Raw genomic sequence first — 112,520 nt, forward strand, 5'->3', positions numbered from 1 at the left:
CGCCCCCGACCTCAGGACACCGTGAACCCTCAGGACACCGCGAAAGCCCCCGCCTTCCCCTGGATCGGCCTGCTCACGCTCGCCGGCGCCGTCTTCGTCTCCGTGACGAGCGAGTTCCTCCCGACCGGGCTCATCCCCGACATGTCGCGCGACCTCGGGGTGAGCATCTCGCTCACCGGCCAGCTCGTCACGATCTTCGCCGCGACCGTCGTCGTCGCGACGACTCCGCTGACCCTGGTGACCCAGCGCTTCTCGCGCAAGAGCCTCCTCCTCGTGGCGCTGTGCACCATCGCGGTCGCCAACGTCCTCGCCGCGCTCGCCCCCACCTTCGGGCTGCTCATCGGCGCGCGCATCCTCGGCGGGCTCGCCCACGGCCTCTTCTGGGCGATCGTCGCCGCCTACTCCGCGCACCTCGTCGCTCCGGAGCAGCTCGGCCGCGCGACCGCGATCACGGCGGGCGGCGGATCCGCGGCCTTCGTCCTCGGCGTCCCCCTGGGCACGGCGCTCGGGCACGCGTTCGGCTGGCGGCCCACCTTCGCGATCCTCGGCGGCGTCGTGCTCGTGCTCGCGCTGATCGTGGTGAAGTTCCTGCCCGCGGTCGACCACCACATCCCGATGCGGACCGGCGAGATCCGCCTGCCCGCGCGGAAGGACCGGACGCTCCCGCGCATCATCGGCGTCTGCGTCGTCATCCTGCTGGTGCTGATCGGCCAGAACACCCTCTCGACCTACATCACGCCCTGGCTCGAGAACGCCTCCTTCGCCCCCGACACGGTGCCTCTCGTGCTCTTCGCGTTCGGCGGCGCAGGGGCGGTCGGACTCGTCCTGGCCGGCTTCGCGACCGACCGGTTCCCCCGCTCGGGCTTCGTGGTCGCCGCGATCGCGGTCGTGCTGGCGCTCGCGGGCCTGGCCGTCGCCGCGGGCACCGGCGCCGCCACGGCCGTGGTCGTCGCCGCCGTGATCTGGAACATCGCGTTCGGCGGCATCCCGGCGATGCTGCAGACCCGGATGCTGCGCACCTCCTCCTTCCAGCTGCGGAGCCTCGCCGCGGCGCTCCAGACGACGGCATTCAACATCGGCATCGGCGGCGGCGCGGTCGTCGGCGGGCTGGCGATCGACGCGAGCGGGCTCGACGTGCTGCCGTGGGTCGCGATCGTCATCGTCGCAGTGGGGCTCGTCGTCAGCCTGATCGTCGACGCCCGGGCGACGGCGGCGGTGCGGGCGGAGGCGGTCCCTACTCGCTGATCCTGTTCACAACGGAGGTAGAACGTGCTCCGGCGCGCGCCGATCCGCGTGTTCACGCTCGAGCTGGAACGTTCTTCCTCCGTTGTGAGCACGGCGACCCTCCTCCGCCGCGAACACAGCGGCGTTCCTCCGGCGCGAGAACGACGCCTTCCTCCATTCCGTCACGGCGACGTTCCTGCGTCGTGAACGCCGGCATTCCTCCGGCGCGAACACCGGGATGTCGTCCGCACGGCCGACGCGGCGCCGCGGGGAGCAGGGGATACGGTCGAGGGATGAGAGACGGAACCCGATGAGCCCGAGCACCCTCGAGCCGCCGCTGGCCCTCCCCTACTACGGAGCTCCGCCGATGGCGGCGCTCCGCCGCTTCTTCGGCAACTACCTCCGCTTCCGCGGGAGGGCGAGCCGGGCCGAGTACTGGTGGATCATCCTCCTCGGCAGCGTCCTCACGGGGCTGCTGCAGCTGGCCGACGGCGGTCCGTGGCGCCTCGACTTCACGCTGACGCCGTACCCGAGCGGCGCGCCGTTCCAGACCTTCTGGGTGTCGCTCGCCGCGGGCGCGATCGCTCTGGCGACGTTCCTCCCGTCGCTCTCGCTGATCTGGCGTCGCTTGCACGACGTGAACCGCAGCGGGCTCTGGATCCTCGCGATCCTCGTGCCGATCGCCGGCTACGTGTTCCTGCTGATCCTGTTCGTACTGCCGCCGCGGCCGGAGGGCGCGCGGTTCGACTGAGCGGCGGACGCGTCGGCGGTGGAGTGCCGGACCCGGCCGACGAGTCGGCAGTGCGGCTCGCCTGCCGCCCGCAGGACGACGCCCGTTCTCGCATTATCCGCAGGAACCGTGATGCGCCCGAGCCCCAGGGTCGTGTAACCGGCTTCCTTCTCACCGGTGACCCTGGACGTGCCGATTGCGAGACAGATCATCGACCAAGCGAGAGCGGCGAAGAACAGCACCAGCGGCACGAAAAGGGGCAGACGCGATCCCGGAGGAAGGACCGCGAACCCGACGAAGAGCCAGATAGAGGCGATCGCCTGGGCGAGAGTTCCCCACCCGGTGCTGAGAACACGTGTAAGCGCAGACCACCCGGGCAGCACTTCCACCCTCTCCGGCACCAGCGCAGGTACCCTCTCCGCCCCCGACATCATGCGCCCTCCGTCGGCGGCGCCAGGGCGACAGCGCCAGCGGCGCGCGCATCAGCCCGCTGCACCGCCCGATAGACCGTCGACCGCGCGACCTTGAACTCCGCCGCGAACTCGGCGACGGTGCAGTTCCCGGCACGATGCTCTGCGACCAGATGCGCCTCGATCTTCGGCGACAGCTTCGGCTGACGGCCACGCAGACGCGCCTTGGCCTTCGCGACCTTCATCCCCTCACGAGTGCGGGCACGAATCAGATCCCCCTCGAACCCCGCGACCATCGCGAGCACGTTGAACAGCAGCCGGCCGATCGGATCCTCCGGATCGTGGACCAATCCCCCGATGCTGAGCTTCACCCCGCGGCGGGTCAGCTCATCAACGATGTCGCGAGGGTCTGTGATGGACCGCGCGAGCCGGTCGAGCTTCGTCACGAGCAGAGTCGATCCGGCATTACACGCAGCCAGCGCCTCTCGTAGCGCGGGACGCTCGCGGTTCCGGCCGGTCAGACCCAAGTCGACGTAGATCTGATCGGATGGGACGCCGGCCGCCCGGAGCGCGTCGCGCTACGCGGTCGCATCCTGCTTGTCGGTTGAGACGCGGGCGTATCCCACGAGCGACCGTGCGCTCAGTGTGTCAGTTGACGCCCCACCATCGGGCATCTCATCGGGCGGGTCTATTGCGACAAACAGCGCCGCGAGATTCCGGTCTCATGCGCGGCCATCCTGGGCGGCCGGATGACGACCCCTCATCGGACGCCGGACGCATCGACGCACTAGCCCTCCGAGGCTCGCGCCGCACTACCGTCGAATGCGCCCGCCCAAGGCACCCCTAATCCAGTAAGGGGGTGTCCTGCCCGCAGCACGGTGAGGGTGGCAGCCCGTTCGAGCCGGGCCGGGTCAGAGGAGCCTCGCGCTGCGGGCGCGAGGCTCCCGCTCGACGCGGAGAGCGATTCCCTATCGGTACGCATGTCCAAATCCTCGCGCATCGAACAGGGGCCGGAGAGGCTCCTCGACGCCGGAGCGGCTGTCCTCATCTACTCCGGAGGTGTCCGTTAGGGGGACTTGGGTTCAGCCGGTCGTTGCAATACCACCGTGAGTCGGAGTGTTGGCGATGGGATCGAAGTTGAAGCAGCGTGCCCGGGGTGGCGCGGTTCTGGGAGCTGCCGAGGGAAGGGTCGAGTCGGTCGGCGGCCCGTGATGCTGTCGGCGTGCCGGTGAAGAGCCGCTCAACGGAGCAATCAGCTGCTTTCCGTCCGTCGCCTCGCAGGGGGTGTCTGCTCGGATCTTATGCTTGATTCGTCACATTGTTTAGTGGTTCAGTATCGCGTCGACGTTTTCGGTCGTTCCGTATCCCACCATTCGATGAGGTTGGCGTGCAAGATTAGCGCGAAGGCTTCGACTGCAAGGTCGCCTCCGGTGGTCAGGGAATCGATTGCGGCAGGGTCCCACTGGTCGAGATTCACTACCTCGTCAGTGGAGGTGGGTGTAGCTCGAATGGTTGTGTCAACGCTCCATCCGTTTGAGCTGTGGGTTGCGGTAGCCGCGATGACGTCGTACGGGGTGGAGTAGTGGCGGCGCATCCACCCCACGACGTCGGCGAGGTCGCGGGTGTCGGTCAATCGTTCTCGATCGGGGTGTAGACGGGGCATCCGGTCCCGTAGGGCGGTTGGATGATGGGTGCGGCGGTGGTGCTGCTGGTAGATCGGGTGTTTATGGTGCTGTCGATTTTGTAGGCGTTGACGATGCCGATGGGGTTAGCGAGGGCATCGGAGCCGTTGTAGGCGTTATATCCGAAGAGAACGAAGTAGACGGGTGTGCAGTTCGCGTCGTAGAGCGTCTTAGAGCCTGAGCTCCCGGGTGCGTAGAGGCCGTAGCTGAGTGTCTGCTGAATATCGAAGTTGGTGTCCGCGTCAAAGTGGCCGCGAGCGATGATGTGATTCAGTCCGAACCGGGAATTTCCGCAACGCAGCGGCAGGTGCGACAACCGTACCCAGGACGAGCGCAACGAACACCGTGGCGATTTTGCCAGCGGACCGATTTCGTGAGGTGTGCATGACTATTACGACCTTCATCCAAGTCCCCGCGCTCACCCCTTGTGAGCGGTCGTCGTGCACGTCTAGGTCTACTCCGCATAGCTCGGCAATACAACCCTGGGTGTTGCCGACACCCGGGCTTGGCAGCGGGACACGCATGCCCTTCGAAGATCATCAGTGGGACAGTGTTCGTGGCAGCGAGCTGCAAGTTGGCGTCTGCGGGAGGGCCGTTCCCCGCACCAGCCCGGCGCGCGGGATGCGCCGCGCGCGGGCGCGGGCGGCAGCGTTCCGCAGGACAGCCGCTCGCGGCCATCACTGCTACTGCAGCGACCAGCGCCAGTTCCGAGCGCAGTAGGAACATCCCGCGCTGATGTCCTCCGGCCCGAACGTCGGAGTAATGATCGACGGTGCGAGCTTCACCGCCACAGGCTTCGCGGGACGATACCGCTGCCCGCAGACGTCTAGGCGCCCGGCCAACCATCCCCTCACGGAACACACGATCGTGGAGTGCTGAACGGCCCTGATTCATGGCGTGTTCACCGACGTGCCGGATCCTGATGCTCATGGATGCACGAGAACTGGCATGGGGGATTCTGGCGTGGCCGACCGTTGCGGTCCTCGCGCTGCTGCGAACCGCGGGCAGCTGGGATGTATCGGGCGGGTCAGCAGCAGGGCTCATCGCGGGCACGGCAGCTGCGTTCGCTGTCGCGGGCGCACTCCTGTGGCTTCCCTCGAGTCTCTGGCTCGACCGGCGGACACGCCGCATCCCGCGCCTCGGGCAGGCGGCCGCGTTCCTGGGTCTGGGACTCGTGATCGGCGCCACCGCCTCCACCGCGCTGGTACTCGCGTCGGGAAACGCGACCTGGCCCTCCTCCGCGGGCCTCATCACGGAATATGCGGTCACGGCAGGCATCGCCTCCCTCCTCGGGTGGCTCCTCGCCACCACCCTTCGCGCGAAGAAACTGCCGATCGTTCAGACGACGGCGAATCGCGTGAACCGCTGAACGGTCCCCTTGCGCGACGCGATAGGCACCGTGTCCGAATAATGGTGCCGTCACCGCCATCCGTCAGAGCAGAATCCGGCAGTCGACCTCGATCCCTGTCACTTCTCGGCTACGGTGAGCCAGTCATGGTCGTTCGGCAGATCCTTCTCCGCCGCGACGGGTCCTAGTTCGGTAGGCGCCCCCGTCGCGGTGGTCGTGCTGCCTGCGCACATCCTCTACGCACGGAGCGCTCATGACCACCCTCTCTTCGCCGTCCGACACGTCTCTGATCTGGCGCCGCAACCTCGTCGTATGCGCGCTCGGCTCGTTCACGACCATCGTCGGCATGACGCTGATCCTGCCGATCCTCCCCCTCTACGTCCGTGACCTCGGCGTCTCCGACCCGGCTGCAGTGACCCTCTGGTCGGGGATCGCCTACGCGGCCACCTTCTTCACCGCCGCACTCACCGCCCCGCTGTGGGGACACCTCGGCGACCGCTTCGGTCGCAAGCCGATGCTGATCCGCGCGAGTCTCGGGATGGCGATCGCCATGTCCCTGATCGGGCTGGCGCAGGATGTCACACAGCTCGTCCTGCTGCGCCTGCTCGTCGGGCTGCTCGGCGGCTACGCCTCCGGATCGACCATTCTCGTCGCCGCCCAGACCCCGAAGGAGCGCTCCGCCTGGGCGCTGGGCGTGCTGTCCTCCGCGATCATGGCCGGCACGATCGCCGGTCCGCTGATCGGCGGCACCCTCGCCCAGGTCATCGGCGTCGAGGGAGCGTTCCTCGCAACCGGGGCACTGATCTTCCTCGCGTTCCTCGGCACGACCCTGTTCATCAAGGAGGTCCCGCGTTCGAGAACAACATCCGCGAAGGCGAAGCGACCCAGCTCCTGGGCCACCGTCCCGCACAAAGCACCGGTCCTCGCTCTCCTCAGTCTGTCGACGCTGCTCATGTTCGCCACGATCTCAGTCGAACCGATCATCGCCGAGCACATCCATGCCCTGACCGGCTCGACGGAGGACATCGCGATCTCCGCTGCCGTGGTCTTCTCACTCACCGCGTTCGGCACGATCCTCTCCGCCCCCAACCTCGGCCGACTGGCCGACCGGATCGGACACCTCCACGTCCTCACCCTGAGCCTGACCGCTGCGACAGCCCTCCTCGTCGCTCAGTTCTTCGCTGCCGACCTGGTCTCGTTCGCGATCCTGCGGTTCCTGACCGGGATCGCGCTCGGCGGCATCACCCCCACTGTCGTCGCCACCATCCGCAGACTCCTCCCCGACACGAGCGTCGGACTCGTACTCGGATACAACGTCTCCGCGCAGTACATCGGCCAAGTCGCCGGCCCCGTCCTCGCAGGGTGGCTCGGCGGAGTCGCCGGAACGAGCTCCGTGTTCCTCGCCACCGCCCTGGTGACCGCCGTCGGGCTCCTCACCGCGACCGGCATCCGCCGCTCCTTCGCCCGACGACTCGAACAGTGAGCCCGACCATGCCTCAGAACTTGTCCGACGGCTGCCTCGATAGCCTCAGCGTGTGAAGATCCGAGCCGGCTCGCCCGACGATCGCGGGCCCTGCGTCGACCTCTGGCTGGAGGCACTCAGAGCACGAGACGGATGCAGTCAGGACGACGCCGTCGCCGAGAGGGCTCGAGCGAAGTTCCACCGGCCTCTCGTGCGGTTCGCCGTCATCGGCTCGGATCCCCTCGGGTTCGCTCTCACCGTCGACGCAGGCGATCGTCCGGGCCGACACAGCGCGCTGCTCGAACTGCTCGCCGTCGCACCGAGCGAGACAGGGCACGGGCTCGGCCGGATGCTGCTCGACGACGCGATCCAGACCGCTGCTCAGCTCGGCTACCTCGTCCTGAAGCTGCACGTCCGCGCCGGAAACGATCGGGCAGAAAGGCTCTACAAGGCGTCCGGCTTCGAGCCTCACGGGGATCCCGCGCCGCATCCGCTCGGTGGTCATCCGATGATCGCGTACGCGCGGACGCTGGCTCACGTCAGCAATTGAGAACAACCGGTCACCGATCCCCGTGCGGGGTACCTCCCGCGACCGGATCGCACGCGCACACAAGGCTCGTCGAGCGGTCGGAACGTGGAATCCTCGTCCCATGATCGTGAGCGACGGACAGGCCTGCGCCCCACGGGACCTCGACGTGCTCACCGACCGGCTCCGACTGTGCCGGCCCGCCGAGACCGACCTGGACGAGCTGTTCCGCCTCTACACCGATCCGCGGATCGCGGAAGAAGATCCGCTCCTCCTCCATCTCTCCGCCGATCAGACCCGGGCCGTCATCGCATACCGGAGGACCCAGTGGACACAAGACGGACTCAGCAGCTGGGTGATCCGCCGGCGCGACTCCCCCACGGACAACCATGATCTGATCGGGATGGGTGGATGCACCCTCCTCTCCGACGCGGCCTGGAACGTGGCGTTCACCCTCCACCCCGACCACTGGGGAAAGGGCTACGCGCAGGAAGTCGCCCTCACCGGCATCGAACTCGCCCATTCACTCCGACCGGAGCTGCCCGTCACCGCGGTCGTCGCAGAACGCAACGCACGCTCCCGCCGCACCATCGAGCGACTCGGCCTTCAGCGGAGGTGGGAAGGTCCGGATGCGCACAGCACGGACCCGACCGCTCGGGTTGTCCTCTACGCCGACCGCCAGCTCTCCGCCGAACAGGTCCGCCGACTCACCAGCTGAACCCGGCCGCAGCGCGGCCTCATCAGCCGGCCAGGGATCCGTTACGGAACCGTCAATGGTAACGAGGCGATAAGTGAACATGTTTCTGCGTCAAGACAATGGATCTGTCGCAGTGGAGCATCCGCATACGTGTCAGTTCTCGAGGTCCTCTGCACAGATCTTCAATGTCGTCTGCACAACTACCGGAGCCGTCATTCAGAGCGTACGCCGGCGTCGGCGAGCTGCGACTAGGTGCTCTTGCGCCCGAGGACGCGGAGGCCGTCCGGTCGTACCTCACCGGTGGGTGAGACGTGGCGGTAGAGCGTCTGGCGGGAGATGCCGAGTTCTTTGCAGAGGGCGCCGATGTTCGTTTCCGGCTTGCCCATCGATGCCATGGCGAGTCGCACCTTGGCGGGCGTCATGGTGAACGGGCGCCCGCCGACCCGACCGCGTGCTCGAGCGGACGCGAGGCCCGCCATGGTTCGTTCGGAGATGAGCTCGCGCTCGAACTCGGCGAGGGCCGCGAAGATCCCAAAGACCAGCTTGCCGGCGGCGGTGGTCGTGTCGATCGCCGCGCCCTGACCCGTGAGCACTTTCAGCCCGATGCCGCGGGCGGTGAGGTCATGGACGGTGTTCACGAGGTGGTGAAGGTCGCGTCCGAGCCGGTCGAGCTTCCACACCACGAGCGTGTCGCCTTCGCGGAGCGCTTTCAGGCACGACAGCAAACCCGGCCGATCATCCTTCCGGCCGGACGCGAGGTCGGAGTAGAGCTGCGCGTCATCGACGCCGGCCGCGAGTAGCGCGTCGCGCTGCGGGTCGGTGGTCTGCGTTCCATCGGTCTTTGAGACGCGCATGTATCCGACGAGCATCGCGGACCCCTGTCACTTATACGGCCGAATACGTGACAAGCCAGCGTCAACCCGGCGCGCCGAGCAGTGTTGTCCTATAACTTGTCACTCATTCTACGACTCGTGAAAGGGTCGGGTTCGGGGTTCTGTGACGACCGATGCTAGGCGAGGGACGATGATCTCCGTGACTTCGCTGGTGCCATTACCGGGTTTTGATTCCCAGGCCCACGTCTCCTTCATTCGAAGCAGCCCAGTTGGGTCGAGAACAATCTCGGAGACGCAGGATCCCGTCGAGGTCTCGCCGTCCTCGTTGAGCTGGCAGTAGCGGAACGCCACCGTGTCACCGGTTCGAGTGCCGACAAGGAATCCCCGCCGGACTGCGCCGCCGGCGTAGGTGGCCCACACCTCGCCGTCCGCTTCGTGGTAGTCGAAGACAGTCTCAGGTCCTACTTCGCCGCCGACTGTGTCGCGGACAGCCGCGAAGCGGTAACCGTCAAGAGAGGGCAATGAGCTCGATGCGTTCATAGGAAAAGACTAGGGACGAAGTGACGGCAACTCCGGGGCAGGGGATCTACCGCGTCCAGTGCAACATCTCCGGCGAGGAAGAGCATGCGCGAGCCGGCGGGAACTGTCGCGGCGTACGCATACTGCGCTGCGCCGGAGAGGCTGTTGGAGCGGATGAGGCTCAATACTGAAGTCACTGGCGTCACGCTCCGCTGTCGTCGGCCCAACGAGTCTTCCACGGCCGGGCACCAGATCGGCCCGGTGAACCATCCCCGTACGGGACATGTCGAGCTACACCGCCCACTGCTTGGGTCCAACTCCGCGCAGCTCATCAGGCGTGCCGGAAGAGCTAGGTTTTCCCACGACCAGAACTGCTGGCGGCGAGCGGGCGGCCGGCAACAGAATCGCCGCTTCGGGTTTCTCCTGTGGCGACGAGTGCGTTGCCCCTACGAGCAGAAGAAAAGTAGAACCAATGGACGAACGATCTATTCAACTAGTAGCGGGCATTATTTTCGTTGCTGCCGCAATATTGCTGGCATGGAAAGGAAAGGCTTACGCGCGCTTCAACGCGAGGATGATACGGAGAATTTACGGGAACAGGGCGGAACGTGTCGCCAGGTCATCAACCCCGGCCACCGTATTATTTGTTTCTATAGCAATGCTTGTTCTCGGGATTTCTTTCTTAGTATCATCCATTGCTAAAATCAGCGCCTAGTCGAAGCTCTGCTTAGACAGCAAATTCCGAACGACTCAACGGTGCGTCCGAGCTGCTGCAACGCGCTGCCGCCGCAGCATCAGCAGCGGAGAAGTAGCAATAGGACTTCCGCTCCCCGCAGGGGTTCCGGTGAAGGATCCCCATACGGAACAGGCTCAGATCCGTTAAGTCGGCCTTGCAGTGACCGCGAAGTGGGCGGGCCGACCGGTCATCGCCGCTTGGGCTCAGCTCTAGAGTGGCGCAGGAAGGACGGGTTTCCGTCGCAGGGCGGACGCAGCAGGAAACTCGTCTGCTCTCCATCGACCTGAACAGAGGCCGCAGATGATCCGTCCGATTCGTGTCGTGATCGTCGTCGTTCTGATAGCGCTGTTCGTGGTCGGCTTGGCTCTGTTCAGCTACTACGACACACCTGCGGGACGAGTGGCCTACATCGTTTCCGCGGTGCTGTTCGGCATCGTGGGAGCGATCGGGGTCGCCGCCTACATCGCGTTGCCGCGACTGCGGACCGCCCGAATGGTGAGGCGTCGCCTACCGGAGGCGGTCGTGTTCGTCGCATCGAATCAGTACGACGTCCTGCGCGAGCTGTCCGCGGCACCTGCTGTCGATCCCGCGATCGATGGACCGCTGGGTGACCTGGTGACCGTCTCGATCGCCGAGGACGGCCTCACCGTCTGGTCGGCCGGCGCGGAACCTCGCCCCGTCAGGCAGATCAGCTCGGACGACATCCACTCGGTCGAGCCCGACTTCGTGGAAGCCCACCTCGGGAAGACCGCGATCCTCCACGTCCGAGCGCAGCTCGACGGCGAGCTGACATCTCTCTCCTTGATTCCCACGATCGAACGCTTGGCGTGCGCGTTCCCGTCTTCCTTCCACAGAGCACAGGGCCTGGCGAACTTCGCGCGATCCGTGTGGACCCTCGACGGCTGACAGCGAGCGGATATCGACGCCACCGCACCGCACCGCACTGCACCGGTGAACGATCCGCATGCGGGACGGCGGCGGATTGTGCAGTCGCTGGCGATACGCCGTGACGCACGGTATGACGGCGAGCCCGCCACCAACTATTTCAAGGTCTGATTCGCCGCGCACTGCGCGCAATCGCCCTATGCAAGAAGACCAGAACTACGCAAAAGGACGATGGTGTGCCAATGATTAGCAAGAATGGCACTATCAAAAGCCCGAAAGCGCTGGCAAGGGTTGCGGGAATCAAACAGACACCAAATGAAACTAGCGAAATAAGCCAAGATTGCCTAGTGACACTCAATCGTTGATGCGAGTCAATATTATTGCCGCCACTAATGGATCTCGATATTTTCGAGGTCAAGGGCGACAGTGCCAGAAGAACTACAGTAACTAAAGCAAACGGCCACGCGTACTCCAAAATTGCATCTGCCAGCGTGTATTGCACTCCCGAGGCCGCTTCACGCATCGGTCCAGCAATCACAAGAGCAGATACCGTGTAAGAAACCGCTACAAGCAGGGCCATCCACGCGTGCGCAAGAAAACTTGCTCCTGTTGTTGCCGAAGCGGAAAGGTCACTTGGTCGACTCGAAGGCACGAGTTGAACCTAGCCGAACCTACGACCGGCGACGGCGAGAGTTGCCCGGGCCTGCGTCAGGCGCGTTCGGCCTCAGACGCGCACTCGGGCTCGGTCCGCCGCGGACGACGGAGACCGCTGATCAACGCCCTCAGCCGGCCGCCGCCATCCGCTGAACGATCCCCATACGGACGCCTCGATCGGCGGGCGGACCTCTCGCGGTTGCCTAGCAAGCAGACCGTCCTCACTGGCTAGTCTTCGCTGGTGACCTCTCCGGCCTTCGCAATAGACCTCGACCGCGCTCGCTTCCGAATCGGTGTCTTCGCGGTCGTTCACTTCGCACTCGCCGTCGCCCTGGTCCCGTTCACGCTGCTGCACTACGGCAACCTGATGCACCCGGCCTTCGATGAAGCACAGGACCTGCGCGATTTCGGACCAGCCGTGCAGTGGGCAACGCTTGGCGCATGGGTGCCGGTCCTCGTGACACCCGTCGTCGCCTTCATCACCGTCCGCCGACTCGCTCACCCTCGCCAGCGCTACTGGATAGTGCCGGTCATCGGCATCGCCGCCTCAGTGACACTCCACTTCCTGCCGTACCTCTTCTTCGAGACGCCGCAGCTACCCACCGGCGGCTGAGGGGGGCGATAGCTGCGCCGACTAGTGACCGTGCAGGGATCCCCTTTCGGGACGATCCAGAGCGTCCTTGCAATGCTGCGCGTTCGTCGTGTTGCAACTCCTCATCGTGCAGACATGTACAGAGTGAGGGGCGAGGGGGTGCACGTGGAGAAGGGCGATCGCGACGTCTTCGAGGAGCTGTTCGCCGCGAACTTCAACGACCTGATCCGCTACGTCCGGCGTCGCGCCCCAGAGCAACTTGTGGACGACGTGGTGGCCGAAACGTTCCTCATCGCGTGGCGCCGGCGCGGGGACCTTCCCGCGCATCCGCGTCCCTGGCTCTTCGCCACGGCCTCGAACGTTCTGCGCAACGCCGTCCGGCGGGAGGCGCGCGAGCATCTTGTCGCTGAGCGCGTCTGGCTACCGGGCGCAGCCGATGCCGACAGCTCCGCCGAGATCGATGCGCTCCACGCGCTGCGATCGATGTCCGAGGCAGACCAGGAGGTGCTCGCCCTGCACGTCTGGGAGGACCTCTCGGACGCGGAGGCGGCGAAAGTGCTCGGGTGCAGTCGTGCCGCATTCTCGATGCGCCTGTCGCGGGCGAAGAAGAGGTACGCGGCGATCCTCGACCCGACCCGGCCGAGCCGCGCGCGGCTGACCGCGCTCCCCACGGAAGGTCTCTCATGACGCCCACCGACGAACTGCACGCCCTCAAGCGGGCCGACCCTGCACGCCGAGGAGACGACGCGGCCGACGCGGAGCGACTCCACGAACGCATCCTCGTCAGCATCGAGTCCGAGACAACACCCCAAGAGAGCCCGAGGACGGATGTCCGCCGGCGGCTGATCGTGGGCGTGTGCGCGCTCGGGTTCGCTGCGTCTCTCGTCGCCGTCGCGGCGATCGCCGGTCGTCCAGCGGCTCCCGTCAGCACGGTGGCGCTGAGCGCAGGGGGGATCTCCCCTTCGGGCCTGGCGAGCTGGACGCCTGAACCGGAGGCAGGCGCAGACAGCTCCTCCGTCCTTGAAAACTGCATCGACACCCTCGACGCCAACCCGAACACCACCGAGCCAGCGGACGCTCTGTCCGCGGATACGCGGGGCACCGTCGAATCAGTGCTTGTCGAGAGCGGTCCCTATGTGGCCTGGTGTGTCGGAGAGAGCGCCACCGTCCCGACCTATCTACTGCTCGACGGCCCCGGCAACGCCACACAGGCTCCTTCATCCGGCTCGATCGAGCTCTTCGCGTCCGGAGGGCACCTCCCGCCGGACGGCTACGGCTTCGCCGCCGGCACGGTCGGTCAGGACGTCGCCAGCATCACGCTGACCGAGGACGGCCATGAGGTCGCGGCGACCATCTCTAACGGGTGGTGGTCCGCCTGGTGGCCTAGCACCGACGACACCCTTCTCCTCGATGGAAGCATCACCATCGAGAACACGGATGGCGGAACGACGACGATCGGCGCTCAGACGCTCCAATGAGCCATCCCCATACGGGCCGCCACCCCGCCGGACACCATTGGCCGCGGAGGCCTGCAGTTAGGCTCCGACAATGGCGATGCTTCCCTAAGGGAGCCTGGTCGCTGTTACGGCGTCCGCAGGCGGTACGCGGGTGTGGGATGGGGATCTTGCTCCTACAGCCTTGTGTAGCGAGTCCGTCGACCCGCACGACGATCGTCTTGCTGGGCGTCCCGCGCGGGGGCGGACGCGGATGATCGTGGCAGGGTTGCAGTTCGGGAGGGTCCGAGATGACGAAGTACGACCGAGACGAAGTCGGGGCCCTTGTGGACCTGCTTCCGGGCTGGTCCGGTCAGAGTCGTTTTCTCCACGGGCTGTACGCGATGGCGAGCATGTTGATTTTCGGGGCTCTCCTGCTCGTTGCGATAGCAACCTTCACTTTCGAGAAAGACGGCTCGTTCTCGCAGCCCGGCATCGTCGCACTCAGCCTGCTCGTAGGGATGCTGATCAGCCTTGCGTGGTCGTTGATCGCGCTCTGGATGCTTCCCTACAGAGCGGAGGACGAGGAACGCGCCGGCTACACCACTCTTCGCTTCCGCAGGACGCGATTGCCGCTCGTCGATCACAGGACGGGTGCAATCATGCGGCCAGCTGGTGCGGGCCGACTCGATCATCGGGAAGCAAGAGCCGTCCGCCGAGCAATCCGCGCCGCGGTGGATCAACGGAGCACTCAAGGCGCTGGTCCCGTCCATGACCGATGCGACAACGGCCTCGCACAGTCCCGGGGTCACCGCAGCTCGTCGCTGGCCGACGCGCTTGCAGAGGTTCAGCAGGTCCGGGCATTCCGCGTCAGAGCGGCACTACTCGGTCTTCCGGTTGTCCTGATCGGCATGGAACTCGTCCTGCTGACGCGGCGCAGCGGAGGTGAGCCACTGGTGGCCGCGCTGTGGGCGCCGGGGGTCGCGATGCTTGTCGTCCTTCTGATGGTCTGGATGTTCTCGGGCCTCGCGCGGCGAGCGGAGCGCCGGATGGCCGTGCTGCGGCAGAACGATCCGACCAGCGACATCTTCGCGGTCGCGTCTGCCGCCCCTGGACTCAAGCAGTGGATCGAGAAGAAGGACGCGATACTCGCGGTCGGCAACTACCTTCTCGTCGTCGCGGACGAAACCGGTCTGTGGTTCCTCTCCTCGCAGTCTGAGCGGCGCGCAGGAGTGACGTGGCCTGACGTCGAGGAAGTATCGGTCGTCCGCGTATCAGAGCGGTTCTTCCACCGTCGAGGTCTTCGCGTGAGCACCGCGGACGGATCGATCGACCTCGCACCCTACGGCCGGCAAGGCGCTTTCGGGCTACGGCCCGCGAGCGACGAGACCGCCGCGTCCTTGCTCGTATCGCTGCGGGACCGAGCCCGAGCAACCGGCGTCGGTGTCGGCTGACAACGGCTCCTGCCGTACCGCTGAACGATCCCCACACGGGACGGCGGGGTCTCAAGCGAGAGACTCTGCGGTAGCTTCGCGACCGGGGGTGGTCATGGTGGAAGTACTCAAGGGCTTGAACCTGCTCGCGTCGGGTGTCGTGATCGCCTTGATCTGCTCGGTGTTGGGGTTTCAGGCCGGTGTTCGTGCAGACCTGAATCAGACCGGGGGCCAGCTCAGCCCGGTCCTGGTCGTGGGCTTTCTGATCGGACTCGTCGTGTCAGCCGTCGGCGCGATCGTGCTCTACCGGTGCTACGAACGTGCCCGCGGCGTTCGCTAGCTGCTAGCCCGAATCTGCAGCCGGAGCGTCAAGCGCTGTGGACAAGCGGCCTGTGGCGGTGCGGTCGAGAAATGGGGACTTCGCTAACGCAGCACGCGACAGACCAGCGGGGGCCACCGGTGCCGCCCTGCTCTCGGCCGCGACGCACAGCCCGGCCGAGAGCAGCACCGCCGGCCCAGCGGCCCAGTGAACGATCCTCATACGGGACTCGCGATTCCAGTAGGTAGCTCGACCGACCCGGCGACCACCGGTCACCGGGCCCGTGAGCGAAGCTGCCGCAACGTGTCCTACTGTCACCACATGAGTGCGTCGTCCAAACCCTCGATCTGGCGGAGGATCGCTCGCCTGCTTCGGCTCGGATTTGTAGACGTCGAAGCCTGGACGGTGAGCAGAGCAGTCTTCGGGGTGGTGTTCGGCGCGGTCTTCGTCATTGTTGGCCTCGTCACGCAGGAGCGCTGGAGTATCCCGTTCGGCATCGGGCTGGCGATTGTGTCGCTCGCGGTCTTCGTCGACTGGCGTCGCGAGCGGGAGAAGGAGCACTCACATCCATCACGCCCGGAGCGGACGCCCGGTCGACCATCCTCTATCGGACACCCGGTCGGCGGTCGCCTTCAAGACGTGATCCTCCCCGACAGGCGATGCGGTTCAATGTGGACATGAATCAACGTCGCCTCGTGGTCCTTGCTTGCGCAGCAGCGCTCGCGATCACAGCAGGAGGTGTAGCTGCCCTCACAGGATGACCTCGCTTCGAGAGACTCACCCGCCGAGCGGGTGAACGATGATGGACGCATGAGGCCGATTCGACCAAGCGGGTTCTCGATGGAGCTCGGAGAAAAAGTTCACCTCCTTCCCGGTGCGAGCGCATATCGGCTTGGCACCTGGTCGCTGATCGCTTTCATGAGCTCCGCGCCCCTGGTTCCGCTCGCCTTGGTGATCTACGTTGCGACAAGATCGAGCGCCGCCTGGCAGAGCCCGTTCGCATGGGCAGCCTTCATGCTCGGAGTCGTCCTCGCCTGTGCAGGCTTTCTCTTGCTGATGGCCAGCCGGTTGAAGGGTCGCCGCGAGACTGCTCGCGGGTACACGACGACGGTAGGGCTCTACCGCCAGTTCAGGCAGGTCGACCCTCGAAGCGGCATCGTGATCAGGCGCGCGGGCGATCCGTTCCTCGAACGCCGGCCCGACGGGTTCGATGGGCGGTCAGTCCGCGACCCTGCGCTGGCCGAGTCGACCCAACGCGGTACCAGCTAACGTCCGGAGCAGGATCCTCTTTCGGGACGGCCGGAATGCCGGTCCTCCCACTGCTACACACGGGGGCCAGGACACTGCTGACCAGAAGATTCCTCGGCGGCGAGAGTTCCACCGTGGTCGATATGCTCGCGGCAGCCGGTCATCGGCTTCCCGCGAGGAGAGAGCCGTGCGTCCTGCCAGAGTGCTTGTCATAGCCCTGAGCGCTGTGTGCGTTGCGGGAGTCGGTGCAGCGGTGGTCGTCGGCCTCGCGTCCTCGTCGTCGCAGAACGAGGCGATCTCGACGGCACTAATCGCAGACCTCGAGCACCGGAACGCTCAGAGCCTGGTCGAGGGATCGCCGCAGCTCACCGGCCTCGGCGTCCCGGAGTCGACCTCGACGCCGAAACGACTTGCTGCGGTCATGGAGGACGACGCCCGACTGCGCGCTCAGCGGGACCACTACCTCGAGCTCGGGGAATCCTTCACCGCGTTCGAGACCCAGGTGGCGCTGAACTCGGTGCAGATCACGGGCGACTCGGCCACGGTGACGTTCACCGAGAGCACCACCCTTCAGCGGAGTCCGTACGAGACCGGCGAAGCGGCTCCGGAGTACGCCTACTCCTTCCCCCAGGAGGCGACGCTACGGCTGCACGCGGGCACCTGGTCAGTCGACACCCTCACCCACGAGACGGCGCACACACCAGCAGATTTCCCGGAAACCGTCGCACCGGACGTCTCCCCCGCCAGCTGACGGCGCGTCCCCTTGACTCGGATCGATCCGACCGCTCTCCCTTGCAGCAGACCCGGTGAACGATCCCCTATCGGTACACATCTGAGGGGAAGAACCAGAGCGGCTTCCGCCCCGTCAGGATCACTATCCAGACAACCCCTATATGTAGCATTGTCAAACGCCACGCCGCCCACACGGCTAGTTCCCAGCCGCGAGGGCGAGTGCGTGTGGGAGAATAGACCCAACGCACGGAGCTTGATGCTCCACCGGTGGACTGACCCAGGAGGTCAGCGCCGGGCGTGCAGACCACCTCGAAGCGCGACGGGCTCGCCTTCGGGATCGGCGGACCCGGGTGGTCCAGGGCCGAGAACCTTCCTCCCCGAAGACCGACGAGTGACATGCTCAGCGCCCCGCGGCGCTGCGCCGAAACCACTCGCTCGGTGTATTCCGGTGCGGAAGCCTTGTCAGTCATCGACTCACCAGTCATCGACCTGGCACGACGCGGGCTCTCGTGCCGGCATCGAGGACTTCCATGCACCCCTTCATCTCCGCCACCGCCGAGCTCACCTCTTACGGACTACTCCTGACGTCGCTCGCTCCGTTCGGGCCGCCGGTGGTCGCCATCGGCGCCGGCCTTCTTGTACTCGCCTTCGTCGCGCCGCGGCTGTTGGATCAGTTCGTGATCCCTCTGGTCGCCATGTGCAGCTCCGGTGGCCTGGGCAAGCGCGCTCTCGCACTGAGGGCGCTATCGGTGGGAGCCGAGCCTCCACCGATAACCAAGAAGCGCGGGAAGAAGGCGAAGTGAGGACGGCGGGTGGGTGTTTCCAGTCGCCGTGTCGGAACGATGGCCGCGCCGACATCGCTCGCGTCCAGGGCGTCGCGACAGCGGCGGGCTTCCTCGTCCTGCACGCGCGATCCGTGCAGCGGGTCGCGCCGGCGCGGAGCGTCTAGGACGGCCAGCGGGCGACACTGCCCGGCGAGGTCGCGGCCGTCTGCGAGCACGATGCTCAGTAGGCTCGCGTCGTTTGCTGACTGCTTATTCGCTGGGGGAAGAATGCGACGCCGGACCATCATCGTCACGCTCATATCGATCGGTGTGGCGACAAGCCTCTCCGCGTGCAGTAGCGGCAGCAGCACGCTGCCAGAGACGGCCGCCTCGACGTCCAGCTCGAGCGCGTCGGCCAGTCCTAAGCCTTCGGCGTCTCCCGTCGAGACGGCCCGTCCGGCGGTCTTCGATCTGGCACCCCTGACTGGTTTTACAGCAGAACTACCTACCGGCTGGAAGCCCGTCACGTCTCCAGACGGCGCGCTTCGGTTCGGCGTGCCGGCGGGTTACATCGAGAGCTATTCGGGTAGCGAGGGTGATGAAAGCGATCAGGGCTACGCATCGGATCCGAGCACGGCGGAGTACGCCGGCGCGGCAATCGCTGGGTCGTCGTCGCCGGGTGTCTTCGCATCCATCAACCTGCAACAGTTCACCTCAAGCCCTTGGGACGGCTCGTGGGCTAGCGGAGCGGAACAGTCCTACCGACTCGATGTACCTGGAGCCGAGTACGCGGCGATGGCCGTCCACACGAATGACGGAACGTCGTTCGGGAGTGAGCCTTTCCCGGAAGCGGTGATCAGCATTCAAGCCCCGTCGGGCGCGTACTACCAGCTCACGATCGGCCCCCCCAAGGGAGCTGCGGACTCACGTTTCCGTGAGGTCGCCGGGACCCTCTCGATCACCGGCTGAGGTCGTCTAGGCGGCAGCGGTGCCCTCTTCCCGGTCTTGCCGGCCCTTCGCGGTGCCCGGCTAAGCTGCGAGCCATGACCGCAGAAGAACTGTCGCGAGAACAGCGCACGATCATCAACATGATCGAGGAGGCCGAGGCTGCCCAACAGGACGACAGGAACGACCTCACTCGCGTGGGTAAGTACGCGATCTTGGGCTACGAATACACGGGTGTCGATCTGATCGGCATCAAGCTCGCGGAGGCGAAGCTGCGCACTCAGCAGAACGACATGCGAGGCGCCGCCGAGGCGTTCCTAGCAGTGCTGGCCGCATGTAATGCACTCGGAGCTGACGCTTCAAAGTTCAAGGACTAGGACGCCGCTGGTCCGCCGATGTGTGGTCGGTTCGTCGTCAAGGACTCCACGGCGGCTCTGCTCCCAGATCTCGTTTCGGCCGACTTCGGGGGGCTCTGCCCGAACTACACCGTGGCGCCGACGTCGCCGGTGACCGTCGTGCGGGAGCGCGACGGGGAAGCAGCCGCACTTCATCTACGAGCCCGCCGCGGCCTTCGCCATGGCGGGCATCGTCTCGGCGTGGCCGGACCCCTCGAAGGACGAGGACGATCCAAAGAAGTGGCGACTGTCGACGGCGATCATCACCCGGGACTCGCATGTGGCGCCGGGTGAGGTCCACGACCGGATGCCGGCGTGCATCACGCCGAACGGGTACGACGACTGGCTCGGCGGGCACCTCGACGGCGACGCTCTGATGCAGCTGCTCGACCGGGAGTCCTACGCGGTCGCGCACGACCTCGAGCACTACGAGGTGTCCCGCGACGTCAACAGCGTCCGCAACAACGGACCGCACCTCCTCGACCCGCTTCCGTGAGCGAGCTAACGCTGGCGGATGGGATGCTGGCCGGGTGGACTGGATCGCGCTTCTCGCGCTGCTCTTAAGCGCTGGCTCTCTCGGCTGGCAGGCTGTCGATCGTTTCAACCACCGTTCTCGACTGGTAGTTGACTCGACCAACGGATCTACGAACTATCTAAAGGACGGCGAGCTGTGGCACGCGCCCTTCCTGGTGATCACGGCACACGCGCTGCACGGCGCCATCGGTATCCGCGATATCCAGTTCGACCTCGATCCCAAACCGGACCCCAACACGCTGAGTTGGGGTCTCTGGGCTCTTGAGGGTCGCGCTCCGACGATGAACCTGAGCGACGACCACCCCGCACTTCAAGAGGGCGCGACGGTCTCGTGGCAGTACCGGTTCTACACGAACGGCGAGAGCGGTCTGACACGCGCGACGACAGTGACACCGACTATCGTCCTCATCACCGGCAAGCGAGTTGCGGTGCCGCCCGTGCGGCTCGGCGCCGACGTGAAAGAGTCCGACTCGCGGCGAGTGATCGACCTTCTCAAAGCGGAGGACCTCGCCAATGGCCCGGGGGCCCCGCGGAGCCCGCAGACAATCAAAGCCCTTCTCGATGTGTTCGAGCCGGGTCACGATGACGAGTCGACGGGGAAACCGGCGACCTGACGATCATTCATCCTAGCGACAGCAGCGACATTGTTGGGCGATCTGGCGTCCGGGGGTTGAGCGTCTGCACCCCGTGGACACGTCCAGGGTCCGGTGGGAGGGTGGGCGCATGTCGAAGCCTCGGACCAAGCTCGCGCGTGCTGCGCTGATCAGCAACGGGATGGTCTGGTTCGGGCTGTCGTTCATGCTCTTCGCGATCGCCGGCGAGCAGACGTACGCGGCGTTCACCGTTGAGTGGTTCAACGTGCTCGGGTGGGTACTGATCGTCGCCGTGGCCGCCGGCCTGGCGGTCGTCGGGGTGATCGAGAACCGGAACATCCGGGCGGGGAAGAAGTACAAGCCGCGTCCTCGCCGCTGACTACCGCTCGAGCGCGCGTGGCCGTTCCACGCGCGTGACCGGGGGGGTCGAGGGGGCTCTCCCCCTCGTGCGGGCCGGCCCGTTTCGGGTCGGCCCGCGCACGCGCTCAAAAGGTGAGCGTGTGGAGGATCAGGGTCGTGGAGCCGATGGGCTTTCCGAAGTCGGTGTAGTCGAGGGTCGCGCGGCGGTTGCTGATGAGGTCGAGTGCGATCAGCTCCTCCTCGGACTCGTCCGTCATGTCGCCGGGCTCCTCGTCCCATTCGCGGAGGACCTGCCGGCCGGCGTCGAGGACCTTCCACAGTCCCCAGACGTGGGCGATGTGGCCGGTCGTCTCGTATGTGAAGACGAGGGCGGTCGCGGTGGGCCGCCAGCCGTAGGCGGCCGCGGCGACGATCAGCGCTCGCGCTGCGGCGGCGGTCGCGTCGGCGTCGCCGGACGCGGCCGCGGCGTCGACGGCGACCTCGGCCGCTCGCAGCGTCTGGTCCTCCTGGTACGGGTCGAAGCGGTGGGCGGGGCGGGGTGCGGTGGTCGTGGTGGTCATGGTCGGGCCTTCCTGTGCAGCAGTGGGAGAAGAGGAGGGGGCGGGGACCGGCGCGAGCCGGTCTCCGCCGGGTGGGCTAGCTGAGCCCTGCGGCGTCGGCGGGGGTGCTGTCGCCGGTGACGACCTGCTCGACCGGGGAGAGCGCGTATCCCCAGGCCGCGAGCTGGCGGAAGTGCTCGGCCGTGCGCTCGTCGCCGCGGCGCCAGGACTCCTTGCTCGTGTGCGCCTCCTGACCTCCGAGCACGACGGCCAGCGCGACCAGGCGTGCCTTCGCGGGGTTCGCCTCGACCAGCGCTGCGAGGGCGTCGGCGCGGTAGCCGGAGGGGCGCTCGATGCGCAGCAGCGCGTGGGCGAGGTCGCTGCCGCCCGTCATCCCGGAGGACACCGCGAACCGGTGAGCGGTGAGACCGAGAGCGATGACGCGATCCGCGTCCTTGGGGAGGGTCTTGCGGGCGAGGAACGTCGCGATCCACTCGCGGCGCACCTTCTCGGCCGCGTTCCACGCCTTGTTGTTGGCGATGAGCACCTTCCGCTCCGCGGACTTCTCGGCACTCTCCTCCTCGGCCTCCTCCTCGGTCTGCGGCTGCTCGGGGGCTCCGTAGGCGTAGGTGAATCCGGCGGCGGTCGGGTCCTGAACCAGGAGCGTGACCTCGACCTCGCCGCGCCAGCTGGTGTCGATGAGCACTCCGCGGCCGGGAGCGGCCGCGACCTGCTCGGGAGTGACGCTCTTCCCGTCCTCGCCGCGCAGCTGCCGCACCGGCGTCCACGTCGCCTGGTCGCCGTAGGCGTCGGAGCGGGTGAGGATCTGGAAGCCGTTGCCGGTGTACTCGGCGGCGGTCGCCGCGAGGAGCGCCTGGTGCGCGGCCTCGTCGCGGAGGGTCTGCGCGGTGTGCTCGAACTGGGCCGGGTCGTGGGTGGCGACCTCGATCAGGGTCGCGCGGGCCTCGGCGTCGACCTCGAACTCCAACAGCACCGCCGCCTGGTCAGGGTCAGCTCGTGCTCGTGGAGAACGGACGTGACGGTCGCGGACTCCGCGACCGCAAGCCCCTTCTTAACCGCGTCGGTCTTGGTGCCGGTGCGCTTGGCGATCGCTGCGGCGGTGACGCCCTCGAACGCGAGCTGCGCCCACGCGGCGGTGCGGTCCGCGACGCTCAGCTCGGCGCGCTGGTCGTTCTCGATGATCTGCTGAACGATCCGGTACTTCCGAGCCGCCAGCAATCAGTCACGTCGACGAGCCGGTCGTCAGACCGGCCCCCTACGCGCACCAGTCGCGTGAGCGACCGTTGACGCTGCGCGCGGTGTCGCCGGTGCCGAGGTCGACGAGCACGGTCGAGGTCGCGCTGAAGCCCGGCTCGCCCGGGTAGTCGTCCGGCCGGCCCTCGACCGAGACGGTCTCGACCGCGAGGTACTGCCCGTTCGGCGAGAGGCAGACGCCGCGGATGCGCCCCGTCGGCGAGGTGCGGAACACCTCCGAGGTGCCGGACGCGTCGACTCGGACGACGGAGTACTGGGTCGCCCCCGTCTTTGGCGCGTACTCGGCCTCGAGCTCGACGTAGCTCCCGGAGTCGAGGAGCAGGATCTGCACGGGCGACGCGGTCGCGCTCACGTCGGCCGGGGGGAGGGCGAGCGTCTCGACCGAGCCGTCGGCCAGGTCGATCAGCGAGCCCGACTCCGGATCGGCGACCACGAGCCGGTTCGCGCCGGGCACGAATCCGCGCAGCTCCGCGTGCTGCCCGAGCGGGCTGATCGAGCCGGGCGTCAGCAGGTCGAGCAGGAGCACCGTGTCGTCGAGCGAGTGGGTGACGACGGAGGTGGTGCCGGGCACGAACATCCAGTCGCGCGCCCGCAGCGGCCCGCCGTCGATCCCGACCACGGGGACCGCCTCGGCCTTCTGGTCGGTGAGGTCGTAGGAGTAGAGGGCGCGGTCGAGCGGGCCCGACGGCGCCTGCCCGGTGAAGGTCCAGCCGAGCACGCCCTTCTCGGGCGAGGAGTGCAGCTCGCGCACGGTCCCGGGGCCGGGGAGCGGGATCACGCCCTCGGAACCGGTGTCGAGCGTGACCGTGCGGAGGAGGTTCGTGTCGTCCGGCTCGATGGTCACGACGACCAGCACCGGGCCGACGACGGCGTAGTCCTGGATCCGGTCGGCCGTGACGAGGACCCGGGCGTCGCCTCCGGAGAGCGGGCGGACGCGGACGGCGTCGGGCTGCGAGGGGTCGTCGGCGGTGCGGTCGAGGGTGAACAGGTCGGGGTCCTTCGTGGTGAAGGAGGCGGAGACGTCGGCGGCCGAGCCTGTCGCGGCGCTGCGGGCGTCGTCGATTTCGATCTCGTAGCGGGTGGCGTAGCGGAGGGTGTCGGTGAACGTGACGGTGAGCACGCCGCCGTCGAGCTCGGCGGTGTGCGGGGCGTCCGGAGCGACGCGGACGCGGTCGAGTGCGTCGGGCTCGAGAGCCTGGTCGAGGTGCAGGCGGGCGCGGGAGCCGTCGCGCTCGACCACGCCGTCGGTGCTGACCTCGAGGGCGGCGACCCGGGGCCCCTTCGCGACAGTGGCGGCGGTCAGGCCTCCGACCGCGAGGACGAGCACCGCGACGACCGCCCAGAACAGGCGGGGGAAGCGGGAGGCGCCTGCGGAGTCGAGGCCGGGAGCCCGCCGCGCGCCGCCTCCGGCCCGTCGCTCGCTCTGCGCCGACGTGCCGCCGCCGGGAGACGCGCCGCGCTCGGGAGTCGCGCCGCGCTCAGTAGACATACGGCATCGCCGGCTCGTCGATCGGAGTGAGCGCCTCCGGCTCCAGCACGACCGCCTCGGCGCTGGTCACGCTCGGGTTCGCGCCGAAGCCGCCGCTCGCCTCCAGCCACTGCCCCTCCGACCAGGTGTCGGCCCAGCCGGCCTGGTAGACCGGCACGCCCACCGGCTGCGCGTCCACCGCGCAGCAGGTGACGACGAAGCGGGCGATGTAGAAGACGTTCTCGGGGTCGGAGGCGTCGGGGGTCACGAACCCGCTCACCGTGGCCGTGCGGCCGGCGAGGAACTGCTCGCTCGCGCCCTGGCGCAGCAGGGTCGCCCAGTCGCGCACGCTGAAGGAGGCGGTGTCGCCGGTGGGCGCAGCGGCGGTCACGGAGGCGTCGACGGCGCTGGTGTTGACCTCGCGCTGCGTCGCGGTCGAGGCAGTGAGGGCGGCCGGCGGGAGCACGAGCAGGGCGACGGCGGCGGAGGCGATCACCGCGACTCCGGCTGCTACCGCGACCCCCCGGCGCCAGGGCCGGGCGGGTGCGGGGGCGTGAGGGTGCTCGACGTCGTCCTCGTGCGCGTGGGCGTCCTCCTCCGCTCCCGGCACCACCGCGAACGCCGCGATGAGCAGCACTCCGGCGATCACGGCGAGCACCACCGAGAACTCGAAGTAGCGGGGGTGGATGTAGAGGCCGAGCCGGCCGGTCGCCGCGAGCCACAGGGTCGAGACGACGCCGATCAGGCTGAGGACGACGCCCTTCCAGCGGGCGAGGAGGCGCTCAGAGCGCATAGTTCACCGCCAGTCCCAGCACGGCGGCGGCGAGGGCGACCAGCACGGTGACGCGCACCAGCGTCGCGGCCGAGAACGTGGTGCGCAGCAGCGCGAGCATCTTGACGTCGATCATCGGGCCGAAGACGAGGAACGCGATGATGCCTCCCGGCAGGAACGTGGAGCCGAACGAGAGCACGAAGAACGCGTCGACGTTCGAGCAGATCGAGATGACGAAGGCGAGCACCATCAGCGCCAGCACCGACCAGAGCGGGTCGCCGCCGAGCGTGGTCAGCACGTCGCGCGAGACGCCGACCTGGATCAGCCCCGCGATGGCGGCGCCGACGAACAGCGCCGGCATCATCGCCCCGGTCTCCTCGGCGAACAGCAGCACGCTGCGCCGGGAGCGGTCGCGGAGGGAGCGGGACGGCCGCTCGCCCGCCTCGCACGCCGCGCGGAAGCGGTCGGTGAGCAGGCTCATCGGCTCGGAGTGGCGGCTGAAGATCCAGCCGACGAGGTTCGCGATCGCGAAGCCGCCGACGATGCGCCAGACGAGGATCCCGTCGGCCCAGCCGAAGGCCTGGTAGGTCGTGACGATGGTGATCGGATTCACGATCGGCGCGGCGAGGAGGAACGTCATCGACTCCGACACCGAGAGGCCCTTGACGATCAGCCCGCGCGCGAGCGGCACGTTGCCGCACTCGCAGACAGGGAGGAGCACGCCGAGCAGCGAGATCACGAGCCGCCGCGGGAGCGCCCGCTTCGGCAGGATCCTCAGCAGCACGGCCTCGGGCACCCACAGCTGCACCGCGATCGAGAGGACGATGCCGAGGAAGACGAACGGCAGCGACTCGATGACGACGCTGATCGAGAGGGTGAGGAAGTCGCGCACCGCGTCCGAGAGGGCGTCGCCCGCCGCGTCCGGGGCGAGCAGGCGCGTCGCCACGAGGACGGCGACCAGGGCGAGCCCGAGGAGCGGCCCGCGCCGCGACCGCCGGGCGCCCGGGGACGCGCGGGTCGGGGCGGCGAGCGCGGATTCGGGGGACATCCCGACCCATCGTAGGCGGGGGTCCTGCGCGGGGCGGGGCGCGGCTGCGACGTACCCGGCGAGTGTGAGCCCGGCCCCGCGAGGTCCAGCCGCCCGCGAGTGTCCGATGGTCGTCGCACTCGCGCTCGAGTGCGACGACTTCTGGACACTCGGTGCGAGGGCGGGCGCCGAGGGTCGCGGGAGGCGGGCGCGGCACTCGCGCAGCGGCCCTCCGGGTGCAGGATGAGCGCATGCCCGCCTCCCCCACGCACCCCCTCCGCGTGCGGATGCAGCCGCGCGCGATCGACGAGGCGCACCGCGTCTCGAGTCCGCTCGAGCTGCTCGTCGACCTGACCTTCGTCGTCGCGATCGCGCAGATCGCCCAGCAGCTCGCCCACGCCACCGAGGAGGGGCACCTCGCCGAGGGGCTCCTCCCCTTCGGCATGGTGTTCTTCGCGATCTGGTGGGCGTGGATGAACTTCACCTGGTTCGCCTCCGGCTACGACACCGACGACGTGCCCTACCGGCTGCTGACCCTCGCCCAGATGGGCGGCGTCCTCGTGCTCGCGGCCGGCGTCCCGGCCGGCTTCGAGGGGGGCGACTACCGGGCGATCACCATCGGCTACGCGATCATGCGGTTCGCGCTGGTGAGCCAGTGGATCCGCGTCGCCGTGTCCACTCCGGAGCACCGCACCTCCGCCGTGCGCAACGCCGTCGGCTTCTCGATCGTGCAGGTCGGCTGGCTGCTGCGGCTGCTCCTGCCCGAGGAGGTCGGGGTGGTGAGCTTCCTGCTCCTGGTCGCCTGCGAGCTGGCGGTGCCCCTCTGGGCGCAGCGGGCGGGCGACGCGAACTGGCATCCGCACCACGTCGCCGAGCGGTACGGGCTGTTCACGATCATCCTGCTCGGCGAGGGCGTCCTCGCGGCGGTGATGGGCGTGCAGCGGGCGGTGACGGAGGCGGGCGTCAGCACCTCGCTCGTGCTGGTCGCGGCCTGCGGGCTGGTGATCGTGTTCGCGCTGTGGTGGCTGTCGTTCTCGCATCCCTCCGGCGAGCTGCTGGAGCGGCGGCGCGGCCTCTCCTACCGCTGGGGCTACGCGCACTTCGCGGCGTTCGCGGCCCTCGCGGCGCTGGGATCCGGGCTGGAGGCGGCCGTCGCTGCGACCGCGGGCCACCTCGAGGCGTCCGACACGGTGATCGGCGCGGCCGTCGCGGTGCCGGTCGCGGTCTTCGTCCTGACCCTGTGGGCGGTGCACGCGCCGCTCGGCGAGCACCAGCCGATGCCCGCGCGCCGGGCGCTCCCCGGTGTCGCGCTGGCGCTCGCGACTCCGCTCGTGGCGGGGGCGCTCGGCGTGGGCGGGGTGCTGGTCGCGCTGGCCGCGGTCTCGGCGGGGCTGGTCGCCGCGGTGGTCGGGCGCGGGCGCACCGCGGAGTGACGAGTTCGGCGGGCGAGGCGCGTCGACGTCGCGAGAGGCGCGTTGTGGGGGCGGAGGAGCGGACCGCGCCTCGAGACACCGCCCTCGTCGGCGGGACGCCGGCCTGGCGGCGGTGTCCCGGCGGTAGCGGGACGTCTCGGCGAGCGCACCGCGGCAGCGGCTACCCCCGGCGCGGCAGCGGCTCCGGGCGGCGGGGCACCCAGCAGCGGACGCGCGAGCGGTAGCGCTCGAAGTCGGCGCCGAAGCGGGCGGCGAGGTCCGCCTCCTCCAGCGGGCGCACGGCCCGGTTCCAGACGACGGCGCCGAGGAGTGCGTACAGCACGACCAGCCACGACGAGAGCAGCAGCCCGACCGCCGCTCCCTGCACGATGCCGGCGACCGCCATCGGATTGCGGACCCAGCGGTAGGGGCCGGCGATCACCAGCCGGCTGGTCATCGCGATCGGAAGCGGCGTGCCGTCGCCGAGGAGCGACATCGTGAGCCCCGACCAGATCCCGAGCGCGCTCGCCGCGACCAGCAGCAGGACGCCGACGCCGACGACCGCGGGCGGTGCCGCTCCGAGGCTCACGCCCCAGCGCTCCTCCAGCGCGGCGATCACCAGCGGGACGACGACCAGCGCGCCTCCCCAGAACACCGCGATCTGCCCGAGGGTCGCGGCGAGGTGCGATCCGGGTCGGCGGCCAGCGGTCGCGACCCGGAAGGTGAAGGGACCGGAGGCGATCCAGCGCGTGGGCACCCGGCCGAGCAGGAGCAGGCACGCCGCGACGACGGAGCCGCCCGCCGCGGCGAGCATCGCGACGACGCCCCAGCCCGCCTCCCCCGTCAGGGTGGCCCAGACGGCCAGGGCGACCGCGACGAGGAGCGTCCAGGCCGTCGCGGTGACGGCCGCCCAGCGGACGCCCGTGGCGGCGAGAGCGGAGGCGCCGACGAACAGCGGGAGGTCGAGAGCCGCGACAGGGACGGGATCGAGGCTGCCGAGCGTCGCGATCCGCACGGCGGGGACGAGCGCCACGGCGACCCACCAGGCCACTCCGCCGAGGGCCTGCACGGCGAAGTAGAGGCGTCCCCAGGGCATGGCTGCACGGTACTTCATAGCTGAACCCAAGGAACGACCCAGGGCGTTGACGGGCTCGGCGCCCTAGGCTCGGAACCAGTTCCCGCCGCCTCCACGAGAAGCGGCCCACCACGACGCCAAGGACGACGCCGATGAACCGCACGACCGTGATCACCGCACTCGCCTGCGGGCTCCTCCTCACCGCCGCCGCAGCCACTCCCGCTGTCGCCGCGACCTCGGACACCGCCGGGGACTCCACCCGCTCCGTCGACGAGTTCGGCGTTCTCGCCGCGACCGACGGCGACACGCTGCTGATCAACGGGCGCGCCTTCCTCCTCGAGTAGGTCCTCCCCGCCGGGCACGGCCGCGAGGACGCCACTCGCGGCGCCGGCCTCCTGATCCGCCGCTGCGTCGACGTCGACGCCGCCGCGGCCGTATTCCTGGTGGCCGTCATCGAGGCCGCCGCCCCCGTTCGCCGAAGCCAGCGCCCTGATGGTCGGTGCGCGAAGCCTCGCCGCGGGCGACCCCGGATCGTCATCCACCCCCACTAGGGTGACGCTACTCATGCCCGGTCCTCCGGCCGTGGACCGGATCCGACACGGATCCCGCGAGGGGTGCCGCCCGGCAGTCGTCTCGCCCGTTCGCGGACCGCCCTCCCCGGGAAGGCTCCGCCTCCCCGCGGCTGGAGTCAGCATGGAGTCCCCCTTCCCCCTCGCGCACCGGCGATCCGGCACCACCGTCGGACTGCTGTCGACCTTCCCGCCCACGCGGTGCGGGCTCGCGACCTTCACCGAGGCCCTCGGCGGAGCACTGGCCGACGACCACGGCGCCGGCATCCGCACCGTCCGCGTGATGGACGAGCTCGCCGTGCCCGGATCGACGCCCGGCACGAGCGTCGTGGCCGAGCTCGTCGCGGGCGACCCGGCGAGCACCGCCCGCGCGGCCGCCGAGCTCGACTCCTGCGACGTCGCGATCATCCAGCACGAGTACGGCATCTACGGCGGACCCGACGGCGACGAGGTGATCGCGCTGATGGAGCGGCTGGCCGTGCCCGTGATCGTGGTCCTGCACACGGTGCTGGAGACGCCGACCCCCTCGCAGCGCCTCGTGCTGGAGCGGGTCGCCTCCCTCGCCGACGCGGTCGTGGTGATGACGGCCGTCGCGGCCGAGATCCTCGAGCGCCGGTACGACGTGGACGCCTCGCGCGTCGTCGTCATCGCGCACGGCGTCCCCGTCTGGAACGCGGCCGCCCGCCCCGCCGCCGCCGCGGATCCGCAGATCATCACCTGGGGCCTGATCGGCCCGGGCAAGGGCATCGAGTGGGGGATCCGCGCGATGGCCGACCTGCGCGACGCCGGCGTCTCCGCCCACTACACCGTCTACGGGCAGACGCACCCCAAGGTCGTCGCGCACGCCGGCGAGGCCTACCGGGAGTCGCTGGCCGACCTGATCGCCGAGCTGCGGCTCGAGGACCGGGTCGTGCTCGACGGCCGCTACCTCGATCCCTTCCAGCTCGCCGCGGCGGTCGCCGACGCCGACGCCGTCCTGCTGCCCTACGACTCCCGCAACCAGGTCACCTCCGGAGTGCTCGTCGAGGCGCTGGCCGCCGGACGACGGGTCGTCGCGACGGAGTTCCCCCACGCTCTCGAGCTGCTCGGGAACGGCCGCGGCCGCACGGTCGCGCACGAGGACCCCACTGCGATGGCCGCGGCGCTGCGCGAGGTGCTCGCCGACTCCGCCCCCGCAGCCGCTCCGGCCGCCCTCTCCTGGCCCGCGGCCGCCGGCCTCTACCTCGATCTCGTCGAGCGCCTCCGCATCGAGCACGCGGCGTGACCGCGGGGCCCGCCCTCGCGACGGCACTCCCCTACGAGCACCTCGACGCCCTCACCGACGAGCGCGGGCTGCACGAGCACGCGCTGCTCGACGCGCCCCGTCCCGAGCACGGCTACTGCGTCGACGACGTCTCGCGCGCCCTGATCGTGGTGGCGCAGGAGCCGGAGCAGACGTTCCGGACCCGTCGCCTCACGGAGCAGTACCTCCGCTTCCTCGAGGCGGCCGCCGAGCCGGACGGCACCGTGCACAACCGGCTGTCGCCCGACGGCGAGTGGGCCGACGCCTCCTCGCTCGGCGACTGGTGGGGCCGCAGCGTCTGGGCCGCGGGGGTCGTCGCCGCGCACGCCGAGCTGCCGCTGACCCGCCGCCGCGCGATGCGGCTCTTCCTCCACCTCGCGGAGGAGCGCTCGCCGGACCTGCGCGCCATGACGTTCGCGGTGCTCGGCGCGGTCGAGGTCGTCGCCGTCCGCCCGCACTCGCTGGTCGCGGTCCAGCTGCTGCACGACGCCGCGCCGATGCTCCTCTCCTGCACGGATCAGGCCTGGCCCTGGCCGGAGGCGCGCCTGCGCTACGCCAACGGCTGCGTCCCCGAGGCGCTCCTGGCGGCCGGCGAGGCGCTGCAGGATCCGCCGCTGCTCGCGCGCGGGTTCGCTGCCCTCGCCTTCCTGCTGGGCCTCGAATCGCGCGACGGCCGCCTCTCGGTGACGGGCGTGGCCGGCCGCGGGCCGGACGAGCTCGGAGTGCTCTTCGACCAGCAGCCGATCGAGGTCGCCGCCATCGCCGCCGCGTGCGCCCGCGCCCTGACGCTCGACGAGGATCCGCTCTGGCGCGAGGGCCTCGCCTCCTGCTGGGCCTGGTTCCACGGGGTCAACGACTCCGCGACCGTGATGGTCGATCCGCTCTCCGGCGCCGGGTACGACGGGCTGGAGCCTCAGGGGCGCAACGAGAACCGGGGCGCGGAGTCGACGATCGCCGCCCTGCACACCTCGCTCGTGGTGCGGCGGGCCGGCCTGCAGCCGACGCGGCCGAGCGTCCCGGCGGCCCCCGCGGCCGTCGCCGCCCGATGACCATAGGACCCGGGGACCCGGCGGCCGGGCTGCGGATCGCGATGCTCGCGCCGGTCGCGTGGCGCACGCCGCCGCGCCACTACGGGCCGTGGGAGCAGGTCGCGAGCCTCCTGACCGAGGGGCTGGTCCGCCGCGGAGCCGACGTGACGCTCTTCGCGACCGGCGACTCCGTGACGACGGCCGCGCTCGAGTCGGTCGCTCCGACGGGCTACGCCGAGTCGGGCCGCGACGGCCGCGTCTGGGAGGCGCTGCACATCGCGGCGGTCCTCGACCGCGCCCGCGAGTTCGACCTGGTGCACAACCACCTCGACTGGCTGCCGCTCGCCCTCGCGGCGCAGTGGCCCGTGCCACTCGTGACGACGGTGCACGGCTTCTCGGGGCCCGAGATCCTGCCCGCCTACCGCGAGGCGCTGCGGCATCCGCGCACCGCGCACCTGGTGTCGATCTCGGACAGCGACCGCTCCCCCGAGCTCGACTACGCGGCGACGGTGCACCACGGGATCGACGTGGACGGCTTCCCCGCCGGATCCGGAGGCGAGGACCTCGTGATCCTCGGCCGGATCCACCCCGACAAGGGCACGGCGGAGGCGGTCCGGATCGCCGCCGCGGCCGGGCGCCGACTCCTCCTCTGCGGCATCGTCCAGGACGAGCGCTACTGGCGCGAGGAGGTCGAGCCGCTCGTCGACGGGACGCGCGTCGTCTACCGCGGCTCGGTCGGGCCGGAGGAGCGCGCCCTCGTCCTCGGCGGGGCGCTCGCACTCCTGCACCCGATCGGCTTCGACGAGCCGTTCGGCCTCTCCGTCGTCGAGGCGACGGCGTGCGGGACGCCGGTGATCGCGTACCGCCGCGGATCCATGGCCGAGATCATCGACGAGGGCGTCACCGGGTACGCGGTGGGCTCCCTGTCGGAGGCGGTCGCCGCGGTCGAGCGGGTCGGACTCCTCGACCGCGCGGCCGTGCGAGAGACGGCGCGCCGCCGCTTCGCGGTGGATCGGATGGTCGACGAGTACCTGGCGGTGTACGCGGGAGTGCTGGGGCGCTGACGCCGGCGTCACATCGGCATCGGATGCTCGCGTGACTCCCGGCCGTCTGCACCGAGTCGCCCGGGAGGGCTCGTTCTCGACGCGGAGAACGAGCCCTCCCGGGCGACTGAGCGATGCTGATAGGAAGAGGCCGTGCCTCGACCTCATCTCTTCGTCACCCGCGGGAGCCTCCTCCACTTCGCCTGCGACGCGTGGCTCCTGCCGACGGACCGCTTCCTCTCGTTCACCGACTTCTGGCGCGGGGTCCCGCAGCTGGAGGATCGCGCACGCGCCGCGCTGACTCCGGAGTTCTCGGACGGCCGACAGGCGGCACTGCCGCTCGCGCCGCGCGACGGCGAGCCCACTCCCGTCCTCACCGCAGTCCCCGATCACGCCGTGCGCGACGCCGAGGACAGCGAAGGACTCGCCGACATCGCCCGCCGCCTCCGGGCCTTCGTCGAGGTCGCCGCGCGGACGGCGACGAGGGATCGGCGCACGAGGCGGCCGCTGCCGCTCCTGGCCGTGCCGCTCTTCGCGACGGCGGGAGGCGGATCAGGGACCCTCCGCGACGCCGTGCTCGCCCACCAGCTCCGCGTGCTGCGGGAGGCCGCCGAGGCGTTCCAGGTCGACATCGCGATCGTCACCCTCCGCGCCGACGTCCACGCCTTCGCCCAGTCCAGGCGGCGACTCGATCCCGCGACGTCCTGGCCCGAGCTGGAGGCTCCGGCCCTCGAGGAGGCGCAGAGCCTCGCCGAGCGCGCCCGTCGCCGCCGGCTCGTGCCCTTCCTCGGCGCCGGGACCAGCGTCAGCGCCGGCGGCCCCTCCTGGGACGGACTGCTCGAGGAGCTCGGCCGCGAGATCGGACTCGACTCCGACACGTCCGCGGTCCTCAGCGGGAAGAACGTGCTCGACCAGGCGTCCTACCTCGCGACGCTCTTCGACGAGGAGCAGCCCGGACGGTTCGCCGAGGCCGTCGCCCGTGAGATCGGATCCCTCGAGCGGTACGGTCTCGCGCCGGCGCTCCTCACCGCGATCGACTCCGAGCAGGCCATCACGCTCAACTACGACCGCCTCTTCGAGACGGCGTCCGAGGACGCGGGCGTCCCCCGCGCCGTCATCCCCGGCGACCACGAGGGCGACCACGAGCGCTGGCTCCTCAAGCTCCACGGCACCGTCGACGACCCGTCCTCGATCGTCCTGACGCGCGACGACTACCTCGGCTTCGACTCCTCCCGCCGCGCCCTGTCGTCAATCGTGAAGGCCACGCTCGCGACCCGGCACCTGCTCTTCGTCGGCTTCGGCCTCACCGACGACCACTTCCACGAGATCGTCCACGACGTCCGTCGCGCGTTCCCTCCCTCCGCCTCAGGAACGCTCGCGACCGCGCTCACCCTCTTCGCCGATCCGCTCGACGAGCGCCTCTGGCAGGGGAGGCTGCGGCTCGTGCCGATGCTGCCGGTGCCCCGCGATCCGTCCCGCGTCGGCGAGGCCGCACGCCTCCTCGAGATCTTCCTCGACGCCCTGGCCGCCTTCGCGACGGACGCCCACTCGTACCTCCTCGCGCGAGGGCACGAGAGCGCGATGACCGGGGCGGAGCTACGGCTGCGGGAGCGGCTCACCGCGCTGCTGCTGGAGGCGACGGCGGAGGAACGGGCGACCGGGGCGTGGCAGGAGGTCGCGGGGATGAGTGAGCGGCTGGGTGGGGAAGGGCGCTAGCTCGGACAGCGCTCGTCGCTCGAGGGCCGAACGGCCGAGCCGGCGGTCGTCGGCGAGTCCTGCGCGAATGGACGAAGGACCAGCGGATCGACTGATCGCGGGCGAGAGGTCACCGACCTCCCGCCCGGCACCGCTCAGACGGCGTCGTGGAGCTCGACGTTGTCCTGATACTCGAAGTGCGTCTGGACACGATCCGAGACGTCGATGTTCTGCATCTTGCTGGACGCGGGGATGAAGCCCACCAGACCAGCTGCCGTCTCACCGGCCTGAGCCGTCCGGTAGACGAACTTGAGGATCGCGTCGTTGCGGGAGTAGTAGCCGTAGACCGCCTCGTCGACCGAGGCAGTCAACGAGTCCCAGTTGCTCTTCGCTCCGATCGCGGTGCCGAGGAGATGTGCGGCCTGGATCCGCGGCCCTCCGGGCTTCGTGCCCATGGACTGCGCGGCGACGACCATCGCCCTCGCTCCCAGACTGTGACCGATGAGCACGTACGACTCCGCGTTCGTGCGTGCAAGCAGATCACCGATGATCACGCCCGTCTTGTCGGCGCGATTCTTCGCGACGTGCCAGGGGTTCCTCGCGAGGTCCGAGGCGATCATCGCCGGCCCGGCGACGCCTCCGAGAAGCTTCGCCCCCGCCTTGTGCCCGAGCGCCGCCGCTCCTCTGAGCAGCCCCATGGCGACGCCCTTGCCTGCTGCGCCGACGGCGAGCTCCCCCAGATCCCGCAACTCCTTCGACCCCCATCGGACGCGGTAGACGGGCGAGTCCGGGTAGCGGGAGTCGACGATCGACTTCCACTTGCCCCACCGCTCTCCCTCACCGTCGGTGAGGAACCCGTTAGCGACGACCACGGGGACGCCGCCCGTTCCCGGACGGAGCAGCTCGATCTGGAACGACTTGTCCTCGCTCAGGTAGGCGTTCGCGACCGATGCCCCGAGGACACCTCCCACCGCCGCTCCGACGGCCGTCACGACCGCCGTGCCGCCGGCCATGCCGAGCCCGCCCGCTGCGAGGGTGCCGCCGCCGAGCAGCGCGAGTCCGTGTGAGCTCGCCGCTGCGCCGGTGAATCCGCCGAAGACGCCGAGCGAGCCGATCGCGCCGCCGATGGCGGGAGCGGCGAGGAGAGCGACCGGCGCCGCCATCGCGAGGACAGCGATGCCGCCCACGATGATCTTCGAGGTCGCGTCGAGGTCGGGCTTCTCGTACTCGAGGAAGGCCTCGTAGTCGTGCAGCTCGCCGAAGCTCCCCTGGGCCTTCTCGAAGCCCGGGATCTCGTGCTTGTGCTCGGCGCAGAACTGGGGGACGCGCAGAGCGCCGCGCTCGCGCACCGCCATGTTGCCGCAGCCCACAGCCACGCACGGGAGCGTCGCGGATCCGCAGCCCTGGCAGACGTAGACGGGAAGCTGCCCCGCGGGACGGTTCGACTTCCGGTGCTCGGTGTTGAAGAAGCACGACGAGCACCATCCGTGCTGGACGTCCAGCAGCGAGACGTCGTCTGCGACGTCCGCGATCCACTGCGCCGTCTTCGCGTACGTCTCGGCCACCTTCTGTGCGGTCCGCCGCTCCTGCTCCACCTGCTGGAGAGCTGCCTTCTGCTCGGCCGGATCCGAATGCGCGAGAGCCTCGGCATTGGACGTCATCCGGGCGCGGTACCAGGTCTTGGCGTACGCCCACATGTTGCTGCGCAGTGCAGGATTGCTCTCGAGAACGCCACCGCTCTCCGTCACCGGCTCGAGATCGGTAAACTCCCCCGCAAGGGAGAGAGTCGCCCCCTGATCCGAGACCACATCCACTCGGAGACGGGTTCCTTCGACGACATAGGCGTGCAGTGAGCCGGGCATGGGTTGATCGTGCCATACCGGTCGAGGTCCGGTTCGCTGCGGAAGGGCTGTCGCTTCCTTCTCGATCGGTCGCCGTCCCGTCGGATTCTCCGCGCTCATCGCGTCGGACTCTCCCCCATACCAAGACCGGAGCAGACGGACTCGAAGACGGTCAGTGACACCCCCTCTTCTCCCGGCGCGAAAAGGGAGCCGATGCGGTGAAAGTCGGTACCGTCCGACAGACTCACCGGAACGACGAAGGGGACGAAGTGCAGTTCACGATCAACGGCGCCACCTACGAACTCACACGGGAACAAGTCGAGAGCACCCTCGCCCGTACCGCGCCGGCCGAGGTGAGCACGTACTCCGTCGAGGTGAGCGGCAGCCGCTTCCCCGTGAAACAGGTGATCTCCGAGGTCACCGGTCTGCAGAGGAGCGAGTTCACCTCCGGCCAGGCACAGCGGGTCCTCACAGGGCTCGGATTCCTGGTGCTCAGCACTGCTCCGGGAGCTCGAGGGCGCATCTCCGGTTCCACGCGGTCCTTCGACGGCGTCGAGTGGGGGCTCGCCGCATCCGAGCACGGTTACGAGGAAGCGTCCTCGGGCAAGCTGCATCTCCCAGGATGTGCTCACGGCGTGACGACTCCGATCCGCATCTGGGCTCAGGACGAAGTGCTGAAGGCCTGGGGTGCTGCGCCGGATGTCGATCTCAGGACGCTGACGCGACCGGGATGGTGCTCGGACTGCGCGGCCATAAGAGGAACGACCGACCCCGGCGTTCCAGCGGAGCAACCGGAGACGTCCGGACGGACGGGCCGGGCGGAGCGGACGGCGATCGCGCAGGCCGCCCGGGTCGTCCTCGACGGTGGTCTCCGACGCCAGGCCTCCGCGTTCGACGGCCGGACGGTGACCTGGACCGCTGATACTGCGGCGGCACTCCGGCGAGCGATCGAGACACCCGGGTCGACCGGCACTTTCCGTGAGCGGATCGCCGAGCAGATGACGGATCAGCCGAGGGCGGTCGTCCTGCTCGCCGCTGAGCTCTGCTTCCTGCAGCGCCTCCCCCTCATCAACATCCGGGCGCAGACGAAGCTCGCTCTTCTGCAGGAGATCCTCGACGTGCTGCCCGATCGCCCCCGGGTCCCTGATGTGATCGTCGACGCCCTCGACACTCGCGGCGTCTTCAACGGCGGTCAGGGGTTCAACCAGCAGATCGCACAGCATCTCCTCTGGTTGTGCGATTTCGTCCGGCAGTGGGACGCCCTCGCGTCCGATCATCGCGAAGCCGCGCTCGGCGATCCCTGGCTCTTCCGCGACCGCACGCTCGACGTACAGGGTGATGCTCCACCGATCCGGAGCTCTCTGCTCGCTCTGGCCTGGCCGAGCTGCTTCGAAGCAATCGTCTCCGTCGCGCAGAAGCACGCGATCCGCGACGCCTTCGCGGGAGCGCTCCCGACGGTGACGGACGACGTCGACCGCGATCTGCTCGCTCTGCGGGACAGCCTCGACCCGAGCGGCGAGCTCGACATCGCCTGGTACTCGCCACCGTGGGACGCGGAATGGTGGCTTGCGGCACCGCAGACCGAGCATCGCGGCTGGGCCGTACCCTCGGCCGCTCCCGGCGCGCCACTCGCCCTCCCAGGCCTCCACGTCACGCTCCCGCCGGATGGCGGTCGAAGCGGCATCCGCGACGAAGCGCTCCGTTCATGGAGAGACTGGCCGACGTCCGGGGCCGGTCCGCGACCGCCCATCACCGATCTCCTCACCGAGGTGGATTCGGCTGCGCAGTTCCTCGTGACGATGGCGGCCGGCGACCAGGTCTTCGTCGACGGCTCCGACGACGTGCACTGGGGCGTCATCGGAGAACTCGATTCCCGAGGACGACGCGGCGTCGACTGGCGAACGCCGGTCTCGAGGTCGGAGATACCGAACGCCGTCCTCGACGTCCTGTCCGGCAGCGCTCCGATCACCGACGTCGGCTTCCTGATATCGCCGCCGATCGCACCGACGCCCGCACCTCCGCTGTCCGGCCCCCTCCGCCTCCCCCGCAGCACGCCCGAACTCGCGGGTCGCCTGCATTACGACTCACTGTGGCTGAACGAGGTGCTGGGTCTCCTCGAGGAGCGTCGCCAAGCGATCTTCTTCGGGCCTCCCGGAACGGGCAAGACCTATCTCGCCCGTGCTCTCGCCGACTTCATCGCGCCGAAGGGCGCGGTCCGCATCGTCCAGTTCCACCCCTCCTACTCCTATGAGGACTTCTTCGAGGGGTTCCGGCCGACGGTCGATGAGAAGGGGTCCGCGAGTTTCCGACTCGCACCGGGGCCGGTACGTCTTCTCGCTGCTGCGGCGGCGGCGAACCCGACAGTGCCGCATGTGCTGATCATCGACGAGATCAACCGGGCGAACATCGCGAAGGTGTTCGGCGAGCTCTACCTGCTCCTCGAATACCGCGACGCCGGGGTCTCACTGCAGTACTCGCCGGAGGAGGACTTCCGTCTGCCCGAGAATCTCTTCGTCATCGGAACGATGAACACGGCAGACCGCTCGATCTCCCTGGTGGACGCGGCGATCAGGAGGCGGTTCTCGTTCGTCGAGCTGCACCCCGCAGAGGAGCCGGTACTCGGCCTGATCGAGCGATGGTCGAAGGCGCAGCACCATGAGATCAGCCGAAGTGCTCTGCTGAGGCAGCTCAACGAGCGGATCGGCGACCTCGACCGCGATTTCCAGATCGGCCCGTCCTACCTCATGGGCGCTTCTGCCCGCACGGACTCCGGATTGGCGAGGATCTGGGAGTACGACATCCTTCCGCTGCTCGACGAGCACTACTACGGACGCTTGTCTCGCGCGGAGGTCCGGGCGACGTTCGGTCTCAGCGCTCTCGAGCCCGGTGCTGTCGCGGATCCGGACGAAGCGGTCGACGACGCTCCGGCCGGATGACCCGCGTCGAGTTCGACGAGAACGGCGGCTGGACGGCGGTCTCGTTCGACCCTGAGGTCATCGGTCGCGTATGCAGCGCAGGGCTGCTCGAATCCCGCATGACAGCGTCAGGCGCCGAGGTGAAGCCTCAGCTCAACAGGATCGGGGCGATTCGGATCGATGGCGACGAGGTCGTCGTCCGTCCGAAGGCCGCCTTCTCCTCGGTGCTCTTCATGCTGGGGTACGCGGCGGACCCGGGCTTCCGACCGGAAGAGGTCTCCGGCGACGGCAGGGAGATCTTCCCCGCGGTCGCCGAGACGTACGCGCGCATCGCGGAACGTGCACTCGGGCACGGCCTCCTGCAGGGGTACCGACGGTACGACGAGAGCGCCATGACGGTGCGCGGGCGGGTCCGGTTCTCCGACCAGATGTCGCGCCGCGGCGGACGACTCCTCCCGATCGAGCTGACGGTCGACGACTACTCGGCCGACATCGTCGAGAACCGGATCCTGCGTGCGGCCGGCCGGCTGCTGCTCGCCGTGCCCCGCGTGTCGCCGGACGTCCGGCGGCGCCTGGCGCACCTCGACTCGAGACTGTCGGAGGCAGCCCTCCTGCGGCCAGGGACGATGACACCGTCGTGGCAGCCGTCGCGGCTGAACCAGCGCTATCAGCCCGCCCTGCGCTTCGCCGAACTCGTGCTCGCACGCATCACGCCCACCACGACGAACGGCGGCCACACCGTCGCCTCCTTCGTCGTCAATATGGCGGAGGCGTTCGAGGCATTCGTGACCACGACTCTGAGCAGCGCTCTCTCAGGGGTCTCGCGTGGCGTCAGTATCGGTCAGTTCCCCGCTCATCTCGATCTCGAACGACGCCAGCCGATCCGACCCGACTTCGTCCACGTCGCCGGCGGCCGACCAGTGGTCGTCATCGATGCCAAGTACAAACTCGGGCCACCGAGGGTCGAGGACCTCTACCAGATGCTGGCCTACTGCACAGTGCTCGGGCTGGCTGAAGGGACGCTCGTCTACGTCTCGAGCGCCGGAGACCCGAGTGATCGGACAGCGACGGTGAAAGGCTCCGGTGTCGTGGTTCGGACGGTGCGGATCGACGTCACGAGGCCGCCCGCCGAGATGCTCGCTCAGCTGGACGACATCGGTCGAGCGGCTGCCAGGCGGGCAGGGATCAATACTTCTTCCGGCCTCTGAACTCCGCGCCTCGTCGTAGGGCCGCCTGCTCCATCGGACGACTCAGCCGAGACGGCCCGCCGCCTCAATCCCGCCCCGCACCCCACTCCCCCAGCAGCTCCCGCTCCCGCTCCTCCCCCAGTCCGGCGCCGCGTCCCGGCACGTGCGCGGCCGCCGCGTCCCGCAGCGTCTCGGCGAGCTCGCGGCGCTCGAAGCCCGCGGCCTCCGCCCGTGCCGTCGAGCGTGCGTTCATGCCGCGCCAGTCCGGGTCCGCGATCCACAGCGGGAGCGAGCCGGCGCCCGCCCACTGGCCGACGCCACGCTCGAGCAGCCACTCCTGCGGCACGGCGACCGGCTCGGCCGACGATCCGCTCCGCGCCGCGGCGAGGTGCTCGCCGAACGGCACGGGGGTCCCGCAGACGTTCATCACGCCCGCCACCCGCGCCTCGGCGGACGCCACCAGCCATGCGGCGAGGTCCCGCACGTCGACCACGGACGTCGGCAGCTCGGGCGCATCCGGCACCAGCACGGGCCCGGACCGCGCGCTGAAGCGCCAGGGCCAGTAGGAGGAGCGGCTCGTCGGGTCGCCGGGGCCGCCGATCAGGCCGGCGCGCGCGATCAGGGACGGCGCGGATCCGGCCAGCACGGCCTGCTCGCAGGCGGCCTTCGCGGCGCCGTACGAGGCGGGATCGTCGGAGGGAGTCAGCAGCTCGGCGTCCTCGTCCGCGCCGACGACCGCGTTCTCGGCGTAGACGCTCGTGGTCGAGACGAGGACGTAGGCGCTGCAGCGCAGGTCGCGGACGGATCGGCGGACGTGCTGCGGGGTCGAGGAGACGTCGATCACCGCGTCCCACGATGCCGCAGCCACGGCGTCGAGGGCGTCCTCGCGGTCGCGGTCGGCCCGGACGAGGGACACCCCCGCGGGCACGGCCGTCCCCCGCGCGAGGCAGGTCACGTCGTGGCCGCGCCGCAGCGCCTCCGCCGCGAGGTGCCCGCCGAGCCAGCCCGTTCCTCCGAGGATCAGCGTTCTCGTCCCCGCATGCTCGCACGGGCCGCCTCGCGCGAAGCCCGCTGAGGTGCCCGAATTGGTCCCGAGAACGTTGAAACAACTGCATTCTCGGGCGACTCGACACGGGCGACTCGACGCAGTGGGCGCCGAGCGAGCGACTCAGCGACAAAGGCCCCCTCCACGAGCCCCCGCACACCCGGCCACCCGAGCCCGCCCGCGTCCTCTGTCCGGAATCACGCGGGCGGCTCGGGCGCCCGAGCGGCTCACACGACGACGAAGGCGTCCAGGATCAGCGAGTTGCCCGTGGAGGCGGCGTTGCGCTTGCTGCCGCGGCGGATGGTGATGGTGTGCTCGCCGGCGCTGAGGGTGCTGCTGGTGAACACGGTGCGGGCCGAGCGGTTCGTGGCGCTGTAGCGGTCGACGGAGGCGACGAGCACGCCGTCGATCAGGACCTCGTTGATGCCGGAGGTCGGGGTGATCCGGCTCACCCAGCTGACCTTCGTGCCCCGGAAGCGGAGGGTCGCCGAGGCCGTGGAGGTGCTGGAGTACGAGATGCTGCCGCCGCTGTCGGCGGTGCTCGAGAGCGTCGCCCAGGTGCCGACCGTCGCGATGACGGCGGCTCCGTTCTGGTACGTCCCCGCCGCCGGCAGCGTCGAGGTCGGGGTGGGCGTGGACGTGGCCGTCGGGGTCTCGGTCGGAGTCGGCGTGTCGGTGGGGGTCGGCGTGTCCGTCGGCGTCGGCGTCGGCGTGCTGGTCGGAGACGCCGTCGCGGTGGGGGTGGGGGTCGACGTGGAGACGGTCCCCGCGGTCACGACGAAGGCGTCGAGGATCAGGGTGGACCCGGTGGACGCCGGGTTGCGCGTCGTCCCGCGGCGGATCGTGACCGTGTGGGTGCCGGCGGCGATCGGTCCGCTCGTCCACACCGTCTGACCCGAGCGGGTCGTGGGGCTGTAGCGGTCGACGGTGGCGACGAGGACGCCGTCGAGCAGCACCTCGTTGATGCCGGAGGTCGCCGTCATCCGGCTCACCCAGCTGACGCCCGTGCCCGAGAAGCGGAAGCTCGCGGACGCTCCGGCCGAGCTGGAGTAGCTGATGCTCCCGCCGCTGTCGGCGGAGGAGGAGATCGTGCTCCAGGTGCCCGCCGTCGTGATGAGCGGCGAGTAGTTCTGGTACGTGCCCTCGCCGGGGATCGACGAGGCGGGCTCGTCGGGCAGCGGAACGACCGGCTGCTCCGCGAGCCAGCGGTCGAACGTGTCGAGCATGTCCTTGTTCGTCAGGCTCGGCACGTTGTGGCCGTTCGGAGCGCCGTCGGTCGGCGTGTAGAGGACCACAGCCTCCTTCGCGACGGGCTTCGCGAGCGCGACCCAGGCCCCTCCGTGCACGGCGATCGGGACGAGGACGTCCTCCGTCGAGCCGGTCGTGCGGATCCGCGCCCCCGCCCACGAGGCCTGCGGCAGCAGCGCGGGGTCGGTCGCCGGGATCGTCGAGGGGTCGTTGTCGTAGTCCGGCAGGACGCGCCCCGGATCGCGGCGGGCCATGTCGGCCATGTCGTAGACGCCGGCCGCGTGGTACGCGCCGCGGATCTCGGGGACCAGCTTGTTGCCGTACGCCCAGCAGAGCAGCGCTCCGCCGCCGGAGTTCGAGCGGAGGAAGCTCGCGCCGATCCGCCACGTCTTCTGGAACCAGGCGACCGCGTCCACCTGCATGGCGACGGCCCGCTTGTTCGTGTAGATGCTGCCGCCGTAGTTGGGGCAGATCGAGATGACGCCCTTGTCGACGGCCTGGTCAGCGCTGTACTGGTAGGCGCCGGACAGGGCCGCGTAGGTGCTCCCGTTGGCGTGGTAGTACCAGTAGACGACCCGGCCGATCCGCTGCGAGGGGACCGCGGTGTGCGGGACGAAGAGCCGCGCGCGGTCGGTGCCGATCATCACGTCGATGATCTGGTACGGCTTCTTCCCCACGCGCGAGATCGCCGTGTCGCTGCGCCCGAGCTCGTTGGGCAGCGGCGGGATCACGCTGTAGTCGGGCGCCGCGGACGCGGTCATCGCGTAGGCGAAGGCGGATCCGACGCCGAGGGCGGCTCCGGTGAGGACGAGACGGCGGCTGTGGCGCGCAGGAGAGGACATGGGATCCCGACGTGGAGAGGGCTGCTCGGTCGGCGGAGCCTGACCGGAAGGTGTGAGGGGGGTGCTGCGGTCCGGATCGGACCACCGTGGAGGGGGCGCGGGGCGGTCCTTCGGGGGACCGTGCGGGCGGGCAGGCGCGAATGCATCCTCCCGCGTCCGCCGCGCGACCACCAGACCCGCTTCAGGGACACCCGCGGCGGCGCTCCCACCTGGCGTGGAGCGGCGGAGGGATGCGAGAAGGTCCTGGTGAAGGCGCTATCTCGCGCCACTGCTCTGGAGATGCCCGCCACGGGAGCGGAACCGCATCGTGTCGGTGCCGGAACTCCGGGGTCCCGCGGGGCCGGCACGGAACCAGGCCGCCCTGAGCCCGGCGCGAGGGCCGTGCGCACGTCAACACTCTCGCGGGGGACCCCCGGAGAGGTCGCGTTTTCTGGACACCACCTGAGCGCTGGTTCAGCGCTCGCTCTCCCCCTTCTGCGTGCCCACCGGATCGGGGGCCCGTCGTCCGCCGCCCACGTCCCGTCTCAGGGGGACAGGGCGCCTCCGAGCCGCGACCTATCGTGATCCCGCTCCATCCGGAAGGCCCGGCGAGGCGCCCCGGGGGGAGGTCGATCCGTGTCGAACGCGCATGCCCGGCCGAGCCACGACCGCTCGATCGCCCTCGGCCTCGTCCTGCTCCTGCTCGCCGCCGTCCTCGTGGTTCTGCCGGCGACGAGAGCTGCGGCGGCCACGGTCCTGCTCCAGGAGGGCTTCGGCGGCACCAGCGTCGCGGACTCGGCGTGGCAGGCGCTCGACGGCGCCTGCATCACGGCGGCGACCACTGCTCCGCCGACCGGCTCCTCGAATCTCGGCGTCTGCGCCAACCGGACTCAGGCCCCCGCCGCCGCGACGAGTCCGGGCTTCCTGCAGCTCACCGACGCCCGGAACAACGCCAAGGGCGGCGCGGTCTTCAACCGGCCGATTCCTGCCGCGGGCGGCATCGACGTCCAGTTCGACCAGTACCAGTACGGAAGCTCGCTGACCGGGGCCGACGGCATCGGCTTCTTCCTCACCGACGGCTCGAGGTCCCTCACCGCGGCGGGAGCTCCGGGCGGATCGCTCGGCTACGGCCAGTCGGCGACCGTCGACGGGGTGAACGGCGGCTACCTCGGGATCGGAATCGACGCCTTCGGGAACTTCTCGGCCAGGCCCCCCGCCGCGCCTACCCTCGGCCTCGGCTCCGACTGCCCCTCGAACTCCGGGTCGGCGCTCCTCACGGCGAACAAGATCGTGGCGCGCGGACCCGGGCAGGCCAAGAGCGGATACTGCTTCCTCCAGTCGGCCTCGCCTCCCCTGCTGACGTCGGTCCGCACGACGGCCACGACATCGACGGGCGCTCCGCCCGCGTCCTACGGGCGCACGATACGGATCATGGTCTCGGCTGCCGCCACTCCCGTCGTCACGGTCTACTGGGGAGGGACAGCGGGTCTGCCCGCCGGGCAGCTCGATCAGCTGATGCAGTTCACGATGCCGACCGCAGCGCCCTCGACCTACAAGCTCGGCTTCACGGCGTCCACCGGTGGATCGAACGACACCCACCTCGTCCGCAACGTCTCCGTCTCGTCCATCAACACTCTCGACGACATCACTCTGGTCAAGCAGATCGACCGCACCACCACGCAGCCCGTCGCCTACGCCGAGGGATCCGTCATCCCTTACCAGTTCGTCGTCACGAACGGGTCCATCCGGGGCACGCTCACCGGCATCGTCGTCACGGACCCGAAGGCCGCGAGCATCTCCTGTCCGACGACGACCCTGCTCCCGCTCGCCTCCACCATCTGCACGGGATCCCATACGGTCACGGCCGCCGAAGCGGTGGCCGGCTCGTTCGTCAACACGGCGACCGCTGCAGCGACGAAGACGGAGACGATCTCGAACGTCGTGACGACGACCCCCGTCACGAGCAGGACCGCCACCGCCACCGCCCCCATCGCCACCCCGGCTCCCGCTCTGACCCTCACCAAGACCGCCCTGCTCACCGACACGAACGGCAACGCCCAGGCCGACGCCGGAGAGCAGATCCGCTACTCCTTCCTCGCCCTCAACTCCGGCAACGTCACACTGCAGACGGTCGCCGTCGCCGACCCGAAGGTCACCGGCATCACGCCCGCCTCGACGCAGCTCGCCCCCGGAGCGAGCGCCACCTTCACGTCGGCGCCGTACACGGTCCTTCAGACCGACATCGACAAGAACACGTCGCTCGTCAACACGGCGACCGTCTCCGGCCGCACCCTGGCCGCCTCGCCCGTGACGGTCACCGCGACCTCCACGGCCACCACGCCGATCCGCTACGCGCCCTCGATCTCGCTGACGAAGAACGGCACGATCCCGACCGGGGCCGCCGTGGGCTCGACCGTCTCCTACAGCTTCTCCGCCACCAACACCGGCAACACCGGGCTGAGCGCCGTCGCGGTCACCGACCCCAAGAGCGGGCTCTCCGCGCTCGCCTACTCCTGGCCGGGGACCGCCGGGCGCCTCGAGATCGGCCAGTCGGTCACCGCGACCGCGTCGTACACGCTCACGCAGGCCGACGTCGACGCGGGCCAGGTCCTCAACACCGCGACCGCGACCGGCACCCCTCCGACGGGCGCCGCCGTCACGGCCACCGCCTCGCGGACGGTGACGATCACCCGCACGAACGACCTCGCGCTCGCCAAGACCGCGAACCCCGCCTTCATCAGCGCCGCCGGCACCGTGGTGACCTACACCTTCCGCGCGACCAACACCGGCACCACCACCCTCACCGCGGTCGCGATCAGCGACCCCAAGAGCGGGCTCTCCGCTCTCACCTACTCCTGGCCGGGCACTTCCGGACGACTGCTGCCCGGCCAGGTCGTCACCGCGACCGCCGCCTACACGACCACAGCCGCCGACGTCACCGCCGGCACGATCGCCAACACCGCCACGGCGACGGCGACCGGCCCGACCGGCGGGGCGTTCACCCGCACGGCCTCGGTGAGCATCTCAGTGATCCCCGATCCGGCGGCCGACGCCGCGACGGTCGTGCAGGGCGGATCGGTCGTGATCGACGTGCTCGCGAACGACGGGCCCGCCGCGACCGGAGCGACCTTCTCGCGCGCGCAGCTCTCGGCGACCCCGAAGGCGATCGGAGGCGCGGCGACCCCAGCCCCCGCCACTCCCCTGCAGGGGTCCGTCTCCTGCGTCGCGAGCGGAGCGACCCGCGGCCAGTGCACCTACCGCCCGATCGCCGCCTTCGTCGGCACCGACGTCTTCGACTACTCCCTCTCGGGCCAGTACGGCACCTGGAACGTGCGGGTCACGGTCACCGTCACCGCGCTGAACCGCGCGCCGGTCGCCCGACCCGACCGCGTGGTCGCGACCACCGGCGGCCCCGCCGTCACCGTCGCTCCGCTCGCGAACGACACCGACGAGGACCCGGGCACGACCCTCGCCCTGGCCGGCACGAGCGTCCCGGCCGGGCTGCGCGGCACCTTCTCCTGCTCCGGATCCACGTGCACCTACACGCCCGCGACCGACGGCTGGACCGGGAGCGCGACGATCGCGTACACGGTCACGGACGGCGCGCTCACGGCGGGCGGCACGATCACGGTGTGGGTCGATCCCGCTCCCCTCGTCCGGCGCGGCTTCTCCGGCACCGGCAGCACGAGCGGAGCGGTCGGGCTCGGCGCCTGGACCAGCTCCTCCGTGGTCGCCACGCCTGTCGCGAGCTGCACGGCCGGTCGGCCGAGCACCCTCGTGAGCTGGTCGGCCGCCGCTGGAGCGACCGGCTGGACCCTCGAGCGCCGCCTCGCGGGGACGACGCCCGGCCCCTGGACCGTGATCGCGGCACCCGCCGCCTCCGCGACGAGCTTCACCGACGACCGGGTCGGTGAGGGCCGCAGCTACCAGTGGCGGGTCCGCCCGGACCTGCAGCGCTGGCTCGGAGTCGCGTCCGCCGCCTCGACCGCCGTCGCCCAGCCGGCCGTCACCACCGCCGGAGGCTGCTGATGCCTCCCCGCCGACACCCCTCTCGTCCTGCACGTGTCCTCGTGAGGGAGACCACGCCCGCACCGGGCACCACCCACCAGAAAGGAACGGTCGCCATGACCACCACAGCACCCACCCGTCGCAGCCCCTGGAAGAAGATCGCCCTCACCGGCGGCGTCCTCCTCGCCGCGGGAGCCCTCGCCGGCGCCGGCGCCTTCGCCGTGTTCACCGACTCCGGGAGCGCCAGCGTCACCGCGGACGCCGGACAGCTCGACATCAACCTCGACGGCACCTTCATCGTGACGGACATCGCGCCCGGAGACACCATCCAGCGCCCGGTGACGATCGTCCTGCCGAACGCCACCAACGACGGCGACCTCGTCTCGTCGGTGCGCTTCTCGCAGGCCGTCACCAACGACGTCGTGGGATCCGACACCACCGACCAGAACCGTGTCGGCCAGTCTCTCGTCTCCGGCCCGAACGGCCTCGACTACCGCCTGCTGACCTGCTCCACCGCCTGGACGACCGCCCCCACCACGACTCCGGCGGGCCCGTACTCCTGCAGCGGGACCACCACGGTCACCGGATCCGGCAAGCTGTCGTCCATCGGCGGCCAGGCCGGCGCGGTCGACTTCACCCCGGCGAACTTCGGCATCACCCCCACCACGACCGGGACCTTCCCCTCGGACGCCGGTGATGTGACGCTGAACACGCTGATCGAGCTCGTCCTGCCGACCGCGGCCGACAACGCGTACGAGAACGCCTCCGCCACGGTCACCTTCACCGCCGCCGCGATCCAGCGCGCCGGCATCCAGAAGTAGACCGTCCCCCACCGCCTCCGTCCTGCCCGGCCGCCACCGGCGCGGGGCGGAGGCATCCCCCTTTCCTCCCGGAGTCGTCCCCATGCCCCACGCCCGTGCGCTCGTCGCCGTCCTCGCGGCGGTGCTCCTCGCGCCCGCGGCGAGCGCCGAGCCCGTCGGCGTGCTCGACGTGCGCGAGCTCTCGGCGCCCGGATCCCTCACCGACCTCGCTCCGGGCGACCGCGCCGAGTGGGCGGTCGAGGTGACCAGCACCGGCCTGTCGCCGCAGGGGGTCTCCGTGGCCTTCGCGGTCGACGGAGGGACGCTGGCGCAGGACCCGCGCGACGGCCTCCAGCTGTCCGTCGAGCTCTGCGGCTCGGCATTCACCGTCGCCGAGGTCATCGACGGGGGGCGCACGGTCGAGCGCTACCTCTGCCCCGACGACGCTGTGCCGCTCGGATCCGGGCCCGCGGCGACGCTCGGCCGGCTCGACGGTGTCCGTCCGCTCGAGCGCGGGGCCACCGTGGGCGTGCGCGTCCGCGTCCTGTTCCCGGAGTCGGCCGGCAACGGGACCGAGCTCGCGGCGGCGTCGCTGCGGGTGCTCGTGGGCACGACGGAGGAGGATCCCTCCGCGACGCCCGGCCCCGGCTCCTTCCCCGGAGCGGCGGGCGGCGGGCTGGCCGTCACCGGCCGCGACCTGGGCGCTGCGCTCCTGGGCGGGATGCTCGCCCTCGGCTCGGGCGCCCTGCTCGCCGCGGCGGCGCGCCGTCGTCACCGGAGGGAGCAGGCGTGAAGGCCCTCCGCGCTCTCCTCGGCGGCCTGGTCACGATCGTGGCCGTCGCCGGCATCGCCGTCTTCGTCCTCTCCGCGCTCGGTCTCGTGCGGCTCGTGCCGGTGCTGTCGAACTCGATGGCGCCCGGGATGCCCGTCGGCTCCCTCGCCGTCACCCTGCCCGTCGACCAGGCCGCGATCCGCGCCGGTGACGTGATCGTCTTCACCGACCCGGACGATCCGGGCCGCCGCGTCATCCACCGCGTCACCCTCGTCTACTCCGAGGAGGAGGCGGCGGCACTCCGCGGCCGCGAGCCCGGCCAGCTGGCGCTCACCACCAAGGGCGACAACAACGAGTCGGCCGACCCGTGGATCGTGACGATCGCGGACGAGCGGATCTGGCGCGAGAGCTCGGTGGTGCCGCTGCTGGGCTGGCCGAGCATCGGCCTCGCCCACCCGGAGGCGCGGTTCGCGCTCTTCGCCGCGGGCGGCGCGGTCATCGTGGGCGCGCTCCTGATCGCCATCTGGCGCCACCCCGCGGAGGTTGCCCCGTGAGCGGCGCGCACCGCTCGTCGGACGGCACGCCGCCCCCGGAGCCCCTGCGTCCGCCCGCTGAGCACGGACGGCACAGCGCCCGGCCGTCCTCCCGCGACCGCGGAGCCCCGCGCCACTCCCCCGAGGTCCGCCGCCGCGTGGTCTCCCGCGCCGGCCTGGCGGGACTCGTCGCCGGCGCGCTCGTCCTCGGCGCCGCCGCCACCGCCACCGCCGTGCTCCTGGACCGGGGCTCCGTGAGCGCACGGATCGCCTCCGGCACCGTCATCGCGACGTTCACCGGCACCGGAGCGACGACCGTGCCGGTCCCCGTCGCGGGACTCGTCCCCGGCGGCACGGCCCGGCGCCTCCTCGACCTGACGAACGCCGGGACCCTGCCGATGTCGGCCCTCCAGCTGCAGACGGCCACCGGCACCGACCTCTCGGACGGCCTGCAGCTCGCGATCGAGCGCTGCTCGCAGTCCTGGTCGGCCGATGCCGCGACCTGCCCCGGCACCGTCACCACCGTGTCGGCCGACCGCCCCGCCGCCTCCCGCCTCGACCTGCCCGGCTCCCCAGCTCTGGCCGTCGGAGCGACCGACCACCTCCGCCTGACCGTGCGCCTGTCGGAGTCCGCGCCGTCCGCCGCGCAGAGCACCTCGGCGACCCTCACCGTCACCTTCTTCGGCGTGCAGCGTCCGGGCCGCCAGCTGTAGGCGCGGCGGGCCCACGCCTCGGCGGCACCACCGCCGCGCCGCCCCCTTCCGCGCTGAGGTGCCCGGGACGGCCGTCGACACGCCGGAGAGGGCGACCGTCTCGGGCGACTCAGCGGGGCCGCGGGTACCTCGGTGATGCCTCGCTACTCGCGCAGGGCCGCCACGGCGTCGTGGAAGCTCGGCACGTCGGAGAGCACGCCCTCGGGGCCCAGCACCGTCCAGGTCGTGCCCGTGCGGATCAGGACGCCCAGCTCCTCGGCGGGCCGGCGGCGGGTGCGGCGCAGCTCGAGCACGAAGACTCCGGGACGCGCCTCTCTGATCTCGGGAGTGCGCCGGTCGGGCAGCATCACGAGTCCTCCCCGAGGGTCAGCGGTAGACGCTCCACTCCTTCTTCACGATCCGGCGCTCCTCGCCGTCGACCGCGACGATCCACTCGCCGTCCTTCTTGGCCACGACCCGCCCGCGCAGGTACTGCGGCTCCCAGCCGTCGGCCTTGTTGACCCACTTCACGAACCGCGCGAACCGCCCCGGTGCCACGTCGTCTCTGGACATCTCTCGACTCCCCTCGTCGTCACCGGCACGTCCATCGCCCTCCGTCAGGAGAGCACCTCGCCCAGCGCGAGGGCGACCTCTCCTGTGAGGTCTCGAAGCCGGTTCACCGACGGTAGAACGCGCTCCTCACGACGGACGAGACCGTTGACTGATCGACGATCGTCTGGCAGTGGGGTCAGGATGCGGCAGCGGATTCAGGAGTCGAACAGCACGTGCGGCCGTCCGGCGTCGACGATGACGCGGGCGCGCACCCCGTAGACGTCCGCGATCAGCGCCGGAGTGAGCACCTCCTCCGGGGTGCCGCCCGCGACCACGCGCCCCTCGCGCAGCACCAGCAGCGCGTCGCAGAACAGGGCCGCGAGGTTGAGGTCGTGCAGCGCGACGACCGTGGTCACCGGCAGCGCCCGCACCAGGGCCAGCAGCTCCAGCTGATGGCGGATGTCGAGGTGGTTGGTCGGCTCGTCCAGCAGCAGCTCGCGCGGCTCCTGCGCGAGCGCCCGGGCGATGTGCGCGCGCTGCCGCTCGCCGCCCGAGAGGGTGTGCCAGAGGTGGTCGGCCTTCGCCTCGAGGCCCACCTGCTCGAGGGCGCGATCGATCGCGCGCAGGTCCTCGGCCGTGTCCCCGCCCAGGAGGGAGCGGTGCGGGGTGCGCCCCAGCCGGACGACGTCGCGGACGGGGAGGTCCGCCTCCGTCTCGGCCTGCTGCGTCACCGTGGCCACGGCCCGGGCGACCTCGCGGCGGCGGAGCGAGCGGAGCGGCGCGCCGTCGAGGGTGACGACGCCGGCGTCCGGAGCCGCGGTGCCCTGCAGCAGCCGCAGCAGCGACGACTTGCCCGAGCCGTTGGGCCCGAGCAGTCCCACTGTCGAGCCGGGAGCGGGGCCGAGCGAGACGCCGTCGACCACCAGGCGGCCGCCCCGGCGCCACGAGACCCGGTCGGCCTCGAGCGTCACGAGCGGCCCCTCCGCCGCAGGAGCAGCAGCATGAACACCGGCACGCCGACGAGTGCCGTGCCGACCCCCACCGGCAGCGGAGTCGGCGCGAACGCCACCCGCGACCCGGCGTCGACCCACACCAGGAACACCGCGCCGAGCAGGATCGTCGCCGGGATCACCCGCGAGTGCCGCTGGCCGAACACGAGTCGCGCGGCGTGCGGCAGCACCAGCCCCACGAAGCCGATCGCGCCGGCGATGCTCACCAGGGTCGCCGTCAGCAGGGCCGTCACCACCAGCAGGAGGAGGCGGGTGCGGCCCACGTGCACGCCGAGCGACGCGGCCACGTCCTCCCCGAAGGCGAACGCGTCGAGCGTGCGCGCCGCGGCGAGGCAGACCACGGAGCCGAGCAGCACGACGCCTCCGCTCAGCGCCGCGTCGTCCCAGCGCATGCCCTCGAGGGAGCCGAGCAGCCAGAACATCACGCCGCGCGTCTCGTCCGAGTCGGCGAGCGCGAACACGATCAGCGAGGTCAGCGCCGAGAACAGCTGCGTGCTCGCCACCCCCGCCAGGATCACGCCGGAGGTGCCGCCCGCCGAGAACCGCGTGAGCAGCAGCACGAAGCCGAAGGCGACGAGCGCGCCGACGAAGGCGCCTCCGGAGAGCCCGACCACTCCTCCGCCGACCCCGAGCACGCCGACGAGCACCGCGCCCGTGGAGGCTCCGGAGGAGACGCCCAGCACGAACGGGTCGGCGAGCGGATTCCGCAGCAGCGACTGCAGGATCACTCCGCACACGCCGAGCCCCGCCCCGCAGGCCGCGGCCACGAGTGCACGCGGGAGGCGCTCCTGCCAGACGATCGCGTCCTCGGCCGCACGCACCGGGACGGAGGCGAGCCCGAGGTGGTTGAGGAGGATGTCGCGGACGTTGACGAGCGAGACGTCGGCCGGGCCGAGCGTCACCGCGACGCCGACCGAGAGCGCCAGCGCGAGCAGCCCGCCGACGACCAGCGCCGCGGCGACCAGGCCCCGCGGCACCCGGCGGACGAGGACCGTGCTCGTGCTCGTGCCCGTGCTCAGAGCGAGGCCCCGTTCTCGTCCCACCAGGCGCGGATCTTCTCGAGCCCGTCGACGAAGCGGATCGACGGGTTCATCTCGGCGCCGTGGAGCGCGATGAAGCGGCCGTCCTGCACCGCGGGCAGGCTGCTGGTCAGCGGGTCGGAGCGGAGGAATGCGGTCTTGTCGTCGAGGCGGTCGCCGGGGAAGCGGTCGCGCTGCAGGTCGCCGAGGACCAGGACGTCCGGGTCGGCCGCGACGACGCTCTCCCAGCCGACGGCGGGCCAGTCCTCCGTGCGGTCGGCGAAGACGTTGGTCATGCCGGTCGTGGTGCCGAGCATCGAGGCGAAGTTGTAGCCGCCGGCCATGTAGGGCGTCTTGGTGTCGGCGAACCAGAAGGCGACGGTCCGGCCGCCGAGGTCGACCCCCTCGGTGGCGGCGGCGGCACGCTCCTGCAGCTGCGCGACCAGGGCGTCACCGCGCTGCTGCACGTCGAAGACCTCGGCCAGCTCGTGGATCTCCTGGTAGAGGACGTCGACGGTCAGCGGGACGGTGCGCGTGCCGCTCCCGCCGTTGACGCTCGCTCCGTGGTCGCAGTCGGAGGGGGCGAGGTAGGAGCCGATCCCCGTCTCGGCGAGGCGGTCGCGCGAGGCGACGCCCTCGGGCGCGTAGTGCCGGCCGAAGGAGGCCGTGACGAAGTCCGGGTCGGCGCCGAGCAGCACCTCGTAGGTGGGCGCGTTGTCGGCCAGGCGCGGCACGCTCTCGTTCGCGGAGGCGAGGGTCGCGAGCACGGGGTCGGTCCAGGAGGCGGTGCCGACCATCCGGTCCTCGAGGCCGAGGGACAGCAGGATCTCGGTCGAGTTCTGGTCGAGGGAGACGACCCGCTGCGGAGGGGCGGTGACGGTGGTCGTGGTGCCGCAGTCGTCCAGCGTGAGCGGGTACGAGGTCGTGCCCTCCCCCGCGGCGGCCGTGCTCGGGCTCGATCTGCTCGGAGGCGCCGCAGCCGGTGAGGGCGAGCAGGGTCAGGGCGGCGAGGGCGAGGGCGGCGGGGCGCCGTCGGTGCGTGGACATGGATCTCCCGTGGTTCGTGGGCGTCGGTCGTCGGCCCGGTTCATAGGCCCGGTTCGTGGGCCCGGTTCGCCGGCAGGGCTCGTCGGCCCGGTCCGTCGGCGGGCGGCACCCGCGTCTCGGCGCGGAGCCCGAGTAAGCATAGCCTTACCTCACTTCAACTCGTCCATTCGCGCCAGTCGATCCGCGCCACCGACCCTCGGCCGCCCTCGGCCCGGCCCGCCGGCGACTCCGCAGGAGTCGCCGTGGTCGCGCGCGAGAACGGCGACCTCCGAGTTCTCGATGCACTCAGAAGGCCCGGAACAGCCGAGTAAGCGGACACCTGTCGCGCACCTCGCCTCCGCAGCCCCCAACCAGGTGGACAGCACCCCGGAGACGGTTCCCCTGGGGGTGAGAGAGCGCGATCCTGGACACCGACGCTCGACGGCGCCCGCCCCACTGCCCGCCGATCGTCACGGAAGGAACCCGTTGCCCCGCCACCCCGCCCGCACCGCCTCCTCCGGCCGGTCCGCGCTGGTGCGCAAGGCCGACGCGTCCGGCTACCGGCCCGAGATCGAGGGACTGCGCGCCGTCGCGTCCCTCCTGGTCGCGACGTTCCACATCTGGCTGGGCCGCGTCTCCGGAGGCGTCGACGTCTTCTTCGTGATCGCCGGGTTCCTCACCACCCTGACCCTCCTCGGCCAGATCCGCCGGTTCGGGCGCGTGCGTCCGATCGCCTTCCTCCGGAGACTCGCCTCGCGGCTCTTCCCGGCGGCAGCGGTGGTGCTGGTCGTCGTCGCGGCGCTCGCTCCACTCCTCCTGCGCCCCTCGCAGCTGCTGCAGACCTTCACCGAGGTGCTCGCCTCGACCTTCTACGTCGAGAACGTCGCGCTCGCGCGGGCCGGAGTGGACTACCTCGCGCAGGACGACTTCCACTCGCCGGTGCAGAACTTCTGGGCGATGTCGGTGCAGGGGCAGTTCTACCTGGTCTGGCTCGCCCTGGTGCTCGTCGCGACCCTCGCCGCCGTGCTGCTGCGGCGCCGCGCGCAGCTGCCGCGGTTCCTGCTGGCGCTCGTCGCGGCGCTCACCGTCCTCTCGTTCGCGTTCTCGGTCGTGCTGGTGGGGATCGACCAGCCGACCGCGTACTACAGCACCCTCGCCCGCTCATGGGAGTTCGGGCTCGGCTCGCTCGCGGCCCTCGTGCTCCCGGGACTGGCGATCCCGGCGGCCCTGCGGACGGTCGCCGGGTGGCTGGGGCTGATCGGAGTCGTCTCCTGCGGATTCGTGCTCCAGGTCTCGAGCGCGTTCCCCGGCACCGCCGCGCTCTGGCCGACCCTCTCGGCGGTGCTCGTGCTCGTCGCCGGGACCGGCCCCGCCCCGGAGCGCGGCGTCGGCCGACTGCTGGCCCTGCGCCCGCTCGTGTGGCTGGGCGGCCTGAGCTACGGGATCTACCTCTGGCACTGGCCACTCCTGGTCTTCTGGCGCGAGAGCACCGGCGAGGACCCGACCGCCCTCGCGGGCCTGGGCGTCATCGCCGCCGCGATCCTCCTGGCCGCCGCCTCGAAGCGCTTCCTCGAGGACCCCCTCCACCGCCGCGCCCCCGCCGAGCGCCCGCACCGCCTCCGCGCGCTCGCCCCGGCGGCCCTGCTGGCCGTCGCCGCCCTGGTCGGAGCGACGGGCCTCACCGGCACGAACGCCGCGATCGCCGCCGACCTCACCCGCGCGCACGCCCTCCCCGTCTCGACCGAGGGCTGCGTCGGAGCCGCGGCGCTCGCGAACGCCTGCTCCGACTCCTGGACTACGAGCCTGCCCGCCGTCGACGCCTCGGAGGACGGCTCCGCGCTGAACACCGACGAGTGCAGCACGGGCAACTCCGGCACCGCGCTCAAGGAGTGCCGCTTCGGCGATCCCGCCGGCCTCCGTGTGCTACTCATCGGCAACTCGCATGCGGCGTCCTTCTTCCCGGCGCTGCGCGGCGTCGCGGAGGAGCGCGGCTGGGACCTGCACACCTACTACAAGACGGGCTGCGTCTTCTCGACCGCGGAGCGGCGCGACGACTCCGCCTCCTCCCGGCGCTCCTGCGACGTCTGGAACGAGAAGCTGCAGGAGGAGCTCGCGGGCCAGGAGCCGTACGCGCTCGTCGTCACCGCCTACTCCGCGAAGAAGTCCGTGTTCGTCGACGCGTCCGGCACCCCCGACGAGCAGGCCGGCATCGACGGTTTCCACGAGTCGTGGGCTCCGCTGATCGCCCGCGGATCCACGGTGGTCGCGATCCGCGACAATCCGGTGCTGCCCTCGCTCTCCCTGCTGGCCTGCGCCGAGGAGCCGGGCTCCGCGGCCGACTGCAGCGTGCCGCTCGACGAGGCCTTCGCCGACCGCGAGCTGATGGCCGCCGCCGCCGAGGACTGGCCGGGCGCCGCCGCCGTCGACCTCACCCGCTGGTTCTGCGACGACCGCGGCTGCCCCCTCGTGATCGGCGGAGTGAAGGTGTACCGCGACCTCGGGCACCTCACCGAGTCGTACGCCCGGACCCTGGCGCCCTACCTCGGCGAGGCGCTGGACCCGCTGGTCGGCTGAGGACGCTCGCGCTCGGCTCCAAACGCATGCAAGACTGTTTATACGAACAGGGATCGGAGGAGCCGATGGGCCACTCTCACGGCGTTCCGGCCGGCTCCGCCGCCGCGCGGCACCGGCGTCCGCTCGTGGCCGCCTTCGTCCTGACCGCGGCGTTCATGGTCGTCGAGTTCGCGGTCGGAGTCGCGACGGGCTCGCTCGCGCTGCTCTCGGACGCCGCGCACATGGGCACCGATGTGCTGGCGCTCGGGATGTCGATCGCCGCGATCTCGCTCGCCGCCCGCCCCGCTGCGAAGGGCCGCACCTACGGCTCCTACCGCCTCGAAGTGCTGGCCGCCCTCGCCAACGGACTGCTCCTGTTCGCGGTCGCCGCGTTCGTGATCGTCGAGGCCGTCCGCCGCTTCGCCGAGCCGCCCGCGGTGCCCGGCGGCCCCCTCCTGATCACCGCCGTCGTGGGCCTGGCGGTCAACCTCGTGAGCCTGCGCCTGCTGTCGGCCGGGGCGAAGGAGAGCATCACCCTCCGCGGAGCCTCCCTCGAGGTGCTCGGCGACGCACTCGGCTCGATCGGCGTGATCGTCGCGGCGATCGTGCTGCTCACCACCGGCTGGGCGTGGGCGGATCCGATCGTCGGCGTGCTGATCGGGCTGCTGATCCTTCCCCGCACCTGGTCGCTGACGCGGCAGGCGCTGGGGATCCTCATGGAGTCGGCGCCCGCGCACGTCGACCTCGCAGCGCTCGAGCGCGACGTCTGCGCCGTCCCCGGCGTGCTCGCGCTGCACGACCTGCACGTGTGGACGATCACCTCGGGCATGGAGAGCGCCACCGGCCACGTGGTCGTCGCCCCCGACGCCGACTACCGCACCGCGCTCTCGCGGGTGCTCGCCGTCCTCCGCGAGCGCCACGGCATCGACCACGCGACCATCCAGTGCGAGCCCGAGGCCTTCCCGGAGACGACGCACCGCGTCTGAGCGCGGGGGTGTCGCGGCGCGCGGCCGCACGCCTCCGCATGCCCACGACACTCCAGGAGTCGTCGCACTCGGCGTCGACTGCGACGACTCCCGGCTTCTCGACGCTGCGGGCCTCGCCCACCCCTGAGCACCTTCCGATTGTTGACGTGAACATGTACAGTCGGCCGTCAGGGCGCGTTCATGTGAACATGCCCGCATTTCGATGGCGAAAGAGAGACCGCATCAATGTCGATGTCCTTCAGAAGGGTCGCCGCGCTCGCCACGAGCGCCGCCCTGGCCACAGGAGCACTGCTGGCGATCCCCGCCGCAGCGGCCCCCGCTCAGGCCGCGGACGCGTTCCGCATCACGCCGAACCCCGCCGCCGCCGGTGAGGCGTTCGAGGGCTGGGGCACCAGCCTCGTCTGGTTCGCGAACGCGACCGGCGGCTATCCCGAGGCCCTCCGCGAGGACCTCTACCAGAAGGTCTTCGGCGACAGCGGCCTCGACCTCAACATCGCCCGCTACAACATCGGCGGCGGCAACGCCTCCGATGTGAAGGACTACCTCCGCCCGGGCGGCGCCGTCGAGGGCTGGTGGAAGCCGAACCCGGCCGGCGACGCGTCGACCTACGGCGGCACCTCCACGAAGCTCGCCGACCGCGACGCGCTCCTGGCCAAGTGGAACGCGGACGACCCCGCCTCCTACGACTGGACCGCCGACGAGACGCAGCGCTGGTGGGTCGAGAGGCTCGCCGAGGAGAAGCAGATCTCGCACTGGGAGGCGTTCTCCAACTCCGCCCCGTACTTCATGACCGAGAGCGGCTACGTCTCGGGCGGCTTCGACGCGAACAGCGAGCAGCTGAAGCCCGCCGCCGAGGAGCAGTTCGCGAAGTACCTCGTGAAGGTCACCGAGCACATGGAGGACGAGTACGGCATCGAGTTCGACACGCTCGACCCCTTCAACGAGCCGAACACGAACTACTGGGGCACGCAGCTCTCCAACGGCGTCCCGACCGGCGGACGCCAGGAGGGAATGCACGTCGGACCGACGCGCCAAGCGGGTCTGATCCCCGACGTCGCCGCCGTGCTGGACGCCTCGACCACCGACGCCGGCATCGCCGCGATGGACGAGACCAACCCCGACATCTTCGCGACGAACTGGGCCGCCTACTCCGCCGCGATCCGCGCCGAGGTCGACCGGATGAACGTCCACACCTACGGCACCTCGGGCCGCCTCAAGGTCCGCGACCTCGCGAAGCAGGCCGACACCGACCTGTGGATGAGCGAGATCGAGGGCAACTGGGTCACCGGCTTCGACCCCACCAACATGGAGAACGGCCTCGGCATCGCCGGCCGCATCAACGACGACCTGCGCGAGCTCGAGCCCAAGGCGTGGGTGCTCTGGCAGCCCGTCGAGGACTACTACAACATGCAGCAGCCCAAGCCCAAGGGCGAGAACCTCAACTGGGGCTCCGTCTACATCGACCTGGACTGCAAGCCGTACCAGGAGAACGGAACCGAGGTCTGGAAGTCGGTCCGCCGCGTCGCCGACGCCGGTGGCGACTCCACCAAGGCCCCGGTCTGCGGCGTCGAGACGAACTCGAAGTTCAACACCATCCGGAACTTCACCAAGTTCATCCACGAGGGCGACCACCTGATGCCCTCCAACGACAGCTCCTCCACTGCCGCCGTCCGCGGCGACGGCTCGGGCGCGACCGTCGTGCACACCAACAGCACCGCGACCGAGAAGACCGTCGTGCTCGACCTCTCCCGCTTCGGCACCATCGCCGACACCGCGACGGTCACCCCGTACGTCACCACGAAGGCCTCCTCGGCCGCCGCTCCCACGAGCAACGCCCTGGTCGCCAAGACGCCGGTGAGCGTCGACCGCATCTCGCGCACCGCCACGATCACCGTGCCCGCCAAGTCGGTCACGAGCTTCTCGATCGACGGAGTCTCGGGAGTCGCCGACTCCGCCCCCGCCCTGCGCGACGGCCACCGCTACCAGCTGGTCGGCACCCAGAGCGGCAAGGCCCTGACCGGCAACCCCTCGGGCGCCGCGACCACGATCACCGGCCTCGCCACCGATTCCGCCACGGCCGCCAAGCAGACCTGGACGGTCCGCGAGGTCGCCGCCGGCGAGCGCGAGGCCACCCGCCGCGTCGTCCTCGTCAACGGCGACGGACGCGTGCTCGGAGCCACGACCGCCGGCACCGACCTGCGCTCGCTGTCCGTCGACGCGGCGAAGACGACCGCCGCGACCCGCTGGATCGTCAACACCACCGACGGCGTGAACTTCTCGCTCGTCAACGAGTCGATCGCCCAGTCGCTCGACGTGAACGGCGGCTCCAGTGCCGACAACGCGTCGGTCGGCGTCTACACCTCCAACGGCGGAGCGAACCAGTCGTGGTCCCTCCGCGACCTCGCGCCGACCGCCGGCCAGACGATCGCCGTCCGCACCACCGCGGGCGTCGCTCCGACCCTGCCCGCGAGCATCACCCCGCAGTACTCCTGGGGAGCCGGCGCACCGCTCGCCGTCACCTGGCAGCGCCCCGCCGACTCGGCGTACGGCGCGACCGGCCGCGTCGAGGTGCCCGGCACCGCGACCGACCTCTACGGCCAGACGATCACGGTCACCGCGCTCGTCGACGTCGGCGGACTGACCGCGACCGACCCCGTGTCGGTCACGGCCGCCGCGGGCGCCTCGGTCGCCGGAGTGAAGGCCTCGGCCCCGACGACGGTCCCCGCCCGCGTGGGCGCCTCGGCCAGCACCTTCCCGGTGCCGGTCGTCTGGGACTGGACGCCGCTCACCACCGCCTCCCTCGCCCGGGCCGGGCAGGTGACGGTCTCGGGAACGGCGACCGCCGACGGCGCGACGCTCCCCGCCACGCTCACGGTGCTCGTCACCACGGGCACGCTCCGCAACTTCAACCCGGACGCCGGCATCGTCGCGACCGCGTCGTCGTCGGAGTCGGGCTACGGACCGGAGCGCACCCGCAACGGCGTCGACGGCGACAAGGGCTGGTCGAACTGGACCAACGGCACCAAGGCCGCGCAGAGCTCGCTGACCTACACCTTCCCCTCGACCCACCAGGTCGAGAAGGTGTCGGTGCAGTTCCTCGCCGACGGCGGCACCAGCTGGGCGCAGACCTACCAGCTGCAGTACCAGGCCGCCGACAGCACGACCTGGACCGCGGTCCCCGGCTACGAGTCGGCCGTGGCCCTCGCGTCGCCGGCCGGCGGAACGGCTCCGACCCTGGTCGCGTCGTTCGCGCCCGTCACGGCCAAGGCCTTCCGCGTCGTGATGAACGCCTACGACAACACGCACCTGATCGTGGCCGAGACCAAGCTCTACGAGTCGGTCGCCTCGCCCGCCGCGGTCGCCACCCTGGGCGCCCTGCGCGTCGGAGGAGCCGGCATCGCCGGGTTCGACCCGGCCCGCACCTCCTACGCGGTCACCGTCGAGGGCACGGCGATGCCGGTGATCGGAGCAGTGGCGACCGACTCGGCGGCCACCGTGCGGATCACCCAGCCGACGACGGCGAACGGCGGAGTCGCGACCATCGCGGTCCGCGCGGCCGACGGCTCCGTCACCTCGACCACGACGGTGACGGTGACCCTGAAGGCGCCCGCCGCCCTCGCGGTCGCGGTCACGGCGACCACCCGCTGCATCGCCGGCAAGGTGACGCTCACCGTCGCGGCGAAGAACGAGTCCGGCGTGCCGGTCTCGATGACCATCGCGACGCCCTCCGGGTCGAAGCAGGTCACCGGAGTCGCGCCCGGCGCGAGCGGCAGCGCCGCGTTCACCACGCGCGCGGCCTCGGTGCCGGCCGGCCAGGCCACCGTCACCGCGACGGGCACGGTCGACGGCAAGCAGGTCACCTCGGTGGCGACGGGAGCGTACGCGGCCCGCAGCTGCTGACGCCCCCTTTGACACGGACCGCCTCCGCCCCTCCGGGGACGGGGGCGGTCCGTCGTTCATCGGGAGCGGCGCTGCGGGGGCGGCACGTCGCGGGATCCCGATGCGCCCGCGGCGCGGGCTACTCGATCAGCATGGATCCGTGCCGGTCGGGCGGCCGCACACCTCCGCGCCGGTGGAGCGACCGCGCACCCCCATGCCGGTCGACCAGCCGCGGCACGCGGAGTATCGAGACCCCGCTCAGTGCCCCGCGGCCGTCTCGTCGCGGGAGCGCAGGCGCGAGACGCCCATCACGACGGCCGCGATGACCAGACCCAGCACGAGGCCGAAGATCATCGAGACGAAGGTGTCGGCCAGCCACACGACGACCGGGCCCGCGCCCTCGACCGCGTGGGTGACGACGTGCACGAGGTCGTACGGACCGTGCCACACCGTCTCGGCGAGGTTCGCGACGACGAGGTGCCCGCCGACCCAGAGCATGGCGAGCGTCCCGATGATGCTGATCGCGCGGAACACGACCGGCATCGACGCGACGATCCTCGCCCCGGTGCGCCGCACGCCGCGGGCCGCGTTCTTCATCAGGCGCAGGCCCACGTCGTCGATCTTCACGAGCAGCGCGACGGCGCCGTAGACGAGCACGGTCATCCCGAGCCCGACGACCAGGAGCGCGCCGAGCGTGGGCCAGATCCCGAAGTCGGGGTCGAGGCCGTCGAGCGCGATCAGCATGATCTCGGTGCTCAGGATGAGGTCGGTGCGGATGGCGCCGAAGACGAGCTTCTTCTCGTCGCGCGCCTCCGTCTCGTGGCCGCCGTGCGAGACGCCGAACCACTCGAGCACCTTCTCCGCCCCCTCGAAGCAGAGGAACGCGCCGCCGAGGATGAGCAGGTACGGCAGCACCTGCGGCGCGAACGCCGAGAGCAGCAGCGCCAGCGGGATGATGATGACGAACTTGTTGAACAGGCTCCCCAGCGCGATCCGCCCGACCACCGGCAGCTCCCGCGCGGGCGTGAGGCCCTGCACGTACTGCGGGGTGACGGCCGCGTCGTCGATCACGACGCCCGCCGTCTTGGCGCTCGCCTTCAGGGCGGCGGTGAGGATGTCATCGACAACCGCGAGCAGGCCGACCGACATGTGCGTCTCCTTGGAGGTCCGGGGTGAGAGGGCTCACAGTATCGCGAGCGCCGCGGTCGAGCGGGCACGGGGAGGGACGTGGGTGCGGCAGAGGGAGTCCGGTGCAGGGGATCTCGATACGCCGGCGGGGCCGGCTCCTCGATCAGCGTGAAGGGCGGGCGGGCTCCGCGGGCCGGCTCCGCGGAAGCGTCAGGAGGCGGCGGGGGCCGGGCCGGTGCTCTCGCGGACGATGAGGCGGGTCGGCACGAGCGAGACGCCGGTGCGCTCGCCCGACTCGAGCTCGCGCAGGAGGATGTCGACCGAGCGGCGGCCCGTGTCACCGAAGAACTGGCGCACCGTCGTCAGCGGCGGCCAGAAGCTCGCCGACTCCTGCATGTCGTCGAAGCCCGCGACGCTCACCTCGCCGGGCACGGCGCGTCCGGCCTCGTGCAGGGCGCGCAGCACGCCGAGCGCCATCTGGTCGTTGGCGGCGAAGATCGCGGTGACCTCCGGATCGGCGGCGAGCCGCTTGCCGAGGCGGTAGCCGGAGTCGGTGGACCAGTCGCCGACCAGCACCTCCGGCACCGGGGCGCCGCGCTCGATCAGGGTCGACTCCCACGCCTCGTGGCGGCGCTCGGCGGAGTAGGAGCGGTCGGGGCCGGCGATGTGGTGCACGGTGCGGTGGCCGAGCCCGAGCAGGTGCTCGACGGCCTGGCGGGCGCCCGACATCTGGTCGGTGTCGACCACCGGGTACTTCTCGCCGCCGGCGGAGTCGACGACCACCACGGGCAGGTCCGGCGGGAGGACGATGTCTGCCTCGTCGAGCAGGTGCGCCTCGACGATGATGATGACGCCGTCGACCGCCTCCTCGCTCAGCCGGTGGAACGCGACCGACACCTCGCCCTGGGTGGGGTGGGAGACGGGGATGAGGGTGATCGAGTAGCCCGCGTCGGCGGCCGCGATCGCGATGGCGTCGAGGGTGCGCATGTTGCCGAACGAGGACAGCGTGAACATGATCACGCCGATGCTGTGGAAGCGGCCCGTCCGCAGGGCCCGCGCCGCGCTGTTGGGCCGGTAGCCGAGGGCCCGCATCGCCTCGAGGACCCGCTCGCGCGTCTCGCCGTCGACGTTCTGCTTGCCGTTCGACACCCGCGAGACCGTCTGGCCCGAGACGTTCGCGCGCCGGGCCACGTCGGCCATCGAGACGCCGCGTCGCGGCCGGGTGGACGGGGACGGGCGGTCGGTCTCGAGTGACATGGGCTTCCCTTTATAGCGCGCCGCCCGTCAGCCGTGGTGCATCGTGCGCCGAACCGTCACGCAGGAACAGTCGCGGGTGGCGACGTGGACATGCTACGGTGACGCTCTGCCATGTTGACGTGAACATGACGGGCCCGCACTACTCCCCGAACGGAATCCCATGACGACGACGTCTCCCCCCGTCCCGCTGAGCGAGGTCGCCCCTCCGGCGTCCCCCCTCGCGGCCCCGAAGTCGCGGGCGAAGAGCGAGTGGAAGGGCCTGGCGTTCGTCGCCCCCTTCCTCGTCGTCTTCCTCCTGGTCTTCATCGCCCCGGTCGTCTACTCGATCTACCTCAGCCTCTTCCGCGAGCAGCTGGTGGGCGGTAACTCCTTCGTCGGCTTCGCGAACTACGCCGCGATCTTCACCGACCCGAACTTCTGGGAGGGCTTCGGCCGCGTCCTGCTGTTCCTCGTCGTGCAGGTCCCCGTGATGCTCGTGCTGGCCCTCGTCGCGGCCCTCGCGATCGACAGCGGCCGCCTCCACGGCACCGGCTTCTTCCGCATCGTGGTCTTCCTCCCCTACGCCGTCCCCGCGGTCGTCGCGGTGCTGATGTGGGGCTTCATCTACGGCGACAACTTCGGCCTGGCCGCGAACGTCAACGACCTGCTCGGCTCCGACGTCGTCCAGCCCTTCTCGCGCGACTGGATCCTCGCCTCGATCGGCAACATCGTCACGTGGGAGTTCGTGGGCTACAACATGCTCATCTTCTACTCCGCGCTGAAGACGATCCCCGGCGAGCTCTACGAGGCGGCCGAGATCGACGGCGCCGGCCCGATGCGCGTCATCCGCTCGATCAAGCTGCCCGCCCTGCGCGGCGCGATCGTCATCGCCACGATCTTCTCGATCATCGGCAGCTTCCAGCTGTTCAACGAGCCGAACATCCTCCGGACGCTGGCGCCGAACATCATCACCACCTACTTCACCCCGAACATGTACGCCTACAACCTGTCCTTCGCCGGTCAGCAGTACAACGCGTCGGCCACGGTCGCCATCGTCATGGGCGTGATCACCGCGGTGATCGCCTACGTCGTGCAGCTCCGCGGCGCGCGGAAGGAGAACTGATGGCCCTCGCGACCGCTCCCCGGACGCCCGCCCGCGCCCCGAAGCGCCCGGCCGCCCGCCGCGGCTCCTCGGTGCAGCCCAAGAAGTCGATCGCCTTCACCCTGCTGATGTCGGTCTTCATCCTCTACAGCCTCGTGCCGCTGGCCTGGCTGGTCATCAACGCGACGAAGACGCAGGCCGGCCTGCTCTCGAGCTTCGGCCTCTGGTTCGACGGCGACTTCGTCTTCTTCCAGAACATCGCCGACACCCTCAGCTACCGCGACGGGATCTTCCTCCGCTGGCTCGGCAACACCCTGCTCTACGTCGTCGTCGGCGCCGGAGGAGCGACGCTCCTGGCCACGCTCGCCGGCTACGGCCTCGCGAAGTTCCGCTTCACGGGTCGCAAGGCGGTCTTCGCCGTGGTGCTCGGAGCGATCGCGGTCCCCGGCACGGCCCTCGCCGTCCCGACGTTCCTCATGTTCAGCCAGCTCGGCCTGACCAACACCCCGTGGGCGATCATCATCCCCTCGCTGATCAGCCCGTTCGGCCTGTACCTGGTGTGGGTCTACGCGGTGGAGTCGGTGCCCACCGAGCTGCTCGAAGCGGCGCGGATGGACGGGGCGGGCGAGTTCCGCACCTTCTTCACCATCTCCATCCGCCTCCTCGCCCCCGGCATCGTGACCGTGCTGCTGTTCTCGGTCGTCGCGACCTGGAACAACTACTTCCTCCCGCTGATCATGCTGAGCGACCCCACCTGGTACCCGCTCACCGTCGGCCTCAACCAGTGGAACGCGCAGGCCACCGGCGTCAGCGCGCAGCCGATCTACAACCTCGTGATCACGGGCTCGCTCCTCACGATCATCCCCATCGTCGTCGCCTTCCTCGGACTCCAGCGCTTCTGGCAGTCCGGTCTGAGCGCCGGCAGCGTCAAGGGCTGAGCCCTCCCCCTACCCATCCCCCGGCCGGAGCGTCCTGCCCCGTCCACAGCACCCGCAGCACGAAGAAGTGAAGGGAAACACCACCATGAAGATCGCCCGTTCCGCCCTCAGGCGGACCCTGACGGTCGCGGCCGTCGCGGCCCTGGCCGCCGGCTCCCTCGCGGCCTGCTCGTCCACCTCCGGTGGCGGCACGACCACGAGCGCCGGCTCCGCCGCCGACCTCGACTCCGCCCTCGAGGCCGGTGGCAAGATCACGTACTGGAGCTGGACCCCCAGCGCCGAGGCGCAGGTCGCCGCGTTCGAGAAGGCCTACCCCAAGGTCGACGTCGAGCTCGTCAACGCCGGCACCAACAAGGACGAGTACACCAAGCTCGAGAACGCGATCAAGGCCGGCTCGGGCGCCCCCGACGTCGTCCAGATCGAGTACTACGCCATGCCGCAGTTCGCGCTGTCGGACTCGCTCCTCGACCTGTCGCAGTACGGCATGGGCGACCTCGAGGACAAGTACTCCGCCTCCACCTGGGGCAGCGTCAACATCGACGGCAAGCTCGTCGGACTCCCGCAGGACTCGGGCCCCATGGCGCTGTTCTACAACAAGACCGTCTTCGACCAGTACGGCATCGCCGTCCCCGCCACCTGGGACGAGTACGTCGCCGCGGCCGAGAAGCTGCACACCGCCGACCCGTCGAAGTACATCACCGCCGACACCGGCGACGCCGGCTTCGCGACCAGCATGATCTGGCAGGCGGGCGGCGAGCCGTTCACCACCGACGGCACGGACGTGAAGATCGACCTCGCCGACGAGGGCACCGCCAAGTGGACCGGCGTCTGGAACCAGCTCGTCGAGAAGAAGCTGCTCTCGGACACCCCCGCCTGGGGCGACGAGTGGTACAAGGGCCTCGCCGACGGCTCCATCGCCTCCCTGGTGACCGGCGCCTGGATGCCCGGCGTGCTGGAGTCCAGCGTCCCCGACGCCTCCGGCGACTGGGCCGTCGCGCCGATCCCGACCTACGACGGCACCGCCGTCAGCGCCGAGAACGGCGGTGGCGGCCAGTCCGTCACCAAGCAGAGCGAGAACCCGGCGCTGGCCGCCGCGTTCCTGCGCTGGCTGAACAGCGACCAGGCCTCGGTCGACGTCTTCCTGCAGAGCGGCGGATTCCCGTCGACCACGGCCGACCTCGACAGCTCGGACTTCACCGGTCAGGAGTCGGAGTACTTCGGCGGCCAGAAGATCAACGAGGTGCTGACCCAGGCCTCGAAGGACGTCCGCTCCGGCTGGTCGTACCTGCCCTACCAGGTCTACGCGAACAGCGTCTTCGGCGACACCGTCGGCCAGGCGTACGCCAACGGCACCAGCCTCGACCAGGGCCTCGCCGACTGGCAGAGCAAGCTCGTCCAGTACGGCAACGCGCAGGGCTTCACCGTCTCGGAGTAGCACCACTGCTCGACGCGGGGCCGGCCGGATCGCTCCGGTCGGCCCCGCGTCGTTCTCACGCTCGGACACTCCGGGCACCGATCCTGAGGGGGATCCAGATGACCACCGCTCCCGAGAGCCGCTTCGCCATCGGCACCGTCGACTTCGAGCTCGACGGCCGCCCGCACCGCATCCTGTCGGGGGCGCTGCACTACTTCCGCATCCACCCGGACCTCTGGGCCGACCGGATCCGCAAGGCCCGCCTGATGGGCCTGAACACCATCGAGACCTACGTCGCCTGGAACGCGCACGAGCCGCGCCGCGGCGAGTGGCGCGAGGACGCCGGGCTCGACCTGGGCCGCTTCCTCGACCTGATCGCCGCCGAGGGCATGCACGCGATCGTGCGCCCCGGCCCCTACATCTGCGCGGAGTGGGACAACGGCGCCCTCCCGGCCTGGCTCTTCCGCGACCCCGAGGTGGGCGTGCGCCGCTCGGAGCCGAACTACCTCGCCGCGGTCAGCGACTACCTGCGTCGCGTGTACTCGATCGTGGCCCCGCGCCAGATCGACGCCGGCGGGCCCGTGGTCCTCGTGCAGATCGAGAACGAGTACGGCGCGTACGGCTCCGACAAGGAGTACCTGGCCGAGCTCGTGCGGGTGACCCGCGACTCCGGCATCACGGTCCCGCTGACCACCATCGACCAGCCCACTCCGCAGATGCTCGCCGACGGCAGCCTGCCGGGCCTGCACCTCACCGGCTCGTTCGGCTCGCGGACCACGGAGCGCCTCGCGACGCTGCGCGAGTTCCAGCCCACCGGCCCGCTGATGTGCATGGAGTTCTGGTGCGGCTGGTTCGACGACTGGGGCACCCAGCACCACACGACGGACGCCGACGCCTCCGCCCAGGAGCTCGACACCCTGCTCGCGGCCGGCGGCTCGGTCAACATCTACATGTTCCACGGCGGCACCAACTTCGGCCTGACCAGCGGCGCGAACGACAAGGGCCGCTACGCCGCGATCACGACGAGCTACGACTACGACGCCCCGCTCGACGAGGGCGGCGACCCGACCGCGAAGTTCTGGGCGTTCCGCGACGTCATCGCGCGCTACGCGCCGGTGCCGGAGGAGGTGCCCGCGGTGCGCCCGCCGGCCCCCGCCCTGACCGCTCCGCTCGTCCCCGGCCCGGCGCTCCTCGGCCTCGGCCAGGCGTTCGGACCGGCCGCGCACCTCGACGCGATGGCCAGCTTCGACGACCTCGGCCACGACGACGGCTTCGTGCTCTTCACGACGACGCTCGACGGCTCCTCCGCTCCGGTCCGCCTCGTGGTGGGCGAGGAGGTGCGCGACCGCGCCTGGGTGCTGCTGGACGGCGTGCCGGTGGGCGTGCTGGCGCGCGACCACCACGAGCGGGCGCTGACGCTGCCGAGCGGACGCGGCGAGCTCGCGATCCTTGTCGAGAACCAGGGCCGGGTGAACTACGGCACGCGCATCGGCGAGCACAAGGGCCTGATCGGAGGCGTGACGCTCGACGGCGCCCCGCTGACCGGCTGGGCGGCGCGCGCCCTCGCGCTCGAGTGCCTCCCCGACCTGGCCGTCGCGGCACCGGCGTTCTCGGCCGGGCCGCAGCTCGCCTCCGGCTCGTTCGACCTCGACGAGCAGGCCGACCTGTACGTGGACACGCTGCACTGGGGCAAGGGACTGGTCTGGGTGAACGGCTTCCTCCTCGGGCGCTACTGGCGCCGCGGACCGCAGCGGACGCTGATCGTCCCCTCGCCGGTCACCCGCGCCGGCCACAACCGCGTCGTGGTGCTGGAGCTGGAGGGCATCGCCGAGCCGGAGATCCGCCTGCTCGCGGGAGCCGAGCTCGGGCACACGGAGATCTGAGCGGAGGCGGCGGGAGCGGCCGTCGGAGGCGTGGGTTCGGGGTTCCGGGCTTCGTCGTGCGGGCGGGGCCGGGCCGACTCGGATCTGCACGCGCTGCCGGACCGCCTCCGATCTGCGGGTGCCACCGGGCCGCCTCCGTCCTGCGGGCGGCGCCGGGCCGCCTCCGGGACGCGGGGCTCTGCTAGCCTCAGGCGCCCCGGTGCGGCGCCGGCGGGCGAAGGGGGAGACATGATGTCCAAGACACTGCTGCGCACGACTCTGATCGGAGGCGCGCTGCTGCTCGCCCTCTCGGGCTGCGCAGGGACCGCGACGAGCGGATCGACCCTCCGCCCGTTCACTCCGACGCTCCCCTCGTCGTCGGCCGCCCCGTCCGCCACCGCGACGGCCGCCGCCCCTGCCGCCGACACCGCTCAGAAGACCGGCGAGCAGGTGGCCGCCGTGCTGACCGGCGTGCAGTTCGTGCCCGGCGAGTACGCGAGCATCCAGGAGATGCTCGACTCGATCTACCCCGGCCTCACCGCGACCGACGCGAGCTGCCTCTCGCCGTTCGGCCTGGGCTGGGACACCGCGCAGCCCGCCGCCGGACTCTCGTACGGCACCAGCGCCGACCGCTCCATGACCGCCGTCGTGTCGAGCACCGGCACCGCCGACGCGGCCGCCTCGCTCCTCGCGAGCGCCACCGACGCGACCACGCGCTGCGCCTCCGGCTCGACGCTCTTCGCCATGCAGGGCGTGCCGGTCGAGACGACCGTCGAGCGCACCGAGCAGACGCTGACCGGCGCCGACGAGACGCTCGGCTGGAAGGTGTCCGGAGCCGTGGGCGGCAAGCCGTTCTCGCTCGTGGGCATCACCGCGCGCGTCGGCGGCGACGCGGTCGCGCTCGTGGGCTGGGACCCGACCACGAACACCTCGTACGTCCCGCGCGCGACGCAGCTCGTCGTCGACGGACTGTAGGGCGCTGGAGCGCTGGGCGCTGGACGCTGGACGCTGGACGCTCTGAGCTCTGGCTCTGAGCTCTGAGTCCTGCGCTCGGCCGTCCTCCCCTCCGCGAGAGTCCAGGAGTTGTCGCACTCGACGCCGAGTGCGACAACTCTTGAACAGTGGGCGGACGATCGGGCCGAGCGCCTGAGCTCAGAGCGCTGGTCGCTGCGCGTTGGGCTTCGGGCTTCGGGCTTCGGGCTTCGGGCTTCGACGCTCGCTCCTCCGCGAGAGTCCAGGAGTCGTCGCAGTCGACGCCGAGTGCGACGACTCTTGAACAGTGGGCGGAGGATCGGGACGGAGCGGGCACCGGGCACCGGGCACCGGGCACCTCCCCGGGCTCCGGTCACCCCGCACCCGGCGCGGGAGCGCGGCTCAGGCCAGCCAGGAGAGGGTGCCGCCGTGGGCGGCCGCGCTCGCGAGCGGGACGCCGTCGGCGGCGAGCAGGAACGGGGTCGGCTCGGGAGCCGTGCGGTCCCCGCGCGCGGCGACGAGGTGCGGGAGCAGCGCCTCCGCCTCGAGCGTCACCAGGCTCGCGCCGCGATCGGCGACCGTCGCCAGGACGCTCTCGCGCGCGGCCCATGGCAGGTAGACCAGGGTCCCGAGCGAGACGACGACCGTCCGCAGACCCGGCGGCACCGCGTCGAGCAGGGCGGGCAGCTCGGCGGCCGCATCGCCCGCGACGATCGTGGGAGGGTCGTCCTGCAGAGTCTCCACGGCCGAGCGGAGCCGCGCGGTCCGCTCCGGGCGGTCGGGCGGGAGCAGTGCCTCCAACCAGGCGACGTCCTCGGGCGAGCGGACGTCGAGCGGCGCCAGGTCGAGCCCCCGGCGCCACGCGACGACCGGCAGCCGCCCCGGCGCCTCGCCTCCGCTCACTGCGCACCGCAGCAGAGGCGCGCCCGACCCGAGCCGCGTCTCGCCGTCGCTCGCCGTGACGGCGTAGGAGTACCGCTCCGGCGCCAGGCAGAGCCCTGCGGAGGCGCCGATCTCGACGAGCGCCACCGGCTCACCGGGCTCCGTGATCCGCTCCAGCGCCGCGACCAGGGGCGCGCACCGCAGCGCCTCGTTGGTCTGCGTCCTCCGCTCCGCCGCCACCGGCGCCACCCGCGCCCACTCGCTCCGGAGCCACGCGGCGAATCCGGCGCCGTCGACGTCGGGCACGCCGAGCAGCCGCGCGACCGAGAAGAGCAGGGACGGCTGCCGGTGCTGCGCGGGCAGCTCGTCGATCAGGGCGAGGAGGCGCGCATCCTCCGCGACGGCGAGCGCCCACTCGACCTGCTGCTCGGAGGTCTGCGCGAGCTCGACGGCGGCGCGGCGGAAGCGGTCGGCGGAGGAGGGCATGCCTCCATCCTGAGGGAGCGGCGGAACGGTGCCCGCATGCGGGCGGAGGACCTGCGCGCCGGGCAACGGCCCCGCCCCAGCGGATGTCGGTGGTCGCCGGTAGAACGGACTCATGTCCGACACCGCTCCGAACCCCGCGTCCGCGCCGGTCCGCGAGCGGCGCCTGCTCGACATCCGGCGGATCTACGCCGAGCCGGCCGCGCTCGAGCTGCCCCGCGGGCAGGAGGTCGTGGCGCGATGGCCGGGCGCCGAGATCGTTCCCGTCGAGTCGCACTGGCTGATCCCGGAGGTGCACGGCGACGAGGCGAACGTCGCGCGCTGGGTGCGCATCAAGACGGAGGCGCTCGTGCTCGGGGTGAAGAAGTCGCTCGTCACGCGCCCGAACGGCCGCTCGGCCGACTTCATCGCCCCCTCCACCGCCAACGGCTGCGCCATGGCGTGCGTCTACTGCTACGTGCCGCGGAGGAAGGGCTACAGCAACCCGATCACGCTCTTCACGAACATCGAGCAGATCCAGCGCCACCTCGCCCGGCACATCGCCAAGCAGGGCCCCAAGGCCGAGGCGAACCAGTGCGACCCGGAGGCCTGGGTCTACGACATCGGCGAGAACAGCGACTGCTCCGTCGATGCGCTGCTGAGCGAGAACGTCCGCGACCTCTGCGAGCTGTTCCGGATGTCGCCCACCGCCAAGGCGTCCTTCGCGACCAAGTACGTCAACCGCGAGCTCCTCGAGTGGGACCCGCTCGGGCGCACGCGCATCCGCTTCTCGCTGATGCCCGCCGAGACAGCGAAGGTCACCGACATCCGCACCTCGCCGATGGCCGAGCGGATCGCGGCGATCAACGACTTCGTCGACGCCGGCTACGAGGTGCACGTCAACTTCTCGCCGGTGATCCTCACCGAGACCTGGCAGCAGGACTGGACCGAGCTCTTCGACCAGCTCGACGCCGCCCTCCACCCGCGGGCGAAGGCGCAGCTCGCGGCCGAGGTGATCCTCCTCACCCACAACGAGGGCCTGCACGAGGTGAACCTCGGCTGGCACCCGAAGGCGGAGTCGCTGCTCTGGCAGCCGGGACGCCAGGAGCAGAAGGTCTCCGAGAACGGCGCCGTCAACATCCGCTACCGACGCGACCTCAAGCGCGCCGCCCTCGACCGCTTCCGCGCCCTCCTCGCCGAGCGCCTCCCCTACTGCCGCGTCCGCTACGCCTTCTGAGCTTCGGCACCCCCGCCGGAGCGGTGGCGCGACGACTCGCGCAGGAGCGCACCCTCCTCCTCCCGCACACGCCGAGACACCGCCGTCTCGCCGGGACACCACCGCCGAGGCGGCGTCTCGCGCACGAGCGCGCCGTCTCGACGCAGCCGCACCGCCCACCGGCGGCACCCCGCAACTGAGCCCCGGAGTCACCCGGCTGGGAGTCCGCCCGGCGGCCGGGGCCACTGCTTCGCATTACGGATAGCGGCACGTGCCCTCCGAAGGAGGGGCGTACTTTCGGAGAACAGCCGGAGGGACGGCCCGACCGCCCGACTCCACGGGCCTGCAGAGCAGGCGTCAGCGGGGATCGACGGCTCGGCGCGACGGCATCCGGGCTCGACATCCCGGAGCCCGGCACCCCCGGATCGACACTCCGGACACTCGACTCGGCGGCACAGCACACCCCGGGTCCTGCTCCCCACGAACACCCCCCACCATCTCGCACTCCCCCTCCCGGCGGCACTCGCCGGGGCACCTCACAGTCGCGGTCGGCACCCGCGACACAGCACAGAACGGCGGCACGCACCATGGGCGCTCTCCTCTACGGCACTCCCCCCACCTCGCACGAGATCGACGACCGCGCGCTCGCGCACCTCCAGATCGTCATGATCAACAAGTTCCGTCGCGACGAGGCGTTCGCCTTCCAGCTCGATGCCTCGAGCGCGCACGGCACCGGACGCCAGACGCTCTGGCTGCACCCGACCATCCCTCTCCAGTTCTCGTTCCACGGAAGCCGCATGCCGGCGATCAACGCCACCTGGGTGCGCGCACTGATGGAGGAGGCCAACAGCGGCCGGGGCCTGCGGATCGTCACCGAGCCGGCGCAGCAGCCCGAGTCCTCCGGGCTCACGCACGCTGCCTGAGCGCGCCGTGTCCAGGCGCGACGACGACGAGCCGATGGAGGTCACCGACTTCGTCGAGCTCGCCGGTGCGGTGCACGACGACGCGGGCTTCGAGTGCTCCTCCACTGTCGACGGTGTGACGGGCGCGCTCTGCGTGCTGCCCGACTCCCTGGTGATGCGGAGCGCCGGCACCGGCGACTCGACCCGCGTCGGCACCCGCGACATCCGCTCCTGGCGGGCCACTCCGGCTGGCGCCACCTTCTCGCTCGCCGTGGAAGCCGGAGCGCGGCACACCGTGGTGCTGCTCACGCAGTTCCAGGCGGCGACCGTCCAGGCCATGACCCGCGCCGCCGGACCCGCGACTGGTTTATCCGCTTAACGAATTCCCCGTTCGGGGCACGCGGTGAGGAGCGCTCCTCGTGCAACCCTGATCGGGATGAACGAGAAGGACGAGGTCATGCGCTCCGACATCGGAGGGCGTGACATCGAGCAGGCGCGGGCCCTCTTCGAGCAGTCGTACAACGGGCACCGCTTCGTCGTCGAGCCCGGCGAGGACTTCTCGTACCGCTACACCTCCGTCGGCGACGGCGATGTGACGCTCCGCGGCAGCCAGTTCGCCGGCTCCGTGCAGGGCTCGATCCAGACCGAGGGCGAGTACGTCGTCTCGTGGCTGACCGCCGGCGCGGGCGTCACCGATCTCGACGGCGACGCGGTGACCCTCGGATTCGGGAAGCCGGCGATCTTCGTCAACGACCGCCCCAGCCGGTTCGAGTTCCACGACTACCGCCAGAACCTCATCCACTTCGACGGCGCGTACCTCGAGGGCATCGCGGAGGAGGTCGAGGGCACCCGCGGCCCCCTCCTCTTCGACACGACCTCACGGCCCGAGGGCGCGGCGCTGCGGCGCTGGTCGGCGACCGTCGCGACGGTCGCCCGGGTGATCTACGACGCCGACAGCTCGCCGCTGCTGCGCCGCGAGGCCGACCGCGCGGTCGCCGTCGCCCTGCTCGAGACCTTCCCGCACTCGACGCTGGACACCCCCGGCGACCTCCGAGTACCCCGCTCGGGGCGCCTCCGCCAGGCGATCGAGTACATGTACGAGCACGCCCACGAGCCGCTCCGGACCGAGCAGATCGCCGACGCGGCGGGCATCGGCCTGCGGACGCTGCAGACCGAGTTCCGGCGCGAGTTCGGCTTCACCGCGGTCGACTACCTGCGGCGGATCCGGCTGGACGGCGTGCAGAAGGAGCTGCGGGCGGGCGAGTCCGGAGTCGTCAGCGTCAGCGAGGTCGCACGGCGCTGGGGCTTCGCGCACCTCGGCCGGTTCTCGGCCTCGTACGCCCACCGCTTCGGCGAGCGCCCCAGCACCACGCTCGACACCTGAGGCGTCAGAGGTAGTCGGTCCCGCCGTCGTCCTCGCTGTCGTCGCCCTCGCCGCGCGGCTGCACGGTCGGCCGCGCGGGCTGGAGCCGTCGGGTCTTCTCGCGCATCGACTCCACCGCCTCCGGATCGTCGAGGTCGACGCCGCGGTCGAGCGCCGGGCTGGTGAAGAGCTGGCTGGCCGGTCCGACCAGGAGACGGGTCTCGCCTCGCAGCCCCTCGTCCGAGAGCGACGGCACCACGACCAGGTCCGACTTCCCCACGTTCGCCAGCGCCTGCGCGTACTCGACGACCGCCGAGCACACCTCGTCGCCCAGCAGCACGAATCCGCTCGCGTAGTACAGCTTCTGCATCTCGCCCTCCCCTGGATCCCGGACCGCCCCTCCGGTCGGCCCGTCCCCCGACGCTAGGACGGCGCCGACCGGGCGCCCCACCCCTTGACGAGGGTGGGGCGGAGGGGTCAGAGTCCGCGCGGAACGGGCAGTCGCAGCGCGGTCGCGAGCGCCTCGACGACGCGGGTCGCGCGCACGTCGCCGACCCCCTCCATCCGGTTGGTGAGGAACGCGAAGCCGACTCCCGCGTCCGGGTCGGCGAAGGCGACCTGTCCGCCCGCGCCGTCGTGCCCGAAGCCGCTCGGCGTGAGGCGGCCTACCAGGCGGTCGCGGAGGCGGGGCTCTCGATCCCCGGCGACGTCGCCGTGGTGTCGTTCGACGACGACGAGCTGGCCGCCTACCTCCGCCCCGGGCTGACGACCGTGGCGCTGCCGCACGAGGAGATGGGCCGCCGGGCGGTCGAGCTGCTGCTGAGCGGCGCGCTGGGCGAGCGGGTGCTGGTGCCGATGCCGCTGGTGGAGTCGGGCGGAGCCGCCTCAGCCGGCCGAGCGGATCCCTCCGGTCGGACCCCAGGCGACTCCGGTGCCGCCCGCGTCGCCCTGGTAGTCGTCGGGCGAGAGGGTCATGCCGCTCGCGACGAAGTCGGCGGTCGCCGCGCAGTCCGTGACGACGACGTCGCCGTCGGAACGCGCGAGCCCGTAGAGGCAGACGGACTCGTCGGCGAGCTCCGCGGCCGAGAAGGAGTCGAGGCTGAGGGTGGCGAAGTAGTCGACTCCGGCGATGCTGCCCAGGTAGCGCGTCGGCCCCCAGTGGAAGACGCGGAGGCTCGCGAGGGTCGACAGCGGGCGCGTGGCGACGTCGTCGGGGACGGCCCAGGGCTCGGTGAAGACCTCCAGCGACGGGCGAGGGGCCAGCGCGACGGAGGCGGCCGTGCCGAGGGCGGCGAGCCCGAGCACGGCGACGAGGGCGGCGATCACCCCGAGGCGGCGGCGCGGGCGGGGCGTGGCGGAGGTGCGGGAGTCGGCGTCGTCGCCTCCGGTGGTCTCGCCGGTCTCGTCCCCACCGGTCCGGTCGCTCGCCGTCCCGCGGCCGATCCGGCCCTGGGCCGCTGCGGGCCCGACGGACGCGGCCAGTCCCGCGACCGCGGCGTCGAGCGCCTCCTCCCGCTCGCGGAGCTGCGCGCGCAGCAGTGCCAGCTCCTCGAGCGCCGCGGGGTCCGCCTCCGCGCTGAACGCCCGGCGCTCGAGCGCGGCCCGCTGCCTCCGCTCCTCCGGCGACGCGCCGTCGCGGCGCCGCTGCAGGGCGGCCCGGCCCCGACCGCGACCGCCCAGGGCTGAATCGAGCGCCGCCTCCGTCGCGGGATCGAGGTCGTCGAGCAGCCGCGCCGCGCGTGCCGGCGTGACCGCGATGCCGACGGACGCCGGCACGTCAGGCCCGGTCGCGGACGGCGCGCGCCAGCGACTCGAGGCGCTCCCGGTGCTCCGGCCACCACTCCTCCGGCACCGGCGGGAGGTTGTCGCCGGGCGTCCGGAGCCCGACCCGCCCGTCGATCAGCTCGCGGACGATGTCGGCGTGGCCCGCGTGCCGGTGCGTCTCCGCAGTGATGTGGACGAGGATCCGGTGCAGCGTCACGTCGCGGTTCGTCCACCAGGGGACCTGCCCGGGAGCGTCGAGCGGGAGAGCCGCGACCGTCGCGTCGGAGTGGGCCCACACGCGGCGGTACAGCGCGACGACGTCGGCCAGGGACTCGTCGGCCGTCGCCCACATGTCCGAGTTCGGCTCCGACTCGTCCTCCATCCACGGCATCGGCTCCGGGAACGGCCGCCCGAACACGGCGCCGAGGTAGCCCGCCTCGGTGCCCGCCACGTGCTTCACCAGGCCGAGCAGGTTCGTGCCCGTCGCCACCAGCGGCCGCCGCACGTCGTACTCGTCGAGCCCGTCGAGCTTCTGCAGCAGGGCGTCGCGCCCCTCCTGCAGGTAGCGGAGGAGGGTCTGCTTCGCGTCGTCGCTCATCCCCCCAGCCTGCCGCGCCCGCCCGAGCCGCGCCAGAGCGGTGCCGGAGCCGCGTCGTGTGCACACTGCAGGAAGGATCGCCCCGCGGGCACCGGGATCCGCGGATCCACGGGCCACCGGAGCGATTCTTCCTGCGTTGTGGACGGGGTCAGGCCGGGACGCCCGCTCCCGCCCGCTGGACCCGCGTGCCGACGAGGCGCTGCGACGAGGCGTCGATCGCGGCGGCCGGGCCGACCAGCTCGAGCGCCGCCTCCGTCTCGCGCGTCGCGCAGTCCGGGCCCACCCACAGCTCGACGCGGCCGGGCTCGACGATCCGCACGCCCTCGCGTCCGGTGAAGGCCAGGCGCGCGGCCGGGACCTCGAAGCGGACCTCCGCCTCCTCGCCGGGCTCGAGCGCGACCCGCGCGTAGCCGAGCAGCTGCGCCACCGGCCGGGTCACGCTCGCGAACACGTCGCGGGCGTACAGCTGCACCAGGTCGGTTCCCGCTCGCTCGCCCGTGTTGCGGACGCGCACGGTCGCCGTGAAGGAGCCGTCCGTCGGGGCGGACTCCTCGACCGCCAGCTCCGTCCGGGCGAAGTGCGTGTACGAGAGCCCGTGGCCGAACGGCCGCACGGGCGTGCTGTCGGCGGAGGTCACGTCCGACGGCCCGCCGAGGATCGGGTGCAGGTACGAGAACGGCTGCGCCCCGGCCGAGCGCGGCAGCGAGACCGGCAGGTGGCCGGAGGGGTCGACCCGTCCCGAGACGACGCCCGCGATCGCGCCGGCGCCCTCCTCCCCCGGGAAGAACGCCTGCAGCACGGCGGCCGGAGCCGACGGCCCGTCGAGCGCCCAGCCCACGACGTAGGGGCGGCCGGTCAGCAGCACGAGCACGACCGGGGTCCCCGTCGCCACGACGGCCTCGACCAGCTCGCGCTGGCGGCCCGGGAGCTCGAGGCTCTCGACGTCGTTGCCCTCGCCGACCGTGCCGCGGCCGAACAGGCCCGCCCGGTCGCCGACGACCACGATCGCCACATCGGAGTCGGCGGCCGCCCGGACCGCCTCGGCGATCCCGGAGGCGTCGTCCCCCTCGACCGAGCAGCCCTCGGCGAGCAGCAGCTCGGCCGAGCCGAACTCGTCGGCCAGCGCGTCCGCGACCGTCGGGATCTCGAAGCCCAACGGCACACCCGGGTGGTGCGCCAGCACGTGGTTGGCGAAGGAGTAGCAGCCCATGAGCGCGGGCGCGCTGTCGGCGTTGGGGCCGATCAGCGCGAGGCGGCGCGGCGCAGCGAGCGGCAGGACGCCGTCGTTGGCGAGCAGCACCACCGACTCCTCGGCCAGGCGGCGGGCGATGTCGCGGTGGGCCGGCGAGTCGAGGTCGATCGACTCGGGGGCGTCGTCGAAGCGCGCGTCGAGCAGGCCGAGACGCTCCTTCTGCGCGAGCACCCGCAGCACGGCCCGGTCGACGAGCGCCTCGTCGGCCTCTCCGGCCCGGATGCGCGCGGCCAGCGGAGCGAGGAACGCGTCGCCCGTGGGCAGCTCCACGTCGATCCCCGCGGCGAGCGCCAGCTCGGCCGCCTCGCCCAGGTCGGCGGCGACCGCGTGCATGAGGTGGAGGAACGCGACCGAGAAGTAGTCGGCGACGACCACGCCGTCGAAGCCCCAGCGCTCGCGCAGCACGCCCGTGAGGTAGGTGGGCGTCGCTCCGACCGGGTCCCCGTCGATCTCGGCGTAGGAGTTCATCACCGAGCGGGCGCCCCCGTCGCGGATCGCCATCTCGAACGGCGGCAGCAGCACGTCCGCGATCTCGCGCGGTCCGGCGTGCACCGGCGCGTGGTTGCGGCCGCCGCGGGAGGCGGAGTAGCCGATGAAGTGCTTCAGCGTCGCGTCGACGCCGGTGGACTGCAGCCCCTGCACGTACGCGGTGCCGATCGTGCCGACCACGTACGGGTCCTCGGCGATGCACTCGTCGACCCGGCCCCAGCGGGGGTCGCGGATCACGTCGAGCACGGGCGCCAGGCCCTGGTGGATCCCGAGCTCGCGCATCGAGCCGCCGATCACGGCGCCGAGCTCGGCCACGAGCTCCGGGTCGAAGGAGGCGCCCCAGGCGAGCGGAGTCGGGAACGTCGCGGCCTGCCAGGCGGCGAGCCCGGTCAGGCACTCCTCGTGGACGATCGCCGGGATGCCCAGCCGCGTCTCCTCGACGAGCCGGCGCTGCTCCGCCCACAGCCACTGAGCGCGCTCGAGCGGATCGACGGGGCGCGTGCCGTAGACGCGGGTCAGCTGGCCGATCCCCTCGCGGGTCGCCTCGGCGTACCCGGTCGAGGTGGCCATCTCGCCGGCGAGCGGGGCGACGACCTCGCCGCCCTGGTCGACCCAGTAGCCGACCAGCTGGGAGAGCTTCTCCTCCAGCGTCATCCGGCCCAGCAGCTCGGTGGTGCGGGCGGACGGGGCCTGGGGGTCCTCTGGTGCGTGCGGTGCGGTCACGGTGCGACCCTCTCTGCGGGTGGGGCGACGGGTGCGGACGGGACGGGGGACGCGGCGGACGGGCGGAGCGATCCGCTCATCCCTTCACCGCCCCCGTCAGCCCGCCGACGATGCGGCGCTCGAAGACGCTGAAGAAGATCAGCGCCGGGATCATCGACAGCGACACGAAGGCCAGCACCTTCGCCGTGTCGACCGAGTACTGCGACGAGAACGCCTGCACTCCGAGCGGGAGCGTGAAGGTGGACTCGTTGTTGAGGATGAACAGGGGCAGCAGGTAGCTGTTCCAGCTCGCGATGAACGCGAGGATCCCCGTGGTGATCACGCCGGGCATCGCCAGGCGCACGACCATCCGGAAGAAGAAGCCGATCCGGCTGCAGCCGTCGATGAAGGCCGCCTCCTGGATCTCGTCCGGGATCGCGCGGAGGAACGGCACCAGGATGATGATCGTCGTCGGCAGGCCGAACGCGATCTGCGGCAGCACCACTCCGGCGAGCGAGTTCATCAGGCCGAGGCTCTTGATCACCAGGTAGAGAGGAGTGATCGCCACGGTCATCGGGAACATCAGGCCGGCGGCGAAGAGCGCGTAGAACACGCCGCGTCCGGTGAAGTCGTAGCGGGCCAGGACGTAGCTCGCCATCAGGCCGAGCACGACCACGCCGAGCGTCGTCGCGAGGCCGGCGATGGTGGAGTTGCCGACCTCCTGCCAGAAGACTCCGCCGGTGATCACGTCGAGGTAGTTCTGCACGTTCCACGGCGAGGGCAGGCCCGCCGGGTCAGTGGTGATCTGCGCGTTCGTGCGGAAGCCGCCGAGGATGATGTACGCCACCGGGGCGAGCATCAGCGCGATCACGACGATCGCCACGACGTAGGCGATCGTGGTGCCGCGGCCCAGGGGCTGCCGGCGCCGCTTCACCGCGAGAGGCCGAGGGGTCTCCGGAGTGATCGGCGGGGCCGTCATCGTCGTGCCGGTCATCGCTTGTCTCCCGTCAGTGCGCCCGCCGTGTCGCGCCGGAGCACGAAGCGCTGGTAGAGCAGCGCCACCACGAGCGAGATCAGGAACAGGACCACCGCGACGGCGTTCCCGTACCCGTAGTTGCCGGCGTTGCGGCCGTTGGTGACCAGGTAGATCGCCATGGTCGAGGTGCCCGCGGTCGAGGACACGTACTGGCCCCAGATGATGTAGACGAGGTCGAACAGCTGCAGTGCGCCGATGATCGACAGGAACGCCCAGATCCGCAGGGTCGGCGCGAGCAGGGGCAGGGTGATCCGCCGCTGCACCTGCCAGTAGGAGGCGCCGTCGATGGCCGCGGCCTCGGACAGCTCCTCGGGGATGCCCTGCAGACCCGCGAGGAAGAGGATCACGGCGAAGCCGATGTACTTCCACGTGATGATCAGCATCAGCGTCCAGATCGCGATCGCCGGATCCGAGAGCCAGTCCTGCTTCAGCGCGCCGAGGCCGACCTTCTCGAGCAGGCCGTTGACCGCGCCGCTGGTCTGGAGCATCAGGCTCCAGCCGGTGCCGACGACGACCTCCGAGATCACGTACGGCACGAAGATCAGGACGCGGATGATCGACTGCCCGCGCAGCTTGCGGTTCAGCAGCAGCGCCAGGAGGATCGCGACCGGCCCCTGGAGCACGAGCGAGAGCACCACGATGATGCCGTTGTGCGCGAGGGCGTCGTGGAAGGTGGGGTCCTGCAGGATCGTCAGGTAGTTGCGGAAGCCGACGAAGTCCGTCGGCACTCCGTAGCCCTGCCAGCTGAAGAAGCCGTAGTAGGCCGCCATCACGACCGGGAAGATCACGAAGGCGAGGAAGACGATCAGCGCCGGGCCGACCAGGAGCGCGATCTCGAAGCGCCCCGCCCAGCCCACGCTGCGGCGGCGCCGGCGCACCGGAGGCGTCGAGGTGACGCCTCCGGTGCGCGCGGTCCCGGGGGGCTCATCCACTCCGAGGAGCGGGCTCTCGCGGAGTGCCATGGTGGCTAGGCCTTCGCCGCGGCGGCGTTGACGGCCTCGACCAGCTGCTCGGGGTCGCTCTTGCCGGCCAGCAGGTCGACGACTCCGACGTTCAGCGCGTTGCCGACGTTGAGGCCGTAGACGGTGTCGAGCCACTGCGAGACGTACGGGGCCGAGTTGTAGGCCTCGAGGATCTGCTGCAGGTACGGCTCGGTGACCGCCTCCTGCGCCACGGTGTTCACCGGGGGCGCGTTGAAGGCCGCGTAGTACTCCTTCTGCACGTCGGAGGTGGCCAGGTAGTTGAGGAAGTCGACGCACTCGTCGGGAGCGCCCGCGGAGCAGGAGTAGCCGTCGACGCCGCCCATGATCGCGCCGGCCTCGCCGTCGCCGCCGTCGATCTCGGGGAACGGGAACCAGCCCAGGTCGGGCAGCGGCTTCTCGTCGGGGGTGAGGGAGGCGATCACGCCGGGGTTCCACGCGCCCATGAGCTCCATCGACGCCTGGTGGTTGGCGAGGAGTCCGGCCGAGCTGCCCGCGCCCTGCTGGGCGGCGGTGGTGAGGAAGCCCTCGTTGAACGGCTCGGTCGCCGCGAAGTCCTGCAGGTCCTCGCCCGCGCGGACCCAGCAGTCGTCCGAGAAGTCCTTGGTGTCGGCCGCCTCGGCCATGGTGTCGGCGCTGCACTCGCGCAGCGCGAAGAAGTAGTACCAGTGTGCGGCGGGCCAGGCGTCCTTCGCGCCGAGCGCGACGGCCTGGGCTCCGCTGCCCTTGATCTTCGTGATCGCCGAGTCGAGCTCGTCGATGGTCTTCGGGGTCTCGGTGACGCCCGCCGCCGTGAAGAGGTCCTGGCTGTAGAACAGGCCGCCCGGGAGGACGGCGACCGGCATCGCCCAGACCTTGTCGTCGAGCGTGTTCGCCGAGAACGAGCCCTCGGGGATCTCGCTGCGCGCCTGGTCCGAGATGCCGTCAGTGAGGTCCTTCAGCTGTCCGCCCGCGACCATGGCGGCGAGCTTGCCGCCTCCGCGCTGGAGGAAGACGTCGGGGGCGTCGCCCGAGTTGAGCGCCGTCTGGAGCTTGCCGTCGAGATCCTCGTTCTGGATGGCCTGCGACTCGATGGTCACTCCGGGGTTCGCGGCCTCGAAGTCCGCGATCGTCTTGTCCCAGAACTCCTGGCCGGGGCCCGTGGTCGAGTTCTGCCAGAGGGTCATCGCGACGGTGCCGTCGCTCGATCCCGAGTCCTGGGCCGAGCAGCCGGTGAGGGCCGCGACCGTGCCGAGCAGGGCTGCTGTCGCCACTGCGATCTTCCTGAACTTCATCGTCCAACCGTTCTCTTCATCGAGGGCGCCACCTGATGCACCGGCGCCGTGGGGGTTCCCGCCTTCGCGGGTGGAGTCAGTGTCCGCAGTGCTTGCGAAAGTGGTCAAACGTTTTCGAAATGGTTTTCGAAGCACGGGTTACAGTCGGCCACATGACCACCCGACCGACCATCCACGACGTCGCCGCTGCCGCCGGCGTCTCGGTGGCGACGGTGTCCAAAGCCGTGAACGGCCGGTACGGCATCGCCCCCTCCACCGCCACCCGCGTGCTCGAGGTCGTGCGCGAGCTCGGCTACGAGTCGAGCCTCGTCGCGAGCAGCATGCGCTCCCGGCGCACGGGCGTGATCGGCGTGCTCGTCGCGGGGTTCGAGCCGTTCAGCGCCGAGATCCTGAAGGGCGTGGGGTCGGTGCTGGCGGAGTCGCGGTTCGACCTGCTCGCCTACTCCGGCTCCCACGAGGGCGAGCAGGAGGGCTGGGAGCGGCGCTCGCTCAGCCGGCTCAGCGGCACCCTCATCGACGGGGCGATCATGGTGACGCCGAGCGTGGTGAGCGCCCCCTCCGACATCCCGCTCGTCGCCGTGGACCCGCACACCGGCCGCGCCGACCTGCCGACCGTCGAGTCCGACAACTTCGGCGGCGCCCTGCTCGCCACCCGCCACCTCGTCGCCCTCGGGCACCGCCGCATCGGCTTCGTCGCGGGCCGCGGCGACCTGCGCTCGGCGCGGCTGCGGGAGGCCGGCTACCGGGCGGCGCTGGCGGAGGCCGGCATCGCCTTCGACGAGCGCCTGCTGCGGGTGGGCAACTACCACCGCGACACCGCCCGGCGGCCCGCCTCCTCGCTCCTGTCGCTGCCCGACCGCCCGACCGCGGTCTTCGCCGCCAACGACGTCTCGGCGCTGGCGATCATCGAGACCGCCGCGCACCTGGGCCTCGCCGTGCCCCACGACCTGTCGGTGATCGGCTTCGACGACGTGCCCGAGGCCGCCCGCTTCGATCCGCCGCTGACCACCGTCCGCCAGCCGATGCAGACGCTCGGAGCGACCGCCGCCGAGATGCTGATCGCCCTGATGGCCGGGCGCGAGCCGCGCTCGCTGCACGTGCAGCTGCCGACGCAGCTCGTCCGCCGCGCGACGACGGGACCGCCGGCATGAGCGGCGACGGGACCGCCGGCACGGGCGACGAGCTGGAGGACGACGGCCCGACCGCGGTGCACGCCGCCCTCTTCGACGCGCTGGAGCTGGTGGACCTGCCCGCGCTCGAGGCGCTGCTCGACGAGCGCTTCGTGATCGAGCACCCGACCGGCCTGGTGCAGTCGCGGGAGGAGTGGCTCGCCGACATCGACGAGGCGCGCAAGGAGTACCACGAGATCGACCACGTCGAGAGCGCCCTCTCGGGCGGCGCCGCGCACCCGGTGCTCACCTCCCGCACCGTCACCGAGGCGACCATCGGCCCCCTGCACGCGACCTGGCGGCTCCAGCTGACGAGCCGCCTCGTCCGCCGCGACGAGGGGTGGGTGATCACGCGGACCGTGGTGACGAGCTGGTGAGGCGGGCGGACCGGCGCGTCCGCGGCCGGCTGCGGGCGCGGCGGGCAGGATCGACACCGTGCTCCTCCAGGTCGTGACCCGCTCCGCCCGCCCGGCCGCCGAGATGTTCGACCGGGCGCGCGACATCGATCTGCACATGCGCTCGCAGGCCGGCGCTCGCGAGCGCGCGGTGTCCGGGACGACCACCGGGCTGATCGGCCTGGGCGAGCACGTGACCTGGAGCGCCCGGCACTTCGGCGTCCCGCTCCGGCTGACCAGCGCCGTCACCGCGCTCGACGCCCCGCACTCCTTCGTCGACGAGCAGACCCGCGGTCCCTTCGCGACCTTCCGGCACGAGCACCGCTTCGAGTCCGACGGCTCCGGCTCCGGCTCCGTGATGATCGACCGGCTCGAGTACTCCGCGCCGCTCGGCGTCCTCGGGCGGATCGCGGAGCGGCTGGTGCTCGACCGGCACCTGCGGCGGCTGCTGGAGGAGCGCGGCGCGTTCCTCGCCGGGGGCGACCGGTGAGCGTCGCGGTCCGGACCCTGCTGACGCTCGTCGCCGTCGCCGGGGTCCTCTCGCTCGCGACGACCTCGGTCCTGTTCGCCCTGTCCTCCCTCGACACCGGCCGGGACCCCGGCGAGCTGCTCCTCCCGCTGGCCCGAGCGCTTCTGGCGACCGCCGTGACGGCGGCTGTCGGCGGGCTCCCCTACTCCGCGGGACGGGGTCGCGCGCCCTGGCCGGTCCTCTGGACCGCTTCTACGGTCTGCATCCTCGCGATCGCCTGGCTCGTGGTCTCGATCGCGGCGTGGACCGATGCGGGCGACGGGACGGACGCCGTCGTCACGCTGCTGACCGTGGTGCCCGCGGCCTGCTGCTCGATCGCCGCGGTGCCGGTGACCGAGCTCGTCCTCCGGGTGGGAACGCGCAGGATCGGCGCCCGCTAGCGGATCCGTCCGCGCCGCTTGACGTTGACGCTGCGTCAACCCGTACCGTCGCTTCCATCGCCGCCGGAGTCCCCGGCGACGCGGAGACGGAGGGCGCTGTGGAGCAGGAGTGGACCGTGCACGAGGTGGCGCGGCTGGCCGGTACGACCAGCCGGACGCTGCGGCACTACGGGGCCGAGGGGCTGCTGCCGCCGAGCCGGGTGGGCGCGAACGGCTACCGCTACTACGACGCCGCCGCGCTCGTGACGCTGCAGCGGATCCTGCTGCTGCGCGACCTCGGTCTCGGACTGCCCGAGATCGGGCGGATCCTGCGGCGCGACGCGGAGCCGGTGGCCGCTCTCGAGCGGCACCTCGACGTGCTCCAGGAGGAGCGCCGACGGCTCGACCGCCGCATCCGGGCGGTCACCGGGACGATCACCACGATGAGAGAAGGGAACGGGCCGATGGCCGAGGAGATGTTCGACGGGTTCGACCACGCGGAGCACCGCGAGGAGGTGGAGCGCCGCTGGGGTGCCCCGGCGTACGCCGACGGCGACCGCTGGTGGCGCTCGATGAGCGCGGAGGACCGCGAGCAGTGGCAGCGGCGGCAGGCGGACCTCGCCGACGCCTGGACCGCCGCGGCGGCGAGCGGGGCGGATCCGACCGGGCAGGAGGCGCTCGCGCTGGCCGAGCGGCACCGCGCCTGGCTCGCCGAGGTGCCGGGCACGCCCCGCGACGCGACCGGCGGCCCGAGCGACGAGTACCTGCTCGGGCTCGGCGAGATGTACGTCGACGACGAGCGGTTCTCGGCGCACTACGGCGGAGTCGCCGGCGCCCGGTTCGTCCGCGACGCGCTGCGGGCACTGGTCGGGCGGCGGGGATGACGGAGGTTCCGTCTGCCGGGCCGGGACCCCGCTCCGGAACGGCATGATCGCCTGATGGGACGCATCCGATTCAGCAGTCCGGGCTGGGACGAGGACACCGATCGGGGGCCCGCGCCCGACCCCGACCGTGCCCGGTACTCCCGGGACGACGGGGCGAGGTTCGCCGCGATCACGCTCACCTGCCTGTCGGTCCTCCCCGCGATCGTCCTCACGGCCGCGTTCTTCCTCGTGCGACTCCCTCCCCTGGACCGCGACGACCAGCCCGACTGGACGGCGCCGCGCGCGGAGGTCCTGGCTCCGTGGCTGCTGCTGTTCCTGCTCCCACCGCTGGTCACGGGACTGCTCGCCCGTCTGGTCGGCGGGCGGGACTCCTTCCACGGGTTCCTGCCGTCCGCCGCGGTCTGCCTCGTGGTGATGGCGCCGTTCCTCGGGCTCTCGCCCCTGTCGCTCCTCGGCTAGGCGCCGCCTCTCACGCCTGCAGGACCACCGCGCCGTAGTGGGTGCCGGCGCCCGTGCCCACCAGCAGCACCGACTCCCCCGGCTGCACGCGCGAGCGGTGCAGGGCCAACGGGATCGCGCTGCCGATCGTGTTGCCGACCTCGCCGAGCGTGATCGTCATCCGGTCGCGACCCCAGAGGCGGGCCATGCCCTCGAGCCCGGCCGCGCTGGTCTGGTGCGGGACCACCCGGTCGATGCCGGGGAGCCCGCTCGAGAGGCCCGGCCGCACCTCCTCGAGGAACGCCGGGAAGTGCCGCAGCGCGTCGACGAGCAGCGCCTTGCCCTGCATGTCGAAGCGGAAGTCGGCGAGCCGGTCGGGCGCCTCCTCGATGCGGATGCGCGAGCCGAAGCCGCGCAGCTCCGCGTGGCGCACACCGCTCGGGCGGGTGCGGAAGTGCGTGGTGACCAGGCCCTGTCCCGGAGTCTCGGCGCGGCCGATCACGACGGCGGCGGCCGCGTCGCCGAAGAGCAGGGCGCTCTCGGGCTGGCCCGGGTCGATGCCGCGGCTGCCGCAGTCGGTCGAGACGATGAGCACGGTGTCGGCGCGACCCGTGGCGAGGAGGAACCCCGCCTCCTGCAGAGCGAAGAGGAACGACAGGCAGGTGGCGCCGACGCTGTACGCCGAGACGTCGTCGAGGCCGAGTCCCGCCGCGAGCAGTGCGCCTCCGTCCGGGATCGCCTGCAGCTGAGTGCCCGAGGCGTTGAGCACCACGTCGACCGTGTCGAGTCCGGCCGCCGCGAGCGCCCGGCGGGCGGCGAGCAGGCCGAGCTCCAGCGGGTCCTCGTCGTCGGTGACCCAGTGGCGGGTGCGCACGCCGGAGCGGCGCTCTGCCTCGTCGGCGGGCAGGCCGCAGAGCGCGGCGACCTCGGCGGTCGTGACGATCCGCTCGGGCAGCGCTTCGCCCGTGCCGAGGATGCGGAGCGGGAGGAGGTCGGGCACGCGGGCCCCTTCCTGCCCCGGGACGTGCGGAGCGAATCCCTGTATAGCGCGCCTCTGCGCTTCTGCGTGCCGTGTCGGCGCGGTTTGACGGCACGGGCGCCCGCCGACACCATGGTCCCGGAGCGGGGGACGGATGGACGCGCGCGGTTTCTGGGTGGTCGTGCCCTTCCTCAACGAGGAGAAGCTGCTCGGCGGCGCCCTCGACGCGCTCGCCCGCCAGACCGATCCGGACTTCACCCTCCTGCTCGTCGACAACGGCAGCGCCGACGGCTCGCGCGCCGTGATCGACGAGTTCCGCCGCCGGTGCCCGGAGCGGCAGGTCGCCGTGATCGACGAGGCGCAGAAGGGCACGGGAGCCGCCTCCGACACCGGCTTCCGCCACGCGATCGCCGAGGGCGCGACGGCCGTCGCCCGCACCGACGCCGACTGCCTGCCGAGCGCCGACTGGGTGGCGAGCCTCAAGGCCGACCTCCGCGGCGGCGCCCGCTTCGTCGGCGGCCGCCTGTCCCCGCGGCGGGACGAGGCCGTCTACCGCTGGTACGACGGCGTGCTCGGCACCGCGCTGATCCGCCTGATGGAGCACGCGCCGGCCGTCTTCTACCGCCGGCCCGGGCAGCGGTACCGGATGTTCATGGCCGCCGGCTGCAACCTCGCGATCGACGCCGCGCTGTACCTCCAGGTCGACGGCTTCCCGCGCTCGAGCATCGACGACACCGACGAGGACCTGGAGCTGCACCTCAAGGTCTGCCAGGTGATCGGGCGGAGCGAGGCGCTGCTCGACAAGGACGCGGTCGTGCTGATGTCGATCCGGAAGGGCAAGGCGCTCGGGTACCTGGGGATCCTGCTCTGGTACTGGGGCCGCAAGCGCGGGCTGGAGGTCGTCGATGTCCGCTGAGCGCCGGCGCCGCGTGCTGATCACCGGGGCGACGGGCTTCCTCGGCGGCTACGCCGTGCGCGAGTTCCTGGCCGCGGGCGACGACGTGCTCGCCACCGGTCGCGCCCCCGAGGCGCTGGCGCGGCTGGAGGAGGAGGGCGCCACGGTCCTCCGCGCCGACCTCGCCGAGCTGGGCGCGACGACCGTCGAGGCCGACGTGCTCGTGCACGCCGCCGCTCTGTCGAGCCCGTGGGGAACGTGGAGCGAGTTCGAGCGCGCGAACGTCGCGGGGACCGAGGCGATGATCGCGCTGGTCGAGCGCTGCGGGATCCGCCGCTTCGTCTTCGTCTCCTCGCCGAGCATCTACTCCGCCCGCCGCCACCAGTACCTGGTGCGGGAGGAGGAGGTCGACACCGGCAGCCGGATGAGCCTCTACATCCGCAGCAAGATCGAGGCCGAGTGGCTGCTGCAGGAGGCGCACCGCGCCGGCCGGATCCCCGAGCTCGTGATCCTGCGCCCCCGCGGCCTGATCGGCGTCGGCGACCCCAGCCTCCTCCCCCGCTTCGTCGCCGCGAGCCGCCGCCGCGGCATCCCCCTCTTCGACGGCGGCCGGAACCCCGTCGACATCACCTGCGTCGAGAACGCCGCGCACGCGCTGGTGCTCGCCGCCGACGCTCCCGTGGCCGACGGCGGCGTCTACAACATCACCAACGGCGAGCCCGCTCCGCTCGGCGACCTCCTCGAGCGCTTCTTCGCCGCGATGGGCGAGGAGCCGCGCTTCATCCGCGTGGACCTGCGCGTGCTGACCGCGCTCGCCGAGATCCTGGAGCGGGTCTACCGCCTGCTGCCCGGCCGCGAGCCGCCGTTCACCCGCTACACCGTGGCGACCCTCGCCTACGCCCAGACCCTCGACATCTCGCGGGCGCGGACCGAGCTCGGCTACGAGCCGACCGTGCCGCTGGCCGAGGGCATCCGCCGGGTCGGCGAGCACTTGAGGAGGTCGCGTGGCTGAGTCGTCGCTGCAGGTAATGGCGTGCGGGAGCACCGTCTTCCCGCTGTCCCGGGTGTTCCGCGGGAAGGGGCTCCCCCGCCGCGTCTTCCCCTCGAACGTCTTCCTCTACACGCACGCGAGCGGCCGGCGGGTGCTCGTGGACACGGGCTACCCGCCGACGTTCCGCGGGACGGGCCTCGTCGGACGGCTGTACGAGCGGATCCTGCCCGCGACGGTGCCGGACGACGAGACCGTCGACCAGCGGCTGCTCGCCCTCGGCCTGACCCCGGCCGACGTGGAGTTCGTGGTGCTCACGCACCTGCACCCGGACCACGTGGGCGGCGTGCGCTGGTTCCCGGACGCGACGTTCGTGCTGTCGTCGGGCCAGGTCGCCTCCGTGCGGCGGAACCGCGTGCGCGAGGGGATCTTCCGCGCGCTGCTGCCGCCGTGGTTCGCGGCCGGGATCGTGGCGGACGAGCAGCCCGCGACGACGATCAAGGGGCTGACCGGATTCGACCTGTTCGGCGACGGGTCGCTGCTCGTGGTGCCGCTCCCGGGGCACGCACGCGGGCACCTGGGGGTGCTCGTCGAGGGGCGCGTGCTGGTGGCCGGCGACGCGGCGTGGGGGCGGGAGTTCCTCGGCTGGTCGTCGCGCCTGCGCCGGCTGCCGCGGTTCATCAGCGACGACGCGCGGTCGCACGAGCGGACGTCCGAGTTGCTCGAGCGTGTGGAGGCGGCGGGGGTGCGGCTGTGCTTCTCGCACGACGCGTATCCGGAGGGGGACGTGGCGCTGGGTGGAGCGGCCGCGAGTAGCGGCCAGGACCTCATCGACCTCGACGGTGAGAGCTCCCGTCTCCGCTAGACGGGAGGCGACTCAGGTTCACGGGGTCCTCGGCGGATCAGCCGTTCGAACGTCCCGCGAGAGGCCCCGTCACCGGGCATGTCTTTCGGGACGCTGCGGACCGCGAGATCTCGAGTTACGATGCTCGACCAGCCGGCGGTCGTCAGCGGGGCAGGTGCTCGTAGGGGACGCGGCGGCTCAGCCAGGCGAGCAGACCGGCGGCGAGCGCCGCGATCGCCGCAGGGATGAGCAGCAGCCAGAGGGCCGAGGTCACGGCGACGAGGACGAGCGCCGCCGCGGCGACGCCGGCGCCGATCGCGAAGTTCCAGCGCACGTCCGTCGCCACTCCGCCCTCCGGACGCGCCCACAGCACGACGAGGGCCGTCGCGATCGGCCCGAGCAGAAGCCCCAGCACGAACCAGCGCCACCGCGAGCGGCCCTTCTGCTCGGCGAGACCGGCGGTGACGATCGCGAGTCCGAACCAGATCCAACCGGAGTCCTGGGTGAGTGTCATGCGTGGAGCCTAGGGCGCGGGCAGGATCGCCCTGGAGAGGTCGCCGGTCGGGAGCGTGGGCCCGTCGCCCGCGTCTCCCGCCCAGCGGTCCACGGCACGGCCGCTGACCTGGACCGCTACCCGGGCACCACCGCGAAGGAGGCTCCGTCACTGGCAAGTGTTCCGGTGGTTCTGACGGGACACCGAGTGCCGAGCCCTGGTGCGCAGCAACGCGGCGGATCCGTCGAGCGGGCCGGTGTAAGGCCCCTCAAAGGACGAGCTCGGTGGCGAACGTCTGCAGCGCCTCCTCGATGATCGATTACAAGCTCAGCCAGAATCGCAAGTCGTGAGAGTGGCCGGCATCACCCTGGCGTCCTCCGGCGCGGTCGACAAAATGACAGCCCGAGTGCACCCTAGACCAACTCGCACCGGTCTTCAGGGATAGCGGAAGTAGCGTCGCAATCACCTTTAGAAAGCCCTTTGGAGACAGCGAGTCAACCGAGGTTTCGAAGGGAAAGCGCCGCCTAGGCCATCCCCTCGCCTCCGAGTAGCTGGCCGAAGTATCGCGCTCCGTTAAATTCGCACGCAGGCTCTCACCGCGCGGCGACGAAGACTCGCGCTCCGGATGACGTGTTCTCGATAACCCACGCGCCACCGGCGACCTCAGTCTCGGGGACACTGACGGGGACGTTCACGTTGACCACGTCTGTGCCCTCGTAGACATCACCGATGTCGTACGGCTTGTTCTCGATGTCGACGGTGTAGTCATCCATTGTGCTGTAGGACTTTCCAGCCGCGCTCACGAACGAGGCCTGAATGTTCGGCCAGAGCGCGAGAGGTCCGCCGGCCGCCTGCCCCTGGGCCGTGGCCTGCTTGTTCGAGTTCTCCCAGTCGATCTGCACGACGAGCGGGAGAACGGAGTACCCCGGGGCCACCTGCGTTTCGGCCGAGGCCCCGACCTTGAACGCCGAACCTTCGGCGAATGGCAACACCTGGCCGACAGGTACCGGATTCTGACGCGTTCCGATTGCTGCTTCGGTAGCAGCTTGGGTCGTCGGGGCGACCGAAGCCGTGGCGGGTGCCTCGGCTGCTTGCGTGGCCATAGGCTCGGCCTGCGGCGTCGAAGTGCATCCGGTTGCGATGAACGCTACGACGGAGAGCGTCAGGGCGCTCTTGAGCAGGCTTCTCTTCATTGTTCCCCCAGTGGTTCGGACGGCCTTCGATCGTCTCACACATCCTGACACGACTGATGTGTCTCCACTCACGCGCGAAGGACGGCGGACACTGCGAGGAGACAGTGCGATTCGGTCGTTTTGACCATTGCAAAGGTGCTGTTCTCGTGTCGCCCGACTACAGGTCCTCACTCCCAGCGGGCCCGGCGGGATCCTCTTACCCGACAGCCCTTGTGTTCACCGCTACTTGCTGGAGCCGCGTGCAGCGAATCGAGCGTCAGCCCCAGGCCCGAGCTGATCGCGCAGTAAAAGCCTTGCAGCCATGCTCCCATCGGGCATGTCACACGACTGCCGTCTTCCTCCGCTACCCGGGCACCACCACGAAGGCGACGCCGACGACGACGCCCAGCACGAGAGCCACTGAGCCGAACCCGATCAGGAGGGCGAACGTCAGCGGACGGGTCTCCCGGAAGCTCATCGTTCCGGGGATCAGCTCGTTGATCTCGGCGGGGCTCAGCGTCTTCTCCGGGGCGGGCGGCGCCTCGATCTCCCGCCGACGAGCGGCTCCGGTCAGGCGCGCCCACACGCTCCGGCTACCGGTGTGCACGCCACGCGCCGCCGGCAGGAGCGGCGTCGTCACGGCGGCGACGACGGCCCGCAGATCCTCGATCTCCCAGTCCGCCCCGCGGAGCCGCAGCGACCGGCTCCCGTCCGACAGGAACAGGATCAGCGACGGGGGGAGATTGATCCCCTCACTGTTGGGGCCGGCGGGCACCCACGCGAGCAGCGCCTTCACCGACGGGTCGGCGCGCTCGAAGGTCACGACCCTGCCTCGCGCGTCTGTGCACTCGATCGCCCGGTCCGAGATCCGCAGCGACGCGCTGGCGAGGAACCGCCGGTTGCGGAGCGCCAGCACTCCGACGATCACCAGAGCCACCACGGTGGCGAAGCCGAACAGCCCGAGGTAGACGGCCAGCGCGGCACCGCGGTCGTCGGCGATCACGACTCCCCAGACGCTCCCGGCCAGCAGGACCAGCGCGGGGAGGACGGCGACGGGCCTCAGGCGTCGCGACTCGTTCTTCTGCCGGGCCCTCGAGGGCCGGAACTCGCGAACCGGCTCCGAGCGGTCCGTCCGTCGCCGCTCCATCAGGCGGACGCTACGGACGGAGAGCCGGTGCGGACGCGGTTCCGAAGAGGGTCGTCGAGGCTGCGGCGCATGGCGTCAGGGTAGCGGTGGCGTTCCGTCGGGCCGCGCTCGCGACCGAGCCTCCGCGTGGTTCCAGCATCACGCGATCCTCTCGTGTCCTACCTCTTCTTCGATGCCCCTCGCCCAGTCACCGGAGGGTGAGCGGACGCGGCACGCTCGTCGATCCGTGCGGGACGTCACCGCACGACAGGTCGGCCCCTCCCGGGGTGCCGCTGCCGGGCACGATCATCCGAGCGAGGGCTCGTCCGGGTCGACAGACTGGGCTGGTGTCCTCACCGATGACGATCCGCGCCGTGCCGACCTCGGCCCGGCGTGAGGAGATGCACCTCAGGTTCCATCTCGCAGAGAGCAGGCCAGTGCTGCCTCTCGCGGCCGTCCCCGGCGATCGGCCTCCTCAAGACCTTCCGTACCGGGCAGCGCGCTGGACGCACGCGGGACGCCGGGCGCGGCGGCAGCCCGCCGGGGGCCGAGCGCCCTGACGCGATTCCCGCCCCGCCGGCGACACGCCGCCCCCACTCGACGCACGCACCTACCCACTCCAGACAGGACCTGCCATGACCTCCTCCCTCTCCCACCCGGCGAGCCGCTGGGCTCTCGACCACATGCCCCTCACCGCGCAGGCCGTCCGGGAGCTCGCTCCGGTGCTCTCCGGGAAGAAGCTGGCGATCTGCCTCCACGTCGAGCCCAAGACCGCCGCCCTCGTCTCGCTCCTCGTCGAGGCCGGGATGGACATCGCTCTGACGGGCTCGCCCGGAACCACGAAGGACGACGTCGCCGACGACCTCCGCGCCCTCGGCGTGCACGTGCACACGAAGCAGAGCGACGGCGAGGCGGAGCACCTCCGCAACATCGAGGAGGTGCTCGAGCACGATCCCGATCTCACCCTCGACAACGGCGCCGACCTGACTCTCCGGCTCATCGACTCGGGCGTCCCGGACCACTACCTCGGCGGCACCGAGGAGACCACCACCGGCGGCATCCGCCTGCGGGAGAACAGCGCGACCCTCCCGCGACCGGTCGTCGTCATCAACGACTCGCCCCTCAAGCTGATCGTCGAGAACGAGTACGGGGTCGGCCAGAGCGTCGTCCAGGGCTTCATGAACGCCACTAACCTCATGATCCCCGGCACGCGCGCCGCGGTCATCGGCTACGGCCCGTGCGGACGCGGAGTAGCCGACACCCTCTCGCAGCTCGGAGCGCGGGTCTCCGTCGCCGACGTCGACCCGATCCGCTCGCTGCAGGCGATCCTCCGCGGCCACCGCGTCGGAGCCGTCGCCGACGTCCTCTCGGACGCGCAGTTCGTCTTCACCGCCACCGGCGCACCCGGCGTCATCGGCGCGGCAGAGATCGACGCGTTCGCCGACGGCGCCGTGATCGCCGGCGTCGGCCACTTCCCGTGGGAGATCGACGAGGACGCCCTCGCGGCCGCCACGGAGTCGACCACCGAGTTCGCCGACGGACAGCGCCGGCAGGGCATCCGCCTGAAGAACGGCAAGCGGATCGTCCGCCTCGAGAACGGCCGGATGATCAACCTCACCGCGGCCGGCGGCAACCCGATCCAGGCGATGGACCTCGGCCTGACCCTCCAGGCACGGAGCCTCGCCGCTGTCGTCACCGCGGACCTCGACGCCGTCGTGCAGCCCGTCCCGGCCGACGTCGAGCACCGCATCGCGACCGACCTCGTCGCCCTCCTCAGCCGCTGAGGAGCGCCGGGCAGGAGGGCCTCGTCGGGCGCAGCGGGTCGGGATCACGACCCCGCTGCGCCGACGTCGTCGCGGTTGCCGGCAGCAGGAGTGGGCATCCGTGGCCGCTCCCGCGAGGCCGAATCAGCGGACCCGCCCGGCTCACGGGCCCGTCACTCGCGGCCGAGCCAGTCCGTGATCGCGCTGACGACGCGGTCGAGGTGGGACTCGAGCAGGAAGTGCCCGCCGTCGACGAGCTCGATGCGCGCGTGAGGCGCGTCGCGGAGGAACGCCTGGGCGCCGGCGGGGGCGAAGATCTCGTCGTTCCGGCCCCAGACGGCGAGGACGGGGACTCCGGACTCGCGGATCCACGCGTACACGAATTATGAAGTGACACAACTCAGTTTCAGTGGCAATCTCGACATGCAAAAGATCACAAGCGTTGCATATGCGTTTGACTACAAGTTTTCTGCCGCATCAATCGATGCCGCAGCTTGCGCCTTATCACGCTGCTCGTTTGAAACCGACTCCAACAGCTCCGAAGCGAAAATGTCGTCAGTCTCTAGTCTGATATTGAAGAGAATTTGCGCATAGGTGTGCTGAAGTGGTTCATCATACCGCCAGCGTCCGTCTGGGGTATTGCGTAATAGACCACCTCGCTCATCGCTAGCGAGCTGAGGCAGAAAGGCGCTCAAGTTTCCAGCCGGGTACCCTGGCGTCGATTCCTTGATCTGTGCCAAGATCTCGGCATGCGTGCCGCCACGCTCAGGAAGGCCAGCAATCGCTCGAAGGATTACGGCGCAATTATCGAATTTTCGTACGCGCTTAAGAAAGACTCCCTTTTCAAAGTCCTCCTTCATATTGCCGCTCATCGAGCGGGCGTACGATCGCGCTGCGAGCACGAGAACATCGTGCGTTATAAGCCGAGCCTCTCCAGGAACGGGCGTCTCGATGCCTAGTTGTTGGAGGCATCTCAAGGCCAAAGCGTGGGTTGCGCTTGCCACACCAGAAGATAACCGAATTATTTCGTCTTTAACTTCGGAAAAATTGACATTCAAGAGAAGCGCGCCCTTCTCTAGGATTTGGCTCAATTCTTCGGGTGTCAGCGGCTTTACTGAAAGCTGCGCAACCCGAGTTTTGACATCAGCCGGAGCTCGAACAATTGCTCCTGCCGTTTCGGCCGCGCCAAGTACAACTACGCCCGTGCGCTTGCTTGCCCTGTTTACAAAAACCTTCAACAAGTCCGCGACCTGCTCTTTTACTTCCGGTTTAACCTTGTGAAGGTCTTCGATAATCCAAGTTATTTGCCGCTGAGCCAGTTCTGCCTCAACTCGTTGAGGTGTCAACTGGGTTTTAACGACGGGCTGAGATACGCTTCCTTGCGTGTCTTCGCTTTTCAAATGACTTTCAATTTTGGCTGCAACGACATCCGAACCAATGGATCCGCCGATTTCGGAGCCTATGCTGTTCTCGGCGGATAGGTCACTGATCGCAAATACACCGAGTTCGTCGAATACCGATGCTAGAATCTCCGTGTAGGTCGTCGCTCCGGTGCAGTGTGTCGAAAGATGCTTGCGACCAAGGTCAAGTAGACTGTGGTCTACAAGACTTGATTTTCCTGCACCCGATTCGCCATATACAATGATTTGTGTGCCAGGCGTGCGCAGTGCTGCTTGTAGATCGCTTTGAACTTCACCTCGTCCGATAAACCCGCGTTTTGCGGAGGAGGTCGGAGTGAAGACGTCCTCAGCGAGGATCGGCCTGAGTGGTTGCGGAGGAGCGGCCTGAACCTTCTCAGCCCTTGGCTTCCGCCTGAACCAGTCAAAAACTCCCATTGCTACCTCCGTCGACGCGTCACAGCTTAGCGACTGTCGCGAGCACGCTGGGCGACGCCCATCAGGCTGACCTTCAGATGTCGGGTCCTGATGCTGGCTCGATCCTGCGGAGGTCGATCCGCGCAGGTTCGCCGTTACGTCGATGCGCCTAAAGTTCACGTTTACGAGCGTCGCTGTGGCGAGAAACGCAATGTCGAAGCCCGTTATGCAGAGGTCTCGGAACCATAGGGATGCGGAGCGTCTCGTTGGACGGCTCATACCGGCGTCCGTCGCTGTGTGAGGACGCGCGGGCGTTGATCTCGCAACTGTGGCGTGATACCCCGCGGGGCGCCGGTCGCGTAGCAGGCCGCTGCGAGTTGGTTGCTGTCTACCGATCGCCTTGCAAAACAGTAGCTTTTTGAGACGCATCGTTCAGCGCTCACGGATCCGGATTTTTGGGATGTCGGTTATCTTGCGAAAATATACTGCCGTGTTTCGTCTCAGGTGGGGACTGGAGGGTATTTTCGAGTCAGAATGACGTCGTGAGGGTTCTGGGCGATACGCGTGTGAGTACGTCGAGTTAGGACGCGCAGCTGCAGCTCGACGCACTCGTCGCCGCCGACGTGCAGAGGCGCGACGTCTTCGCGAACGTCACCTCGGGGAGCAAGACCGCGATCGAGCGGACCGGGATGAAGAAGCCCATCAGCGACACCGTCGTCGTGTGGCGAGTTGACCGACTTGGCCGTCCGCTGCTCGACATGCTGAACACGGTGAACCTGCTGCGAGAGCGCGGTGTGCAGGCCCGGTCGATCTCTGACGACATCGCCCGTCGACGTCGACGGGCCGGCTGATATTGAAATGCTCGCCACCTTCGCGGAATACGAGCGGGAGCTCATCGCGGAACGGCTCAACGCCGGCATCACCGCAATGCGTGCGAACGGAACTCGCTTCGGCCAGCCTCCGTCGGATCCAGTCGTGATCGCGGACAAGCTCGCGATCGCCGCGGACGCTCGCGGTCGCGGCCGCACCGCCGGAGGACGCTGCTCGTCTAGTCCGGCGGAGTCGCGCGACGCTCTACCGCCACCAGCAGGCTCAGACGACCCGCGAGAGCGCAACAATGTAGCTGATTTTTGGCGACATGATGCGATCACAAAAGGTTGCCTCCGGACAAGCAACTTCGTAAAACGCGTGTGACCACCGGCCTTGTATGCCATAACGGACTCCTACACCCGCAGCGCCCCCAGTGGCAGTGCGCCAACGCTACACGAACTAAACCTGGCAGCCTTCTTACGGACGTAGCGCGGCGCTGACCCGAGGAACCTCACGATTCACCAAAGTCGCGGAACGCTCGCCTCTCGAACATGAGAACCCGCTACGTTCGGTTCATGCTCTCCCACAACATCGCCAGCTTCGCCGGAGGACTGAGCGCCAAGCTTGCGACCCGGTCACGGCATGTCTGCACGTTCTTCGGAGCCGGAACGTCCAAAGCATGCGGGCTTCCCGACGTCGCTTTATTGACCCAGAAGATCCTTGCTGGACTGACAGCCGACCAGTCCTCATCTTTTTCGCGCCTTACATCGTCCCGCAATCTCGAACAGGCCCTCAGTCGGCTCAGGAGAATTCAAGCAGTGGTTGATGGAGCCGACATCGTAGATGGGTTGACACAAAAAGAGGCAAGAGATCTCGACTTGGAGATTTGCAGACTTATAATTAAAGAACTTTCAACAGTTAGTAACCTAACGGGTCCGGCTGACAATTTAGCAGCGTGGGTCGCCCGCGCGGATTACTTGCGGCCTGTCGAACTCTTCACGGTCAACTACGACTGCGTAATCGAGACTGCTCTTGAAGCCATAGGAGTACCGTATTTCGACGGTTTTGTCGGAACTTGGAAAGCTAGGTTTAGGACTGACATGGTCGAGGCAAATCAGTCAGACCTTGAATCATTACTACCACCCTTCTTCGCGCGATTATGGAAGTTGCACGGGTCGGTCAACTGGTCATGGGATGCGGATAGTCCCACAGGTGAGGTCGTAAGATTGGGCACTACCGTTCCAAAGGATCAGATCGCAGCAATTTTCCCCTCGGACGCCAAGTACGAGGAATCCCGACGTATGCCATTCGTTGTCCTTCAAGACCGACTCAGACGCGCCCTTAATGAGCCAGAAACTCTCTTCCTCGTATCTGGCTATTCCTGGGCTGACGATCACCTCAATGAATTATTCTTTGAAGCGGCCGCTCGTCGGCCACGCTCTGAGATTGTCGCCTTTTGCTACTCCGAAATTCCCAGCAACCTTGCAAGAAAAGCAGAGCAAACACCGAATCTCCAAGTAGTTACGCAAAAGGAAGCCATTATCGGCGGCCTTCGCGCTCCGTGGGAGGGACCCGGCGACGGCGTGACACTTCCCGGTGACATTTGGGACGGAACGAACTGCCGTCTCGGAGATTTTGGCGCACTGACTAGCTTCCTCTCTCGTAGCTCTTCGGCCTTGACCTTTACCCCCAGAGTCGAATGAGTGGAGACCCAGATGCCACCGAAGGATGAAACGTATGTAGGGCGCGTGCGACATGTGCTTGGGTCGCAAATTACAGTCGAACTGGACCCCGGCCTAGCCGGTATTGCTCCAATTTATCGCGGGCAACTCCAACAGATAGGTCAAATCGGCTCCCTCGTTCGGCTACCACAGGGGATGGTAGACCTGATCGCTACGGTCACCCTCGTGGGCATATCCGAACTCACCGCCGGACCGGGCCCTCACGAAAGCTCACCCGGGGGCGAGAGGTGGCTTCAGGTGCAACTCCTCGGTGAGGTCGACAAGGGGACCAGGCAGTTTCGACGGGGAGTGGGTTCTTATCCAGGTCTCGACGATCCCGTGCACTTCGCCAGAAGTGAAGAACTCACATCTGTTTACCCCCCATCATCGACAACACATATCCGAATCGGAAGTTTGTCCGCTGCTGAAACAGTTCCTATCGCCCTTGATGTCGACAAGCTCGTCGTTCGCCACTCTGCCGTCGTCGGCTCCACCGGATCAGGAAAGACCAGTGCGGTCGCCTCACTTCTCCAAAGCTTCTCTAACGGGTACTGGCCGGCCGCCAACATCGTAGTCATCGATAGCCACGGGGAATACTCCCATGCCCTGGAAGAGCACGCTTCGGTGAGAACAGTTCTCGGTAAATCAAACGATCGGCTCCACGTCCCCTTCTGGGCACTTCCAGCCGAGGACATCTTACGCGCTTTTATCGGGACAAATGCAGGTCCGACCACGCAGAAGACGTGGGCAACATTGGTAGCCGACTCGCGTCGAAAATTTGCTGACGCGGCGACCTGGCTCAATCTTGATCCGCAAGCAATTACCGCGGACACCCCTGTACCATTTAATATTCAAGAAGTTTGGCTTCAATTAGACTCTGAGAATAGGGAGACCCGTCGAACAAAAAGCGATCCAAATTCAGTTTGCCTTGAGTCTGCTGGAAACGCCTCAACGCTCACGTCGGCTTCCTATACGCCGCATGGTCCCGCGGGAGCTTCACCGATGCAGGGACCTTTTTTCGGAGTTCACGGGAGCACGCCTGAGCTTCTTCGCCTCGGCTTGCTCGACCCTCGTCTCGCATTCATGCTGAAGCCCGCTGGGACCACCGAGGGACCGGACCCGCTTGTGAGCGCCATTGATTCTTGGATTGGAGGAACACAACCCGTCTCGGTCCTTGATTTCTCTGGCGTGCCCGACGCGGCCGCCGAACTAGCAATCGGGGTAATCATGAAGCTTCTCTTTGACGTGGCGATACGCACGCCAGATGGAATCGACGGAGTAGGTCGCCCCAGTCCGATTCTTATCGTGCTCGAAGAAGCTCATCGCTACCTCGGAGATTCGGCGGCACCGATCGCCCGAAATGCCGCTAATCGGATAGCTCGGGAGGGTCGCAAATACGGAGTTGGACTCATGCTCGTAACGCAACGGCCATCCGACCTTCCCGACACGGCGTTGGCGCAATGTGGAACGATAATTGCCCTCCGCCTCAGCAACAGCGCGGATCAAGGCAGAATTCGAACCGCTTTACCCGACAGTGTCGCTGGTTTAGCGGAAACGCTTCCATCGCTCAGAACAGGTGAGGCCATCATCAGCGGTGAAGCACTTGTCCTACCGACCCGGGTCATGCTAGACAGACCAAACCCCTTGCCTCTAGCCGAAGATCCATCTCTCGATTCATGGCACGCAAATTCTGGAACGCGCGACGTGAGTGGTGCCTTGGCTGACTGGCGCGGAATTTATGAACAGGAGACAGAATGACCTTGAACTGGCAACCGGTTGCGTCCCATCGAATCGTCGCAGAGGCATACGACTCCGAGACGGAAACAATTTACGTGGAGTTTCCGAAAGGTGGCGTCCAATGGTGGTACTCGGCTTGTCCGCCCGACATTTGGGAACAGTTCACAGCGGACGGACAGTCACGAGGACAATTCATCCATCAGGTATTGGATCATAGGCCGAACGGCCGGTTCGCCTGACACTACATTTGGTTGCGCAGCTGTCACCAATCGGCTCGTCGGAGTACTTCCTGTTCCCTGTCAGGACCGAGGCGCTGTCTGCGTCTCCGAGATGGCCGCGGCGCCGACCATGAGCGCGACGGCCCGGAACGCGGCCCAGGAATGCGAGGCCGCCACGCAGACGTGGTGCCCGTCCCCCAGACAGCACTAGCGCTAGGCGTCGGACGTCATCGTCGGCAGCGACCACACCTGGAGCATGACGGCAGCTTCTCGTTCCGCGGCCGTCGCGGAGCTCGCGGACCTGGTCGCGCACGCCGTGCGCACCCCGCGCGTCACAGGTGAGGGCGTCGTGTGGGAGCTGAGCGCTCCCGAGCCGGATCGCCTCGCGGTGCAGTCGGTCCTCGCCTGGTCCGCCGTGAACGCCCGCTTCCCCGGGTGGCTCCGCGCCTGCGCGAACGACGAGTGCAACCTCTTCCTCCTCGACCGCAGCCGCCCCGGCACCGCCAAGTGGTGCTCGATGGCGACGTGCGGCAACCGGATGAAGGCCCGCGCGCACGCGAGCCGGTCGCGGGACTGAGGGCGGCCGGGAGGCGGACGCCGTCGATCTAGCGGGCTCGCACGTCGTAGGTGACCCGGAGGAGCCCGTCCCCCTCGCTGCTGTGATGGCCTCGGAGAGTGAGGAGCACGTCGCCGGTGAGGTCGCCGAAGAGGCGGTGACCCTGTCCGATCAGCACGGGAGCGATGGAGACGGTCAGCTCGTCGACGAGGCCCGCCCTCAGGAACGCCTGGATGGTGCGGCCTCCGTCGATGTAGACGCGGTCTGCCGCTCCGGCGTCGAGCAGCAGCGCCGCCTCCTCGACGGAGTGAGCCACCTCCACTCTGCCGTCCGCCTCGATCGTGGTGCTCAGCACGACGACCCGCTTCCCCTCGAACGGCCAGGCGTCGAAGCCGAGGACCGTCTCGTAGGTGGAGCGCCCCATGACGAGGGTGTCGATCGTCGGGAAGAACGTCTCCCAGATGAGCGCGGGGTGGGCCGTCGCCTCCGCGGTGTGAGGTCGCGGGGCGGGATCGGTGAGCCAGTCGAGGTCTCCGCCCGGTCGCGCGATGAAGCCGTCGAGACTCGTGCCGATGAACACGCACCCCGTCCACGATCGGTTCTCTGCCATGTCCGGCCTTTCCGAAGAGCGTCGTGTGCGAGGGCAATGATCGCAGGGGAGGCGTCGCGACCGGACGGTCATCGGGGTCCCGGCGCGGCATCGGCGGTCGGCCGCCCGAGACGCTCGGCCGCGCGCGGATCCGCTGAGTACGCTCGGGCCATGCAGCGCACGGTGGGCGGAGTCGTCATCGAGGTCGTCCACTCGAGGACCGGTGACGCGACCCGGACTCCCGACGGCCCGATCCAGCTGTGGACGATCACCCTCTCCGGAGCACGCATCGATCACACCGCGACGGTCGGCGTCGTCGGCACGTCGACGGAGCCGGACGAGGACGTGTTCGCCACCGTCCTCGAGGTGGCCGTGGTGGAGTACGTCTCCGTAGCCGAGGATTCGAGCACGACTCCGGCGTTCCGCGAGTGGAAGCGGGACCACGCGTCCGAACTGCGGCAGCTCGTGGCGGCGCTTCGAGCGGGCAGCTGACTCCTGCCGGGCGCGCAGCGGCTGCTAGGCGCCGCGCAGCCGGGCCGTCGTCGCGGACGCCTGCACCCGAGCCCGTTGCAGAGCGTCCTCGCGTCCGGCCGCGTCGAGGCGGGCGGGACCGTAGGTGACCACCGGGGGCAGGACGTCGTACCCGACGAACTCGAGCATCCCGCGATGGATGTGGAAGAGGAACGACTGCAGGTCGCCGTAGCCGTCGGCGGCGGCGGGCGCGAAGGCCGCTTCGCCGCCGCCCGTCGTCAGCAGGAGCATCGCGCTCCTGCCGCGCAGGCCCCCCTCGGCGAAGACGCCGTGCTCGCCTCCGAACGTCGCGCCCATCACGAAGACGCGGTCGATCCAGCCCTTCATGATCGCCGGCATCGAGAACCACCACAGGGGGAACGAGAGCACCAGGAGATCCGCATGCATCAGCTCGTCGAGGTCGCTCGTGACGGGCTCCCCGAGCGTCTTCTCGAGGACCGCGGTCATCTGCTGCGCCTGCGGCTTGAAGTAGCCGGAGCCGGGCGCGAACTGGTCGCGGTGCAGCACCGGGTCCCGGCCCTCGGCGTACAGGTCGAGCCGGCGCACCTCCATGCCGTCGGCCCTCAGCTGCTCGAGGACCGCGTCCGCCTGCGCCGAGGAGAAGGACCGCTCCTCGGGATGGGCGTGGACGAGGAGAGCGCGGCGCACGGGGGCGGCCTCGGAAGCATCGGTCATGCGGCTGATCATATCGATGTTTCGCGATACGTCGCTAGATCGAGGCTCCGAGCCGCTTCAGGAGCCCGTCGACGTCGGCGTCGCTCCTCCGGTAGTGGGTGTACTTCCCGACGCGCGTCGAGCGGACGAGGCCCGCGCGCTCCAGGGATCCCATGTACGACGAGATGGTCGACTGCGCGAGACCGCTCTTCGCGGCGAGATGGGTGACGCAGACCCCGAACTCGGCGCGGTCGGCGATCGGCTCGAACTCGCTGAACGACGCCTCGGGAGAGCGGAGCCACTCCATGATCTGCAGTCGCGTGGGATTGCCCAGCGCCTTCAGCACCTCGACCAGTCCCGTGTCCACCGCGCCATTCTCCTCTGCTCGCCGCCCGGGCGCCTCCGCACCGGAATCACCCTCCGCCCGGACGCACCCCGCTCACGGCAGCAGGATCACCTTGCCGTCGAGCGTTCGGGACTCGGCGAGCTCCATCGCCTCGACGATCCCCGTGAGCGGGAAGCGGGCGGCGATGTTGGCCGTCAGCGAGCCGTCGGCGAGGAGTCCGAGCACGCGGCCGAGGTCCTCCTCGAGCCGCGCACGGAAGCGCGCGGGGCGCAGCGAGTGGCCCGCCCAGAGGTCGTAGAAGACCGCGCGCCGGCCGTTGGGGGCGAGCTGGTAGGCCTGGATCCGCGCGAGCTGGCGGAGGAAGGGGGGCCAGATACTCCCGGTGCTCGCGCTGACGATCGCGTACGCGACGAGGGTGCCGCCGGGCGCGAGCAGCGACCACGCCAGCCGGGTCGTCGCTCCGCCGACGTTGTCGAACACGGCCTGCACTCCGCCGGGAGCGAGCTCGCGCACGCGGGCGGCGAGGTCGGGATCGGCGTAGTCGACGGGCTCCACTCCGGCCGCTCGGAGGGCCTCGTGGTGGCGGGGCGAGGCGGCGCCGATCACGCGGATCCCCTCGAGGCGGGCGAGGCGGTGCACGAGGCCGCCGACTCCGCCGTTCGCGCCGAACAGGAGGATCGTGTCGCCGCGGGAGACCCGGGCCGAGCGGTGCAGCATCTGCCACGCCGTCACTCCGTTGACCACGACGGCCTCGGCGTCCTCGGACGCGACTCCGTCGGGGACGAGAACGCAGTCGCGGGCGGCGACGCGGGCGTGACCCGTCCAACCGCCGGTCTTGGTGAGGGCGGCGACCCGGCGGCCCTCGAGCGACGCGTCGCCGCCGGGGCCGACCGCGAGGACCCGGCCGACGAGGTCGTAGCCGGGCGTGAAGGGGAACGGCGGCTGGGCGAAGTAGCGGCCGCGGCGCATCGACTGCTCGGCGAACGAGATGCCGGTGGCCTCGACGGCGACGAGCAGCTCGCCGGCCGCGGGCGGCTCGACCGGCGCCTGCTCGAGGAGCAGTCCGGACGGCTCGACGATCCCGGGGAGGACGACGCGGGTGGTGGTGCGGGGAAGGGTGGTGGACATGAGGGGCTCCTGGAGGTCGTAGGTGAGTGACCGAACAGTCACAACGGCGGATATGAAAAGGGATGGTGGCGAAGAGGAGAAGGAGGAGGGGAGGAAGAAGAGGAGGAGAGGCGAGCGCCGCGGACTCAGTCGCGGTGCCGGATGCCGTCGGAGACGATGCGGGCCCACTCGGAGTCGACGCCGCCGAGGTCGGTCTGCACGATCAGGTGGCAGAGCTGCCCGTAGGCGATGAAGCGCTGCACGGCCGGGCCGTCGGCTCCGGAGACGACGGTGACCGTCCGGACGACCGCGGAGATCCCGCGGCGCACAGCCTCGCGGATCTCGGGGACGTCGCACGCGCTCTGCGCCTGCGACTGCAGCATGATCAGGTCGCGGTCGGCGATCAGGTCGATGTAGGCGACGGTCATCGCCTCGAGCCGGTCGGCCGGATCCGAGGAGGGCGAGGCCTCCCCCGCCGCCGCGAGCGTGGACGCGACCTGCTCGTAGCAGCGGTCGACGGCCGCGACGAAGACGCCGAGCTTGCCGGGGAACAGGCGGAAGACGTAGGCGGGCGAGACGCCGGCCTCGGCGGCGACCTCGGTGATCGGAGTCGCGGCGTAGCCGGTGCGCGCGAACACGTGGAGCGCCGCCGCGGTGATCCGCTCGCGCTGCGCCTCGGCGGTGGAGCGGGAGGAGGGGGAAGGCATGTGACTGATCGAACACTTACTTCGCTCGCATGTCAAGAGCGGCTGCCGGACGAGTCGACACGCGGGCCGGATCAGGAGCCCCGACGACTCTGTCAGCAGTACCGACGCAGGCCTGCCGGCCAGGAGGGGCGCGCGCCGCTCCGGAGCTCGAGCGCGCCTCCTCCGCCCTGCCGAAAATGGTTCGGCTACCGTCCGTGGCGGGCCGAGTTCCTCGGTCCGCCACCCGAGGAGGGATCGCCCATGCACGATTCGACCGAGGCTGCCGTCGTCAAGAGGGTCCTGGAGGACGAGATCCTCGAGAACTACGCCTCCGTGGTGGACGTGGTCCGGACCTGGATCGAGAGCCCGAACAGCGTCTGCATCGTCTACCGGCGCCGTCTCGACGGCGACCATCTGATCGGTCAGCGCTTCCGCTTCCCACCGCACGCCGCGAACGACGATCCCGTCTCGACGGGAGTCGATGCGGCGCTGAACACGGCCGAGCCCCTCGGCGCGCCCTTGGAACGCGCGCGGCTCGCGGACGGGGTCTTCTGGTTCGGGATACCGCCGACCGACGCACTGCCCGCCATCCCCGACGGGCCGTCAGCACCGAGCAGGGACTGAGCGACGGCGGCGAGCTCGACCGGGCACCCCCTACCCCGCACCCCCACCCCGCCCCTAGGTTGGGGGGACCCGCATCGCCGACCGCGCACCACTGAGTTCCGATGGAGGAACGCCATGGCCACGACACCCGTGCTCCGCAGGATCGCGATCGCGCTGGTCGCGGTCGTCGCAGTGGGAGTAGCGGGTGCCGCACCGGCGTCCGCTCTCGACAGGCCCGTCTCCGGAAACCTGAAGGACAGCGGGCTCACGCCCGAGAAGATCCGCGACTTCCTCGGCGGACCCCTCATCTCGCCCTCGACGCAGGTGGGCTACGGCGGAGCGGTCTCGAGCGTCGACTCGAACGCGAGCCGCGTGGGAATGGAGGTGCTGAAGCGCGGCGGCAACGCAGCTGACGCCGCTGTCGCCACGGCCGCCGCCCTCGGCGTGAGCGAGCCGTACAGCGCCGGCATTGGCGGAGGCGGGTACTTCGTCTACTTCGACAAGGCCTCCGGCGAGGTCAGCACCATCGACGGACGCGAGACAGCGCCGGCCGGCATCACCTCGGACGCGTTCCTCGACCCCGCGACCGGAGCCCCGTACCCGTTCACCCCGGACCTCGTCTCCTCCGGCGTCGCGGTCGGCGTGCCCGGCACGGTGGCGACCTGGGACACCGCGGTCGACCGCTTCGGCACCCTGCCGCTCCCCGTCGTGCTGGCGCCCTCGATCGCGCTCGCGGCGAAGGGCTTCCGGGTGGACGAGACCTTCCGCAACCAGACGCTCGACAACCTCGAGCGGTTCCAGGCGTTCCCCGACACGGCCGAGCTCTTCCTCCCCGGTGGGGACGCGCCGAAGGTGGGCAGCACCTTCCGCAACCTCGACCTCGCGAAGACGCTGACCTCCATCGCCGTCCACGGGCCGGACGCGTTCTACGAGGGCGCGCTGGCCGCCGAGATCGCCGACACGGTCCAGAACCCGCGGATCGCCGAGGGGTCGGACCTCCCCGCCCCGGCCGGCACGATGACCGCCGCCGACCTCGCGGCCTACTCGGTCGCCGAGCAGGCGCCGACCCGCGTCTCCTACCGCGGACTCGACGTCTACGGGATGGCACCCTCCTCCTCCGGCGGGATCGCGGTCGGCGAGGCCCTCAACATCCTCGAGAACCACGACCTCGCGGCCGAGGACACGGGCAGCGCCCTGCACCTCTACCTCGAGGCATCCGCCCGCGCCTTCGCCGACCGCGGCGCCTACGTCGGCGACCCCGCCTTCGTCGACGTGCCCACCGAGACGCTCCTCAGCCAGGAGTTCGCGGACTCGCGGGACTGCACGATCGACCCGGCGACCGCCTCCGTCCGCCCGGTCGCGCCCGGCGCTCTCGACGGCTCCGGATGCGCGACCGCCCCCGCCGCGGAGGAGTCGGACACCGAGAACATCTCCACCACCCACCTCTCGGTCGTCGACAAGTGGGGCAACGCCGCCTCCTACACGCTCACGATCGAGCAGACCGGCGGCTCGGCGATGACCGTCCCCGGACGCGGCTTCCTCCTCAACAACGAGATGACCGACTTCTCCCCCACCTTCGTCGACGGGGACCCGAACCGGATCGAGCCGGGCAAGCGCCCGCGCTCGTCGATGTCGCCGACGATCGTGCTCGACGGCGGGGACGTGCGGTTCGTCGTCGGCTCGCCGGGCGGATCCACGATCATCACGACGGTCCTGCAGACCCTGGTCAACCGCATCGACCTCGGCATGACGCTCCCCGAGGCGGTGGCAGCGCCCCGCGCCTCCCAGCGCAACGGCGCGACGACCTCGGCCGAGCCCGAGTTCATCGAGGCGTACGCCGACGACCTCGCTCCCTTCGGCCAGCAGCTGGTCCCCTCGGGCGACACCTTCACCTCGGCCGCGCAGATCGGGGCGGTGGCCGCCATCGAGGTCGACCCCTCCGGCCGGATGACCGCGGTCGCCGAACCGGTGCGGCGCGGCGGCGGCGTCGGGCTGGTGGTCCGGCCCGAGAAGTGACGCACCGGAGCCTCCGCGGCCCGCTGAGAGGAGCCGTCGGCCGGCCGCCCCTCTCGCCCGAGAGCGGTCCTCCGCGGGAAGGAGGCGTCTGCGACACTGGGGAGATGTCGTCGTCGCGCCCGCTGCGCACCCTCCGGGGTGTCGTCGCGGCGACGGTGGCGACGCTCGTCGCGCTGTTCTCGCACGTGGCCGGCGGCGGCCAGATCCCAAGTCCGCTCGGTGTCGCGATGCCGCTCGTCCTGTCGGTCCTGGTGTGCGTGGCGCTCGCCGGGCGCAGGCTCTCCCTGGTCCGCCTGGCGGTCTCGGTGGGAGTCAGCCAGCTCCTGTTCCACACGCTCTTCACGATCGGGACCTTCGCGGGGCCGGTCGATGCGCCGACCCTGCACGCGCACCACGGTGCCGTGATCGACGTCAGCGCGGCGATGACGCACAGCGGGATGACCGGCTCCTCGATGTGGGCGGCGCACCTCGTCGCCGCCGTCGCGACGACCGCGGCGCTCCACCGCGGCGAGTCCCTCCTCGTCCGAGTCGCCGCGACGACGAGCCACCTCGTCACCCGCCTGGTGCGGGTCGTGCCGGCTCCGGTGGCCGCTCCTCGACCTGCGCGACGCTCCTCCTTCGAGCTGCGCGACGTGCTCCCCCTCGCCTCGGGCGTCTTCCCCCAGGCGGCGCTGCGGCGCGGCCCCCCTCTGCAGCCCGCCTCCTGATCATCGACGCGAGCCGCGGCGAGGACCTCCCCGGAGGTCCCCGCGGCGTCTGACCGACCCGTCTCCTCCCCGGACCCTCGCGAACGGCGCGCCCCTCACCGGGACGGCGGAGGCCGACGAGCCCGACTTCGAGGCGACGACGGCAATCGGCTTCCCGGTGATCCCGGAGTTCTCGCACATGAGGCGCGCCCGCTCGGAGAACACCGCCGAGCGCTTCCACCGCCGCGCCTACAACTACGACGACACCCCGACGGGCGAGGACATCTCGAACTCCGGGCTGATCTTCGCGGCGTACCAGGCCGACGTCACCGCGCAGTTCGTGCCGATCCAGAAGCGACTGGACGAGCTGGACCTGCTCAACGAGTGGACGACGCCGATCGGCTCCGCCGTCTTCGCGATCCCGCCGGGCTGCGTCGAGGGCGGCTACATCGGCGACACCCTCCTCTGACCCTCACCGGCACCCGCCACAGCACCGAAGGACCAGAAGCATGACCACCACCGCCACGAGACCCCGCGACTCCGCCGACACCCCGCCCCCGCCGCGCAGAAGCAGCGGAGGCTGGCTGGGACAGCTGCTGCTCCGCCTGCACTTCTCCGCCGCCCTGTTCGTCGGGCCGTTCATCCTCGTCGCCGCGACCAGCGGAGCGCTCTACGCACTCACCCCGCAACTCGAGCAGGTCGTCTACGCGCAGGAGCTGCACGCCCCCGAAGCGGACACCTACCTGCCCCTGGCCGACCAGATCGACGCCGCCGACGCGTACACCGGAGGCGGGCAGAGCATCGTCGCCGTCCGCCCCGCGCCGAACCCCGGCGACACCACCCGGGTGATGTACGCGGACCCGTCGCTCGGCGCCAGCGAGACCCGCGCGGTCTTCATCGACCCGGCCACCGCCGACGTCCGCGGCGACCTCACCGCCTACGGCACTAGCGGCGCCCTGCCGTTGCGGACCTGGGTCAGCGACCTGCACCGGACGCTGCACCTCGGGGACGTGGGCCGCTCCTACAGCGAGCTCGCCGCCTCCTGGCTGGGGGTCGTCGCCCTCGCCGGCCTGGGCCTCTGGATCATCCGCCTCCGCCGCGCCCGCGTGAAGAGGGACCTGCTGCGCCCCGCGCCGAGGACCACCGGCTACAAGCGCCTGTTCTCCTGGCACGCCTCCACGGGCGTCTGGCTGCTCGTCGGCGCCCTGTTCCTCTCGACCACCGGCATCACCTGGTCGCTCTACGGAGGCGGGAACTTCGAGACCCTCCGCTCCGCTGTCGGCTGGACCACACCCTCGCTGGGGACGACGCTCGGCGACCGGACCGGCGAGGTGGCCGACGAGCACGCCGGACACGCCGGACACGGCGCGGCCACCGGCGACGCCGGCGAGTCGACGGCGGGCTACTCGCCGGCCGCCTACGACTCGGTGCTCTCGGTCGCCCGCGAGGTCAACGTGAACACGGGACTGGTCGAGATCCGGCCGTCCGCGGCGGAGGGCTCGGCCTGGGTCGTGCAGGAGATCCAGCGCAGCTTCCCGACCGAGGTCGACGGCGTCGCGATCGACGGGAGCACGATGCAGGTCGTCGACCGGGTCGACTTCGCCGACTTCGGCCTCGTCGCCAAGCTCTCCCGCTGGGGCATCGACACGCACATGGGCTCGATGTTCGGGCTGCCCAACCAGCTGCTGCTGTTCGTCACCGCGGCCGGCATCGCCACGATGGTCCTGCTCGGGTACCTGATGTGGTGGAAGCGCCGCCCCACCCGCGGTCCCCGACGGCTCGGCGGCACCCCGCCGGCCCGGGGAGCGCTCCGGCGCGCGCCGTGGTGGGGAGTCGCGTCCGTCCTGGTCGTCGCCGCCGCGCTCGGGCTGTTCCTCCCGCTCCTGGGTGCGAGCCTCGCGGCCTTCGTGATCATCGACACGCTGCTGGGGCTCCGACCCGCGCACCGCTGAGCGCGCGGGCGCCGGCCCGGTGAGGTCCACCGGGCCGGCGTCACAGCCCCTTCGGGAAGCCGAGGGAGCGCAGCACGGGGTCGAGGCCCTCCCACTGCTGACGCCGCTCCGCGTCCCGGTCGGCGTCGCTCCCCCGGAGTCCGACCGCCTTCCTCACCGTTGTCTCCGTGGATTCGGGGCAGTTGTCGGCTCCGGAACGCGCCAGGGGTCCCGGGTACGGCTGACCGCCTTCAGCCGCCTGATGGCATGCCGTGATGAGCCGCCCGGGACCCCGCAACGGCAGGACCGCTCATGGAGAGACGCGACCAGATCGCCCCGTGATGACATGCCGGCGAGGTCGTTCACGGCGCACCGCACCCGCTGAACGGAAGGACCCTGCGTGCCCCGACTCCGGGCCGGAATCGACGCCGGCAAGACCGACCACCACTGCCGGTGAGGGTGCATCGATGATGCTCATCGCGCGCCTCCGAGCCAGAGTCCTGTTGCTGCGGCGATGACGCTGAGGAGGAGCGTGCCGAGGGCGTTGATGGCGGAGGCGAGTTGGCGTCCTTCGGCGAGGAGACGGACGGTTTCGAGGCTGGCGGTGGAGAAGGTGGTGTAGCCGCCGAGGAAGCCGGTGCCGAGGACGAGTCGCCACGGCTCGGGGGCGATGCCTGCGAGGGCGAGGCCGGTGATCAGGCCGAGGAGGAGTGATCCGGTGACGTTGATGACGGTGGTGCCCCAGGGGTAGGCGCCGCCGGTGCGGGCCTTGATGAGCCCATCGAGGAGGAGCCGTGTTGCGGCTCCGATTCCACCGGCGAGGGAGAGCGCGAGGAACAGTGCGGGTGTCATGCCGGCACCTTCCTCTGCGTGCGTCGCCGGTGGAGTGCTGCGGCGAGGGCGACTCCGGTCCAGGACGCGAGGGCACCGAGCAGGACGGTGCCGAGCGCGTAGAGGGCGGCGGGTGCGGGGTGTCCTGTGGTGAGCAGGTGGGCGGTGTCGGTGGCGAGGGTGCTGTAGGTGGTGAAGCCTCCGAGCGCTCCGGTACCGAGCAGCAGCCGTGCGGTGCGGCGTCGGCCCTCGTCGCTGCCGGCTCTGGCGAGGCTCTCCAGGAGTACGCCGAGCAGGAGCGCGCCGACGATGTTGATGGCGAAGACGACGGTGTCGAAGGCGGGATCGGCGGGGAACGCGAGGGTCAGGCCTTCCCGCGCCCCGGTCCCGACCGTGCCGCCGGCGGCGACGAGGAGGAGGTATCGCGGACGCAGGTGCACGGGTCGTGGCGTCCCGTCGGGGGCGTCGTCGAGGTCGCTGTCGACCGGCAGCTCGGGGTCGGGGTCCGGGGGGCGGTGACGGTGGCGGTCATCAGTCACGGGGAGTGGGACCTTTCGGGAGGGGGCGGGTCAGTGGGTGAGACCGTAGTGCAGCGTGGGGTCGAGGTGTTCGATGTCGACGAGGCGGTTGTACTTCGCGACCCTCTCGCCGCGCGCGGGGGCGCCGGATTTGATCTGCCCGACTCCGGTTCCCACCGAGAGGTCGGCGATGAAGGTGTCGAGGGTCTCGCCGGAGCGGTGGGAGACCATGCAGCGCATGCCGGCGTCGTGCGCGGCCGCGATCGCGTCGAGGGTGCCGGTGATGGTGCCGATCTGATTGGGCTTGATGAGTGCGGCGTTGGAGTAGCCGTCGCGGGCTCCGTCGCGGATGCGGTCGGCGTCGGTGACGTAGAGGTCGTCTCCCACGAGCTGCACCCGGTCGCTGATGGCGTGGGCGAGGAGGGCCCAGCCCT

107 protein-coding genes and 4 pseudogenes (1 of these 111 running past the window's edge) are annotated in these 112,520 nt (G+C 70.3%); 68 read left to right on the top strand and 43 right to left on the bottom strand.

What is annotated here, in order from left to right:
* The coding region (locus C5D36_RS05345; protein ID WP_219812577.1) for an MFS transporter at window positions 1-1,245 on the top strand (1,245 nt) is incomplete at its 5' end.
* 289 nt (window positions 1,246-1,534) lie between these two features.
* A complete protein-coding gene (locus tag C5D36_RS05350; protein ID WP_181065714.1) occupies window positions 1,535-1,975 on the top strand; it encodes a DUF805 domain-containing protein in 441 nt (146 codons plus the stop codon).
* 409 nt (window positions 1,976-2,384) lie between these two features.
* On the opposite strand, the pseudogene C5D36_RS05355 reads toward C5D36_RS05350, so the two are convergent.
* Window positions 2,385-3,038 (bottom strand): annotated as a pseudogene (locus tag C5D36_RS05355) (recombinase family protein).
* A gap of 955 nt (window positions 3,039-3,993) precedes the next feature.
* Window positions 3,994-4,362: a hypothetical protein gene (locus C5D36_RS16550; RefSeq protein ID WP_146076920.1), complete on the bottom strand. Its 369-nt coding sequence runs from the start codon at window positions 4,360-4,362 to the stop codon at window positions 3,994-3,996.
* Window positions 4,363-4,974: 612 nt separating this feature from the next.
* Between C5D36_RS16550 and C5D36_RS05360 the strand changes: the two genes are divergently transcribed.
* From C5D36_RS05360 to C5D36_RS05375, 4 genes are all read left to right on the top strand, one after another.
* Window positions 4,975-5,415: a hypothetical protein gene (locus C5D36_RS05360; protein WP_146083704.1), complete on the top strand. Its 441-nt coding sequence runs from the start codon at window positions 4,975-4,977 to the stop codon at window positions 5,413-5,415.
* Window positions 5,416-5,647: 232 nt separating this feature from the next.
* Window positions 5,648-6,877 (top strand): MFS transporter, encoded by a 1,230-nt coding sequence (locus C5D36_RS05365; RefSeq protein WP_104295349.1) that lies wholly within the window; start codon window positions 5,648-5,650, stop codon window positions 6,875-6,877.
* 52 nt (window positions 6,878-6,929) lie between these two features.
* Window positions 6,930-7,406 carry a GNAT family N-acetyltransferase gene (locus C5D36_RS05370; protein ID WP_104250045.1) on the top strand — a complete coding sequence of 159 codons (477 nt, stop codon included), beginning with the start codon at window positions 6,930-6,932 and terminating at the stop codon, window positions 7,404-7,406.
* A gap of 100 nt (window positions 7,407-7,506) precedes the next feature.
* Window positions 7,507-8,100 carry a GNAT family N-acetyltransferase gene (locus C5D36_RS05375; RefSeq protein ID WP_104295350.1) on the top strand — a complete coding sequence of 198 codons (594 nt, stop codon included), beginning with the start codon at window positions 7,507-7,509 and terminating at the stop codon, window positions 8,098-8,100.
* A 227-nt stretch (window positions 8,101-8,327) separates the two neighbouring features.
* On the opposite strand, the gene C5D36_RS05380 is transcribed toward C5D36_RS05375, so the two are convergent.
* On the bottom strand, window positions 8,328-8,948 hold the full coding sequence (locus C5D36_RS05380; RefSeq protein ID WP_104250047.1) for a recombinase family protein: 621 nt from the start codon (window positions 8,946-8,948) through the stop codon (window positions 8,328-8,330).
* A gap of 93 nt (window positions 8,949-9,041) precedes the next feature.
* Window positions 9,042-9,452: a hypothetical protein gene (locus C5D36_RS05385; protein WP_104223373.1), complete on the bottom strand. Its 411-nt coding sequence runs from the start codon at window positions 9,450-9,452 to the stop codon at window positions 9,042-9,044.
* A 1,015-nt stretch (window positions 9,453-10,467) separates the two neighbouring features.
* Between C5D36_RS05385 and C5D36_RS05395 the strand changes: the two genes are divergently transcribed.
* The 15 genes from C5D36_RS05395 (at window position 10,468) to C5D36_RS05455 (ending at window position 21,073) form a co-directional block, all read left to right on the top strand.
* The gene (locus C5D36_RS05395) at window positions 10,468-11,073 is read left to right on the top strand and encodes a hypothetical protein (protein ID WP_146083705.1); all 606 of its coding nucleotides are present in this window, start codon (window positions 10,468-10,470) and stop codon (window positions 11,071-11,073) included.
* Window positions 11,074-11,947: 874 nt separating this feature from the next.
* On the top strand, window positions 11,948-12,319 hold the full coding sequence (locus tag C5D36_RS05400; protein WP_104248176.1) for a hypothetical protein: 372 nt from the start codon (window positions 11,948-11,950) through the stop codon (window positions 12,317-12,319).
* Between the two features lie 144 nt (window positions 12,320-12,463).
* Window positions 12,464-12,985 (top strand): RNA polymerase sigma factor, encoded by a 522-nt coding sequence (locus C5D36_RS05405; RefSeq protein ID WP_219812578.1) that lies wholly within the window; start codon window positions 12,464-12,466, stop codon window positions 12,983-12,985.
* Window positions 12,982-13,776: a hypothetical protein gene (locus C5D36_RS05410; RefSeq protein ID WP_104295352.1), complete on the top strand. Its 795-nt coding sequence runs from the start codon at window positions 12,982-12,984 to the stop codon at window positions 13,774-13,776. Before C5D36_RS05405 ends, C5D36_RS05410 begins: the two co-directional genes overlap by 4 nt.
* A gap of 266 nt (window positions 13,777-14,042) precedes the next feature.
* Window positions 14,043-15,185: a hypothetical protein gene (locus tag C5D36_RS05415; RefSeq protein WP_104295353.1), complete on the top strand. Its 1,143-nt coding sequence runs from the start codon at window positions 14,043-14,045 to the stop codon at window positions 15,183-15,185.
* Between the two features lie 94 nt (window positions 15,186-15,279).
* Complete coding sequence (locus tag C5D36_RS05420; RefSeq protein ID WP_146083706.1) at window positions 15,280-15,504, top strand: hypothetical protein; 225 nt, start codon at window positions 15,280-15,282, stop codon at window positions 15,502-15,504.
* 300 nt (window positions 15,505-15,804) lie between these two features.
* Entirely contained in the window at window positions 15,805-16,164 is a 360-nt protein-coding gene (locus C5D36_RS16555; protein ID WP_146083707.1) for a hypothetical protein, read from the top strand.
* Between the two features lie 159 nt (window positions 16,165-16,323).
* The gene (locus C5D36_RS05425; protein ID WP_146083708.1) at window positions 16,324-16,752 is read left to right on the top strand and encodes a hypothetical protein; all 429 of its coding nucleotides are present in this window, start codon (window positions 16,324-16,326) and stop codon (window positions 16,750-16,752) included.
* Window positions 16,753-16,984: 232 nt separating this feature from the next.
* Window positions 16,985-17,482, top strand: a complete 498-nt coding sequence (locus tag C5D36_RS05430) for a hypothetical protein (RefSeq protein ID WP_146083709.1) — start codon at window positions 16,985-16,987, stop codon at window positions 17,480-17,482.
* A 511-nt stretch (window positions 17,483-17,993) separates the two neighbouring features.
* Complete coding sequence (locus C5D36_RS05435) at window positions 17,994-18,266, top strand: hypothetical protein (RefSeq protein WP_104295357.1); 273 nt, start codon at window positions 17,994-17,996, stop codon at window positions 18,264-18,266.
* A 249-nt stretch (window positions 18,267-18,515) separates the two neighbouring features.
* A complete protein-coding gene (locus C5D36_RS16560; protein WP_146083710.1) occupies window positions 18,516-19,196 on the top strand; it encodes a hypothetical protein in 681 nt (226 codons plus the stop codon).
* Between the two features lie 74 nt (window positions 19,197-19,270).
* Window positions 19,271-19,549, top strand: a complete 279-nt coding sequence (locus C5D36_RS05440) for a hypothetical protein (protein ID WP_146083711.1) — start codon at window positions 19,271-19,273, stop codon at window positions 19,547-19,549.
* A 199-nt stretch (window positions 19,550-19,748) separates the two neighbouring features.
* On the top strand, window positions 19,749-20,063 hold the full coding sequence (locus C5D36_RS05445) for an SOS response-associated peptidase (RefSeq protein ID WP_258062870.1): 315 nt from the start codon (window positions 19,749-19,751) through the stop codon (window positions 20,061-20,063).
* Between the two features lie 34 nt (window positions 20,064-20,097).
* Window positions 20,098-20,715 (top strand): hypothetical protein, encoded by a 618-nt coding sequence (locus C5D36_RS05450; RefSeq protein ID WP_104295360.1) that lies wholly within the window; start codon window positions 20,098-20,100, stop codon window positions 20,713-20,715.
* A gap of 109 nt (window positions 20,716-20,824) precedes the next feature.
* Window positions 20,825-21,073 (top strand): hypothetical protein, encoded by a 249-nt coding sequence (locus C5D36_RS05455; protein WP_104295361.1) that lies wholly within the window; start codon window positions 20,825-20,827, stop codon window positions 21,071-21,073.
* A gap of 106 nt (window positions 21,074-21,179) precedes the next feature.
* Here C5D36_RS05455 and C5D36_RS05460 read toward each other — a convergent pair whose 3' ends face one another.
* From C5D36_RS05460 to C5D36_RS05485, 6 genes are all read right to left on the bottom strand, one after another.
* A complete protein-coding gene (locus C5D36_RS05460) occupies window positions 21,180-21,614 on the bottom strand; it encodes a hypothetical protein (RefSeq protein WP_104295362.1) in 435 nt (144 codons plus the stop codon).
* Between the two features lie 76 nt (window positions 21,615-21,690).
* The gene (locus C5D36_RS05465) at window positions 21,691-22,587 is read right to left on the bottom strand and encodes a hypothetical protein (protein WP_146083712.1); all 897 of its coding nucleotides are present in this window, start codon (window positions 22,585-22,587) and stop codon (window positions 21,691-21,693) included.
* Window positions 22,542-22,832 (bottom strand): hypothetical protein, encoded by a 291-nt coding sequence (locus C5D36_RS05470; protein ID WP_104295364.1) that lies wholly within the window; start codon window positions 22,830-22,832, stop codon window positions 22,542-22,544. The genes C5D36_RS05465 and C5D36_RS05470 overlap by 46 nt, the downstream gene beginning before the upstream one ends.
* 37 nt (window positions 22,833-22,869) lie before the next feature.
* Complete coding sequence (locus C5D36_RS05475) at window positions 22,870-24,357, bottom strand: hypothetical protein (protein WP_104295365.1); 1,488 nt, start codon at window positions 24,355-24,357, stop codon at window positions 22,870-22,872.
* Complete coding sequence (locus C5D36_RS05480) at window positions 24,347-25,129, bottom strand: TIGR03943 family putative permease subunit (protein ID WP_104295366.1); 783 nt, start codon at window positions 25,127-25,129, stop codon at window positions 24,347-24,349. Before C5D36_RS05480 ends, C5D36_RS05475 begins: the two co-directional genes overlap by 11 nt.
* Entirely contained in the window at window positions 25,119-26,156 is a 1,038-nt protein-coding gene (locus tag C5D36_RS05485; protein WP_104223382.1) for a permease, read from the bottom strand. Before C5D36_RS05485 ends, C5D36_RS05480 begins: the two co-directional genes overlap by 11 nt.
* Window positions 26,157-26,386: 230 nt before the next feature.
* Between C5D36_RS05485 and C5D36_RS05490 the strand changes: the two genes are divergently transcribed.
* Entirely contained in the window at window positions 26,387-27,568 is a 1,182-nt protein-coding gene (locus tag C5D36_RS05490; RefSeq protein ID WP_219812579.1) for a low temperature requirement protein A, read from the top strand.
* A gap of 160 nt (window positions 27,569-27,728) precedes the next feature.
* On the opposite strand, the gene C5D36_RS05495 is transcribed toward C5D36_RS05490, so the two are convergent.
* Window positions 27,729-28,643 (bottom strand): isoprenylcysteine carboxylmethyltransferase family protein, encoded by a 915-nt coding sequence (locus tag C5D36_RS05495; RefSeq protein WP_104295367.1) that lies wholly within the window; start codon window positions 28,641-28,643, stop codon window positions 27,729-27,731.
* Between the two features lie 131 nt (window positions 28,644-28,774).
* Here C5D36_RS05495 and C5D36_RS05500 point away from each other — a divergent pair, with 131 nt between their 5' ends.
* The 5 genes from C5D36_RS05500 (at window position 28,775) to C5D36_RS05520 (ending at window position 34,260) form a co-directional block, all read left to right on the top strand.
* Window positions 28,775-28,966, top strand: a complete 192-nt coding sequence (locus C5D36_RS05500; protein ID WP_104223384.1) for a hypothetical protein — start codon at window positions 28,775-28,777, stop codon at window positions 28,964-28,966.
* Between the two features lie 349 nt (window positions 28,967-29,315).
* Complete coding sequence (locus C5D36_RS05505; RefSeq protein WP_104295368.1) at window positions 29,316-30,455, top strand: glycosyltransferase; 1,140 nt, start codon at window positions 29,316-29,318, stop codon at window positions 30,453-30,455.
* The gene (locus tag C5D36_RS05510) at window positions 30,452-31,522 is read left to right on the top strand and encodes a glycosyltransferase (RefSeq protein ID WP_181072780.1); all 1,071 of its coding nucleotides are present in this window, start codon (window positions 30,452-30,454) and stop codon (window positions 31,520-31,522) included. The genes C5D36_RS05505 and C5D36_RS05510 overlap by 4 nt, the downstream gene beginning before the upstream one ends.
* On the top strand, window positions 31,519-32,565 hold the full coding sequence (locus C5D36_RS05515) for a glycosyltransferase family 4 protein (RefSeq protein WP_258062871.1): 1,047 nt from the start codon (window positions 31,519-31,521) through the stop codon (window positions 32,563-32,565). Before C5D36_RS05510 ends, C5D36_RS05515 begins: the two co-directional genes overlap by 4 nt.
* A gap of 132 nt (window positions 32,566-32,697) precedes the next feature.
* Window positions 32,698-34,260, top strand: a complete 1,563-nt coding sequence (locus C5D36_RS05520; RefSeq protein ID WP_104295370.1) for an SIR2 family protein — start codon at window positions 32,698-32,700, stop codon at window positions 34,258-34,260.
* A 134-nt stretch (window positions 34,261-34,394) separates the two neighbouring features.
* Here the strand turns inward: C5D36_RS05520 and C5D36_RS05525 are convergent, their stop codons facing one another.
* Window positions 34,395-35,987, bottom strand: coding sequence for a DUF726 domain-containing protein (locus tag C5D36_RS05525; protein WP_219812384.1), 1,593 nt, complete (start codon window positions 35,985-35,987; stop codon window positions 34,395-34,397).
* 1,091 nt (window positions 35,988-37,078) lie between these two features.
* On the opposite strand from C5D36_RS05525, the gene C5D36_RS05530 reads away from it, so the two are divergent.
* Window positions 37,079-39,016, top strand: coding sequence for an AAA family ATPase (locus C5D36_RS05530; protein ID WP_146080947.1), 1,938 nt, complete (start codon window positions 37,079-37,081; stop codon window positions 39,014-39,016).
* Window positions 39,013-40,203 (top strand): McrC family protein, encoded by a 1,191-nt coding sequence (locus tag C5D36_RS05535; RefSeq protein ID WP_104234076.1) that lies wholly within the window; start codon window positions 39,013-39,015, stop codon window positions 40,201-40,203. The genes C5D36_RS05530 and C5D36_RS05535 overlap by 4 nt, the downstream gene beginning before the upstream one ends.
* A gap of 64 nt (window positions 40,204-40,267) precedes the next feature.
* Here the strand turns inward: C5D36_RS05535 and C5D36_RS05540 are convergent, their stop codons facing one another.
* Both C5D36_RS05540 and C5D36_RS05545 read right to left on the bottom strand, forming a co-directional pair.
* A complete protein-coding gene (locus tag C5D36_RS05540) occupies window positions 40,268-41,206 on the bottom strand; it encodes an NAD-dependent epimerase/dehydratase family protein (protein ID WP_104234077.1) in 939 nt (312 codons plus the stop codon).
* Between the two features lie 248 nt (window positions 41,207-41,454).
* On the bottom strand, window positions 41,455-43,317 hold the full coding sequence (locus C5D36_RS05545; protein WP_104234078.1) for a hypothetical protein: 1,863 nt from the start codon (window positions 43,315-43,317) through the stop codon (window positions 41,455-41,457).
* Between the two features lie 615 nt (window positions 43,318-43,932).
* On the opposite strand from C5D36_RS05545, the gene C5D36_RS05550 reads away from it, so the two are divergent.
* The 5 genes from C5D36_RS05550 to C5D36_RS05570 all read left to right on the top strand — a co-directional run bounded on the left by C5D36_RS05550 (window position 43,933) and on the right by C5D36_RS05570 (window position 50,122).
* Window positions 43,933-47,325, top strand: a complete 3,393-nt coding sequence (locus C5D36_RS05550; RefSeq protein WP_104234079.1) for an Ig-like domain-containing protein — start codon at window positions 43,933-43,935, stop codon at window positions 47,323-47,325.
* 95 nt (window positions 47,326-47,420) lie between these two features.
* Window positions 47,421-48,125, top strand: a complete 705-nt coding sequence (locus C5D36_RS05555) for a TasA family protein (protein WP_104234080.1) — start codon at window positions 47,421-47,423, stop codon at window positions 48,123-48,125.
* 82 nt (window positions 48,126-48,207) lie between these two features.
* Complete coding sequence (locus tag C5D36_RS05560; protein WP_104295371.1) at window positions 48,208-48,897, top strand: hypothetical protein; 690 nt, start codon at window positions 48,208-48,210, stop codon at window positions 48,895-48,897.
* Entirely contained in the window at window positions 48,894-49,430 is a 537-nt protein-coding gene (locus C5D36_RS05565; protein ID WP_104234082.1) for a signal peptidase I, read from the top strand. The genes C5D36_RS05560 and C5D36_RS05565 overlap by 4 nt, the downstream gene beginning before the upstream one ends.
* The gene (locus tag C5D36_RS05570) at window positions 49,427-50,122 is read left to right on the top strand and encodes a peptidase (protein ID WP_104234083.1); all 696 of its coding nucleotides are present in this window, start codon (window positions 49,427-49,429) and stop codon (window positions 50,120-50,122) included. Before C5D36_RS05565 ends, C5D36_RS05570 begins: the two co-directional genes overlap by 4 nt.
* A 143-nt stretch (window positions 50,123-50,265) precedes the next feature.
* Here the strand turns inward: C5D36_RS05570 and C5D36_RS05575 are convergent, their stop codons facing one another.
* From C5D36_RS05575 to C5D36_RS05595, 5 genes are all read right to left on the bottom strand, one after another.
* Window positions 50,266-50,469 (bottom strand): hypothetical protein, encoded by a 204-nt coding sequence (locus C5D36_RS05575; protein ID WP_104234084.1) that lies wholly within the window; start codon window positions 50,467-50,469, stop codon window positions 50,266-50,268.
* A gap of 19 nt (window positions 50,470-50,488) precedes the next feature.
* On the bottom strand, window positions 50,489-50,674 hold the full coding sequence (locus C5D36_RS05580; RefSeq protein WP_104223398.1) for a hypothetical protein: 186 nt from the start codon (window positions 50,672-50,674) through the stop codon (window positions 50,489-50,491).
* Window positions 50,675-50,868: 194 nt separating this feature from the next.
* Window positions 50,869-51,624 carry an ABC transporter ATP-binding protein gene (locus C5D36_RS05585; RefSeq protein ID WP_104295372.1) on the bottom strand — a complete coding sequence of 252 codons (756 nt, stop codon included), beginning with the start codon at window positions 51,622-51,624 and terminating at the stop codon, window positions 50,869-50,871.
* Window positions 51,621-52,706 (bottom strand): iron ABC transporter permease, encoded by a 1,086-nt coding sequence (locus tag C5D36_RS05590; RefSeq protein WP_104295373.1) that lies wholly within the window; start codon window positions 52,704-52,706, stop codon window positions 51,621-51,623. Before C5D36_RS05590 ends, C5D36_RS05585 begins: the two co-directional genes overlap by 4 nt.
* Window positions 52,679-53,479, bottom strand: coding sequence for an ABC transporter substrate-binding protein (locus tag C5D36_RS05595; RefSeq protein ID WP_258062872.1), 801 nt, complete (start codon window positions 53,477-53,479; stop codon window positions 52,679-52,681). The genes C5D36_RS05590 and C5D36_RS05595 overlap by 28 nt, the downstream gene beginning before the upstream one ends.
* A 715-nt stretch (window positions 53,480-54,194) precedes the next feature.
* On the opposite strand from C5D36_RS05595, the gene C5D36_RS05600 reads away from it, so the two are divergent.
* The 3 genes from C5D36_RS05600 to C5D36_RS05610 all read left to right on the top strand — a co-directional run bounded on the left by C5D36_RS05600 (window position 54,195) and on the right by C5D36_RS05610 (window position 61,147).
* Window positions 54,195-56,282, top strand: coding sequence for an acyltransferase family protein (locus C5D36_RS05600; RefSeq protein ID WP_181072782.1), 2,088 nt, complete (start codon window positions 54,195-54,197; stop codon window positions 56,280-56,282).
* Between the two features lie 65 nt (window positions 56,283-56,347).
* Window positions 56,348-57,247 (top strand): cation diffusion facilitator family transporter, encoded by a 900-nt coding sequence (locus C5D36_RS05605; protein ID WP_104226358.1) that lies wholly within the window; start codon window positions 56,348-56,350, stop codon window positions 57,245-57,247.
* Window positions 57,248-57,478: 231 nt separating this feature from the next.
* Window positions 57,479-61,147, top strand: a complete 3,669-nt coding sequence (locus C5D36_RS05610) for a glycoside hydrolase (RefSeq protein WP_181067849.1) — start codon at window positions 57,479-57,481, stop codon at window positions 61,145-61,147.
* 237 nt (window positions 61,148-61,384) lie between these two features.
* On the opposite strand, the gene C5D36_RS05615 is transcribed toward C5D36_RS05610, so the two are convergent.
* Window positions 61,385-62,275, bottom strand: a complete 891-nt coding sequence (locus C5D36_RS05615; RefSeq protein WP_104226356.1) for a DUF808 domain-containing protein — start codon at window positions 62,273-62,275, stop codon at window positions 61,385-61,387.
* 189 nt (window positions 62,276-62,464) lie between these two features.
* Window positions 62,465-63,511 carry a LacI family DNA-binding transcriptional regulator gene (locus C5D36_RS05620; RefSeq protein WP_146076621.1) on the bottom strand — a complete coding sequence of 349 codons (1,047 nt, stop codon included), beginning with the start codon at window positions 63,509-63,511 and terminating at the stop codon, window positions 62,465-62,467.
* 160 nt (window positions 63,512-63,671) lie between these two features.
* Here C5D36_RS05620 and C5D36_RS05625 point away from each other — a divergent pair, with 160 nt between their 5' ends.
* The 5 genes from C5D36_RS05625 (at window position 63,672) to C5D36_RS05645 (ending at window position 69,781) form a co-directional block, all read left to right on the top strand.
* Window positions 63,672-64,613 (top strand): carbohydrate ABC transporter permease, encoded by a 942-nt coding sequence (locus C5D36_RS05625; protein WP_104223405.1) that lies wholly within the window; start codon window positions 63,672-63,674, stop codon window positions 64,611-64,613.
* A 107-nt stretch (window positions 64,614-64,720) separates the two neighbouring features.
* Window positions 64,721-65,530 (top strand): carbohydrate ABC transporter permease, encoded by an 810-nt coding sequence (locus tag C5D36_RS05630; protein ID WP_258062773.1) that lies wholly within the window; start codon window positions 64,721-64,723, stop codon window positions 65,528-65,530.
* An 85-nt stretch (window positions 65,531-65,615) separates the two neighbouring features.
* Window positions 65,616-66,965 (top strand): sugar ABC transporter substrate-binding protein, encoded by a 1,350-nt coding sequence (locus tag C5D36_RS05635; RefSeq protein ID WP_104223423.1) that lies wholly within the window; start codon window positions 65,616-65,618, stop codon window positions 66,963-66,965.
* A 98-nt stretch (window positions 66,966-67,063) separates the two neighbouring features.
* Window positions 67,064-68,827, top strand: a complete 1,764-nt coding sequence (locus tag C5D36_RS05640; RefSeq protein ID WP_104295375.1) for a beta-galactosidase family protein — start codon at window positions 67,064-67,066, stop codon at window positions 68,825-68,827.
* 228 nt (window positions 68,828-69,055) lie between these two features.
* Window positions 69,056-69,781, top strand: a complete 726-nt coding sequence (locus tag C5D36_RS05645) for a hypothetical protein (RefSeq protein ID WP_104295376.1) — start codon at window positions 69,056-69,058, stop codon at window positions 69,779-69,781.
* 399 nt (window positions 69,782-70,180) lie between these two features.
* Here the strand turns inward: C5D36_RS05645 and C5D36_RS05650 are convergent, their stop codons facing one another.
* The gene (locus tag C5D36_RS05650) at window positions 70,181-71,146 is read right to left on the bottom strand and encodes a DUF2332 family protein (RefSeq protein ID WP_104234092.1); all 966 of its coding nucleotides are present in this window, start codon (window positions 71,144-71,146) and stop codon (window positions 70,181-70,183) included.
* A gap of 112 nt (window positions 71,147-71,258) precedes the next feature.
* Here C5D36_RS05650 and C5D36_RS05655 point away from each other — a divergent pair, with 112 nt between their 5' ends.
* The 4 genes from C5D36_RS05655 to C5D36_RS05670 all read left to right on the top strand — a co-directional run bounded on the left by C5D36_RS05655 (window position 71,259) and on the right by C5D36_RS05670 (window position 74,624).
* Window positions 71,259-72,359 carry a spore photoproduct lyase family protein gene (locus C5D36_RS05655; protein WP_104295377.1) on the top strand — a complete coding sequence of 367 codons (1,101 nt, stop codon included), beginning with the start codon at window positions 71,259-71,261 and terminating at the stop codon, window positions 72,357-72,359.
* Window positions 72,360-72,925: 566 nt separating this feature from the next.
* A complete protein-coding gene (locus tag C5D36_RS05660) occupies window positions 72,926-73,261 on the top strand; it encodes an ATP-dependent DNA ligase (protein WP_104223411.1) in 336 nt (111 codons plus the stop codon).
* A gap of 7 nt (window positions 73,262-73,268) precedes the next feature.
* Complete coding sequence (locus C5D36_RS05665; protein ID WP_104295378.1) at window positions 73,269-73,619, top strand: hypothetical protein; 351 nt, start codon at window positions 73,269-73,271, stop codon at window positions 73,617-73,619.
* Window positions 73,620-73,676: 57 nt separating this feature from the next.
* Window positions 73,677-74,624, top strand: a complete 948-nt coding sequence (locus C5D36_RS05670; protein ID WP_104295379.1) for an AraC family transcriptional regulator — start codon at window positions 73,677-73,679, stop codon at window positions 74,622-74,624.
* 4 nt (window positions 74,625-74,628) lie between these two features.
* Here C5D36_RS05670 and C5D36_RS05675 read toward each other — a convergent pair whose 3' ends face one another.
* Both C5D36_RS05675 and C5D36_RS17320 read right to left on the bottom strand, forming a co-directional pair.
* Complete coding sequence (locus tag C5D36_RS05675) at window positions 74,629-74,973, bottom strand: hypothetical protein (protein ID WP_104223414.1); 345 nt, start codon at window positions 74,971-74,973, stop codon at window positions 74,629-74,631.
* Between the two features lie 107 nt (window positions 74,974-75,080).
* A complete protein-coding gene (locus tag C5D36_RS17320) occupies window positions 75,081-75,389 on the bottom strand; it encodes a serine hydrolase (protein ID WP_146078844.1) in 309 nt (102 codons plus the stop codon).
* Between C5D36_RS17320 and C5D36_RS17325 the strand changes: the two are divergent.
* A pseudogene (locus tag C5D36_RS17325) lies at window positions 75,294-76,289 on the top strand (substrate-binding domain-containing protein); the annotation flags it as partial. The gene C5D36_RS17320 and the pseudogene C5D36_RS17325 sit on opposite strands and share 96 nt — an antisense overlap.
* Window positions 76,290-76,380: 91 nt before the next feature.
* Here the strand turns inward: C5D36_RS17325 and C5D36_RS05685 are convergent.
* The 5 genes from C5D36_RS05685 to C5D36_RS05705 all read right to left on the bottom strand — a co-directional run bounded on the left by C5D36_RS05685 (window position 76,381) and on the right by C5D36_RS05705 (window position 82,698).
* Window positions 76,381-76,965 (bottom strand): DinB family protein, encoded by a 585-nt coding sequence (locus C5D36_RS05685; protein WP_104295380.1) that lies wholly within the window; start codon window positions 76,963-76,965, stop codon window positions 76,381-76,383.
* Between the two features lie 148 nt (window positions 76,966-77,113).
* On the bottom strand, window positions 77,114-79,360 hold the full coding sequence (locus C5D36_RS05690; RefSeq protein WP_104295381.1) for a glycoside hydrolase family 3 N-terminal domain-containing protein: 2,247 nt from the start codon (window positions 79,358-79,360) through the stop codon (window positions 77,114-77,116).
* Between the two features lie 145 nt (window positions 79,361-79,505).
* Window positions 79,506-80,402, bottom strand: coding sequence for a carbohydrate ABC transporter permease (locus C5D36_RS05695; RefSeq protein WP_104224899.1), 897 nt, complete (start codon window positions 80,400-80,402; stop codon window positions 79,506-79,508).
* Complete coding sequence (locus C5D36_RS05700; protein WP_104295382.1) at window positions 80,399-81,406, bottom strand: carbohydrate ABC transporter permease; 1,008 nt, start codon at window positions 81,404-81,406, stop codon at window positions 80,399-80,401. Before C5D36_RS05700 ends, C5D36_RS05695 begins: the two co-directional genes overlap by 4 nt.
* A gap of 5 nt (window positions 81,407-81,411) precedes the next feature.
* Window positions 81,412-82,698 carry an ABC transporter substrate-binding protein gene (locus C5D36_RS05705; RefSeq protein WP_104295383.1) on the bottom strand — a complete coding sequence of 429 codons (1,287 nt, stop codon included), beginning with the start codon at window positions 82,696-82,698 and terminating at the stop codon, window positions 81,412-81,414.
* Window positions 82,699-82,850: 152 nt separating this feature from the next.
* Between C5D36_RS05705 and C5D36_RS05710 the strand changes: the two genes are divergently transcribed.
* The 6 genes from C5D36_RS05710 to C5D36_RS05735 all read left to right on the top strand — a co-directional run bounded on the left by C5D36_RS05710 (window position 82,851) and on the right by C5D36_RS05735 (window position 86,493).
* Window positions 82,851-83,849: a LacI family DNA-binding transcriptional regulator gene (locus tag C5D36_RS05710; RefSeq protein WP_104224902.1), complete on the top strand. Its 999-nt coding sequence runs from the start codon at window positions 82,851-82,853 to the stop codon at window positions 83,847-83,849.
* Complete coding sequence (locus tag C5D36_RS05715; RefSeq protein ID WP_104295384.1) at window positions 83,846-84,244, top strand: nuclear transport factor 2 family protein; 399 nt, start codon at window positions 83,846-83,848, stop codon at window positions 84,242-84,244. Before C5D36_RS05710 ends, C5D36_RS05715 begins: the two co-directional genes overlap by 4 nt.
* Before the next feature lie 58 nt (window positions 84,245-84,302).
* The gene (locus C5D36_RS05720; RefSeq protein ID WP_308471293.1) at window positions 84,303-84,752 is read left to right on the top strand and encodes an SRPBCC family protein; all 450 of its coding nucleotides are present in this window, start codon (window positions 84,303-84,305) and stop codon (window positions 84,750-84,752) included.
* Window positions 84,749-85,171, top strand: a complete 423-nt coding sequence (locus tag C5D36_RS05725) for a hypothetical protein (RefSeq protein ID WP_104295385.1) — start codon at window positions 84,749-84,751, stop codon at window positions 85,169-85,171. The genes C5D36_RS05720 and C5D36_RS05725 overlap by 4 nt, the downstream gene beginning before the upstream one ends.
* Before the next feature lie 98 nt (window positions 85,172-85,269).
* Entirely contained in the window at window positions 85,270-86,034 is a 765-nt protein-coding gene (locus C5D36_RS05730) for a MerR family transcriptional regulator (RefSeq protein WP_104295386.1), read from the top strand.
* 54 nt (window positions 86,035-86,088) lie between these two features.
* Window positions 86,089-86,493 (top strand): hypothetical protein, encoded by a 405-nt coding sequence (locus C5D36_RS05735; RefSeq protein WP_104295387.1) that lies wholly within the window; start codon window positions 86,089-86,091, stop codon window positions 86,491-86,493.
* A gap of 10 nt (window positions 86,494-86,503) precedes the next feature.
* Here the strand turns inward: C5D36_RS05735 and C5D36_RS05740 are convergent, their stop codons facing one another.
* Window positions 86,504-87,472 (bottom strand): 3-oxoacyl-ACP synthase III family protein, encoded by a 969-nt coding sequence (locus C5D36_RS05740; protein WP_104295388.1) that lies wholly within the window; start codon window positions 87,470-87,472, stop codon window positions 86,504-86,506.
* 133 nt (window positions 87,473-87,605) lie between these two features.
* Between C5D36_RS05740 and C5D36_RS05745 the strand changes: the two genes are divergently transcribed.
* Genes C5D36_RS05745 through C5D36_RS05755 form a run of 3 tightly spaced genes read left to right on the top strand, consistent with a single transcriptional unit; the run spans window position 87,606 to window position 90,199 of the window.
* Window positions 87,606-88,367 (top strand): glycosyltransferase, encoded by a 762-nt coding sequence (locus C5D36_RS05745; protein ID WP_104295389.1) that lies wholly within the window; start codon window positions 87,606-87,608, stop codon window positions 88,365-88,367.
* Window positions 88,357-89,358 (top strand): NAD(P)-dependent oxidoreductase, encoded by a 1,002-nt coding sequence (locus C5D36_RS05750; RefSeq protein WP_104295390.1) that lies wholly within the window; start codon window positions 88,357-88,359, stop codon window positions 89,356-89,358. The genes C5D36_RS05745 and C5D36_RS05750 overlap by 11 nt, the downstream gene beginning before the upstream one ends.
* The gene (locus tag C5D36_RS05755; protein ID WP_146083714.1) at window positions 89,351-90,199 is read left to right on the top strand and encodes an MBL fold metallo-hydrolase; all 849 of its coding nucleotides are present in this window, start codon (window positions 89,351-89,353) and stop codon (window positions 90,197-90,199) included. Before C5D36_RS05750 ends, C5D36_RS05755 begins: the two co-directional genes overlap by 8 nt.
* Window positions 90,200-90,341: 142 nt before the next feature.
* On the opposite strand, the gene C5D36_RS05760 is transcribed toward C5D36_RS05755, so the two are convergent.
* The 3 genes from C5D36_RS05760 to C5D36_RS05770 all read right to left on the bottom strand — a co-directional run bounded on the left by C5D36_RS05760 (window position 90,342) and on the right by C5D36_RS05770 (window position 92,990).
* Window positions 90,342-90,692 carry a hypothetical protein gene (locus C5D36_RS05760; RefSeq protein WP_104226336.1) on the bottom strand — a complete coding sequence of 117 codons (351 nt, stop codon included), beginning with the start codon at window positions 90,690-90,692 and terminating at the stop codon, window positions 90,342-90,344.
* 572 nt (window positions 90,693-91,264) lie between these two features.
* Entirely contained in the window at window positions 91,265-91,864 is a 600-nt protein-coding gene (locus tag C5D36_RS05765; RefSeq protein ID WP_146083715.1) for a hypothetical protein, read from the bottom strand.
* 343 nt (window positions 91,865-92,207) lie between these two features.
* Entirely contained in the window at window positions 92,208-92,990 is a 783-nt protein-coding gene (locus tag C5D36_RS05770; RefSeq protein WP_104295393.1) for a hypothetical protein, read from the bottom strand.
* A gap of 614 nt (window positions 92,991-93,604) precedes the next feature.
* Here C5D36_RS05770 and C5D36_RS05775 point away from each other — a divergent pair.
* Window positions 93,605-94,753 carry an adenosylhomocysteinase gene (locus C5D36_RS05775; protein WP_104295394.1) on the top strand — a complete coding sequence of 383 codons (1,149 nt, stop codon included), beginning with the start codon at window positions 93,605-93,607 and terminating at the stop codon, window positions 94,751-94,753.
* Between the two features lie 152 nt (window positions 94,754-94,905).
* Here the strand turns inward: C5D36_RS05775 and C5D36_RS05780 are convergent, their stop codons facing one another.
* Together C5D36_RS05780 and C5D36_RS16575 are read right to left on the bottom strand one after the other, a co-directional pair.
* Window positions 94,906-95,112: an alpha/beta fold hydrolase gene (locus C5D36_RS05780; RefSeq protein WP_258062873.1), complete on the bottom strand. Its 207-nt coding sequence runs from the start codon at window positions 95,110-95,112 to the stop codon at window positions 94,906-94,908.
* 78 nt (window positions 95,113-95,190) lie between these two features.
* Complete coding sequence (locus C5D36_RS16575; protein WP_181072784.1) at window positions 95,191-96,567, bottom strand: ATP-binding protein; 1,377 nt, start codon at window positions 96,565-96,567, stop codon at window positions 95,191-95,193.
* A gap of 572 nt (window positions 96,568-97,139) precedes the next feature.
* Between C5D36_RS16575 and C5D36_RS05785 the strand changes: the two are divergent.
* The 5 genes and pseudogenes from C5D36_RS05785 to C5D36_RS05805 all read left to right on the top strand — a co-directional run bounded on the left by C5D36_RS05785 (window position 97,140) and on the right by C5D36_RS05805 (window position 101,609).
* Window positions 97,140-97,669 (top strand): annotated as a pseudogene (locus tag C5D36_RS05785) (recombinase family protein).
* A 262-nt stretch (window positions 97,670-97,931) separates the two neighbouring features.
* On the top strand, window positions 97,932-99,059 hold the full coding sequence (locus C5D36_RS05790) for an SIR2 family protein (RefSeq protein ID WP_104295428.1): 1,128 nt from the start codon (window positions 97,932-97,934) through the stop codon (window positions 99,057-99,059).
* A 276-nt stretch (window positions 99,060-99,335) separates the two neighbouring features.
* On the top strand, window positions 99,336-100,835 hold the full coding sequence (locus C5D36_RS05795; protein ID WP_219812580.1) for an ATP-binding protein: 1,500 nt from the start codon (window positions 99,336-99,338) through the stop codon (window positions 100,833-100,835).
* Entirely contained in the window at window positions 100,832-101,053 is a 222-nt protein-coding gene (locus tag C5D36_RS17330) for a KTSC domain-containing protein (protein ID WP_104261365.1), read from the top strand. Before C5D36_RS05795 ends, C5D36_RS17330 begins: the two co-directional genes overlap by 4 nt.
* A gap of 235 nt (window positions 101,054-101,288) precedes the next feature.
* A complete protein-coding gene (locus C5D36_RS05805; protein WP_104295395.1) occupies window positions 101,289-101,609 on the top strand; it encodes a CGNR zinc finger domain-containing protein in 321 nt (106 codons plus the stop codon).
* Between the two features lie 28 nt (window positions 101,610-101,637).
* On the opposite strand, the gene C5D36_RS05810 is transcribed toward C5D36_RS05805, so the two are convergent.
* Complete coding sequence (locus C5D36_RS05810; protein ID WP_104295396.1) at window positions 101,638-102,198, bottom strand: dihydrofolate reductase family protein; 561 nt, start codon at window positions 102,196-102,198, stop codon at window positions 101,638-101,640.
* Window positions 102,199-102,348: 150 nt separating this feature from the next.
* Here C5D36_RS05810 and C5D36_RS05815 point away from each other — a divergent pair, with 150 nt between their 5' ends.
* A complete protein-coding gene (locus C5D36_RS05815) occupies window positions 102,349-102,669 on the top strand; it encodes a hypothetical protein (RefSeq protein WP_104295397.1) in 321 nt (106 codons plus the stop codon).
* Between the two features lie 24 nt (window positions 102,670-102,693).
* On the opposite strand, the gene C5D36_RS05820 is transcribed toward C5D36_RS05815, so the two are convergent.
* From C5D36_RS05820 to C5D36_RS05835, 4 genes are all read right to left on the bottom strand, one after another.
* Window positions 102,694-103,383 (bottom strand): NAD(P)H-dependent oxidoreductase, encoded by a 690-nt coding sequence (locus C5D36_RS05820; protein WP_104295430.1) that lies wholly within the window; start codon window positions 103,381-103,383, stop codon window positions 102,694-102,696.
* A gap of 34 nt (window positions 103,384-103,417) precedes the next feature.
* Window positions 103,418-103,729, bottom strand: a complete 312-nt coding sequence (locus C5D36_RS05825) for a helix-turn-helix transcriptional regulator (RefSeq protein WP_244230566.1) — start codon at window positions 103,727-103,729, stop codon at window positions 103,418-103,420.
* A 72-nt stretch (window positions 103,730-103,801) separates the two neighbouring features.
* Window positions 103,802-104,836: a medium chain dehydrogenase/reductase family protein gene (locus C5D36_RS05830; RefSeq protein ID WP_104295398.1), complete on the bottom strand. Its 1,035-nt coding sequence runs from the start codon at window positions 104,834-104,836 to the stop codon at window positions 103,802-103,804.
* A 125-nt stretch (window positions 104,837-104,961) separates the two neighbouring features.
* A complete protein-coding gene (locus C5D36_RS05835) occupies window positions 104,962-105,522 on the bottom strand; it encodes a TetR/AcrR family transcriptional regulator (RefSeq protein ID WP_104239208.1) in 561 nt (186 codons plus the stop codon).
* Between the two features lie 240 nt (window positions 105,523-105,762).
* Here C5D36_RS05835 and C5D36_RS05840 point away from each other — a divergent pair, with 240 nt between their 5' ends.
* The 5 genes and pseudogenes from C5D36_RS05840 to C5D36_RS05860 all read left to right on the top strand — a co-directional run bounded on the left by C5D36_RS05840 (window position 105,763) and on the right by C5D36_RS05860 (window position 110,758).
* Complete coding sequence (locus C5D36_RS05840) at window positions 105,763-106,125, top strand: hypothetical protein (protein WP_104295399.1); 363 nt, start codon at window positions 105,763-105,765, stop codon at window positions 106,123-106,125.
* 114 nt (window positions 106,126-106,239) lie between these two features.
* A complete protein-coding gene (ggt, locus tag C5D36_RS05845) occupies window positions 106,240-108,120 on the top strand; it encodes a gamma-glutamyltransferase (RefSeq protein ID WP_104295400.1) in 1,881 nt (626 codons plus the stop codon).
* A gap of 104 nt (window positions 108,121-108,224) precedes the next feature.
* On the top strand, window positions 108,225-108,827 hold the full coding sequence (locus C5D36_RS05850; RefSeq protein WP_104295401.1) for a hypothetical protein: 603 nt from the start codon (window positions 108,225-108,227) through the stop codon (window positions 108,825-108,827).
* Window positions 108,828-108,894: 67 nt separating this feature from the next.
* Window positions 108,895-109,275, top strand: a pseudogene (locus tag C5D36_RS05855) (Dyp-type peroxidase); the annotation flags it as partial.
* 40 nt (window positions 109,276-109,315) lie between these two features.
* Window positions 109,316-110,758: a PepSY domain-containing protein gene (locus C5D36_RS05860; protein ID WP_104295402.1), complete on the top strand. Its 1,443-nt coding sequence runs from the start codon at window positions 109,316-109,318 to the stop codon at window positions 110,756-110,758.
* 453 nt (window positions 110,759-111,211) lie between these two features.
* Here the strand turns inward: C5D36_RS05860 and crcB are convergent, their stop codons facing one another.
* The 3 genes in view from crcB to eno are tightly spaced (at most 30 nt apart) and all read right to left on the bottom strand, a layout consistent with a single transcriptional unit that may run on beyond the window.
* Window positions 111,212-111,589 carry a fluoride efflux transporter CrcB gene (gene crcB / locus C5D36_RS05865; protein ID WP_104224798.1) on the bottom strand — a complete coding sequence of 126 codons (378 nt, stop codon included), beginning with the start codon at window positions 111,587-111,589 and terminating at the stop codon, window positions 111,212-111,214.
* Entirely contained in the window at window positions 111,586-112,107 is a 522-nt protein-coding gene (locus tag C5D36_RS05870) for a fluoride efflux transporter FluC (protein ID WP_374953769.1), read from the bottom strand. Before C5D36_RS05870 ends, crcB begins: the two co-directional genes overlap by 4 nt.
* Window positions 112,108-112,137: 30 nt before the next feature.
* Window positions 112,138-112,520 carry the end of a phosphopyruvate hydratase gene (eno, locus tag C5D36_RS05875; RefSeq protein WP_104234121.1) on the bottom strand. It continues 958 nt past the right edge of the window, so the window shows 383 of its 1,341 coding nt (coding positions 959-1,341); its start codon lies beyond the right edge, outside the window; the stop codon is at window positions 112,138-112,140.

The organism is Rathayibacter sp. AY1C6, from assembly GCF_002931535.1.
Taxonomy (GTDB): Bacteria; Actinomycetota; Actinomycetes; order Actinomycetales; family Microbacteriaceae; genus Rathayibacter.

What these genes read in the sequence shown, in the direction of transcription:
- C5D36_RS05485 (WP_104223382.1), bottom strand. Translation starts at nt 26,156, where the DNA reads ATGTCCCCCGAATCCGCGCTCGCCGCCCCGACCCGCGCGTCCCCGGGC.
- C5D36_RS16555 (WP_146083707.1), top strand. Translation starts at nt 15,805, where the DNA reads ATGAGTGCGTCGTCCAAACCCTCGATCTGGCGGAGGATCGCTCGCCTG.
- C5D36_RS05685 (WP_104295380.1), bottom strand. Translation starts at nt 76,965, where the DNA reads ATGAGCGACGACGCGAAGCAGACCCTCCTCCGCTACCTGCAGGAGGGG.
- C5D36_RS05505 (WP_104295368.1), top strand. Translation starts at nt 29,316, where the DNA reads ATGGAGTCCCCCTTCCCCCTCGCGCACCGGCGATCCGGCACCACCGTC.
- C5D36_RS05575 (WP_104234084.1), bottom strand. Translation starts at nt 50,469, where the DNA reads ATGCTGCCCGACCGGCGCACTCCCGAGATCAGAGAGGCGCGTCCCGGA.
- C5D36_RS05790 (WP_104295428.1), top strand. Translation starts at nt 97,932, where the DNA reads ATGCTCTCCCACAACATCGCCAGCTTCGCCGGAGGACTGAGCGCCAAG.
- C5D36_RS05385 (WP_104223373.1), bottom strand. Translation starts at nt 9,452, where the DNA reads ATGAACGCATCGAGCTCATTGCCCTCTCTTGACGGTTACCGCTTCGCG.
- C5D36_RS05420 (WP_146083706.1), top strand. Translation starts at nt 15,280, where the DNA reads ATGGTGGAAGTACTCAAGGGCTTGAACCTGCTCGCGTCGGGTGTCGTG.
- C5D36_RS05555 (WP_104234080.1), top strand. Translation starts at nt 47,421, where the DNA reads ATGACCACCACAGCACCCACCCGTCGCAGCCCCTGGAAGAAGATCGCC.
- C5D36_RS05610 (WP_181067849.1), top strand. Translation starts at nt 57,479, where the DNA reads ATGTCCTTCAGAAGGGTCGCCGCGCTCGCCACGAGCGCCGCCCTGGCC.
- C5D36_RS05360 (WP_146083704.1), top strand. Translation starts at nt 4,975, where the DNA reads ATGGATGCACGAGAACTGGCATGGGGGATTCTGGCGTGGCCGACCGTT.
- C5D36_RS17330 (WP_104261365.1), top strand. Translation starts at nt 100,832, where the DNA reads ATGACCTTGAACTGGCAACCGGTTGCGTCCCATCGAATCGTCGCAGAG.
- C5D36_RS05500 (WP_104223384.1), top strand. Translation starts at nt 28,775, where the DNA reads ATGAACCGCACGACCGTGATCACCGCACTCGCCTGCGGGCTCCTCCTC.
- C5D36_RS05645 (WP_104295376.1), top strand. Translation starts at nt 69,056, where the DNA reads ATGATGTCCAAGACACTGCTGCGCACGACTCTGATCGGAGGCGCGCTG.
- C5D36_RS05835 (WP_104239208.1), bottom strand. Translation starts at nt 105,522, where the DNA reads ATGCCTTCCCCCTCCTCCCGCTCCACCGCCGAGGCGCAGCGCGAGCGG.
- C5D36_RS05350 (WP_181065714.1), top strand. Translation starts at nt 1,535, where the DNA reads ATGAGCCCGAGCACCCTCGAGCCGCCGCTGGCCCTCCCCTACTACGGA.
- C5D36_RS05700 (WP_104295382.1), bottom strand. Translation starts at nt 81,406, where the DNA reads ATGGCACTCCGCGAGAGCCCGCTCCTCGGAGTGGATGAGCCCCCCGGG.
- C5D36_RS05615 (WP_104226356.1), bottom strand. Translation starts at nt 62,275, where the DNA reads ATGTCGGTCGGCCTGCTCGCGGTTGTCGATGACATCCTCACCGCCGCC.
- C5D36_RS05765 (WP_146083715.1), bottom strand. Translation starts at nt 91,864, where the DNA reads ATGAAGAGAAGCCTGCTCAAGAGCGCCCTGACGCTCTCCGTCGTAGCG.
- C5D36_RS05380 (WP_104250047.1), bottom strand. Translation starts at nt 8,948, where the DNA reads ATGCTCGTCGGATACATGCGCGTCTCAAAGACCGATGGAACGCAGACC.
- C5D36_RS05490 (WP_219812579.1), top strand. Translation starts at nt 26,387, where the DNA reads ATGCCCGCCTCCCCCACGCACCCCCTCCGCGTGCGGATGCAGCCGCGC.
- C5D36_RS05710 (WP_104224902.1), top strand. Translation starts at nt 82,851, where the DNA reads ATGACCACCCGACCGACCATCCACGACGTCGCCGCTGCCGCCGGCGTC.
- C5D36_RS16575 (WP_181072784.1), bottom strand. Translation starts at nt 96,567, where the DNA reads ATGGGAGTTTTTGACTGGTTCAGGCGGAAGCCAAGGGCTGAGAAGGTT.
- C5D36_RS05770 (WP_104295393.1), bottom strand. Translation starts at nt 92,990, where the DNA reads ATGGAGCGGCGACGGACGGACCGCTCGGAGCCGGTTCGCGAGTTCCGG.
- C5D36_RS05460 (WP_104295362.1), bottom strand. Translation starts at nt 21,614, where the DNA reads ATGACCACCACGACCACCGCACCCCGCCCCGCCCACCGCTTCGACCCG.
- C5D36_RS05840 (WP_104295399.1), top strand. Translation starts at nt 105,763, where the DNA reads ATGCACGATTCGACCGAGGCTGCCGTCGTCAAGAGGGTCCTGGAGGAC.
- C5D36_RS05810 (WP_104295396.1), bottom strand. Translation starts at nt 102,198, where the DNA reads ATGGCAGAGAACCGATCGTGGACGGGGTGCGTGTTCATCGGCACGAGT.
- C5D36_RS05455 (WP_104295361.1), top strand. Translation starts at nt 20,825, where the DNA reads ATGTCGAAGCCTCGGACCAAGCTCGCGCGTGCTGCGCTGATCAGCAAC.
- C5D36_RS05545 (WP_104234078.1), bottom strand. Translation starts at nt 43,317, where the DNA reads ATGTCCTCTCCTGCGCGCCACAGCCGCCGTCTCGTCCTCACCGGAGCC.
- C5D36_RS05530 (WP_146080947.1), top strand. Translation starts at nt 37,079, where the DNA reads ATGACGGATCAGCCGAGGGCGGTCGTCCTGCTCGCCGCTGAGCTCTGC.
- C5D36_RS05750 (WP_104295390.1), top strand. Translation starts at nt 88,357, where the DNA reads ATGTCCGCTGAGCGCCGGCGCCGCGTGCTGATCACCGGGGCGACGGGC.
- C5D36_RS05850 (WP_104295401.1), top strand. Translation starts at nt 108,225, where the DNA reads ATGTCGTCGTCGCGCCCGCTGCGCACCCTCCGGGGTGTCGTCGCGGCG.
- C5D36_RS05860 (WP_104295402.1), top strand. Translation starts at nt 109,316, where the DNA reads ATGACCACCACCGCCACGAGACCCCGCGACTCCGCCGACACCCCGCCC.
- C5D36_RS05815 (WP_104295397.1), top strand. Translation starts at nt 102,349, where the DNA reads ATGCAGCGCACGGTGGGCGGAGTCGTCATCGAGGTCGTCCACTCGAGG.
- crcB (WP_104224798.1), bottom strand. Translation starts at nt 111,589, where the DNA reads ATGACACCCGCACTGTTCCTCGCGCTCTCCCTCGCCGGTGGAATCGGA.
- C5D36_RS05640 (WP_104295375.1), top strand. Translation starts at nt 67,064, where the DNA reads ATGACCACCGCTCCCGAGAGCCGCTTCGCCATCGGCACCGTCGACTTC.
- C5D36_RS05620 (WP_146076621.1), bottom strand. Translation starts at nt 63,511, where the DNA reads ATGTCACTCGAGACCGACCGCCCGTCCCCGTCCACCCGGCCGCGACGC.
- C5D36_RS05760 (WP_104226336.1), bottom strand. Translation starts at nt 90,692, where the DNA reads ATGACACTCACCCAGGACTCCGGTTGGATCTGGTTCGGACTCGCGATC.
- C5D36_RS05415 (WP_104295353.1), top strand. Translation starts at nt 14,043, where the DNA reads ATGACGAAGTACGACCGAGACGAAGTCGGGGCCCTTGTGGACCTGCTT.
- C5D36_RS05410 (WP_104295352.1), top strand. Translation starts at nt 12,982, where the DNA reads ATGACGCCCACCGACGAACTGCACGCCCTCAAGCGGGCCGACCCTGCA.
- C5D36_RS05605 (WP_104226358.1), top strand. Translation starts at nt 56,348, where the DNA reads ATGGGCCACTCTCACGGCGTTCCGGCCGGCTCCGCCGCCGCGCGGCAC.
- C5D36_RS05670 (WP_104295379.1), top strand. Translation starts at nt 73,677, where the DNA reads ATGAACGAGAAGGACGAGGTCATGCGCTCCGACATCGGAGGGCGTGAC.
- C5D36_RS05705 (WP_104295383.1), bottom strand. Translation starts at nt 82,698, where the DNA reads ATGAAGTTCAGGAAGATCGCAGTGGCGACAGCAGCCCTGCTCGGCACG.
- C5D36_RS05480 (WP_104295366.1), bottom strand. Translation starts at nt 25,129, where the DNA reads ATGCGCTCTGAGCGCCTCCTCGCCCGCTGGAAGGGCGTCGTCCTCAGC.
- C5D36_RS05805 (WP_104295395.1), top strand. Translation starts at nt 101,289, where the DNA reads ATGACGGCAGCTTCTCGTTCCGCGGCCGTCGCGGAGCTCGCGGACCTG.
- C5D36_RS05695 (WP_104224899.1), bottom strand. Translation starts at nt 80,402, where the DNA reads ATGACCGGCACGACGATGACGGCCCCGCCGATCACTCCGGAGACCCCT.
- C5D36_RS05635 (WP_104223423.1), top strand. Translation starts at nt 65,616, where the DNA reads ATGAAGATCGCCCGTTCCGCCCTCAGGCGGACCCTGACGGTCGCGGCC.
- C5D36_RS05655 (WP_104295377.1), top strand. Translation starts at nt 71,259, where the DNA reads ATGTCCGACACCGCTCCGAACCCCGCGTCCGCGCCGGTCCGCGAGCGG.
- C5D36_RS05820 (WP_104295430.1), bottom strand. Translation starts at nt 103,383, where the DNA reads ATGACCGATGCTTCCGAGGCCGCCCCCGTGCGCCGCGCTCTCCTCGTC.
- C5D36_RS05475 (WP_104295365.1), bottom strand. Translation starts at nt 24,357, where the DNA reads ATGTCTACTGAGCGCGGCGCGACTCCCGAGCGCGGCGCGTCTCCCGGC.
- C5D36_RS05435 (WP_104295357.1), top strand. Translation starts at nt 17,994, where the DNA reads ATGCACCCCTTCATCTCCGCCACCGCCGAGCTCACCTCTTACGGACTA.
- C5D36_RS05595 (WP_258062872.1), bottom strand. Translation starts at nt 53,479, where the DNA reads ATGGTCGGCACCGCCTCCTGGACCGACCCCGTGCTCGCGACCCTCGCC.
- C5D36_RS05625 (WP_104223405.1), top strand. Translation starts at nt 63,672, where the DNA reads ATGACGACGACGTCTCCCCCCGTCCCGCTGAGCGAGGTCGCCCCTCCG.
- C5D36_RS05630 (WP_258062773.1), top strand. Translation starts at nt 64,721, where the DNA reads ATGTCGGTCTTCATCCTCTACAGCCTCGTGCCGCTGGCCTGGCTGGTC.
- C5D36_RS05425 (WP_146083708.1), top strand. Translation starts at nt 16,324, where the DNA reads ATGGAGCTCGGAGAAAAAGTTCACCTCCTTCCCGGTGCGAGCGCATAT.
- C5D36_RS05715 (WP_104295384.1), top strand. Translation starts at nt 83,846, where the DNA reads ATGAGCGGCGACGGGACCGCCGGCACGGGCGACGAGCTGGAGGACGAC.
- C5D36_RS05535 (WP_104234076.1), top strand. Translation starts at nt 39,013, where the DNA reads ATGACCCGCGTCGAGTTCGACGAGAACGGCGGCTGGACGGCGGTCTCG.
- C5D36_RS05395 (WP_146083705.1), top strand. Translation starts at nt 10,468, where the DNA reads ATGATCCGTCCGATTCGTGTCGTGATCGTCGTCGTTCTGATAGCGCTG.
- C5D36_RS05560 (WP_104295371.1), top strand. Translation starts at nt 48,208, where the DNA reads ATGCCCCACGCCCGTGCGCTCGTCGCCGTCCTCGCGGCGGTGCTCCTC.
- C5D36_RS05775 (WP_104295394.1), top strand. Translation starts at nt 93,605, where the DNA reads ATGACCTCCTCCCTCTCCCACCCGGCGAGCCGCTGGGCTCTCGACCAC.
- C5D36_RS05660 (WP_104223411.1), top strand. Translation starts at nt 72,926, where the DNA reads ATGGGCGCTCTCCTCTACGGCACTCCCCCCACCTCGCACGAGATCGAC.
- C5D36_RS05745 (WP_104295389.1), top strand. Translation starts at nt 87,606, where the DNA reads ATGGACGCGCGCGGTTTCTGGGTGGTCGTGCCCTTCCTCAACGAGGAG.
- C5D36_RS05735 (WP_104295387.1), top strand. Translation starts at nt 86,089, where the DNA reads ATGGGACGCATCCGATTCAGCAGTCCGGGCTGGGACGAGGACACCGAT.
- C5D36_RS05375 (WP_104295350.1), top strand. Translation starts at nt 7,507, where the DNA reads ATGATCGTGAGCGACGGACAGGCCTGCGCCCCACGGGACCTCGACGTG.
- C5D36_RS05830 (WP_104295398.1), bottom strand. Translation starts at nt 104,836, where the DNA reads ATGTCCACCACCCTTCCCCGCACCACCACCCGCGTCGTCCTCCCCGGG.
- C5D36_RS05445 (WP_258062870.1), top strand. Translation starts at nt 19,749, where the DNA reads ATGGCGGGCATCGTCTCGGCGTGGCCGGACCCCTCGAAGGACGAGGAC.
- C5D36_RS05440 (WP_146083711.1), top strand. Translation starts at nt 19,271, where the DNA reads ATGACCGCAGAAGAACTGTCGCGAGAACAGCGCACGATCATCAACATG.
- C5D36_RS05650 (WP_104234092.1), bottom strand. Translation starts at nt 71,146, where the DNA reads ATGCCCTCCTCCGCCGACCGCTTCCGCCGCGCCGCCGTCGAGCTCGCG.
- C5D36_RS05495 (WP_104295367.1), bottom strand. Translation starts at nt 28,643, where the DNA reads ATGCCCTGGGGACGCCTCTACTTCGCCGTGCAGGCCCTCGGCGGAGTG.
- C5D36_RS16560 (WP_146083710.1), top strand. Translation starts at nt 18,516, where the DNA reads ATGCGACGCCGGACCATCATCGTCACGCTCATATCGATCGGTGTGGCG.
- C5D36_RS05690 (WP_104295381.1), bottom strand. Translation starts at nt 79,360, where the DNA reads ATGACGCTGGAGGAGAAGCTCTCCCAGCTGGTCGGCTACTGGGTCGAC.
- C5D36_RS05675 (WP_104223414.1), bottom strand. Translation starts at nt 74,973, where the DNA reads ATGCAGAAGCTGTACTACGCGAGCGGATTCGTGCTGCTGGGCGACGAG.
- C5D36_RS05580 (WP_104223398.1), bottom strand. Translation starts at nt 50,674, where the DNA reads ATGTCCAGAGACGACGTGGCACCGGGGCGGTTCGCGCGGTTCGTGAAG.
- ggt (WP_104295400.1), top strand. Translation starts at nt 106,240, where the DNA reads ATGGCCACGACACCCGTGCTCCGCAGGATCGCGATCGCGCTGGTCGCG.
- C5D36_RS05365 (WP_104295349.1), top strand. Translation starts at nt 5,648, where the DNA reads ATGACCACCCTCTCTTCGCCGTCCGACACGTCTCTGATCTGGCGCCGC.
- C5D36_RS05515 (WP_258062871.1), top strand. Translation starts at nt 31,519, where the DNA reads ATGACCATAGGACCCGGGGACCCGGCGGCCGGGCTGCGGATCGCGATG.